The organism is Marinobacter sp. LQ44 (assembly GCF_001447155.2).
Lineage (GTDB): Bacteria > Pseudomonadota > Gammaproteobacteria > Pseudomonadales > Oleiphilaceae > Marinobacter.
Genome location: NZ_CP014754.1, coordinates 3,663,578 through 3,774,672 on the forward strand (window position 1 = coordinate 3,663,578; position 111,095 = coordinate 3,774,672).

Consider the following 111,095-nt stretch of genomic DNA (forward strand, 5'->3'; position numbering starts at 1 on the left):
AGAAGTGCGGTCCCTGATTCGGGACGGGTACATTCCGGTGGTGAAGATGGTGCTTTGCAATAATGGGAATCGCTGGAACGACAGTGCTCAGAAGGTCATTGATGCTGCGGGATTTTCTGCCTCCCAGGTTAACTGGGTGCACTTGAACCACAACGACATTGTGCGGGTGCTACAGAACCAGAAATCGGTGGACGATTCCTTGCCACTGCGCGGTGAAGCCGTGATTGAGGATTTCAACTACCGCAGGGTGTTGATCGGCAAGGTGGCGATTCAGGACATCGCCGACCTGTTCAACCGCCATGGTGATCAGCTGCTGGAACGTAACATCCGCCGCTACCTGGGTATGAATCGTAACCGGGTGAATACGGCCATTCATGACACCCTGGTGAACGACGACCGTCGTAAGAATTTCTACTTTTTCAACAACGGCATCACCATGATCTGCCGGAAGTTCCGCCACAATGCGTTACAGGGCCGGGATTACCAGCTCAAGCTGGAAGGCATTCAGATCATCAATGGTGGCCAAACCTGTAAAACCATACAGCAGACCCTGAACGAGCCGGATCTGTTGCGGGACTTTTCTGAGACCTATGTGTTGCTGCGGCTGTACGAACTTGCGGAAGACGATAAAGAGTTCGTCCAGGATATTACCTACGCTACCAACAGCCAGAATCCGGTGGACCTGAGAGATCTGCGCGCTAACGACGATCAGCAGCGTCGGTTGGAATTGGGCATGAGGGATCTGGGGTTCAACTATCGCCGAAAACGGGACGATACCTCGGTGAAGAGTGATGAGTTGACCAGCTCCGTGGTGGCCGAAGCCGTGCTGGCAGTGTGGCGCCGAAAGCCGTTCCAGGCCAAGTTCCGGCGCAAGGAACTGTTCGGAAAACTGTACGACGAAGTGTTCGATAACCTGAACTCCGCACAGGCCATATTGGCTGCACTGATCTTCCGACTGGTGGAGAACGAGCGCAAGCGCCCGGAGCAGACTAATCCTCCGGTGTTCCTGCCTTATGCGTCTCACTACAAGGCCATGCTGGTGGGGGATTATCTGCTGGAAACCGAAGGTGTTGCCTTGGCTGAGGTCAATCATCGGAACTATCAGGCATTGCTGGATCGTTTGAATCGCCAGTTTGATGAGTTTCAGTATCGCGCACAGGATCAGATTTCCGAAGCGCTGACGGCTCTTTATGGCAAAAGGGAGATATCCTTGCAACAGCTTTCCGCCACCTTCCGGCGCGGTGATCTGATGCAGTACCTGAAACCCGCTGAGGAAGCCGGAGCGGTCCATTGAAACTGAAGTTCAACCCCAATCTGGATTACCAGCAGGACGCCATCGAATCCACCCTGTCTGTGTTCGAGGGCCTGTCCACCTCTGGTGAACCCTATCGCAAGCTGGGCATCGCCAACACCCTGACACTGGACCCGGACAAGCTGCTGGACAACCTGCACCGGGTGCAGGAACAGAATTTCATCGAGAAATCCCCGTACCTGTTCGAGCCCGGGGACGACTACCCGTTCCCCAATTTTTCGGTGGAGATGGAAACCGGCACGGGTAAAACCTACGTCTATCTGCGCAGTATCTTCGAGCTGCATAAGCGCCTGGGGCTGCGCAAGTTCATTATTGTGGTGCCGTCGGTGGCTATCCGGGAAGGCGTGCTGTCGTCCCTGGCCATGATGAAGGAACATTTCCGCAGTCTCTACAACAACGCGCCTTTTGATCACTACGTCTACAGCGCCAAAGACCTTTCCAAGGTGCGCCAGTTTGCCACCGCCAACACCTTGCAGATCATGGTGATTAACATCCAGGCGTTTCAGCGGGACGCAGGGGATGTGCGCAGTTATGACAGCCTGACCCCGGACGAGATCAAGAAGCTTTCAGTGATTCACCGGGAGCAGGACAGGATGTCTGGCGTCAAACCCATTGAGTTTATCCAGGACGTGCGGCCGGTGCTGATCATCGATGAGCCCCAGTCGGTGGATAATACCCCCAAGGCTCGCCGGGCGGTGAACCACCTTAAGCCATTGTTTGCCCTGCGCTATTCCGCCACTCACCGCAACCCCTTCAACGTGGTGTACCAGTTAGGGCCTGTGAAGGCGTATGACATGAAGCTGGTGAAGCAGATCTCTGTGGCGTCTATTCAGTCCCAGAGCAATGTAAACCAGACGTACCTGAAACTGAGCAAGATTGGCTACAGTGGAAAAGCCAAAACACCGTCGGCTTCGGTGATAATTTTTGAGGACACGCCCAACGGCACCCGGGAAAAGACCGTCAAGCTCAAGCAGGGAACGGATCTGTCAGACCATTCCAACCGCCTTGGGTATCAGGGCTATGTGGTGGATGAGATATACGCGGAGCCGGGTGCGGAATTCGTTCGCTTTGCTAACAACGTCATTCTTGAGCCAGAGCAGGAGCAAGGCGGCATCCACGACGATGTGTTGAAAGCGCAGATCCGCCAGACGGTGGAGGAGCACTTCAAGAAAGAGCGCAACCTGCAAAAGCAGGGCCTGGATGTGAAGGTGCTGTCGCTGTTCTTCATCGACAAGGTGGCCAATTACCGCTACTACGACGAACACGGTCATATCCGGAAAGGCAAACTGGCTCGCTGGTTTGAAGAGGCTTACGGCGAACTGGCAGCAAGCCCGCAGTTCAGTGGCCTGCCGAAGCGGAATGTAGAACAGGTGCACAATGGTTACTTTGCCGAGGTTAAAAAGCGCGGCAAAGTGGTGGAACTGAAGGACACCAGTGGCACTACCGCCAGTGACGCCGAAGTCTACGAGCTGATTATGAAGGACAAAGAACGCCTGTTGGACGAATCCGAACCGCTGCGCTTTATCTTCAGTCATTCAGCCCTGAAAGAGGGATGGGACAACCCGAATGTGTTTCAGATTTGCACATTGCGGGAGTTTGGCAGCGAAAAGGAGCGCCGTCAGACCCTGGGCCGTGGTTTGCGCCTGTCCGTCGACGCCAACGGCGACCGGGTTTTTGATCCGCAGGTGAACCGACTGACGGTGGTAGCCAGCGAGTCCTTTGAGGAATACGCTAAAAACCTCCAGACGGAAATGGAGAAAGACATCGGCGGCGGCTTCAAGTTTGGCAGGGTTCCTGTTATCGCCTTTGCGCCGCTGACGATCAACGACACCCAAACTCTGGGTCAGGAAAAATCCCGCCATCTGTGGCAAGCGCTCAAAGCGGAGGGCTACCTGGATGCCAAGGGCGACCTCACCGCCCGTTTCCAGCCGGACGACCTGTACTTCCAGCTGCAAGTGCCACCGGAATACCAGCCGCTGGAAAACGAAATCATCGACCGCCTGCGCAGCTTTATGTTTGCAGGCCGCGTTCAGGACGCCCGCAAACGCACAGCGGTTACCTACAACAAGCGGGTAGAGCTGAACCCGGATTTCAAGGCGTTGTGGGACAACATCAGCCAGAAAACCCGGTATTCTATTCGCTTTGACACCCAGCAACTGATTGATCTGGCAAGCCATAAACTCCAGAACATGCCGGTGGTCAAGCCAGTGACCCTCACCATTGACCATACTCAGGCTAAACTGACCGATGCCGGTTTCGGCAGTGAACGGCAGATTTCCACCACCAAGGAGCGCTATGTCAGCTCCCATGAAGTCTTGCCTGACCTGATTGGCGCCTTGCAGGAACGCACACACCTGACCAGAGGAACCTTGCTGACCATCATTCGGGGCTGCCGCCGCCTGGGTGAGTTCAAAGCAAACCCGCAGGGCTTCATCACCGAAACAGCGCGGCAAATTCAGAAAGCGCTGGATGAGCTGTTGGTGGATGGTATTCGCTACGAAAAACTGGCCGGCGAGCAATACAAGATGGAGCTGTTCGATGAGCCGGAGCTGGAGGTCTATCTGGATCGCTCCTATCAGGTTCAGCATGGCAATCAGGGCAATCAGGTTCAAACACCCTACGATTACATCGAGTGCGATTCGCATATCGAACGGATGACCGCACAGGCGCTTGACGGCGCGGAGAACGTGAAGTTTTTCTGCAAGCTACCCCGCTGGTTCAGCATTCCCACGCCGGTTGGCGATTACAACCCGGACTGGGCGGTCGTACTCGAGGAAGATCGTAAGGTGTATCTGATTCGCGAGACTAAAACCACCCACGATAGCGACAAGCGCCGGCTGGAGGAGAATCTGAAGATTCTGTGTGGCGAAGCGCATTTTGAGGCACTGGGGGGTGTGGACTACAAAGTGGCGGCTTCGGTGGGGGAGGTGACCGCTGTATAATGCCGGAGCCTCATGCGGAACGCTTAATACGTTTGCACAGGCTCCTTTACTCAATCTGACTGTTGTTCATACACCCTGTGCAGCCAAGTGGAATCGGTGCGCCATTCGGTAGGCTGCTGTCCCAATGCACATTGCGTAATGGTCCTTATTTTCGGCGATTGTTTTTAGAAACTTTTTCCTTACCTCTTTGGCCATCCACCTAAAAGCGTTCCTGGCTGGGCCCAGGGGTTCGGGTACGTAGCGCATGGCCTCAGTGCAGCCGCCGGATTCCTGAATTAACTCGTAGGTCAGATTAAATAGCGGCTCATTCGGAAGCCAGCTTGCAGCTTGTTGGCCAAATATCGTAACCAGAAATTGTTGCAGGTGGTCCCTTTCATAAATATCCATACTCATCTCTCCCTGATGTTTCGGATCAGTTCCTTATACTGTTTTTCGGTTCCCGCAATGGTCATCTGATGGATGGCAACGCGATCAAAGATATAGAGGTAACCTTCTTCATTTTGTTGGTTGTAAGTTCCCAAAATCTTGGCATTGCCAACGGTTTCTTCGACTACTTGACCCTCCGGTAGACCGAACTGGCGAGCCTGCTCTTCCGCAAGCACTTGAAGCCATTTAGGCAGAGAGTCTCGCTGGGCAGGAAGGAAGATTGAATGGAGATACACTTCCTCTATGCCCGAGAGGTTGATCTTGGGATAGATCGCGGTTGAGTCTACGACTCGGTGTGACAGAGACCAGTCATCGTATTTGATGATGAGCGTGGTGCTGCTGTGGGATATTAGCTTCGGCTCGGCGTAGTCCAGGGCCAAATCTTGAGACAAGACTAGCTCTCCGGATTGGGCCTGAAAAGCAGTTAATAGTATGCAAAGCAACAGTAACCGTGTTGCCGCCATAAAACCTCCTTGTTTTAATCCAGTCGCAATTCGACGTTCGGAATTTATGCTGGCCGGTTGGCGCATGTCAATCCGAATGTCGTTAGCGAGCGCCCAATGCGAAGTGGGTCTCACGGTTCCCGGAGTGGGAAACTTGAAAGTCTAACTGCCGGCGTACCCAAGCTCCTTGTTAACAAGGTTGAACAGCTCGCCACCCTTGTGCCAGCGGTCAAAGTTCTCCAGGAACTGGTCCGTAAGCGCCCGCTTCCAGCCGATGAAATCGCCCGCCATATGCGCCGTCATAATCACATTATCCCGCTCCCAGAGCGGATGATCCTTCGGTAACGGCTCCTCCTCGAAAACATCCAATGCTGCCCCGGCAATCTCACCATCGTCCAGAGCTTTGATCAGATCATCCGTCTTCACAATCGGCCCGCGTCCGATATTGATCAGCCTGGCTGACTTTTTCATCGCCGCAAACGCCTTGCTGTCGAACAGTCCCTCGGTTTGCGGTGTCAGTGGTGCGGCAATCACCACAAAGTCCGCATGGCTCAGCTGGTCATACAATTCATCGTTGCCGTGCACCGCTACAAAGTCCGGGTCTTTCTGCCGGGGTGTGCGGGCAATGCCATGGGCATGCATGCCTGCGGCGTTAACCAGTCGGCCGATTTGGCGGCCGATGGAGCCGGCGCCCACCACCAGCACCTGCTTGCCTTCGGCCCGCTCCGTGTCTCGATGCTTCCACTCGTGCTTCAGTTGTAAGCGGATGGACCGGGGGAAATCCTTGGCGAACATCAGAATGCTGCACAGCACATACTCGGCGATGGTCCGGTCGAAGATGCCCCGGGCATTGGTCACGGTAACGTCGCCTTTGATCAGCGCCGGGAACATGAGTGCATCGACACCGGCACTGGTGGCGTGAATCCATTTCAACCGGTCTGCGGTTGGCCAGGCGGCTTCCAGAGCTTCAGTCCGGAAATCGGTCACCATCATGACATCGGTGCCGGGCAGGGTGTCCCGGAGTGTCTGTTCATCGCAGGCGAAGCGAACTTCCGCCCTGGCCTGAACGGCTTCGATGCCGGGAGGCGGTGCCTCGCCAGGCGCTGTCAGAACAGTGACAACCGGTTTGTTGGATGCTGTCATTTCACCTCCGTAAGAATCGCAACGATTGGTTTCAGTCCATCGTTGTAGTCTGGTAGGCGAGTGGGTGTGGGTCAACCTGGCTTGACGGATCCATTGCCTCGGCGGGTTTGTTCAGTCTTTCGTCCCACTGGCCTTGTACCGCTGATTTTTACTGACTAACCTGCAGGGGTAGGTCTTTATTTACCCTGTTATCGGGAGGTGCGTATGGCGGAATCCGCGAACAAGGATACCGGCGAGACCAAGCCGCGGAAAGTGAAGTACCGCAAGACCAAGGCCAGCTGGAACCCGGCTATGCAGGCCATTCCTGTTTCGGGGATTCGCCGGCTGGTGAATATGGCATCCACCATGAAGGATGTGATTCACCTGTCGATAGGGCAGCCAGACCTGCCAACACCAAAGCATATTATTGATGCCTATATTGACGCGCTGAACGCCGGCCAAACCGGCTACACCATGGATGCCGGCCTGCCGGAACTGCTGGTGGCCCTGCGGGATTACTATGGCAAGCGCTACAACCGCAAGCTCACCCGCGACAATATTCTGGTAACAAGCGGTGCCACCGAGGCCATGTACCTGGCCATTTCGGCGACCTCGGCGCCCGGTCGTCAGTTTATCGTGACGGACCCGTCGTTCCTGCTCTACGCACCCCTTATCCGGATGACCGGCGGTGAGGTGAAGTTTGTGCCCACCCGTGCTGAGAACAACCACCAGCTGGACCCGGATGATGTGATCCGGGCCATGGGGGCACGAACATTCGCTCTTATCCTGAATAACCCCAACAATCCTACCGGAGCGGTGTATCCCCGCAGTACTGTCGAGACGATTCTCGAGGAGTGCGCCTATCGCGGGATTCAGGTATACGCAGATGAGGTCTATGACCACCTGATCTTTGATGATGATGACTTTGCCAGCGTCCTGAACTGTTCTATGGACCTGGACAACATCATGTGCATCAGCAGCTTCTCCAAGACCTACAGCATGGCGGGTTTGCGGGTTGGTTGGGTCATTTCCAGCCAGGCGGCAATCAAGTCGCTACGGCGCTACCATATGTTTACCACCTCGGTGGCCAATACACCATCGCAGTTTGCCGGCGTGGCTGCCCTGACGGCAGACCAGCAGTGCGTCCGCGACATGGTGGATATTTATCGCGAGCGTCGGGACAAGATTGTGGAGCTGATCGACCAGACTCCCTATCTGACCGGCTACAAGCCCGGCGGCGCGTTCTTTGCTTTCCCGGATTTGCCGCCCCATGTGGATGGTTCTGATCTGGCGCTCCGGATGCTGAAGGAAACCGGGGTATGTGTGGTGCCGGGTGACGCCTTCGGTGAGCACTGCACCAATGCCCTGCGCTTCAGTTTCTCGACCACCTGCGAGCGAATGGAAGAGGCGTTCGACCGGATCATCCCCTGGATGGCCAAGCAGCAGTTCTGAGTTCGCATGTCTGCGCTTGATTCAGTGCTCGTTCAATGCCCTTACTGCTGGGAGACGCTGGAAATCAGCGTCGACCCCTCGGTGGCTGAACAGGAGTATGTCGAGGATTGCCAGGTGTGCTGTCAGCCCATCGTACTGACCGTAACGTTTGATGAACGGCTGACCCCAACCGTGCAGGCCCGTGCTGAGAACGACTGACTCCCTCACCAATCGTTAATCAACACGGCTTGCGTGGAAGGCATGCCTGCCGCAGGATAGGGGGCTCGGTTTCAGAGGAAGAAAAATGAAAACATTCATGCAGGTTCGGGCCTGGTTCCCGGTTCTGGTGCTGGCAGTACTGGCCAGCGGTTGTGCGAGCATTTCACCTTATGCCATCTCCGAGGGCGAGATTGAGCGGCATCTCAAGCGGGCCGTGGCCGACTACGATCGGCAGCATTTGCAGAGTGGATCGCCGCTCAGCCTGAGTCTTAGTGATGCAGATATTACCCTGGGGCCGGATGGTCGCGATGTCGCGGTGATTGATCTTCGGGGGCAGGTGGCTTTGAACGCACTGATGGCCAAGCTGCCGGTGGACCTGGCGCTCAAGGTTGAAGGTGCACCAGTGTATGACAGTCAGGAAAAAGCGGTGTACATCCGCCGGCTCCAGCTTCTGGAGAGCTCCATTGATTCACCCTTTTTCAAGGGCGACCTGGCGCCGGTCACGGACAACGTGATGCGGGTGGTGGCCCAGATGCTGGAAACCATGCCGGTGTATCGCCTCAATGAGGAAGACTTTGCCCAGCGGATGCTGGGCATTGTGCCCGTGGATATCCGTGTTGCCCCCGGGCGCCTGGAGTTTGTCACCGCCGACAGATAATACCGCCGTGGTTCCAGGATAGGCTCTGTGAGAAAGGCCGGATGATGGATATCATCCGGCCTTGTTCGTTTCATGAAATGGGGCTCAGGCGGTGGCTTTCAGGGCCTCCTCGAAGATGCCGGTCGCTTCATCAATCTGGTTCTGGGTGACGATCAGTGGCGGCAGCCATCGGACGATTTCCTGGTAAGGCCCGCAGCGAAGCATCAGTAATCCCCGGTTTTCGCATTCCTTGAGGATCTTGCCGGCCCGTTCGCCATCGGGGCAGTCGCCCCGGCGCATTTCAACTCCGACCATCAGGCCTTTGCCCCGGACATCGGCCATCTCCGGATAATCCTTTTTCAGGGCATGCAAATTGTCCCACAGGCGTTTACCCATGCGGTCTGCGTTTTCCACGAGGCCCTCTTCGCGAATGACGTCGATGGTAGCAATAGCTGCCGCCGCAGCCACGGCGTTGCCTCCGTAGGTGCCACCCTGTGAACCGGGCCAGCCTTTGGACATGGTTTCCTCGGAAGCCGCCAGGGCAGAGATCGGGAAGCCGCTGGCCAGGCCTTTGGCGATCATGATGGCATCCGGGGTTACGCCAAAGTGTTCATGGGCCCAGAACTTCCCGCTGCGGCCGAAGCCGGCCTGCACTTCATCGAACACCAGCATGATGCCGTGTTTGTCGCAGCGTTCCCGAAGGCCCTTCAGGAAGCGGGCGTTGGCGGGTACGTAGCCGCCTTCACCCTGAACCGGCTCAATCAGCATGGCGGCGGTTTCCTTGGGGGCGGAATAAGTTACGAAGATTCTGTCCAGCTCCCGCAGGCAGAAGTCGGTGGCTTCGTCCAGGCTCCAGCCATAGTGAAAAGCGTGTGGAAAGGGGGCAACCACAACGCCACCCATCATGGGGCTGACACCGGCCCGCAGGGCAACGCTGGAGGTGGTCATGGACAATGACCCCATGGTGCGGCCGTGGAAGCCGCCATGGAATACAATCACGTTGGGGCGTCCGGTGGCCTGGCGAACCAGGCGAACCGCGCCCTCGGCCACCTCGGTGCCGGAGTTGGAGAAGAAAAAGGCATTCAGAGGGTCTGGTGTCAGCTCTCCGAGTTTTTCCGCCAGTTCCGGCAGCCTGGGGTTCATTACCGTGGTGGCCTGGGCGTGAATCATGGTAGCCACCTGTTTTTGGGCTGCGGCCACCACTTTCGGGTGGCAGTGGCCGGTGCTGGTGACACCGATGCCGGAGGTGAAATCCAGATACCGACGGCCCTCGGGGTCAATAATATAGGCGCCTTCGCCTTTGGCGGCCGTAATGCCGGTAGCCTGCTTGAGCAGGGGGGACAGTTTGCCTTTATGGTCGGTCATGGGCACCTCCCGAAGTGAATGAAATACCTCTTTAGCAGACTAGTCAGGCCTGCAGGCGTTTACAAATGGCATCGCCAATCTGGCTGGTCGCCCGTTGCTGGTTACCCTGTTCGGCAAGGTCAGCGGCTACTGCGTCGAACAGCTCCTTCCCGGCCTGTGCCAGTTTGGGGTCTTTGCGGCCAAGCCAGTCGAGCATGCGCGCAGTGGTAAACAACATGGCGGTTGGGTCTGCAATGCCCTGGCCGGCAATATCCGGTGCGCTGCCATGGGTGGGTTCGAACATGGATGGCATGTGCGGGTCGGTCGGGTTGAGGTTGCAGGAAGGCGCAACGCCCATGCCGCCAGACAGGACGGCTGCCAGGTCGGTCAGGATATCGCCCTGCAGGTTGCTGGCCACCACTACATCGAACGCCCAGGGGCACTGAACAAACTTCATACAGGCGGCATCCACTAGCTCGTGGTGGGTGGCCACGTCAGGAAAGTCGTGGCTGACTTCCTCAAAGACTTCGGTGTACATGTCACCCCAGTAACGCAAGGCATTACGTTTGGTCACCACACACACCTGGCTTTCACAGCTTCGGCCATCCAGTGTGCGGAAGGCGCGGGTACGGCCTTGCTGCGCCCGCTCACCAGCCCGCTTGCGGGCCTGCTCAAAGCCGTAACGGATGATCCGTTCGGTGGCCCGGCGGGTGAACACTTCCATCTGGGTGGCCACTTCGTCTGGCTTGCCCTGACGCAGTCGCCCGCCCTGGCTGACATACTCGCCTTCACTGTTCTCGCGAATCACCAGCATGTCGATGTCTTTGGCTCGATCATCTTTCAGGTACTGCCTGGCGCCGGGCAACAGTCGCGCAGGGCGTTCACACACCCATTGGTCAAACCCTTTGCGCATGTCCAGCAGGGGGGCCAGCGAAATACTGTCTGGCAGCAGGTAACGCGTAGCGTCGTCGATGGGGCCGGGATCACCCAGAGCGCCCAGCAGGATGGCATCATAGGCCTTAAGCTGGGTCAGTGCGTCTGCCGGCCAGGATTCGCCGTATTCTTCGTGCCAGGCATGGGATGGCCAGGGGAAGCGGGTCCATTCCAGCGCCAGGTTGTGCTTCGCGCGCAGGGTTTCCAGACAGCGGACAGCTTCGGCGACAACTTCCGGACCGATGCCGTCTCCGGGGGTAACTGCGATGCGAGTGGTCTGGGCCATTCCCGAGCCTCCTAACGTGCGGTGTTTGCGGGTTTTTGAACAACAACCCCAGTGTAGTCCTCGGGCTGGCAGATGCCAGTGGTGGTGGCTTTAATTAATTGACGAGGTTTTACGCCCCGTCGGTTGATAGCTATAGTGGAAACTAATTGATTCTTTTAATCTTCCAGCGACATGTATCTGTTTTTGTTCCGGAGCCCGTGTTCCCGGACTGACCACCTAAATGTAAAGGATAACTCTGTGCTGTACCGGATTATTACGCTTGTTGGCGGCCTGGTCTTTGTGGTTGCCCTGTTTGCCCTGCTGTGGTTCTTCTGCAAGAAGTTTCTGGAGCACCATGGTGTCAAAGAGCAGAGTTCGGATCGGGCCATGGTGCTGGCTACCTGGACCTTTGCCGGCATCGCCGTTGGCCTGGTGTTTGCTGTCGTGGGCTCGTTTGTGCTCGGCCCCTGGGCGTTCTATCGCACCTTGCGGGGCCACGACGTGCCAGTGTCAGACGCCGCCGCCATCTGGTGGGGCTTTGGTATTGTAGTGCTTTCCCTGGGCATTATCGCCGCCGGCTTCTTCGGCTTCCTTGCCCTGGTAGGCGCTTACTGATGTTGTGGCAGGCTGCGTAGCAGGTCCCGAAACCACACCAGCGCAGGCTCACGCTCATATGCCCGGTGCCAGTAAAGGTGCACATCAATGGAGGGCATCTGAGCGGGTGGGCTCATCACCTCTATTTCGCCGCGTTCGGCAATAATCCGGGCGTAGGTTTCCGGCATAGTCAACAACAGGTCGGAATTCTCCACCACCCGGCAGGCAGCGTAGTAGTGCTGGCAACGTAGCCTGATGCTGCGTTGAACGCCATGCCGGGACAGCTCAAAGTCCTCGATGCCCGGACCCTCGGTACGGGACGAAACCAGTACATGTTTTGCCTTCAGGTACGCCGGCATATCCAGCCCGTCTTGAATGGCTGGGTGCCCCTTGCGCGCCAACACCACCAGGCGGTCCTGCCGAAGCAGTTCATGGCTGGTCTGATTACTGACCGGCAGCAATACATCAATCGCGAAATCCAGTTTGCCGGCGGCTAACTGGGTTTCCATATCCCGCCTTGGTATCCGCTGGGAGACAATCTCCATGTCCGGGTAGGGTGCCAGTTTGCCCATCAACTGGGGCAGAAAGGTAGACTCCAGTACATCCCGCAACCCCAGTGTGTAAGTCTTGCGCTGACTGGCCGGGTCAAAGGCATGGAACTGGTTTACCGCGCTTTGCACCTGATTCAGCCCCGGCCGCATCGACTCCAGAAACCGGCGTGCTAACGGAGTGGGCACCATCTGGTTACCCTGGCGGGTAAACAATGGGTCATCAAAGTGATCCCGCAGCCGCGCCAGGGAATGGCTCACCGCGGGCTGCGTGAGGTGCAGCGCCCTGGCGGCGCGGGTCAGGCTGCCCTCCCGATAAATGGTATCGAAAACATGCAGCAGGTTAAGGTCCAGTCGATTCAGGGCCATAAGGCGCGTCCGGTTTCGGAATAAGTAAGGGTAATGATAAACGATAAGAACAATTCAGTCGCGTAATAGCACGTTGGCTCCTAGACTGTTTTCCATCTGAACAAAAGTGCGCCCCGGTTGGGGCAGGCAAGCGCGAGGAGCTGCACCATGGATTTCAATATTTCCGAAAAAGGCCAGGATTACCTCAAACGCGTGAAGCAGTTCATGCGTGACGAGATCTTTCCCATTGAAGAGCAGTACCACAAGGAGCTTGCCTCCCTGGAAAACCGCTGGGTGGTGTTGCCGATCATCAAAGAACTGAAAGAAAAAGCCAAGGCCCAGGGCCTGTGGAACATGTTTTTCCCGGACGACAAATACGGCTGCGGCCTGCTGAACTCCGACTATGCCCTGGTTGCCGAAGAAACCGGTCGCAGCTTCATTGCCCCGGAAATCTTTAACTGCAACGCGCCAGACACCGGCAACATGGAAGTGCTGATCCACTACGGCTCGGAAGAGCAGAAAGCCGAGTGGCTGCCAAAACTGCTGAGCGGCGAAATCCGCTCCGCCTTCTGCATGACCGAACCGGCGGTTGCCTCCTCCGACGCCACCAACATGGAAGCGACCGCGATGGTTGAAGGTGACGAAGTGGTGCTCAACGGCCGTAAATGGTGGAGCACCGGTATCGGCCATCCGGACTGCAAAGTGGGTATTTTCATGGGCGTGACAGACCCAGACGCCCAGAAACACCGCCGCCACTCCATGGTGCTGGTGCCGCTGGACACCCAGGGCATCACCGTTGAGCGCATGTTGCCGGTTTTCGGGGCCTACGACGAACCCTACGGCCACGGCCAGGTGTTGTTCGACAACGTACGCCTGCCAAAGAGCGCCATCATCGCCGGCCCCGGCCGAGGCTTCGAAATCGCCCAGGGCCGCTTGGGGCCGGGCCGCGTGCACCACTGTATGCGTGCGATCGGTGCCGCTGAGCGTACTCTTGAGTTAATGATCAAACGCGCCATGACCCGCGAAGCCTTCGGCCGTCCCATCGCCAAGTTGGGTGGCAACCCGGATGTCATCGCCAATGCCCGCATGAACATTGAGCAGGCGCGACTGTTGACGTTGAAGTGTGCCTGGGCGCTGGATACCAAGGGCATTATGGGTGCGCTGCAGGAAGTTTCTATGATCAAGGCCGTGGTGCCTGCGATGCTGCAGCAGATTGTGGATGATGCGATTCAGATTCACGGTGGTGCCGGGGTTAGCGACGATGATTTCCCGCTGACGGCATTGTTCGGTTACGCTCGGGTTCTTCGGTTGGCCGACGGTCCCGACGAAGTTCATCGGGCGATGGTGGCTCGGTTGGAGCTTCGGAAGTATAAGTCCTGATTTTTGGATTGGGTGCTTTGGTTCGCCTGGCCTCTTGATTGGGCGTGGGGTGCCGTCGGGGTGGGGCTTCTGAAACACGCTGTGAATACGTCCGTGTAAGCTCCGCTCCGCCATCCATGGCTCCGCAGGGTTTCAGAAGCCCCACCCCGCCGGCCCCATTCTGAACATCGGTGAGGGCTAGCGAGTAAAGAAATTCTGAACAGCGTACTGAGGTGATCGGGAGCTGATGTCGGGTAGCACTCTCCAAAACCTTGCGGAGCCATGGATGGCGGAGCAGAGCGTACACGGATGTATTCACAGCGTGTTTTGGAGAGTGCTACCCGACAGCAGCTCTTACTCCAATGAAAAAGAAAGTGAACTCCCAAACATAACGGAGAGAAACACCGATGACACAACGGGTATTTATAACCGGCGGGGCCAGTGGCCTGGGCCGGGCGATTGCATTGCGGTATGCCAAAGAGGGCGCGAAAGTCTGCATTGGGGACATTAACCCGGAGCAGGGCGTGGCTGTTGAAGCGGAATTGAATAACGCTGGGGGCGAAGGCTACTTCGTTGAGTGCGACGTCCGCCGCCTGAGCGACTTCGAGAAAGTCCGTGATGACCTGATAGAGAAATGGGGCGGAGTGGACGTTGTGGTTAACAACGCCGGCGTTGCCTCCGCAGGGTCCATTGAAGACACCAGCATCGGTGACTGGGAATGGATTCTCGACATCAACGTGCTGGGCGTCGTGCGTGGCTGCAAAGCCTTCACCCCGCTGTTCAAGGAACAAGGCTCCGGCGCGTTTGTGAATGTCGCTTCCATGGCCGGGCTCATGCTGGCGCCGTTGATGGACAGCTACAATGTGTCTAAAGCCGGGGTGATAGCCCTGTCGGAAACCCTCAGCCAGGAGCTGCGTGATTCCGGTATTCAGGTCAGCTGCGTGTGCCCGGCGTTTTTCCAGACCAACCTGGCGAGCACCATGCGCTCGGACATTCCGGGTATCCAGCAGAACGTAAATAAGCTGATGAAGCGGTCCAGCATCACCGCCGAAGACGTGGCCGAGGATATTTTCCGCAGTGTGAAAGACAAAGACTTCTGGGTACTGCCCCACGCCAAAGAGCGCCGCATGTGGATGCTCAAGCGCCATGCACCCTGGGCGTTTGACTGGCTGATGCATCAGGAAACCAAGCGCTGGATGAGCAAGATGGGTGGCAAGGCGAACGCCTGAATACAGCACAGGAGAGATTGAATGACACAGATCGACCAGGCCGTAGACATCCGGGAAGGCGAAGAGCTGGATATCAGCGCCGTCGACCAGTTCATGAAGCAGGCCATTCCGGGCCTGGAAGGCCAGCCGAGCATCAAGCAATATCCCGGTGGTGCGTCCAACCTGACCTATCAGGTGGATTATGGCGACCAGTCCTACGTGCTGCGCCGGCCGCCGTTCGGCAAGATCGCCAAGTCGGCCCACGACATGCTGCGGGAAGCGCGGGTGATGGACGCGTTGAAGCCCGTTTACCCCTATGTGCCCAACATTGTTGCCATCTGTGACGATCACAGCGTGCTGGGGTGTGACTTCTACGTGATGGAAAGGCTCAAGGGCATCATTCTGCGCCAGGATTTCCCCAAGGATCTCGAGCTGAGCGCCGAAGACACCCGCAAGCTGTGCCTGAACGTAATCGACAAGCTGGTAGACCTGCACACCGTGGACGCCAAGGCGGCTGGCCTCGACAAGCTGGGCAAGGGTGCGGGTTACGTGCAGCGGCAGATTAGCGGCTGGAGCGACCGTTTCCGCAAGGCCCGCACCGAGGATGTCGGAGACTTTGAAATCGTGATGGCGTGGCTGAACGAAAAGATGCCGGACGATATCGCCCAGGTGGTCATCCACAACGATTTCCGTTTTGACAATGTGGTGCTGAACCCGGACAACCCTTTTGAAGTGATCGGTGTGCTGGACTGGGAAATGGCCACCATCGGTGACCCGCTGATGGACCTGGGCAACAGCCTGGCGTACTGGATTGAAGCGGACGACGAAGGCCCATTCCAGATGCTACGGCGCCAGCCCACCCATCGCCCGGGCATGCTGACCCGTAAGGAAGTTGTGGACTACTACATGGAGAAGTCCGGCTTCCGCGCGGATAACTTCGATTTCTACGAGATCTACGGCCTGTTCCGGCTGGCGGTGATCGTCCAGCAAATCTACTACCGCTTCTATCATGGCCAGACCAAAGACAAGCGTTTTGCTGCCTTCGGCCACGCTGCCAATTATCTCGAGAAGCGTTGCCAGCGCCTGATTAGTGAGAGTTCGCTGTAATGGCCACGATCTATCTGGTGCGCCATGGCCAGGCCAGTTTCGGCAAGGAAAATTACGACCAGCTCTCTCCGCGGGGCTGGGAGCAGGGCAGGATCCTGGGGCGCTGGCTGGCGGACAAGGTGGAGCCGGGTGCCATTTTTGGCGGTAACCTGCAACGCCATCGGGAAACCGTTGAAGCGATCACCACCGGTTACGGTGCAAGCCTGCCGGATATGCAGGTGATGGAAGGCCTTAACGAGTTTGATCATCTGGAAGTGGTGGAGCGCCTGCACCCGGAATGGGCGGATAAACAGGTAATGGCGCGGTATCTCGCCAGCTTTCCGAAACCTGCAAGAGCCTTCCAGCAGGCTTTTGAAAAAGCTGTCGCCCGCTGGGTGAGTGGTGAACACGACCACGAATACGCGGAATCCTGGCAGGGTTTCCGGCAACGGGTTAGCACCTCGCTGGATCAAATGATTGATCTGGCGGACGGTGCCGATGTCATTGTCTCCACCTCCGGCGGGCCCATTGCGGTGATTGCCCAGCACCTGCTGGAGTTGTCCGACCACAAGGCGCTGGAGATGAACAACGTGATTGCCAACACCAGTGTGTCCCGCATTCTGTATTCCGGCCCCCGGCGCAGCCTGGCCGTATTCAACAACTATAGCCACCTGGAAGCGGAAGACCCCGCCCTGGTGACATTCCGATAAGCTGAGGGAATTCCATGAGCAACAAAAACCTGTTCGACCTGACTGGCAAAGTCGCCCTGGTAACCGGTGCCAGCCGCGGCATCGGTGAGAGCATCGCCCGCACACTGGCCCACTACGGCGCCCACGTGATCGTCAGTAGCCGCAAGATTGACGGTTGTGAAGCCGTGGCCAGCAGCATCCGTGAAGACGGCGGCAGCGCCGAAGCCTTCGCCTGCCACATTGGTGAAATGGACCAGATCGAAGCGGTTTGGGAGCGCATCGCCAAAGCGCACGGCAAACTGGATATCCTGGTGAACAACGCAGCCGCCAACCCGTACTTTGGCCCAGTGGAAGATACCGACCTGGGGGCTTTCCAAAAAACCGTGGATGTGAACATTCGCGGCTATTTCTTCATGTGTGCCCGTGGCGCCCAGCTGATGAAGAAAAACGGCGGCGGCTCCATTGTAAACGTGGCGTCGGTTAACGGCGTAAACCCTGGCCACTTCCAGGGCATCTATTCGGTGACCAAGGCAGCAGTGATTTCCATGACCAAATCTTTCGCCATGGAGCTGGGCCAGCAGAATGTGCGGGTGAATGCCTTGTTGCCGGGCCTGACCGATACCAAATTTGCCAGCGCCCTGACCACCAATGAGGCCATCAAGAAGCAGGCCATGGCCCACATTCCAATGAAGCGTGTGGCGGATCCGGACGAAATGGCCGGCACTGTGCTGTACCTGGTATCCAATGCGTCCAGCTACACCACCGGGGCCTGCATTAATGCGGATGGTGGTTACCTGACGGTTTAATCACAGTCAGAATGAAAAAGGGCCGGAGAATTCGTCATCTCCGGCCCTTTTTTGTGTCTATACCTCCAAAGAAATACCAAATTTGATTTTTGCCAAGTTTGCTCTGTTTGACTACAGTAATGAATACACACATAAAAAAGGCGGGTTTATGGACGACCTCCAACCACTGACGCCGGAGCAGCGCAAGAGCAGCGAATTCCGGCTATTTATCTTCATCATCGTCTTCCTGTTTCCCATCCTGGCCGTTGCCGTGGTGGGCGGCTACGGCTTCCTGGTCTGGATGTCCCAGATATTCATGGGCCCGCCGGGGCCACCCGGGGGATAGGGGCGAACATGGCTGTGAACGAGTCCCGCCGGCTGTTTCTGCGCGGCGGCAGGGCAGTTGCGTCTGAGTGGCGGCCGCCCTGGACAACCCGGGCCATCACTGACCAGTGCACCCGTTGCGATCGCTGCATTGAAGCCTGCCCGGAAGGCGTGCTGTTTCGTGGTGACGGCGGTTTTCCGCAAACCCGCTTTACTGGCGAAGGCTGCACACTGTGTGGGAAATGCGCCAGGTCTTGCCCGGAACCGGTGTTTGACCTGGCTCGTGAGGCGTTTCCCTGGCGTGCCCAGGTGCAGGATAACTGCCTTGCCAAAGCCAATATCCATTGCCAGACCTGCCGCGACGCCTGCGAGCCAATGGCCATCCGATTTCCACCCAGGCTTGCTCATGTCGCCGTCCCGGAGATTGCCGAAGACGAGTGTACCGGATGCGGTGCCTGCGTCGCCGTGTGCCCTGAAGATGCCATCAGTCTGATTACTCAGGAACAGAGAGAGCCAGCCCATGCCTGATTCGCAGAAAGCCGAAATTCACATTGCCAGTTTTCTGGTACACGTGCGCCCGGAGTCTCTGGACGCTGTTCTTGAACTGCTTGAGCACACGCCGGGCCTGGACGAGGGCACTCGAGACCCGATTGGAAAACTGGTGATTCTGGCAGAGGGTAGTAGCCATCAGGATTTGCTCGGTGCCATGGAGTTGATTGAGAGTGCGCCAGGCGTTCTGGAATGCATTCTGGTTTACCACGAAGTGATGTCGCCCGAAGAGGCGAGCCAACAGTTGATTGCTACAGGACAGTCAGAAACAGAACAACAGGAAGCAATGTCATGAACCTGACACGACGTGAATTCGCAAAAGCCAATGCGCTGGCCATGGCGGCATCTGCTGCCGGCCTGTCGATACCGGCGGCGGCCAGTAACCTGATTACCAATGCCGAGCTCACTGAGCTCAAGTGGAGCAAAGCACCTTGTCGTTTTTGTGGCACCGGTTGCAGTGTGATGGTCGCCACCAGGGACAATCAGATTGTCGCGACCCATGGCGACACGCAATCGGAAGTGAACCGTGGTCTGAACTGTGTGAAAGGCTACTTTCTGTCGAAGATTCTGTACGGTCGCGACCGTCTGACCAAGCCCTTGCTGCGTAAACGCGACGGTAAGTTCCACAAAGAGGGCGATTTTCAGGAGGTCAGCTGGGACGAAGCCCTGGATGTGATGGCAGAAAAATTCACCAGTGCCATCAAGGAGCACGGCCCGGAAAGCGTCGGCATGTTTGGCTCCGGCCAGTGGACCATTTGGGAAGGTTACGCAGCCAGCAAACTGTTCAAGGCTGGCTTCCGCTCCAACAATATTGACCCCAATGCCCGCCATTGTATGGCGTCTGCGGTGGCAGGCTTCATGCGGACCTTTGGGTCCGATGAGCCGATGGGTGTCTATGACGACATCGAAAGCGCTGATGCCTTCGTGCTTTGGGGCGCCAACATGGCGGAAATGCACCCGATCCTCTGGACTCGGGTAACGGACCGTCGCCTGTCCCATCCCGGCACGGAAGTGGCCGTGCTCTCAACCTACGAACATCGCTGCTTTGATCTGGCCGACCTGCCGATGGTGATGGAGCCCCACGCCGATGTGGCAATTCTGAACTACATTGCCAATTACATCATCCAGAGCAACGCGGTGAACCGGGATTTCGTCAGTAAACATACCCGGTTTGTGCGTGGCGCAGACGACATTGGCTATGGCCTGCGACCGGAAGATCCGCGCGAGCAGAATGCCAAGAACGCCAATAATGCCAACGACTGGGAAGACATGTCGTTTGAGGATTTTGCCCGGCATGTCCGTGAGTACGATGTGAAGAAGGCCGCCGAGATCTCCGGCGTCTCTGAGGCTCGGCTCGAACGCCTGGCAAAGCTATATGCCGATCCGGACAAGCGTGTCACCACCTTCTGGACCATGGGGGTAAACCAGCATACCCGCGGCGTTTGGGTGAACAATCTGATCTATAACATCCACCTGCTGACACGCAAGATTGCCACCCCGGGCAACAGCCCGTTCTCGCTGACCGGTCAGCCTTCCGCTTGTGGTACCGCCCGTGAAGTAGGCACCTTCGCCCATCGCCTGCCAGCCGATATGGTGGTGGCCAATCCAGAGCACAGGGCCAAGGCCGAGAAGATCTGGAAACTGCCGGAGGGCACCATCCCGGCCAAGCCAGGTTATCACGCAGTGCTGCAAAGCCGGATGCTGAAAGACAGCAAACTGAAGGTGTATTGGACCCAGGTCACCAACAATATCCAGGCGGGTCCCAATACCATGCAGGAGACCCTGCCGGGCTGGCGTAACCCCGATACCTTTATCATCGTCTCTGATATATATCCCACGGTATCTGCCCAGGCGGCTGACTTGATATTGCCGACAGCAGGCTGGGTAGAGAAAGAGGGGGCGTACGGCAACGCGGAACGGCGCACCCAATTCTGGTACCAGTTAGTCAATGCACCGGGCGAGGCCCGCTCCGATTTATGGCAGACGGTGGCGCTGTCCCAGCGCATCAAAGTGGCAGACGTGTGGCCCGAGGATCTTATTGCCAAGGCGCCGGAGATGCGGGACAAAACCCTTTTTGATGTACTGTTCCGGAATGGCAATGTGGACCGTTATCCGCTTGAAGACCTGAACCCCGATTATGAGAACCAGGAGTCCAAGGACTTCGGATTCTATATCCACAAAGGCATTTTTGAAGAGTATCGCCAGTTTGGTGCCGGTAAAGGCAAAGACCTGGCTGATTTCGAGACCTACCACGCCACCCGCGGCCTGAGATGGCCAGTCGTTGACGGCAAAGAAACCCTGTGGCGCTATCGCGAAGGGTCAGACCCCTACGTGGCGGAGGGCAGTGGTTTCCAGTTTTACGGCAACCCGGACAACCGGGCACGAATCTTCGCGGTACCCCATGAGCCGCCTGCGGAATCTCCGGACGACGAATACCCGTTCTGGCTGTGCACTGGCCGGGTACTGGAGCATTGGCACACCGGTTCGATGACCCGCCGTGTGTCCGAGCTGCACAAGGCGGTACCGGATGCGCTGTTGTACATGAACGCCGATGATGCCCGTGACAAGGGCTGGCGGCGCGGCAGTGAGGTGAAGGTGATCAGCCGCCGGGGTGAAGTCCGGGTTCGGGTCGAAACCCGTGGTCGTGTTCGTATGCCCAAGGGCATGGTGTATGTGCCTTTCTTTGATGCCGGAAAGCTGATCAACAAGGTCACGCTGGACGCAACGGACCCCATTTCCAAACAGACCGACTTCAAGAAGTGCGCTGTCCGTCTGGAACTGGTTAACCTGGCTTAAGGAGACGTCACCATGAGAACGCTTGTATTTTTTCTGGCCGCCTCCCTGGCCTTCCTGGCGTATGCCGAGAGTGATCATTTGTCACCCTCTTCACCGGATGGACTGCGCAAAGGCGGAACTCTCGGACAAGATCTGCCCGCACCGCCTATCGCCGGTGATCCCAGAGAGGTGAAACGGGAAGTGCGTAATTATCCGGAGCAACCGCCGGTGATTCCCCATGCCATCCGCGACTATCAGGTAGACAAGAACTTCAACCGTTGCCTGGATTGCCATAGCCGCGAAGCAGCCGTGCAGGCGGGTGCGCCCATGGTGAGTGTGACTCACTTTATGGATCGTCACTTTCAGGTGCGGGCTGAGGTAACGCCGGGGCGCTATTTCTGTACCCAGTGTCATGTACCCCAAACCGATGCTCAGCCGCTGGTGGAGTCAGATTTCAAAGCCGTGGATGAGGTGATCCGTGCCTCCAACAGAGGAGATCGCTAATGATGAAACGGCTGAAGCTCTACTGGAACCTGTTGCGCAAGCCCAGTGTGCACTACAGCCTCGGTTTCCTGACGCTCAGCGGCTTTATTGCCGGGATCATCTTCTGGGGTGGTTTCAACACGGCGCTGGAAGTGACCAACACCGAGCAGTTCTGCATAGGGTGCCATGAGATGTATAGCAACCCGTATCAGGAGCTGAAAACAACCATCCATTACACTAACCGATCAGGTGTGCGTGCCGAATGTTCAGATTGCCACGTGCCTCACGGCTGGACTCACAAGATTGGCCGCAAGATGGAGGCCTCGAAAGAAGTCTGGGGTTGGATATTTGGCTCCATCAACACCCCGGAGAAATTCGAGGCCAAGCGACGTGAGCTGGCGGAGCGGGAGTGGCAGCGGCTGAAAGCCAACGATTCCCTGGAGTGTCGTAATTGCCATGAATTCGATTCGATGGACTTCACGCTGCAGGATCCAAGGGCGTCCCAGGCACACTCAACGGCATTGGCAGAGGGCGAGCAAACCTGCATCGATTGCCACAAGGGTATCGCGCACAAGTTGCCTGACATGGCCGGGGTATCCAGGTAGGTTCAGGCTTTTATTGGCGGGGCTTACTGGATGGAAGGCCCCGAGCCATCAGCCGGTGACTGGGACAGGGACGTTCCGACCGGTGGCCGGAAATGCAGGGAGTAAAGCACGCGATCCAGCACCGCCTGGCCATTCCAGGCCGGATTGTTATTAACCATGCCGACGATGGCCCAGGTGGTGTTCCTGTCATCACGGGTAAAGCCGGCGATGGAACGCACATGCTCAAGGTAGCCGGTTTTGATCCGGCCCTGACCGTCCATGCCGGTATTTCTCAGGCGCCGGGACATGGTGCCATCCATTGCAATGATCGGCATGGAGGCCATCAAGTCTGAAGAATAGGGACTGTTCCAGGCGTGCTGCAAAATCTGTGCGCCCTGGCGTGCGGTAATCCGGCCATGGCGTGTCAGACCCGCGCCATTATCAATCACCATGCCCGCCGTATTGACGCCAAGCCCTTCCAGCCAGTCATAGATGGCGCGGATGCCCGCCACCCGGTCATCCTGTTCATCATCCTTGCGAAATTCGGCGCCAATGGTCAGCAGCATTTGCCGGGCCATCACGTTACTGCTCCACTTGTTGATGTCCCGCACCATGGTTACCAGGTCGGGTGAGGTGGTGCGCATGACCAGGCGTGCTTCATCCGGTGTGGTCTCGAAGCGATCGCCGCCACTGACAATCACGCCCATTTCAGACAGTACCGAACGGATCAGGGAGGCGGAATAACGCTCGTGGGGCAGCAGTGACAGGTAGGTTGTGGTCCGGCAACCCTGCGGAAGTTCACCGGTAACCTGTACGGTTACCCGGTGATCGTTATGGAACACCGGTTTCCAGTCAAAGCGGCTGCGGGCGGGGCAGGGACCTTCCGGCAGGGCGGTAACCCGGTTATCAATGGTGACTTCACCAAGATCGGGCGTGGTCCAGGCCTGGGTACCCCGTTCATCCGCGCGCACCTGAAAATGCAACAGGTTAAGGTTGGTCAGGTAAGCGGAGGGCTCCACCAGAAACGGCGCGTGGGGATTGTTGCCGTTGTCTTCAAAGGCAGGGAAGCCACCATCCACCCGAAAATAACTGCCATCCAGAACCAGATCGCCTTCAATCCGGTTAATACCCATGCTGCGCAGTTCCCGAAGGGTACCCCAAAGTCGCTCAAGGGTGAGTTTGGGATCGCCACCGAAACGCACATACAGGTTGCCCTGCAGGGTATCGCCAACCATGGTACCGTCGGTCAGGAAGTCGGTATTCCAGTGATGAGTCGGGCCCAACAATTCCAGAGCGGCGTAGGTGGTGACCAACTTCATGATGGAGCCAGGGCTCATCAGTTCGTCAGCGTTCACATACTGCTCAATGCCCGGCCCGTTAAGGGGAATGGCTGCAACACTGAGGGCCTGCTCGTTATTCAGGGACTTGTTTGCGTAGTCTTTGATCTGACTGGCCCAGAGACGGGATTCCGCAAAGGCCGCGGCGGCGGTGCCGCTGTCCTGGGCAGCAGAGTGGGTGCTGGCCATGGCACAGGCGGCCGCAACGGCCAACACCAGTCGCCGGGGTGTGGTTACACACCTTGAAGAGCAGGCTTTCGCCTGCAAACCCTGAATCAGCATCACACCAGCCCATTGTTATATTCTCTTCCTACAATAGCTCATCCCACCCGCTTGTACTATGCAGAAAAGCTATACATGACGTTAAAAAATGGCAGTAGAGTCGTTGTTTATATTGAGTTTTTGTGACAGCTCGTAAGTGCCTTTCAGAATCAGTGGGTTAGCTTTGACCGTAACGCAGTGACGCGCAAGCCAATGGGACAGGCTGCGATTGTGCGACAATGCCGCCCAGAGCCCGTGAACTGAACACAACGAACAAAGGGAACAATATGCTCAAAGCGCTCAGACATCAGGTGAATGTACTGGAATCCGTGGCAACGTCCTCTTTTGCCGCCTGGCGTGGGTGCCTGGTGATCAAGGCCGTTCCACAGCCGGAGAAGCCCCTCATTCTGTACGACATGGAAGCCTGCCCCTACTGTCGCCGCGTGCGGGAGGTGCTGACGGCCTTGCACCTGGATGTCGAGGTCAGGCCCTGCCCTAAAGGCGGCCGATTCTTCCGCCCGGAAGCCGAAGCCCTGGGCGGCAAGCAACAGTTCCCGTTGCTGGTGGATCACAACACCGGCAAGGTGATCTACGAATCTGAGGATATTGTTGAGTACCTGTTCAGTCAGTATGCCGGTCGGTCCGTGCCCGGATACTATCAGTCCAAAGCCTGGCAGCCAGCTTTAAATTCAATCGGATCGGCCGCCAGTGAACTGCGCGGCTTGCGTGCCACCTCCGGTAACCGACCGGAACAGGGCTTGCACCTCTGGAGTTTTGAGGGTAGCCCCTATTCGCGTCTGGTGCGGGAAAGACTGTGCGAGCTGGAGATTCCCTACACACTGCATAACCTGGGCAAGGAGCACTGGACCGAAATTGGCCCGGCCAAACAACGTTTAAAGCCAGGCGAGTACAGGCCCATACCGGGCGGCAAGCGGGATGCGTTTTTCCAGCAACACGGCTGTGTTCAGGTGCCTTACCTGGAAGACCCCAATACTGGCCAGCAGTTATTTGAATCCGGCCGGATCGTGGCTTATCTAAACAGTCAGTATGGCGGCTGAGTGCCTGCAGTCATTGGCCCGGGGCTGGTATTCCGGGCCCGACACGGTATCATCAGCGCCCAGAGTCTGTGAGCCAGAATCAGGAGCGCGCGATGTATACCGGCCAATGCCTTTGTGGCGATATCCAGTTTGAATACGATGGCCCGCTTGGCCCGGTTGCCCTGTGCCATTGCAGCCAGTGCCGTCGGGCGCACGGCAGTGCTTTCTCCGCCAGTGCGCCGGTTCAGACTGTGCGCTTCAGGTATGTTGCCGGACAGGATCAGGTGCGTGAATTCGAATCACGGCCCGGTAAATACCGGGCTTTCTGCCCCCGCTGTGGCAGTCAGCTTTACAGCCGTGTTGACGCCATCCCCGGTATTCTGAGACTGCGGGTGGGCGTGATTAACGAGCCCCTGGGGAAAAAGGCGGCCCAGCACGTCTACGTGGGGTCAAAGTCTGACTGGTTTGATATCACCGACAACCTGCCCCAGTTCGAGAAAACCGAACGCACCAACGATCCGCACTGATCACTCGGCCGGCACCACCCGGTACACCTTGCCCTGGCGTGAATCGGTCAGCAGCCACAGGGCGCCATCCGGCCCCATACGCACATCCCGGATTCGCTCACCGAGATTGGTGAGCAGATCTTCTTCCTCAATCACCTGTTCGTTGTTAATGGTCAGACGCACCAGTTTCTGACTCCTCAGGGCACCGACAAACACATCGCCCCGCCATTGCGGGAACAGGTCGCCGGTATAAAAGGCCATGCCAGAGGGGGCAATAGACGGGTCCCAGTAGTGCTGTGGATCGGTTACACCGTCCATAGTGGTCTTGTCTGAGATGGGGATGCCGGAGTAGTCGATGCCGTAGGTGACCTTCGGCCAGCCGTAGTCATTCCCCGCCCTGATAATGTTGATCTCGTCACCACCCCGGGGGCCATGTTCATGGCTCCAGACTTCACCGGTGTCCGGGTGCAGGGTCATGCCCTGGATGTTGCGGTTGCCGTAGGTGTAGAAGGTGTTGTTGGTGCGGGCATCATCCATAAAAGGGTTGTCTGCAATCGCGTCACCGTTGGTGGAAATGCGATGAACACCACCGGCATCGTCCCGATTGTCCTGGGCCCTGTCCATTTCACCCCGGTCACCGATGGCCACGTAGAGATGGCCGCTCTGGTCAAAAACCATCCTGCCCGCAAAGTGCCTGCCATTGCTGGAGCGGGGTAAAGCTTCAAAAATCACTTCAACGTTCTCAAGCGCTTCGCCATTGTAGGTGGCACGGGCAACGCGGGTAGTCATGCCGTCGCTGTTGCGGTGTGCGTAACTCAGAAACAGGGTCTGGTTGTCGGTGAACTGCGGGTGCAGCACCACATCCAGAAGCCCGCCCTGGCCGGAGGCAACTAGCTCCGGTAGCCCCCTCACCGGCTCTCGTACAAGATTGCCGTTTTCAATACGGCGAAGCCGACCCTCACGTTCAGTCACCAGCATGGTGCCGTCGGGCAGGAACGCCAGGCTCCAGGGGTGCTCAAGGCCCTGGGCGACGGTTTCTATCCGGAACTCGGTTTTGTTGGATGAGAACGTCTGGTCAGACCATACTGGGGACGCTACCAGTGCTGATAAGCCCGCGGCGATGACGATAGTCGAGCGGTTCATGTGGTCTCCTTCACGCTAAGGTAGTGTCAGCGGTGCCACGCCGACGACTAGTGAGTAATCTAGACGATACCAGAGTGTACGACACAAAAAAGCCACCGGTTTGCGGTGGCTTTTCGTGTTCGTCAGGAAAGACTCAGAAACGGTAACTCAAGGTGCCCGTTACTGTGCGTTTGGTGCCTACGAAACAATCGCCCCGAGCCAGGCAGGTCGTGAAGTAGGTTTCGTTGGTCAGGTTGTTGACGTTCAAAGCCAGTTCCCAGTTGTCACGACCGTAGGCAATCATGGCGTCCAGCAGGGTTTCTGCAGGGGTCTTGAGTTGGTCTGTGCCATCCCAGCTTGACCCGACATAGCGCACACCTGCACCGGCCCGAAGCCCCGGAATACCAACTGAACGCAGGTCATGTTGGCTCCAGATCGATGCTGTGTGGGCGGGAATGCTTGGCAGTCGGGCACCTTTGTTGTTGCCCTCCTCAACCTCGGTATCCGTGTAGGCATAGTTGGCGATCAGGTCCCAGTGGGCATTCACGTCCACTTTTGCTTCCAATTCGATGCCACGGGCGCTGGTCTCGCCATTCTGAATCTGATTGTTCGGATTCACGGGGTCAGGAGCCTGGCGGTTCTTTTCGCGCAGATCATATACCGTAGCGGTATACAGGCTCGCGGAGTCAGTCGGCTGGTACTTTACGCCGACTTCAACCTGCTCACCTTTTAACGGTTCGAACGGATTGTTGAAAGCATCAAGACCGGTGACCGGTTTGAAGGATTCCGAGTAGCTGACGAACGGAGTGACGCCGTTGCTGAACTTGTACATCAGGCCAGCCCTGCCGGTGACCTCCTCGTCGGTGAAGGCCGTGCCGCCCTCGGTCTTGTTGCGGGCGCTGTCGTGGCGAAGGCCCAGCACTGCGATCCAGCGATCATTAATGGTCATCTGATTCTGGGCGTAGAACCCGCTCTGAATCACCGTATTTTCCGGTGTATCGCTGAAGTCGCTTTCGGTCAGCCGGTCATAGTTCCCGTAGACGGGGTTAAATACGTTCAAGTCGCCAATGTCGGCCTTGTAGGCTCGGCGGCTGCTGCTGACCGCATGCTGGTAATCCCAGCCAAGCAGTACCGTGTGGTCCACATTGCCCGTTGAGAACAAAGCCTCTGCCTGATGATCTGCGGTCAGGGTGTCCAGGTTTGGCTTGTTAGCGTAGGCGACCCGAGCGATATCCCCGTTCTCCTTGAGGGCTGGGGTAAATTGAGGGTAGATGCTCTGGTAGTCTACCTCGGTCTCCGAGTAACGGAGGCTTTGCCGCACTGTCCAAACGTTGTTGAGCTGGTGGCTTAACAACGATGTCACCGCGTTTTCCTTGGTGTTGTAGCGGTCGAAATCTGGTTCGCTGATGAACAGATCGATGGGTATCTGTGGCAGGCCAAATGGTGACGGTTTCAGGGTCCCTTCGCTAGGCAGGAACTGTGTGGTGGTGCCTGAACGGTCCTCCTGGTGCAGCGCCATAACAGTCCACTCGGTCTGATTCGTTGGGCGCCAGGTGATCGAAGGTGCGATGACCACTCGATTGTCCTCAACCTTGTTGACCTGTGTGTCGCTATCGCGGCCCAGGGCAATAAAACGATAAAGCAGGGTGCCGTCCTCATTAAGCGCCCCTGTTGAATCGACTGCTGCCTGCTTTCGGGAGTGGTTCCCTACCTGCAGTTTCAGTTCGGTAGACTTTTCTGCCTGTGGGCGTTTGGTGGCGAGATTGACCAGGCCCCCCACGTTGCCCTGGCCGTAAAGCACGGAAGAGGGCCCACGAATGACTTCAATGCGTTCCAGCAGGTAAGGCTCTGTGCGAGGGCTCTGATAGAAACCGAACGTCTTATGCATGCCATCGAGGAAGATCACCGGATCGCCGCCGCGCACGGACTGCCAGTCGCCCCGGCTATCAAGACCAAACTGCTCGGCTCCTACGCCCACGGTGTAGCGTAAGGCTTCCTGAACACTGGCAACGCCCTGGTCTTGCATCTGATCGGCGGTAACCACAGAGATAGACTGTGGAATTTCGGTAATCGGGGTGTTGGTTTTCGTTCCTGCCCGGCTAGAGGTCGCAATATACCCATCTACCGGGGCAGATGGGTCTTCAATACGCTCGCCACTGACATCGATTGGAGTAAGCGTTTCCTGGGCCAGAGCCGGTGTGCTACTCACTGCCAGCGTAAGGAGCCCTGCGGTCCATGAACCGCGCGGCGAATGCTTGTATTCCTTGTTTTTGGTGGAAGTGGGCAACTGCATTCCTGAGTATTCCTCTGATAGGTTAGGGGCAGGTGTAAAAATTGTAACGCGGATTGTAATGATAAAGGTTATCGTTTACAAATAGTATCGGTGGTTGATAACGTCTTTGTGGTTTGTCCATTGGAATGGGAGCAAGTGTGGCTATGGAGCATGAAGTACTGGAAGGGCTGAAGATTGCGGTGTCGGCCATCAGTGTCATGTCGGTGGCCCTGGCTTGTCTGATGCTGATTCCCTGACGCTGCCTATGCGGTCTCGACGGTAAATCCCGCAAGTACCGCAGTATCCGCCGTCCGGTAAGAGGTACTTCAGGCAGCAGCCTCGCCGTTGAGGCAGTGCACAGCGCTGTTGGCTGAATTCAGCCGGTATCCAGTCGATGTATCTGTTTGCCTCACACTCAAACCGGGCCAGCCAGCTGGTGGCCAGGGCGCAGAGCGCTTCCGGGTCCACCTGATTCCAGACTGCGGAAAATGGTGCACCCAGTGCCAGGCCAACACTGCTCCAGTAGGCGCCGGGACTGACCCCGAAGGACTGCCGGAAGACCGGATACCACGCCTGCATCTGATCAGCGGTTATCTCAATAAATGCCTCGGGTGCCAGCGGCGTCTGACCGTCATTCAAGTTAACCCAGTGAGACGGCGCGTCAGCGAGTTCCAGCGGGCACAGGAAAATTCGGTCCGGGTTCAGGGGGGCGCAGACTCCATCCCGGAACAGCTGTAGCATCCGGGGGGCGATGACCTGCAAGGCCAGGCTCTGGTGTAGCACCGACACGCGGGCCTTGTGCATCCTGGGGTGGCACGCGTCCGGATAATCCTCCAGCAGCTGGTTTTCCAGCAGCTCCGGCCTGGCCAGAACCTGTGCCAGAGAAAACAGCGCAGGGCGTTGCCCGGCGTCTTGAGCCAGTGCGCTGTTCAGGGTGTTCTGTGGGCTCAGACCATGGCCGGTTAACAGTTGGCGATAGCTGGCCAGCCAGTGATCACCACAAACCTCAGTGACGGCCATGGCGGCTCAGTCCCCAGAGAAAGTACAGGCCACCCACCAGGGCCGCTAATAGCCCGGATGGCAACTGGTTGGGAAACACGACGACCCGCGCCAGATAATCGGCGATGGCCAGCAGCAGTCCACCTGCCAGCGCCGCAACCACAAGCTGACGCCCCACCGTTTGCTGGCCCAGCACCCTGGCAAGGTGGGGTGCGATCAGCCCAACAAAGCTCAGAGGGCCGATCACCACAGTGGCGGCGGCAGTGAGTACCGAAGCCATCAGCAGCAGCAGAAGCCGGGCCCGCTCAACCGGCAGCCCCAGCGATGATGCGGCCGAATCCCCCAGCGGCAAAAGGGTAAGCGGTCGTATAACCAGCAAAAGCAGTGCTCCAAGCCCCAGCACCAGTGCCAGCAAACCAATGGCTTCCGGTTCAGACACCAGCCAGGTGGAGCCGTACATCCAGTTCAGCAATCTCGACGCAACGGTTCCCCCGGAAGCCATTACCAGCCTCAATCCTGCATCCATAAAGACGTAAAGCGCCAGCCCGCCCAACAGCAGTTGGTTGCCGGCAAAGCGATGACGGCGTGCCAGCAGAATCAACAGGCCCAATGCAGCAGCGGCCCCCGCAGTGGCTCCGACCAGTTGGCCGCCACGGCCGATGTCGAGGCCGGTGAGCGCCAGGACCACCATCACCAAAGCCGCTCCACCGCTAATGCCCAGCAATTCCGGGCTGCCCATAGGGTTGCCGGTCATGCGCTGTATCAGCGTGCCGGCCATGCCCAGAGCCATGCCGGCAAGAATGGCCGCCATCAACCGGGGGCCACGCCACACCCAGGCATCGCTCCAGTTCGACACTGGTGTCCAGTTCCACGAACTCAGGCCGGGCGACCAGGCCATAGACACAGCGATGGTTAGCACCAGCAGCGCCATTAGAATGCCGGCGATCAGAACTGTTGGCTTGCGGGTGGGCATGAACCCGGCCGGGCTCGAATCTGCTCCGGGCATATGGTGAGTGTTTCGAATACCCTGCAACGCCATCAGGATAATGGGGCCGCCGATCAGTGCGGTGGTGGTGCCGGTGGGCACAATGGAGCCGTTACCCAGAGTTGTTGCCCAGTGCGCCAGGGTGTCTGCCAGCAGCAAAAGCCCGCCGCCAGTGATCGTGCTCCAAAGCAGTCTCTCACCCAGCGTGCGGGCGCCTAGTAGCTTGGCCAGCACCGGGGCCGCCAGCCCCACGAATGCCACCACACCTACCCGGCTGACCACCACGGAACTCATCAGCACCACGAGAATCAGGGCGCCGCCCCGAACCAGCGCAACCTTGGCCCCGAGTGCCGAAGCCGAAGCCTGCCCCAGTTGCAGCAGTGCCAGTGGCCGCATCAACATCAGCATGGCAACCGCCAGAATCAGTACTCGCGGCAGCAACTCCAGGAAGGGCCCCCAGTTATTCTGGACCAGTGAGCCTGCACCCCAGATGAACAGGTTGCCCAGCCATTCGCCTTTGAGCAGAAGAAAGGCCATGTTCATGGCGCCGAGGAAGAAGGTGATCACCAGCCCCGCCAGAATGACCGTGACTGGAGAGAAACCCAGGCGCCAGGTCAGCGCGATCACCAGGCCAATGGCCAGAAGGCCACCCGCCACGGCGGCCAGGTCGGGACTGAAGGCCAGCAAACCCGGTACAAAAAGCGTGGCAATGGTCACCCCGAACTGCCCGCCGGCTTCCACGCCCAGCGTGGTGGGCGAGGCCAGGGGGTTGCCAAGGATTTGCTGGGTAACGGCGCCTGCCAGGCCCAGTCCGCAGCCGATCAGAACGGCCATTGAGACCCTGGGGGCCCAGCTGTAGTGAGCGAGCACAGACGGGTAATAATCTTCGGTATAGTTCCAGAATGCCGCGAACAGTTCGCCTGGTGTCATCTGGCTCAGCCAGGGAAGGGAGCTGGCCGCCAGGGCGACGAGCCAGAGCAGGGCAATGGCAACCGGAAGTCTTTTGGGGAGGGCAGGGGCGGTCGCAGGTACGCGTGCCGAGTCAGCGAACATTGTTGCGGCCTCCCTCCAACAGGGCATCAGCCAGCAAGATCGCCAGGCGTTTTACCGGGTACACCCCGCCGAATGGCCACACCGGCTCAATTTGATAAACCTGGTTTCGCTTGACGGGCGGCAGATAGGTCCAGAAGGGACTGCCTGCCAGGTGATCCGAGAGCCCGGGCAGGGTGGGTGAAATGACAACGATACGACTGTCGTGGTAGGGCGCAATGGCCTCCAGGCCAACCACAGAGAAACCCCAATAGTTACCCTCGTGTGGCCATGCATTGCGCAGCCCCAAGGCTTTGAGGGTGGTCTGATAGAGGCCATTGGGCGCGTAGATACGAACGTGTCGGTCATCCAGAAAGTTGACCAGGGCCACCGGCTGATGATTCATGCCGGCCTCGGCCAGGCGGGTGCGTTGATCCTCGAGAGTTTGCTCAATATCCGCAAGGATAGACTCGGCCTGGTGTTCGAGGTTCAGCATCTCGCCAAGCGTGGTCAGCATTTCCCTGGCTTTGGCGAAGGGGGCGGAGCCCTCTTTGTAGACGCTGATGACGTAAGTGGGGGCAATGCGTTCCAGTAATTCGGCCGCAGGCGCCATTTCGGCACTGGTAACGATCAGGTCTGGCTTCAGCTCGGCAATCGCCTCCAGGCTGGGAGCAACCCGGGTGCCAACATTGGCAATGCCATCGGGTAATTCCGGGGCCTGGACCCAGGCGCTGTAGCCGTCCCGGTCTGCCACGCCCACCGGGGTAATCCCCAAGAGCAAAAGCGCCTCAGTTGCGGCCCAGTTGAGGGCAACGATACGTTCAGGCGGCCGGGGCAGGGTGATAGAGCCATTTTCGTGGCTCCAGGTTCCGGGGTGCGCGGGTTGGCTGAACATCAATGCAAGTAAGCAGAGATACGCCAGTGGGCGGTAAGCCCTTTGTTCAGTGCACATAAGACACCCACTGGCCGGGCGCCCGTTCCATCACACCCATGGCGACGCCGTAGATGGATTCCAGTACGCCGCTGTCCATAATCTCATTGGGCGTTCCATCCGCCACAACCTGACCGGCTTTCAGGGCCACGAGGCGGTCGCAGAACCTGGCCGCGAGATCCACATCGTGTAACACCACAATGACGGTCAGTTCCCGCTCTTCGGCAAGGCGGTGGACAAGGCGCAGGGTCTCCACCTGGTGCTTCACATCCAGGGCGGAAATGGGTTCATCCAACAGCAGGCAGCGGGTTTGCTGGGCCAGCAACATGGCTATCCAGGCCCGTTGCCGCTCGCCACCCGAGAGGGTGTCAACAGCGCGGTCAGCGAATTTTGCCAGGCCGGTGTCATGGATGGCCCGATCAATCAGTGTCTGGTCACCGGCAGTGTAACGGCCGAGGGGGCCGCGCCAGGGATAGCGTCCGAGTGCGACCAGCTCTTTCACTGTGAGTCCGTCAGTTGCCGGGGGATGTTGTGGCAGGTAGCCCACGGTTCTTGCGAATGCTCGGGTACCTGTAGTCCGGAAAGACTGGCCATTGAGCAGGACTTCACCGTGGGAGGGCGATATCTGCCGGGCCAGGGTCTTCAACAAGGTGGACTTGCCCGAGCCGTTATGACCGAGCAGCGCCGTTACCTCGCCTTCCTGAAACGCCAGGCTGACATTGTGCAATATGGCGGTGTCACCCAGGCGAACCGCCAGTTGGTCGACTTCAAAAAACGCTGGCATTCAGACTCTCCCTTGGCTTTGGCGGGCAGGATAATCTAAATGCGAATTACTATCAATATATATCAGGTGTCGGCATTGTTCACCTGGCCGGTTTGAACGCGCCATTGCGCAGCGTAGGCGCCGTCTAGCGCCAGCAGTGTCTTGTGGTCGCCTTGTTCGACCACCTGGCCTCCGTCGATCACCGCGATGTTGTCCGCGTCAACAATGGTCGACAATCGGTGGGCGATCATGATCACGGTTCGGTTGTGGCCAATGCGCCGGAGCGAACGCTGAATTGCCGCTTCGGTTTCGTTGTCCACGGCGCTGGTGGCTTCATCGAGTACCAGAACCGGAGGATCTTTCAGCAGCGCACGGGCCAGAGACAGTCTTTGGCGCTGGCCGCCGGAGAGGCGTACCCCGCGTTCGCCAACCGGAGTATCCAGGCCCTGGGGTAACTGGCTGATGAACGACCAGGCCTCTGCTGTTCGGGCCGCTTCGATAATCTCTTCATCGGTGGCTTCGGGCTTACCGTAGGCCAGATTGTCGCGAATGCTGCCTTCAAACAGGTAGACATCCTGGCTGACCAGACCGATCGCATCTCTCAGGGATTTCAGGCTCACGTCCTGAATAGCCTGGCCATCCAGGCGGATCTCGCCGTGGGTGGGGTCATAGAATCGCAACAACAGTTTGATCAGGGTTGATTTGCCAGACCCGGTTGCACCCACCAGGGCCAGGGTATTGCCGGCGGGCACCTCCAGGCTGATGCCGTTAACACCGGCACCGCTGCTGGCATAATGAAAGCCTACCTGGTCAAACGCCACCCTGCCCTGAACCGGTTGTTCAAGGTCTTTTCCTGCCTGGTCCCGCACGTTGACCGGTTCCGCCAGCAGGTCGAGAATTCGTCGGGTGCTGGCCATGGCGCGCTCGAACAGGTCAATAACCTCAGCGAGACCCGTCAGGGGCCAGAGCAGGCGTTGGGTCAGGAATACCAGCACGCCGTAGGCACCGACGTTGAGGTCGCCGTTCAATGCCATCATGCCACCGACGGTAAAGGTCGCCAGAAAGCCGGCGAGAATCGCCATTCGGATCACGGGTATGAACGCTGAGCTGATACGAATCGCCTGCCGGTTGGCTTCCACATAGGCCTCGCTGGCCTGTTTCAGGCGGCGGGCTTCGCGCAGCTCCGCGGTAAAGCTTTTGATAGTGGCAATACCACCCAGGTTGTTGGCAAGGCGGCTGGACAGGTCACCGACTTTTTCACGGACATCGGCGTACAGCGGTCCGGCTTTACGCTGAAAATAGAAGGCTCCCCAGATGATCAGCGGGATGGGTGTGAACGCCAGCAGGGCAATCAGTGGGGACAGCACGAAGAAAACAGCACCCACGGCCACCACGGTGACGGCCACCTGAATCATGGCGTTGGCACCGCCATCGAGAAAACGCTCAAGCTGGTTAACGTCGTCGTTCATGGTGGCAACCAGCTGCCCGGAGCTTCGAGCTTCAAAGAAACTCATATCCAGACGCTGGGCGTGCTCATAGGCGTCTTGCCGAAGATCCGACTGCAGGCGTTGGGCCAGATTGCGCCAGAGGATCTGGTACAGGTATTCGAACAGGGATTCGCCTGCCCAGATGAAAAAGGTCAGTACCGCCAGGATGGTAATCTGTTGCTGGGCGGTCTCGAACCCAAGCCGGGCGACAAAGCTCTGTTCCTGGTTCACAACCACATCGATGGCCACGCCAATCAGGATTTCGGGGGCAATATCGAACAGTTTGTTGATGACGGAGCAGGTGGTGGCGGCGATGATCCGCCGACGATAACCCCGGGCATAACGTAACAGGCGGCCGAGTGCCGCAAAGCTGCTGGTGTGTTGGCTGCTTGTGGCCATGTTCCGCTTCCTTCTCGCCGTGGCTGATCTCACTGAAGGCGGGAAGGTTAGCGGATTTTTGACTGAGTTAAAATAGAATCATTATCACCTGCGACCGTTGCGTTGCAGCCAGCGGTCCAGTTGATCGGCGAATTCTTTGCGGTCTGCCTGGCCGAAGGGTGCGGGCCCGCCGGTGACTTGCCCGGCGTTGCGCATCTCTTCCATGAAGTTTCTCATGGCCAGGCGCTGGCGGATGTTTTCCTTGGTGAAGGCCTGGCCTCTGGGGTTGAACACGTCGGCGCCTTTTTCGATGGCTTCAGCGGCCAGGGGGATATCCTGGGTGATAACCAGGTCGCCTTTGGTCATCTGGTCCATGATTTCGTTGTCGGCTACGTCAAAGCCTTGGGGTACCTGGCGGCGGTTGATGTAGGGGCTCGGCGGCAGGGTGATGGCGTGGTTGGCGATGAAGGTGGTCTGGATTTGCCAGCGGGTGGCGGCGCGGCAGAGAATTTCCCGGATGGGGACGGGGCAGGCGTCGGCGTCGACCCAGATTGGCATGTCGGTTTTCCTCGTTGGTTTGTCGTTGGTGCATGTTAACCTTTCATCGGGTGAGCTTGTTAGTTTTGGTGCGCGTATTTGTCTCTATGCCGTCTGGGTTCTGGTGCCTGTGTCATTGGGGGCCGTTTCTGGCGTTGCCGCTGTCGGAGAATCCGACGGTTCTGGCGAGGGTGTCTCCGGGGCGGTAGTGGTATAATCCTGTGCTTCATTTAATTAACAGGAAATGATAATGTCTCAATTGCCCCCATGCCCCCAATGCAATTCTGAATACACCTATGAAGATGGCGTTCAGCTGGTTTGCCCCGAGTGCGGGCATGAGTGGACTGCGGCGGAACAGGCTGAGGCCGAGGCCGGTAAGGTGGTTCGGGATTCCAACGGTAATGAACTTCAGGATGGTGATACGGTCACTGTGATCAAGGACTTGAAGGTTAAAGGGTCCAGCCTGGTGGTTAAGGTAGGCACTAAGGTCAAGAACATTCGCCTGGTGGATGGCGATCACGATATTGATTGCAAGATTGACGGTGTTGGTGCTATGAAACTCAAGTCGGAGTTTGTGAAGAAAGCCTGATTCCCGTCGTCATCGGCAGCACAGGAGCGGTGCCATGGTGGATAAAGAAAAAGACGTTTTGCCGGAGCAATCTGCCCGGAAGCATGAACTTCATCAGGAACTGCCGATTGATTTCCCCGACCCTTTCTTTCGGGGGTTGCACCGGATTATCCGCTTTGCCATACGCGTGCTGGCGGTGTTGATGGTGGCGGTAATCCTGTGGGGTGTGGCTGATGTGGTGTACATCATCTATGCTCGCTTGCTGACGCCGCCTTTCCTGCTGCTGGATATCAACGATATCTTCTACACCTTCGGTGCCTTCATGGCGGTGCTGATTGCGGTGGAAATTTTCATTAACATTCGCCTCTATCTGGGCACTAACGTGTTTCCGGTTCAGCTGGTTGTCGCTACGGCACTGATGGCGATTTCCCGGAAGGTCATCGTGCTGGATTTCGACACGCTTACACCCATGTACCTGTTGGGTATTGCCGCAACCACGCTGGCTCTGGGCATCACATACTGGTTGCTCAGCCGAAAGAATTCTGGTGAACCCTGGCACGACTAAGTCATATGCCAAGTACTTGATGTGTTCGGTATCGGGTAGAAACAGGCTTCTGCCCAGATTCCGCCTAAGCCTGTCTCTTTTAACCGCGGATAGTTAGGCTTCTAAAGCCTGCACCTGCTGTTCCAGCTCCTTAGCCAGACGGGGGTCGAGCTTCAGGGCTGCAGCGAGTTGGTCAAGCCAGGCCCGCTCCATTGGATTCTGGTCGTTGATCATCACGGCGCTGACTACATAGATCTCACGGCTTGCTTGCGGCGAATCGGAATTTCTTGCGAGGGCTTGCGCATCCAGGGGGGCGTCAAACTGTTGCTGTATCCAGGCGTGTAATTCGTCGTCTGGTCCTAATTTCTCTATTTCCTGAGTGAGCAAGGCCCGTTCATTGGCGTCTATGTGGCCATCGGCCCTGGCGGCCATGATCATGGCTTGGAGTATTTCCAGTCCCCGCCTCTCCTGATCTGCGCCATGAAGCTGCTCCAACGGCCGACCCTGTAGGGCGGGCGCTTGCTGCGGCACTCCCTGAGCATTGGTCTGATAATTTTGGTAAGCCTTGTAAGCCAGCACACCAACGCCAGCCAGTGCACCGTATTTTAGCGCCGTGCCACCCATTTTCCGGCCTCGTTTGGAGCCCAGCATCAGGCCGAGGGCGCCACCGCCCAACAGGCTTTTCACGTCAACACCGCTGCCGCCACCTTTGCCGCCAGAGAGCTGATTACCTAAACCGCCCATGAGGCCTTTGACGTCCATTGCGCTAACGCTTTGGGATTGGCCACCTTGAGCCTGGCCCATGATCTGATTCAGTACCGACATGACATTCATTGCTCATCTCCTGATGACGCTGTTGCTCGAAGCAACTCTGTTGATTCTAGCCCCAGTAAGCCATACCCAACATGAACCGGGGGTGAACGTATTGTCAGGCGCATGTCGGTAAAGTTCCTTTGATCATTTCCGGGCCGTCGACTAAACCTTAAACAGAGTGCCAACCACCCCAAGGCTGCCGCTGCCCGCCAAAAGCAGGCTTTCTGTGCAGCCAGGCTTTTACCGCGAGGCCGGGGGACAGGAGGATGGGATGAGACAAATCCACGAATTCCATGTGGATAGCACCCGCTATCTGGATGACCACGGCAAACCGCTGGGTGAGTTGCCGCCCCAGGCCGGGAACACTGACAGGGTTCTGGCCGCCTACCGCAACATGGTGCTGACGCGCACCTTCGATTCCAAAGCCATTGCCCTGCAACGCACCGGCAAGTGCGGCACCTACCCGTCTGTGCTCGGGCACGAGGTGGCGGGTACAGCTATTGGCCAGGGTATGGCGAAGTCCGATGTGTTTGTGCCCTACTATCGGGATCAGGCCGCCCATCTTCTTCGCGGCGTCAGTCTCACGGAATTACTGCTGTACTGGGGCGGTGATGAGCGTGGCAGCGCCTGGCAGAATTGCCCGGAAGACTTGCCGATCTCGGTGCCCATTGCCACCCAGTGTTGCCACGCCGTGGGCGTGGCGGCGGCGATGAAGATTCGCGATGAGAATCGGGCCGTGGTCTGTTGCATCGGTGATGGTGGTACCTCTAAGGGTGATTTTCTGGAGAGTATCAATCTGGCCGGCGCCTGGCATTTACCCGTTGTATTTGTGGTGATCAACAACCAATGGGCGATTTCCACGCCGCGCAGCCTGCAAAGCGGCGCGGAAACCATAGCGCAGAAAGCCATCAGCGCCGGATTGCCGGGCCATATTGTGGACGGCAACGACTATTTCGCTACGGTTGAGGCGCTGGACACCGCCCTGGACCGCGCCCACGGCGGCAAAGGCGCGACGGTGATTGAAGCCGTCACCTATCGCCTGGGCGACCACACCACCGCCGACGATGCCACCCGCTACCGAACCGCCGAAGATCTCAAGCGCGCCTGGGAGAAAGATGGCATCAAACGCCTGCAGAACTGGTTGCATGACAACGGCCATTGGAGCCCGGATAAAGAAAAATCCCTGCAGGCGGAATGCAAGCAAACCGTTGAACGGGCCGTTGAGAAGTACCTGGCCATGGAGGCCGAGCCACCCACCGCCATGCTGGATTACCTGTTTGAAACCCTCCCCGCTGCGCTGCAGCCCCAGCGCGAACAGATCGCCAGCAAATACCGGGGAGGTGACCTATGAGCCAGGCAAAGCGATCCATTGAAACCCGAGACGTGACCCTGGTGGAAGCCGTCAATATGGCCTTGCACCGGGCAATGGCAGACGATGCTAACGTGGTGGTGCTGGGCGAAGATATTGCCACCAATGGCGGCGTGTTCCGGGCCACTGTAGGCCTGAAAGAAGCCTTTGGCTTCAAGCGGGTGATGGATACACCCCTGGCGGAAAACCTGATTGCCGGTACGGCTATCGGTATGGCCACCCAGGGTTTGAGGCCGGTGGCGGAGTTTCAGTTTATGGGCTTTATCTACGCTGGCATGGAGCAGATTGTCAGCCACGCCGCGCGCATGCGTAATCGCACCCGCGGCCGCCTGCATTGCCCATTGGTGTTTCGGGCACCGTTCGGTGGCGGTATCCATGCGCCCGAGCATCATTCGGAAAGCACCGAAGCCCTGTTTGCCCACATACCCGGTCTGAGGGTGGTCATTCCCAGTTCCCCACAACGGGCGTATGGCCTTCTGCTGGCGGCCATCCGAAACCCGGACCCGGTAGTCTTCCTGGAGCCCAAGCGTATTTACCGGGCGGTAACCCAAAGCGTGGAGGACAACGGCGAGGCGCTACCGTTGGATACTTGTTTCACCCTACGTGAGGGCGATGACGTCACCCTCATCACCTGGGGCGCCTGTGTACAGGAAACCTTGCAGGCTGCCGACAAGCTGGCCGAGCAGGGCGTCAGCTGCGAGGTGATCGACGTTGCCACCGTCAGCCCTCTGGACCGGGAAACCCTGCTGTGCTCGGTGGCTAAAACCGGCCGTGCGGTGATCGTTCACGAAGCCTGCCGAAACGGCGGTGTCGGTGCCGAAGTAGCGGCCTCAATCGCCGAGGGCGCCTTTCTGGACCTCCAGGCCCCGGTGGTGCGAGTCACCGGTTACGACACCATCATGCCTTACTACCGAAACGAGCAGTATTACCTGCCGCAGGTAGAAGACATTGTTAAAGCCGTCGAACAGGTGATCGCGCTATGAAAAACTTCAAACTCCCAGACTTAGGCGAAGGCCTGCCCGAAGCCGAAATCGTCGAATGGCACATCAAAGTTGGCGATACCGTGGACGTTGACCAGGTACTGGTCAGCGTCGAAACCGCCAAGGCCATCGTTGAAGTGCCGTCCCCCCAGGCCGGCACCATCGCCAAACTCTATGGCGAACCCGGCGACATCATCCACACCGGCGAACCTCTGCTGGCTTTTGAAGGAGAGGGGGACGACACCGGTACCGTGGTGGGTGAGTTGAAGTCCTCCGGAAAAGGCGATGGTAACGGTGCGCAGCAAGACCAGTTTATCGTCGGCGCGGCACCTTCCAGTAAACGGGCCCGGGCCAATCGCGCCACTCCCGGTGTGCGGGCATTGGCAGAACGCCTGGGCGTTGGACTGGAGACCATCAAGGGCAGTGGCCCGGGTGGCCTTATTACCACAGATGATGTCCACAAACAGGCCAGCCACCAGAAACAGCTGGGCGACGCCGAACCCTTGCGAGGCACCCGTCGCACCATGGCCAAGAACATGGCGTTGTCTCACGCCCAGGTGGTGCCGGTATCTATCTTTGAGGACGTGGATATCGGTGACTGGAAAAAGGGCACCGACATCACCATGCGCCTGGTGCAGGCCATCGGCAAAGCCTGTGAAGCCGTGCCAGAGCTCAACTGCTGGTTTGATGGCGACAATCTGAGCCGGCAACTCCTGAACGAGGTGCATGTGGGCATCGCCGTGGACACCCCGGACGGCCTGTTTGTACCGGTGTTGCGGGACATCACTCATCGCAGCCAGAAAGACCTGCGCCAGGGCCTGGAGAACCTGCGCGAGGCAGTGGCCACCCGTAAGATACCGCCGAAAGAGATGCAGGGCGCCACCATTACCCTGTCGAATTTCGGAACCATGACCGGCCAGTACGCCAACCCCATTGTCAGCCCGCCACAAGTGGCCATCGTGGGGGCCGGGCGAATCCGGGACAAGGTTGTGCCATACAATGGCACTGCGACCATTCGTCGCATCCTGCCGTTGTCATTGACCTTCGACCACCGGGCGGCAACCGGCGGGGAAGCCTCGCGGTTTCTGGGGGCGATGGTCCAGGCCCTGAATAACGCATCGTGACCAGCCACCACGATTTGATGAAAACGGGCTAAAACACACTTGCCATCACGGCAAGTGATGGCAACACTTACTTCGAAAAGACTTCAAGACCACATAACAACAGAGTTAGTACCCATGAACCGTACACATTTATTCAGCGTCGGCCTCCTGTTCGCTGCCACGACACTGGCTGCTCCTGTCCTGGCTCACGATTACAGCCAGGGCGACATTCACATAGAACACCCCTGGAGCCGACCAACACCCCCCGGCACGCCCATGGGCGTGGGTTACATGGTTATCAGTAATCACGGTAATCAGGATGTCACCCTCACCAGTGCCCAATCACCCCGGGCGAGTAATGTGTCGATCCACGAAACCCACATGCACGACGGCGTGATGCGCATGAGCCCGGTCAAAGGCGGGCTGGTGATTCCCGCCGGGGAGACCGTTGAGTTGAAACCTCACAGCTACCATCTAATGCTGGAACAGCTCACCCAGCCCCTGGCGGAGGGTGAGCTCATCCCTGTAGAACTGGCTTTCGACGGTGCTGAGGGCATGGCCGTAGAGCTGGAGGTGCATCCCCTGGACGGCAAAGAAAAGGCAATGGACCATTCCGGGATGCATCATCACTGACTTTACGCCACGCTCTCGGTAAATGATGTCTGCCTCTGTCTGCGGTGACCTGGTGGTTACTGTTCTGCGTTGAATCAGGTTTCCAGATTCGGCTCAAACAACTGAATAAACCGGGTAAAGCCAATCCGCCCCCCTTGGACATACTCGAAATCCGACAGAATGGCCAAGGCCGGGTTGCGGATGCCGGCAAGCATTCGCTTGAAGTCGAGGCTGTCAATCCGCACATGGATGCTGGCATCTTCCGAGGCGCCCTTCCGGAGTTCTGATGCGCCACCTCTCACCGTGAGCGTGAAGCTTTGCTCCAGGTCGGGAAACTCAAACACGACGGATTGATAGATGTCCCACGCGGCGTCACCTTCCAGGTTGACACTCATACCGTCGAAAAAGGCCCTGATGGGAATACCTTCGAGCATTGTATCGTTGGGAGTTACCGCCATCAGGGGCAGGGTGATGTTGCCCGCCAGTTCGGCAGCGGAGGTCAGGTAGTAATGGCGGGCTCCGGGATTGGTTTCTGCGGCCGCCAGGGCCTGCAAGGCGACTATGCGGTGTTCGGTGGCGGCCTGGTGTTCCGGGCTCAGCCGCAGCACATAGTCAGTCAGCTCCAGCACCCATTGATGGTCTTCGTTACCGGCAGCCTTCTCCACAGCAGTCATCAATGCATCTTCACCGCCGGCCAGTTGGGCCATGCGCTTGGCTTTTTCTCCGGGTGGCGTAGGGTGCAGATTGCTGGGGTTGCCATCGAACCAGCCAAGTGTTCCGCCAAAGACCATACGGGCCGACCACTCCGGTTTGCCATAAAACTCCTGCAGGAACGGGGACTGCGCCAGGCGGGGCGGCAGGCGGATTTCATGGGCAATGTCATCAGGCGTTTTGCCGGCATTCATCATTCGGATGGTCTGATCATAGACGTAGCGAATAGCATCCCGGTAGTCGGTCAGGTGCTTGCGGATCTCCGCTTTGCCTGTCACCGGGCGTGAGTGGCCGGGTACCAAATATTCCGGCTCCAGATCCCGCATCATTTCCAGGCTGTCAGCCCAGGTTTTCGGGTCCCGGTAGCTGGTGCCGCGAATGGTGTAGAGGTTGGGAAAGGCGCGGTAGAAGTTGTCGCCCGGCAGCAGCACTTTCTGTTTTGGTAGCCACACCACCACCTGGTCGTCGGTCTCGCCAGGGGCGTGCTTGAGTATCATCTCCACACCGCCTACGGTAATGCTCAGCTCGTCCTGAAAGGTCTTAGTCGGTCGCAGAATCTGCAGGGTGCTGTGTTCCTGTAAATCCACAAAGGGGCCGATACCCACATTGGTTCGGTCGGCATCGGGCAGCCGGCTGCCGTACATACGAAAAGAACGCTGGGTGATGATGGGCTGGAGTACACTCACGGTCCGGTCGACTGCTTTCTCCAGAGAGTGGTGAGCATAAATTTCGACCGGGTCGCCGTTGTTGATAAAAGCTGGCGCTCCATGGATATGGTCTGGATGCGAGTGGGTATAGATAATGGCCCGCACTGGCTTGTCAGTGATTGCCCTGAAGCGCTTGGCGATTCGTTCCGCCGCTTCCAGGGATTCCATGGTGTCGACAATCGTGACGGCATCATCGCCTTCGATCATGGTGGAATTGGCGATGCCGAAGCCAACGGCAACGTAAACGCCGTCGGTGACTTCAATCACGTCTTCCCGGAATTCTTCGCCATGGCGGTCAAGCGCTTCGGGTGTCAGGGTTCCGGATGCCGGCGGCCTGTCGGTGCCGGAAGGGCTGCAGGCGGAAATCAGGAGGACGCTCAGTAACAGGAAGGTGATGCGGGGCATGGTGAGATCCTTAGTGTTGTTGTTTCTGGTAGCGAGCATGAGTGTTGCACTGATCGTCACTGATGAACGAGGTGGCATTACTGTTGGCCCGTGAAGTGATGGAAGAGTATCAGGTCTTTATCTATCTGGTGGCTATCTGCCTGGGCCTTTTGGTGGGAGTGTGGATGCCCGACCTTGGTGGGCGTCTGGAATGGCTTCTTTGGCCGCTACTGGGCTCTTTGCTCTACGCGACTTTTACCCAAGTGCCGCTGGTGCGCCTGCGGGATGCGTTTACAACGCCTCGATATATGTTCGCGGCGGTGATTGGCAACTTTCTTTTGCTACCATGCATCGCTTGGGGATTAATGGCCCTTGGCCCGGCTATTCCAGCTGTCCAGTTGGGCCTGATGCTGGTCTTGTTGGTGCCCTGTACCGACTGGTTTATCACCTTTACCCATTTGGGGGGCGGTGACACCAGAAGTGCCATTGCGTTCACACCCATTAGCCTTTTGCTCCAGCTGCTGCTGTTGCCATTTTACGTGTGGTTGTTCCTGGGCACAGAGATCACCGCCAGTGTGGTCCAGCAGGAGTTGATACTGGCATTCGTCGGGTTGATGGTCGCGCCCCTGATTGCCGCTTATCTGACGGAAACCTGGGTGGCGCGGAGCAAAAACCGGCAATCTGTTGTGATAGCTCTTGGTTGGCTGCCAGTACCCTTGTTGGCCCTGGTGGTCTTCTGTATTGCAGCCGCGCAAGTGAATCTGGTCTTGGAGTGGGTTGGACTTCTTCCCTGGCTATTCCTGCTCTTTACAGCATTCTTGCTGGCTGCCGGGATGCTGTCGGTGGTCGTCGCCAAGGTTGCGCGGTTACCGGCCAAGCAGGGCAGGGTGTTGGCGTTCAGTTTTGGTAGCCGGAATTCGTTTGTTGTCCTCCCACTGGCACTGTCATTACCTGCCTCGTATGAGCTGGCCGTGGTTGTGGTGGTGTTTCAATCCCTGGTGGAGCTTTTCGGGATGGCTTTTTTCCTGTGGTGGGTTCCCAAGAAGCTCCACCGTTAACCTCCCTGGCCTGAATTACGCTGGTTTGTCTGAATGCCCGAGGGAGTGCTCTGGCGCTATCTGATCCCGTACCAGCTGTTTCAATTGCTTGATGTCCGGGAAGCCTCCCTGTTCCTTGCGGGACCAGATACGGGTGTCGTTTACCCAGACTTCGAAGATGCCGCCGGTGCCGGGTTTCAGGGTAAGTTCGTCGACCATGCCGTCAAAGGTGGTGAGCAGTTCCTGGGCCATCCAGGTGGATCTCAGCATCCAGTTACAGCCGGTGCAGTAATGAAGGGTGATTCTGGTTGTCATGGCTTTGAAATTCCTGCCTTTTTTGCCCTGGCCGCGTGCAGCTTCTTGTAGCTCTCGATCATCTTCAGGTGCCGGTCCAGACCGCGCAGGTCCATGCCGGTTTCTTCCAGGCCATAGAAGCGGACCGTGCCGTTAATGGAGCCGACCACGGCGTCCATTACCCCGTCACCAAACATACGGCGGAAGTTGTAGAGGTAGTCGTCCAGCGCCAGTTCTTCATTCAGCGTCGCTTCCAGGGCTGCGTTCATGGCCTGGTAGAACAGGCCCCGTTCTACGGTGTTGTCGTTAAACTGCAGGAACATGTCCACCAGCTCCTGGGCCTCTTCCAGCTCGCCCAGTGCCAGGTAGATGAGCAGTTTCAGCTCCAGAATGGTGAGCTGGCCCCACACGGTGTTCTCATCAAACTCGATGCCGGTGAGGGTGACGATGGTCATGTACACGTCCAGCTCGGCCTCTTCCAGGCGCTGCACCAGATCGGCCAGCTCGTCTTCATTCAAACGGTGCAGGTTGAGGATGTCTTCCCGGAATTCCAGCGCCATGTTGGTGTTGTCCCACACCAGGTCTTCTACCGGATACACCTCGGAATAGCCCGGCACCAGAATGCGGCACACCGGAGCGCCCAGGTCTTCGAACACGGCCATGTAGCAATCCTTGCCCATGTCCGAGAGGATGCCAAACAGGGTGGCGGCTTCTTCTTCGTTGGTGCCGGAGAAATCCCATTCGACAAAATCGTAGTCGGATTTGGCACTGAAGAAGCGCCAGGACACCACGCCGCTGGAATCGATAAAGTGCTCAACGTAGTTGTTGGGCTCAGTTACCGCCATGGAGTTGAACGTAGGCGCGGGCAGGTCGTTCAGGCCTTCAAAGCTCCGGCCCTGCAGCAGTTCGGTCAGGCTGCGTTCCAGTGCCACGTGGAAGCTGGGGTGCGCACCGAAGGAGGCAAACACGCCACCGGTCTTCGGGTTCATCAGGGTCACGCACATCACCGGGAACTGACCACCCAGTGAGGCGTCTTTTACCAGTACCGGGAAGCCCTGTTCTTCCAGGGCTTTGATACCCTCAACGATCTCCGGGTACTTGGCCAGCACGCTCTCCGGCACATCCGGCAGGGCGATTTCGTTTTCGATGATCTCTTTCTTCACCGCCCGCTCGAAGATTTCCGACAGGCACTGTACCTGGGCTTCCTGCAGGGTGTTGCCGGCGCTCATGCCGTTGCTCAGGTACAGGTTCTCGATCAGATTGGAGGGGAAGTAAACGGTTTCCCCGTCCGACTGCCGCACATAGGGAATGCTGCAGATACCGCGCTCCGGCGTGCCGGAGTTGGTGTCGAACAGGTGGGTACCGAGCAGCTCGCCGTCCGGGTTGAAAATCTCCAGGCAGTAGTCGTCGAGAATGCCCTCGGGCAACTCGCCTTCCGGGCCGGGCTGGAACCATTTCTCGTTCGGGTAATGCACGAACTCGCTGTTGGCGATGTCCTGGCCGAAATACTGATCGTTGTAGAAGAAGTTGCAGTTCAGCCGCTCGATGAACTCACCGAGGGCCGAGCACAGGGCGGCCTCCTTGGTGGCGCCCTTGCCGTTGGTGAAGCACATGTGGGCGGCGGTATCACGCACGTGCAGGGACCACACGTGAGGCACAATGTTGCGCCAGGAGGCAATTTCGATTTTCATGCCCAGGTCTGCCAGGATGCCGCTCATGTTGGCGATAGTGGTTTCCAGGGGCAGGTCTTTGCCTTCGATGTAAGTATTCGCTTCGCCCTCCGGCTTCACGGTAAGCAGTGCCTGGGCGTCTTCGTCCAGGTTTTCCACCACTTCGATCTGGAAATCCGGGCCGGTTTGAACCACTTTTTTCACGGTGCAACGGTCGATGGAGCGGATGATGCCCTGGCGGTCCTTGTCGGAGATGTCTTCCGGCAGCTCGACCTGGATCTTGAAAATCTGCTTGTAGCGGTTTTCCGGGTCTACAATGTTGTTTTGCGACAGGCGGATGTTGTCGGTGGGGATATCCCGGGCGTTGCAGTAAACCTTCACAAAGTAGGCCGCGCACATGGCGGACGAGGCCAGGAAATAATCAAAGGGGCCGGGTGCCGAGCCATCGCCTTTGTAGCGCACGGGCTGGTCAGAGACGACCGTGAAATCGTCAAATTTGGCCTCAAGCCTCAGGTTGTCGAGATAATTGACTTTGATTTCCATGGGCAGCTTACCGGATTCAGAAATATGAGCAGTTTACGCGGAATAGACGAGGTAATCCCCGATGCGCGGGATGGTCTCACAAAAACCGAAAGGACGATACTTTACGTCCTCAGTGAAACCCAGCAGGAGCTGGGTGGCCGCAATGTGCCTACGGTGATGCTCTATGGCCGGGTGCTGGAGTACGTGAACATCAGCGAGCAGGAATTACACCTGTACCTGGACCGGCTTGGGGTAAAGGGTGATGGCCGCTAAGGGCGCTGGCTGCTGAAGTCTCTCGGGTCCAGCCGATAATAGCCGCACAGGGCTTTGTAGACGTCTGGTTGGGCTTCAAGCAGATGTTCCGGTTGTTGAAAAAAAGTTTCCGTCAGTACCGCAAAGAATTCCGCCGGTTCAGTGGCTCCGTAAGGGTCAAGCCAGGGCTTGTGGTGATGTGCCAGCCGATGTTGCAGGTGGTCCCAGGCCTTGGTCATGGTTTCCTGCCAGTTCCGGGCCTGCTCGCCATACAGTGGTGGTGCGCCATCGGCGGTGCCGTCCAGGTAGTCCAGCTGGTGGGCGAATTCGTGAAGGATCACATTATGGGGGCTGTGTGGCTCGGCGATGGCGTTTTCGCACTCGCTCCAGGCCAGTACCACCTGGCCACGGGAGGAAGCTTCGCCGGCGCGAACCTGGTCACTGTGGCTTACCACCAGGCCGTCGCTCTCAGTGCCCTGGGCCCGGTAGACGTCCGGATACACCAGAATACTTTGCACCTCGTCGTAGTCTGAAAACGGCCTTTCCAGAATCAGCAGGCAGGCATGGCCGGCAATGGTTACGCGCACTCTGTCGTCTACCTCAAAGCCATCGCAGCCGTAATAGGCCTTCTCTGAGACAAACAGCTGCACCAGGCGCTCCAGCCGCTTCCTTTGCTGCGGTGCCAACCGTTTGTAGGCGGGCACCTGCTTTTTCAGGTAGCTGCGCCAGGGTTTGGGGAAGGGCTGCTGTAGTTCCCGCTTTCGCCGCCAGTTTCGGTAGAAAAACAGATAGAACAGTGACCCGGAGATCAGAAGTGTGGCAAAGATGGCGAATAAAACCGCTGTGGACATTCGGGTTCCCATTACCATGGCTGGTGGTTGTGTTTGCGGTGATCATACCTGATTCTGTTAGCAACAGTGGTCCGACCGGGAGTCACAATGAAGTACATTTTTGAGGTTACGGTTAAAGAGGGTTTTACCGCCGAGGATTATGCAGATGCCTGGGTAAGAGCCAGCGAGCTGATTCAGCAGGCGCCTGGGGCTCGCGGCACGGAATTGCACCGGAAGATCGGTGAGCCGAACAAGCTGATTGCCATCGCCAGCTGGGACAGCAAGGCAGACCGGGATGCCATGGACGCAACCAAGGACCCCCGGATTATGGACATCATCAAAAGTGCGGCGCCGTTTGTGGAAATCCGACCCCTGGGTGAATTTGAAGACCCGGAATGGGTGGTGATGCCGCCCGGATACAACGGGTAATCAATGGTCATCGAGCTTGTTCAGCGTCAGGTCTTTGTCCAAACGATAGGTATCGAAATCTTTGGCCAGGAACAGGTGGCCTCTTTAGTGACCGGGTTGGTGTTCCGGCGGATGTGCCCAGGAAAGTAAATTCCATCGTGCCTCGTTTCGCGGTAATGTGCCCCCTAATGATACGAAACCTTTTACCGAGAGGATACGTGCCGCACCATGTCTGACCTGAAAGACCCCCGGGTACTGTTCGCCGCAGAGCGCACTCTGTTGGCCTGGAACCGCACCAGCCTTGGGCTGACAGCCTTCGGCTTCCTGGTAGAACGGGCGGGTTTGCTGCTGGCGGCATTAGCCCCGGAGACCGGCAATAGCATGAACCTGGTAGCCATGTATTGGTTGGGGATGCTGTTCATTCTGCTGGGTGCCGCCACAGCGTTTTATGCTACCCGCCAGTTTGCAGCGGTGTTGAAAACCCTGAGTCCTGAAGAATTTCCCAACGGCTATAACGCCCGCTGGGGAATGACCATCAACCTGATCGTGGCGTTCCTCAGCCTGGCACTGGCAGCCGCCCTGTTTGTCAGCCAGTACTAACACAATCCAAGAACGACAGAACCAAAGGAGTCACACCTTGTCTGAACTAGCCAACTACGAAAGCTTCAATATCGAAGTAAAAGACCATATTGCCCACGTGCAGTTCAGTCGCCCGGAAGCCCTGAACACCATGAACAAGGCATTCTGGCTGGAGCTGCCCCGTTGCGTGCAGGACATCGAAGCCAATACCGATGCCCGGGTGATTGTGATTTCCTCCACCGGCAAACACTTTTCCGCCGGCATGGATCTGGGCGTATTCTCTGATCCAAAATCCGTGCCCATGAGCGGTGATCCGGGCCGGATGGCGGAGAACCTTCGCCGGGTGGTGCTGCAACTGCAGGATACCCTCACATCCTTGGAGAGAGTGCGTTTGCCGGTATTGGCAGCGGTTCATGGCGGCTGCATTGGCGGTGCCCTGGATCTGGTGTGTGCGGCCGACAGCCGTTACTGCACCGCGGATGCCTATTTCACTATCAAGGAAACCGAGCTGGGCATGACCGCCGATGTGGGCACCCTGCAGCGTCTGCCCAAGCTGATGCCCGAGGGCGTGGTGCGGGAATTGGCCTACACCGGGCGCAAGTTCGGGGCAGAGGAAGCTCACCGCCTTGGTTTCGTGAACACGGTATACGAATCCCAGGAAGCGATGCTGGAAGGCGTCATGGCCATTGCGGCGCAGATTGCGGCCAATTCGCCCCTGGCGGTGACCGGATGCAAGGAAATGATTAACTTCAGCCGTGATCACAGTGTGGAAGACAGCCTCAAGTACATGGCTACCTGGCAGTCTGGCATGTTCCGCCCCACCGACATGATGAAATCCTTCCAGGCCAAGGCCCAGAAACAGGCACCCGTTTACGATGACCTGTTCCCGGTCAAGGATCTGTTCTCTAACTGATCCATGCCTGACCGCCGGAGCTCCTCAATCTCAACATCTGCCGCCCTGTTGTTCCAGGGCGGCATTGGTCTGGTTGGCCTTCTGGCCATCTGGCTGTTTGGTATTCCGATACTGTCGGGCGGCCTGAGCCTTACCGAGGCGGTTTTGTTTGGCGTGATAGGTGCTGGTGTTACCTATCTCTCGCTGCTGTTGCTGACCCAAAATTCCTGGTTGTTCCCCGATGACCTCAGCAGCCAGATGCAAGCGCTCTATGATTTTGTGTCCGGTTACCGCTGGCCGGTGTTACTGGCATTGGCTGTGCTCGCCGGCGTCGGTGAAGAACTTCTGTTCCGGGGCGCGATACAGGGCTGGTTACTGCAATACACCGGGCCCTGGACGGCGGTACTGGCGGCGTCTGTGCTGTTCGGCCTTGTACATTATGTGTCATTCACCTACTTTCTGGTCGCTACGGGCCTGGGCCTGGTGCTGGGTGCCGCCTACCAGCTCAGCGGCAGTCTTGAGCTGGTGATGGTGTGGCATGCGGTTTATGACATGTTGGCGATATACTGCCTGCTGAGGTATCCGCACTGGTTTGGTGTCAGGGCCTGACCTGCCTGTGAGGACTTTTCTCAAGTAATCGGTTGTTGGTAAGTGCCTGAGTCAGGCGTTCCAGAGCTTCTCCGCTATGGCGCCAGAAATGCCAGTAGAGTGGCACCTCCAGTGATTGTCCCGGGGCGAGACTGACCAGCTCTCCAGATTTCAGCTCCCGGGTTGCCTGTATCTCCGGGATCATGCCGTATCCCAGGCCCGCGCAGGCGAGCTTCACGAAACCCTCCGATGACGGGCAAAGGTGATGGGGGAAGGCGCCATCGTATCCACATTGCGCAAGAAAACGGTGCTGGAGCAGGTCGTCCGGCCCGAAAACAATTGCCGGGGCTTGTTTCAGGCTTTGAGAATTGATGCCGTCCGGAAAATAACGGCGTGCATAGTCAGGCGTTGCCAGGGGGAGATAATGCATTGTGCCCAGCGCAACGCATCGAGCGCCGGCAAGGGGTTGTGGGCTGCTGCAAAGGCAGGCTGCGACATCGCCCTCCCGCATCCGCCGCAGGCCAATATCCTGATCTTCAATCACCAGATCCAGTAACAGTTCGTCATCCCTGCATACGTCGCCGATGACCTCGGCCCACCAGGTCGCCAGGCTGTCCGCGTTCAACGCAATGCGTAATCGGCTGGCTCGTTCGGTCAAAGCTGGCAAAGTTCTGGCCAGGTCTCTTTCCAGTAGTTGTACCTGTTGAACGTGATTGAGCAGCCGCCGGCCGGCGGGGGTTGGCGCGAGGGTGGGACTGCGAACCAACACCGGTTGGCCCAGTCTGATCTCCAGTGTACGAATGCGCTGGGAAACTGCGGACTGAGTGAGCCCCAGGGTATCCCCGGCACGCTCAAATCCGCCGCATTCAACCACGGTTGCCAGTGCTTCCAGCAGCTTGTAATCAATCATAAGTATAATTAATGCAGTATTAGCAGGATGAATTTCAAGTATATCGGTTTGCGGTTAGTCTGGCCCCTCAATCTTCGGAGGAACGGGCGTGCTTGAAAGTTATCTGACCGGCTTGCTGGTGTGTGGCGGTATTATCGTCGCAATTGGTGCACAGAATGCCTACGTGCTGAACCAAGCGATTCGTCGTGAGCATCATTGGTGGTCTGCGGGTGTGTGCATGACGTCCGATATCCTGCTGTTCACCCTCGGCATGTTTGGCGTAACGGCGGCCTTGATGGCCATGCCAGAGGCACTTGAGGTTTTGCGCTGGCTTGGTGTGGTATTCCTGGGCTGGTTGGCGATTCAGGCGTTCGTGCGGGCCGGACGGGGCAGGGCCGCGCTTGAAGCCGGGGCAGAGGCCCGAAGAGGTCTGAAAGGAGTGCTGTTGACTACTCTGGCGGTCACCCTGCTCAACCCTCAGGTTTACCTGGATACCTTATTGTTGATCCCGGCAGTAGGCGCCCAGCAATCCAGTGCGCCCGGCTTTGTTGCGGGGGCAAGCAGCGCCTCGGTGATCTGGTTTGGTGGGCTGGCCTGGCTGGGTTCTTCGCTGGCACCGTTACTGTCGCGGCCGGGCGCCTGGCGGGTGATTGATGGTGTTATTGGTTTGATGATGCTCGCTATCGCCCTTCAGCTGGCGTTTTCAGGTCTGTGAAATTCAAGTGATCGTGCGAAGTCCGTTTTTCTGCCTATACTCACGTCAGTAACAGAGGAATAGCCTGATGCCGAACCTGTTGGAGCAGGAGGAATCCCGGGACGGCTCTGTGATGATCTTCCGGGAGCACGATGGCTATTTGCAGTTTATGTCCAGCGAAGGCGCCACGCCGGATATGTACGCCCACATCCAGCGGACACCGGAACAGCGTGAAGAGGACAGGCAAAGCCTGATAGCGGTCATTGATGCGTCTCTTGAGGAGCTGAAAGTAAGCCCGGAACCCAGTATCTATTACAGCCATAGAGACGGTGATACGTTCATTGGTAGCGATGGGGTGCGGCCGCTTCCAGGGTTACCTGTTCAGCCGTCCGGTGCCGGCGAGCAACGTGGCTTCCGTGGTCCGTCAGTGCAATGACAAGGCTATGCCCTCCGTCTGAGCCAACCTCAGGCGTGTTGCTTCTCCACCTGGCTCAGAAACTCCCCGATGTCTTCAAAGGCTTGTTCCGCTTCCGGCAACAGAGGGGAGAAGATGTGCCATACATGGACCATGTTCTGCCAGGTGTGAAGTTGTACCGGTGAGCCTTCGGCCCGGGCTTTGGCGGCATATCGGGTGGCGTTGTCCAGCAGCATCTCCGTGCTGCTGGCGTGAATCAGCGTGGGCGGCAAGTCGTTAAGGTTTCCGCGCAGGGGCGACGCCACGGGATTGGTGGGGGAAATGCGAAACGCCGCCAGGGTACCCCACCAGAGTAACGGTAGCGGAATCTTCGACAAGCCCCCGAAAACCGGCCCAAGTAAGGGATCGGTACGGATATTTTCCCGGTTGCTGGGGGCGGTCAGGGTGAGGTCGGTGGACGGTGACAGGGCAATAGCGGCATCGGCCTGGCGCACCCCGTTATCCCGAATCCAGGCCAGCAGAGACAGGGTATGGCTACCGCCGGCAGAATCGCCCGCTACCACCATGAACTCCGCCTTCTCTTCGCCATCCGGACCGTGGTTCAGCAGCCAGGTATAGGCCTGGCGACAGTCGCGAATGCCGTCCATAAAACGGTGTTCCGGCATCAATCGGTAATCCAACGCAAACACCGCCGCATTGGCCAGTTGTGAGAACCGGTCGGTAATGGCGCGATGACTGCGGGGGCTTCCTGCGGCCCAGGCGCCACCGTGAATGTAGAGCACCCGGCGGCGGGTATCGGCACCCGGTGCAATCACCCATTCGCCCCGGGGTTGATCGTTGTGGCGAATCTCGGATTTAACCTCTACACCTTCACCGAGACTGTCCAGATGATTTCTGAGTGCAATCAGGCGGGCTTTGCCCTTCAGGCCCCGGGACGCTCGCCCCATGTCTTTGATGCGTTCCATCACCTCGTCGTGGGCGGGGTTCGGAGCCACTTCCCGCACCGCCCAGTCACCGCCATCGTAGTGGGAAAGGTCGTGCACCCGGAACAGCAAGAAGGTTGAGAGAACGATGAGCGCAACAACAGCGAGCAGAATCCAGAGCATGGGTTTTCCTTTTGGGGCCCTGTAAAAAGGGAACTATGCTGAAACGATATTCGTACCATGGCCAAGCATACAGAGGAAAGTCATCTTGCAAATAGCCTATCGGGCCCGGGATATCACCGAGGCACACATTGTTGCCGGCATGTTGGAGGCCAATGGCATCGACACCTATGCGGGCGGGCACTACCTGCAGGGTGCGATGGGGGAGATTGGTGCTGCCGGATTCAGTAATGTTCATGTGGACGATGATGATGTTTACCGGGCCAGAGTTCTGATTGACGAGTACGAATCCGACCGGGCGGTAGCGGCCTCGCAACGCGACGAGCAGGACAAGCCGGATCATTATGCTCGCTGGTTTATTGTTGTAATCGTTGCTTTGGCCTGGCTTCTATGGCGATTCTGAGCTGATCGGATGGTTTGGCTTTTGTTGTTGCGCCCCCACTGGTACTGGGTGCCTCATTTTTGTTATGTTGTAACGCTTTTGAGGCCGCACTCATGTCTGATCCCGTCCGCCCTGTTCCTACCAATCTGATCCTTGGTTTTCTTGGTGTAGGCAAAACCACCGCCATCCTTGATTTGCTCCGGCAAAAGCCGGAAGGCGAGGTTTGGGCGGTTTTGGTGAACGAGTTTGGTGAGGTTGGGATCGACGGCGCCATCCTGGAGACCGAGGGAGCCGTGGTACGGGAAATTCCCGGCGGCTGCATGTGTTGTGTTGCCGGCCTGCCCATGCAGATTGGCCTTAACCAGCTGATTGCCCGTGCCAAGCCCGACCGGCTGTTGATCGAACCCACCGGTCTTGGCCATCCCTCCCAGATTCTGGATACCCTGACGGGCGAGTATTATCAGGACGTCTTGAAACTGGGCCCGGTGATTACCCTGGTTGACCCCCGTAAACTGGAAGACCCCAGGGTGCTGGACAACGTTCAGTTCCGGGACCAGGTGGCGGCGGCGGATATATTGGTCGCGAACAAGACGGACTTGTGCACAGACAACCAGGTGCACGCATTTGATCAATGGGCGGCCCGACTTGCGCCGGAGGGCCGTCCGGTGTATCACACCAACCATGGCCACCTTTCGGTTGGCTGGCTTGATGGCACGGCCGCGTTACCCGAGGTGTCTGAGCCCCATGCGCACCATCACCACCATGGCAAGATCGTGGATACCCCGCCACCGTCAGTTGATGAGAACCCATGGCAATGGGTCACTAACCGGGGGCACGGGCACAATAGTATAGGCTGGCGGATTCATCCTGAGTTGATGCTGGACGAAAATGCGATACTGGCGATGGCCATGGATGACCGGTTGCTGCGCTTCAAGGCCGTTGTTCATACCCGGGATGGCTGGCGCGTTGTAAACGTTGTGGACGGCGCTGTTACCATCCTGCCGGGCGAGCCCAGGGAGCTTTCCCGGGTGGAATTGATTTCAGCCGAGGCACTGGATGCCTCGGAAATGGACCAGCTGCTGCGGGCCGCAGCCGGGCTGACCGACCAGGATTAAGGTATGAGAATTCGGATTACTCACCAGAGAATCACCCTGTTTCTGCAATCCATTCTGTTGCTTGAGGCGGTGCTTGCGATCTGGGGGCAGCGCTGGTTTACCGCTTTCCTGACCAGCATGATCATTGTGATCACGCTGTTCCCGATACTGTTTGAGCGGCGGTTCCGGATTCACATTCCCCCGGAACTGCAGTTGGCGGCCATTGGGTTCGTGTTCGCGTCACTTTTCCTTGGGGAGATTCACGACTACTACAACCGGTTCTGGTGGTGGGACATGGCGCTGCATACCATGTCTGGCTTCCTGCTGGGGATTCTCGGTTTCTTGCTGGTTCACATCATGAACGAGACCGAAAAGATTCACGTTCACATGAAGCCCGGGTTTGTAGCGTTCTTTGCCTTTATGTTCGCGCTGGGCGTTGGTGCCCTGTGGGAGATCTTCGAGTTTGCCATGGACAGCCTGTTTGGCATGAACATGCAGAAGCCAATGCTGGGCGATCCCTCGGGGCTGACCGATACCATGTGGGACCTGATCGTTGACGCGCTGGGCGCGCTGATTATTTCGATCCTTGGCTGGCGATACCTGAAGAACCCTGAGCGGAACTCGTTCCTGGAGCGCTGGATTGATTCGTTTATCGAGCGTAATCCACGCTTTTTCAGGAAGTGAGGGAAAGCCCGGCAAGCGCCGGGCTTTTCGGTTTTAATGGCCGTAGATGCGCATGGTGGTGTCTTGAACCACCAGGTTGTCCATCATCACCGAGCCGATAGAGGTGCCGCCCACCAGCACCTGGTCAATCGACATGTCCGCCGCGAAGGTGTTCAGATCGATGGCCAGGGCGTCGCCGGCACCACCCAGGCGGGTACCCTTGTACACGTCCATATCAATGGTGGCGCCAAGAGTCAGGACGCCCGGGTTCGCGGCGGAGCCGTCGAGCCGGGTGCCCATGTAGTCAGCGCCGGTCATCTTCAGGCCGCGGATGCCCAGGGCCAGGAAGTCGAAATCAACGTTGAGCTCGGAGATGCCTACCTGGGTATTCAGGTTGAGGGTGTCGGTGGCGGTATCAACGCGGATGCCAACCTTGGTGAAGGCGCCCACCATGTTGAAGTTGCTGGCCAGCAAGGTTGTATCGGTGTGACCTTCAAGGGTCCAGTCACCGGTGCTGATACCGAAATCGATCGGCGCCGCGGTGATCGGGAAGATATTGATCAGTGCGTCACCGTCATCCGCGATGTCGATGTCGATCTTGATGTTGTCGATCAAATCACTGGTCTGACCGAACAGGGCGTCGCGGAAATCGGTGATCTCCTCGAACAGATCTGTACGGTTGGCGCCACCAATCTTGATGTCTTTGATGGACAGTGAGCCTTCATCGGTGTACCGGAATTCGCCGATGTCCACCCGGGTTTCCAGCTCAATGGTGACACCGGCCTGACCAGTGATGTTGCCCATATGGGCGTCGTCAAGAGGCTTGAGGTCGGCTTGTGCGGCAAACGGCAAACCCGCCATGGCCAGCACTAACGCAGTTTTTTTCAGGCTTTTCATTGTATTGTTCCTTTTTGGTTTTGTTATTCGACGTTTCCAACGACGTAGCCACAGCCGGCTATCGCCAGCTGTGGCTGTGTTATCCGGCTACGCCGGATTTCCTTACTGTTCCGGGGTCAACTCCAGTTCAATGGTGTTGCCGGAACCGGTGAGGAACTGGTTGAGCAGACCGGTCAGCAGTCCGCAGTTCTCCAGCGGTGGCAGATCGTAGACACCGTTGACGGTGCCGCCGGTCGCTGGCGAGAAGTTGGAGCCTTCAACCGAAGCGAGGTCTATGCTGACGGGCTCGCGAGTCATACACTCGGCCCCCCCGCCAACCCGAAGCGGCAGGCCGAAGACCTTGATCGCCACCTTGGGCACTTTCACGTACAGCTGTGAGTTGGCGGTGAGCTTGCCGTTAATCAGCGTGCCGGTGGTGACGTCTGCCTGTTCAAATTCAACATTGGCTGAGGCATTCAGCCTGCTGAAAAGCAGCTTGATGGAAAAGTTGCCATACGTTGGGTCCAGTTCCAGGTCGGCTTCGAAGGTGCCCGCCGCCAGATCCAGCAGGGTGGCAATGGAACCGTTCAGGGGCAGGGTGCCGCCCGAGGACTTGATGAAGGTAGAGCCTTCCAGGCCGAGCAGCAGCTCAAGTTTTGAACCGGTTTGCTCAAAGGCCTCAGCGGAGACAGGAACGCTGACCTCCGGTGTTTCCGGGTCGTCTGAACGGATCACCAGGTTGGCGTTGCTGACGCCCACCGCGTTGGCGGTATAGCTCAACTCAACGGTACAGCTTTCGTTGGCGGCAATGGTTGTGCAGTTGTTGGTTTGAACAAAGTCTGCAGCGCTGGCACCTTCAAGCGCAATGCTGTCAATCAGCAGGACTTCGTTACCGCTGTTGCTAATGGTCACTTCAGCCGATGCGCTCTGGCCCAGCTGGATTCGGCCCAGGTCAACGGCGTCTGGATTAACACCGATTTCAGGTGTCGGGGCCAGTACACCACGGCCGGTCAATGCCACATCAACCGCAGGGTTGTCGGCATCGGTCGACTCGATGGTGAGAGTTGCATTGCGAGTGCCTTCGGTACTCGGCGCGAAGGTCACGTTCACGTCACAGGAAGCACTCGGAGCCAGGCTTGCGCAGTTGTTGGTCTGCAGGAATGCGTCGGCGTCAGTTCCGCTGATGGTAACGTTGTTGATACCCAGCGCGGCATTACCCGTGTTGGAAACGGTGACGGTTTGCTCTGCCGTCAAACCGGCCTGTACGTTTCCGAAGGCCAGGTCTTCCCGGTTGACGCCAATACGCGGTGCTTCGGACACCTCACCGCTAACCAGAATGGTTTGCAGCAGGTTGTCCTGATCCGGAAGTTGCACGCAGTCGGTGAGAATCTCGCCAATGGGAGCCGGCGCAATATCGCCATTCGGGGTGCGGGCTGTCAGGTCAAGGGTAAGTCCGCCAACGCGAATCTCAGCCTCGCCGATATCGTCTTCGGTAAAGAGCACTTCAGGTGCCAGGCCTGAGGCTGGAACATTGAATTCGCCGCTTACGTTAGGAATGAATGTGGGCGGAATCGTCAGTTCGACAATCTGTTCCAGACTGCGATTGGCGGTCACCACGGTGTTGAAGCTGGTTGCGATGCCTTCGACCGTTTCCGAGCCAACCAGCTTGAGCCCGGTGCGGGCGTCGTCGTTCACCACGGTAATGGCGGTGACTTCAAACTGTGGGGTGGGCTCACCAACGTTGGCCACCGTGGGAATGTCTGCGCTGATTTGGGCGCGGATAGGTTGGGTTCCGATCAGGGGGAACGGGCATTCGAACGCCAGTTCAATGGATACCGGCTCTGCCGATGCGTTGCTTGCACCACCGGCCAACAAGGCCGCTGCCGCAACGGCCGGGCCGAGCTTGCGGACACTCGTATTGAGGTTCCTGAGTTTCATGAGTTCGTCCTCTGTCTATCTGTAGTTGTTGTAGTTGGGTTGCAGACAACACCGATGACGGACAGCTCAATCGGACTTGCAAAGATCCCTTTGCCACACGTGCGGGGCACGCATGAGTGCAGGGTCATTTAACGGTCTTGGGATGGCGCGGGTCATTGCTTGCCCCGGCAGGGTTTTTGTCCAAAACGGAGAAGCGGGGAGGGATTGCCTAAAGCGTGAACAGCATCAACCTCATAGCTGAACCCTGTTCACTTTTTTTTGCGGGCCTTGCGACGAACGTCGCCGGGCGTATGGCCGGTCCATGACCGGTACGCTTTGGTAAAGCCGGCTTGGTCACTGAAGCCCAGTTTTTCCGCAATGGATTCCAGTGGCACATTGGTGTCTTTCAGGTACAGCGTGGCAAAGCTTTCCCGGATGTCGTTTCTCAATTCACGGAACGAGGTGCCTGCACTGGCGAGGTGTTGCCGGAGCGTCCTGGGGCTGATGTCCAGGCGCCGGGCAATGTTCTCCGTGGTGCAGGGGCGGCCTGGCTGGCTCATGATCAGTTCCCGTACCTTTATGACCGTTTCGTCGGCCTCCAGGGTTTGCTGATTGCGGTCGTGGCGGGTGCGGGCCACCAGGAATTCCAGGCTGGCGTCGTCTTTCCGGATCGGTAGTCCGTTAAGCGGCATGGTGACCTGGCTTACGTTGGCATCGAATGCAAACTCGCAGCCTGGCGCCAGCCGTTTCCAGTCCTCTTCGGGTAGGACACTGGGGAAGTCGAACTGGAAGTTGAAATGGCTGCACACCTGGCTGGATACCCGGTGAATGCTACCCATGTAAATTTTGGTCAGGCAGGGGCGAAGGCTCCCAAGCCCCCAGGTATCTATCAGCCGGATTCGAAAGGTAGAGCCGGTGGAAGCCAGTTCCATATCCATCAATGGCAGCCCCACCCGGAGATACTGCACGATCATGCTGATCAACCGCCTCGGATTCTCCTGGCCAAGTACCGCGAACCCCAGCAGCCCATGGCTTGGGAGATCCAGTTGCTGGCCGAACTCGAAGGCGGCTCGTTCATCGGTCATTAACCAGTCCGCTTTGCCGAGCACCGCCAGAACCTGGTTCATCGACAGGCTGGCCTCCGGACTTTCGAGCATGTCTTCAGTAACGCCGGTATCCTCAAGAATGGTGTGGCGCTTTACGCCCCGGCTTTCCATGAACCGGATGAACCGGTAAGCATAGCGGGCCGACACAATTGGCACTTCCAGGGCAAGATTGTTCAACGTATCCATGTTTTGTCTCTGGGCCAGATTACCCCGGCGTTTCGTCATAAACCATACAGTTGTTATTATTCATGCCTATTACAGGCTGCTTCAGACGCCAGTATAGGCACCGTAAGGGAGTGGCTTTCCGGCAGTTGGTCACAAACTGGTTTCATGGCCGGATATGACAATGAAACTTTCGACAGGTTGGGAATTGCCAAAATGGTAGAGGGTGATGGCGGCCGGCTCCTGTGCCCGGTGTGTGAATCGGGCACTTTGCAGCCGTTTCGCACGGTTATGGAAAAACGCTACCTGCGCTGTGGGCAATGCCTGGCAACGGTTATGGCCCCTGAGTGTCACCTGACGGCCGATGAGGAGCGCGCCATATACGCGCTGCATAACAATGACACCGGGGACGCCGGCTATCGCCGGTTTCTGTCGAAGCTGTCAGAGCCCCTGTTGGCGAAGCTAGCTGATGGTGCCCGGGGGCTGGATTTCGGCTGCGGGCCGGGGCCGGCGCTTGCGGACATGATGCGGGAGGCGGGTTTTGACATGGCGCTGTACGATCCGTTCTTCCACCCTGCCACGTCGGCCCTCGAGCAGCAGTACGATTTCATTACCTGTACCGAGGTGGTAGAGCACCTGTACCGCCCTGCTGAGGTGTTCAGGCAACTGGATTCGTTGCTCAAGCCGGGGGGCTGGCTGGGGATGATGACGTGTTTCCAGACCGATGATGATCGGTTTGATCATTGGCACTATCGGCGCGACCCAACCCACGTGGTATTTTACCGGGAACAGACGTTCGCCTGGCTGGCTGACCGCTACGGTTGGCAGTATGAAGTGCCTCGTAAAGACGTGGTACTGATTCGCAAGCCGGGCTAGGAGTCTGCGCGGCAGAAGTGTTTTGAGCAAGTGCCTCCGCCGCGCCGAATCACGGTTGTGCCCGAGAGTATAGGCGCAGTATCCAACCGGATAGAGTCACGATTTTCTATTCAGGCAATCAAGACGGTTATAGGCAAGCTCACAACCGTAGCCCGACCACTCAGCACGGCCCAGCACGCCGCCTCAGATCGCCTATGTCAGCCTCATCAGCGAACTCATCCGCCTGAGGTTAAGCGACAGGCAGACCAGATCCCATTCGCCTTGCACGGCATTAAGCCCCCTCAGGCTGAACTGCCGGAAGCCCAGAATATGCTTGATCCAGCCATTAACCGCCTCAACCAGATGCTTGCGCCGGGCGTAAACCGAACGCCCCGTCGCGGTGGCCAGCTTCTCGGCCATCCGTGACGTGGCTGGATAACCGCTCGCGTCTATCTCTGCGCTCTTTTTCCCTTCCCGACGCAGCGAAACATAACCGTCGATCCTTTTGTCCTCCAGGGACTGTAAGTCGTCTTCTTTACGGTAACCGGCATCGGCCAGGCATTGTTTCGGATAGGTTTTCAGGATGTCTTTCACGTCATCCAGTAGCGGTATCAGGCGCCCCTGATCACTGGCATTGCTGCCCAGATGATTAGCGACAATCAGTTGGAATTCACCGTCCACGGCCAACTGGCCGTTGTAGCATTGCTGGAACCCATCCGCCGTTTTCATAATCCGGCTTTGCGGGTCGGTAAAGTTGCTTTGATCTTTGTCGTCCGGCACCCCGTAATCTCGCTTGAAGTTCCGGCCACCGCGGGGTGGGCGGCGGTCATCGTCCGGGTGCCGGCCTTTGGCGGCATCCCGCGCTTTCTGATCCGCTTCCAACTTCTCCTTGGCAGCGCGGATCTTGTCCAGTCGCGCCTGTCGGTACTGCAACTCCTCAGGTAGCTCATCACCCCGCTGGTCCGGGCCGAACTGCCGATCTTCCGACTCATCCGTTCGACGGGCCTGACGACATAGCCCATCGATCTCTTTCGATAAACGATCTTCTTCCTCGCCCATGCGGCCATAGCTCATGGCCTTGTGCTTACTGGCATTAGCCCGAATCTTTGTGCCATCAATCGCCAGTGTTCCCAGCGTGATCAGCTCCGCCTCCCGGGCAATCCGTACGACTTGAATGAAGATGGCCTTGAAGGCGACCAGATGGTGTTTGCGGAAATCACAGATCGTGCGGTGCTTGGGAAAATTACCCGCAGCCAGAACCCGAAAGGCGACGTCTTCCTCCAACTTCCGGGCAATCTTGCGTGAGGAGAATACGCCGGTGGCGTAGGCGTAAATAAGAACCTTCAGCATCATCCGCGGATCGAACGGCGAGTTACGCCGACCGTTGCCTTCGTAGCGGGCGTAAAACGCACTCAAATCCAGCTCCTCGACAACATCACTGACAAAATAGGCCAGGTGGCCATCAGGCAGCCACTCGTTCAGGCTTGGGGGAAGGAGCAATTCCTGGTCGGGCGAGTACGGGCGGAAAGTGGTTCCCATCAGACGTCCTGTTGCCGAAAAATTTTCGGTTTATTATGCCAGAAACGGGCTTCTGCCGCGCAGACTCCTAGCGCTCTATCGTGTCAGCGGGGCAATTCGGTATCGGTGGGCAGGAGCTTTGGCTGCCTCCTGTTGTGCCTTTTGGCAGCTCAGGTGCCTGGCCAAAACGTTCCGGGTTCAGGTTTGCCGCGCAGGCCAGAGCCTTGCTGGCCTGCTCCGGGCAAGACCGGGCGCTGAGGGCATAAGCCAGGTTATTCCAACCCTCCGAGAATCCGGGGAATCGGTTAACGGCGCGCAGGAAGTGTGATGCGGCGCCCTCGGCATTGCCCTGGTCGTACGCCAGGTTACCCTGGGCCATGATCGGTGCGGGTTGGTCTGGCCACTGCTGTTCGGCGGCCTGGTAGGCTTGCTGAGCGGCCCGGGTGTGGCCGGTGCTTTCCAGATCGTGGGCTGCCCGCAGGTAGGGCAGGGTTTCCGCTGTTGCGGGCAGTGTGTCTGGCGGCAGAACGACCACCGCCCAACGGTCGGCCCGGTTCCAGGTGGCGTGAAACACCTTGTAGGGCATCCGGTAATGGCGCCGGGTGTCTGTGTTCAGAATCAGGACTTCCTCTTCACTGTCGTAGCCCACCACTACCGCAAAGTGCCACTGTGGCCACCAATTGAACCTCAGGTTCTGCATGATCAGAACGGGGTTGCCTGCATTCACCTCGCCAAGCACTGCCTCAAGGTTGGGCTTCAGTGGATACACCACCATGTCGTGGGAGCGGGCGCCGGCGACCATTTCAACCTGTAGTGACCCCTGACGGCCGGGCAGGTAAACCAGTTCTTTCAGGATTTCAGGGTCCGTTGTCAGGCCCTGGGTGTTCAGCATGGTTGCCAGTGAGGCCGGCCCACACTGGTACTTTTCCTGAGGATAGAAAGGAACCTCGTCCAGCAACGCCTGGTCCAGCGTTGTGCTGTCCTGTTGCGCAGGGGCTGCAGTCTCTGGCCAGGGCGGTGTACTGGCACAGCCTGCCAGCAGGATCAGCCCCAGAAGTGCTGCAAACCTGCCGGCAAAGCCGGACTTGTTGATGGGGGCGGAAGGTGTCACCGAATGCAATTGATGAAGGAGAACAGGTTCGTGGCACACAGCATGTCGGTGATGATGAATACCAGAAGGAACAGCACGATAACGCCGACAACGCCTTCCCCGGCGGGGGCCTCAGCCAGTTGTTGCTCGAAGTCTGCCAGTTCAGCCGGTGTCAGGTTCTGGATACGTTCGGCTACCTGAGCTTCGCTGACGCCCATCTGGGCCAGTTTGTCTTTCACGTTCTGGTCATCGAGCATGTCCAGCAGTTGCTGGCGGTCAAGGTCGGTCTGTTGCTGCTGAATCAGCTCGCCCGTGCCCACCATGCCGGCATGGGCCGAGACGGAGAAGGTGGTTGCGAACGACATCAAGATGACCATGATCAGGGAAAGCTGTTTCATGTGACGTCTCAGGCTGTTCATATCAGACTCCTTGGTTCTTGGGTTATCGAAAAACCTTAGATGGGAATGTGTACTGATTCAACATACAAAACGTTCACGCTTTCATGCTAAAGCTCAGAATGTGGAGAGTCCCGTGGCTTCCATAACCCTGTATTGCCAGTACTTAAGCCTCGAGTGATCGGCCCAGGCTGAATAGGGCAGGCTCAGGGCCTGTTCGTTGTCTGGGCCGTGTGTCCAGTAGTCGTCAAAGAAGGCGTTGGCCTTCTGCGCGACAGGGTCATCCTGTTGTACGGCCAGCCACACGTTGGATTCCAGGTTCAGGTCATCCAGATTACGACGGGTAAAGTTGGCGGAGCCCAGCAGCAGTTCGATTTGCTCATTCTGCCCACGGTAGATGACAAGTTTGCTGTGGCACTGCTCGCCCCGGGTGTTGCACCAGCGCACCGGAATGCCGGCCTCGTGCAGTTCACGGGCAACAGGTCGGTTTGGAATGCCGTTCTTCTCGTGGCCAAAGGCATCTTTGTTGGCATCCAGCAGCAGGCGGATCTCGACGCCCCTGCGCTGTGCCTCCCGCAGCCCGTTGATGATTGGGCGGTGCGACAGATAGAACATGGCCATGTTTAACTGCTCCCCCGGCTGGCTTCGATTGATCATATCCAGAGCGGCGTCCCGGATGGCGGACTCGGTAAGAAGCTTGATGGTGCCCTGTGAATGGTCGGGCAGCTGGCTATCTTGAGTCATCCGTTCCAGCCAGCGCTCGAGTGTGCTGCTGTCGGCACCGGACATCCGGATAACCGCCTGTTCGCTTCGGATAACATCCAGAACCGCGGGGCCACTGAAGGCCAGCCCGATATTGCTGTGCCGGCTGCTGCCATTGTGGGGGTTTGCGGAGGTGACAACCGCCCGCAACCGGTCGCCTTCGTCGGCCACCAGAAGCTTCCGGTGGTTGGCTTTGAAATTCGGTAGCGCCAGGTAGCTTCGGATGGTGGCGGGTTGGTTGCCAAGGGCATTGGGCAGCCAGCCACCATCCGGGTTGTTGCCCAGCCACCGGCAACACAATCGCCACAGGGATGACCACGCGGGATTGCTGTCGCGCAGCGGTGCCAGATCCGTGACAACAACCTCAATGCCAGCGGCAGACAGCGTATCAAAGTGAGGTGAGTGGGTGCCCCCGTAAAAGGTGTTCAAGGGGTCTGAAATCAGAACAATATCCATGTCTGGTTGAGCATTCTTACGCTCAAGCAAAGCCTGGGTGAGCTGTTCGGCCAGGGGGCGAAGGTGGATGTCCTCGGGGCCGGTGCTGTTGAACAGGAACATGTCCAGCAAGATGAAGGTTTCAGCCTGTTCGATCAGGTGGAAGATTTCGTCGAATATCTCATGATCCAGCGTTGACCGCCCATCACTGAAATGGCGGGTGGTGTCTGTCAGCAGTTCAGCGTCTTCCAGCGGTGCGGCATCGCCTTGGTAGCGAATGCCGGGCGGAAGGGGTTTGAAGGAGTGCCAGAGGCCAAGGCCGATCAGGCTGAGCAGGACAATGCCGACAATGAACTTGAGGATCATGGTGGGTTCGTTCCATCGAATGGGCATGAGTGCTGGTTCAGTGCTGTTGTGTCTTCACCCAGTCGGCGAAAAGCCGGAGCAATTGGCTGGCCGTGGGTGCTGGCTGAACGGAACTCAGCAAGGCGTTTGCGTCCAGGCCTTCGGTCTCAAGATCAGGGTACTGGACTTCCAGGTAGGCTTTCATGATCTGTTCGTTGAACTCCGGGTGGAACTGAACGCCCCAGGCATTCTTGCCAACCCGGAAGGCCTGATGGGGTTCAAAGCTGGAGCGGCCCAGAAGCACAGCGCCCGGTGGCAGTTCTATTACCGACTGTTTGTGAGTCAGCTGGGCCGGGAACTGTTTCGGCAGCTGGCTGAACAGTGGGTCGTCCTGGGCGCTGTCAAACAGGGTTACCGCCTGGGTGCCGGTCTCCCGGCCGTCTGGGTGATAATCCACTTTGCCGCCAAGCGCGTGGGCCAATAATTGATGCCCATAACACACACCCAGAAGCGGAACGCCCGCTTCAGCCGCTTGCCGAACCCACGCTGCCGTCGTTTCACTCCAGGCCGCACGCTCGCTCACCATCGCCGGTGAACCAGTAATGACGATGCCTTGCCAGTCGCCAGGTTGCCCAGGCGGCGGTGCTTGAGTGACGTCTGCAATCGTGAGTTCTAAATGGCTGGAAAGCGCCCGCGAAAACCAGGCATCAAAGTCCCCGAACTGATCCCTGATCTGCGGGTAGGTAGACCCGGTTTTCAGAATCACCACACGGGCTTTGCGGGGTGTTTCTGTTCCAGCCATCGCCAGCTCCAACTCTTATGACTCTTCCGGGAGTTCCGCGTTGTGGAACACGTTCTGAACGTCGTCCAGATCGTTCAGCATGTCGAGGAATTTCTCGAACATCGGAATATCGTCGCCTTCCACCACGGTGGTGGTTTTGGGCAGGAACTGGATTTCGTCAACATCAAACTCGATGCCTTCAAACGCCGATTCCAGGGCCTGTTTGGCCTTTGCGTATTCGGTGTTGGGGGCAAAGACAGTGATCTTGCCATCTTCGTTTTCGATGTCGGTTACATCGACATCGGCTTCCATCAGTGCTTCCAGAACGGCCTCTTCATCCTGGCCGGAAAACGCGAAAATGGCGCAATGGTCAAACATGTGTGCCACAACACCAGGGGTGCCGATTTTGCATTTGGTTTTCGTGAAGGCCAGGCGCACATCGCCGAAAGTGCGGTTGGGGTTGTCGGTCAGGCAGTCGACAATCACCATGCAGTTGCCGGGGCCGTAACCCTCATAACGAGCCGGGGAGTAATCTTCGCCCGCGCCACCCTTGGCTTTGTCGATGGCTTTTTCAATCACGTGTGCGGGAACCTGGTCTTTCTTTGCCCGCTCAATGAGCCCGCGAAGCGACAGGTTGGCCTGGGGATCTGTGCCGCCAGACTTGGCGCTCATGTAGATTTCCCGGCCGTACTTGCTGTAGACCTTGGTTTTTGCCGCGGCCGTCTTGGCCATGGATTCTTTGCGGTTCTGGTAGGCTCTGCCCATCTGTGGTGCCTCTTGGGTTTTCTGTAAAAGGTCGGATTTTACTCAACTAGCGGCCTGGGTGACAGCCTATTTTGCCGGCTGGTGGTTCGAAGGTATCAGTTGAATGATGCTTTGGTAGCGGCGACGTGGTGGGCACCGGCTGTTAGCGTGTCAGGGTGTATCAGTCTCGGTGGAGTGTCGCTATGAACGTTGTCCGGCCAACGGTTTTACTGGTCATTGCCATGGCTTTGGCTCCCGTTACGGGGATCAGTGCCCAGGAAAATGATGAACAAACCCGCATAGCCCGGGATATGGTCAAGACGTTGCAGGCCTATGCGGTATACAAAATGGGGCAATACGACGAAGCGTTTGATCGATACTGCGAGCTTGCTGAGCGGGGCAACAGCCAGGGTATGCTGAATGTGGCCAACATGTATGCCGCCGGCCTAGGAACCGAGAAGAACCTGGAAAAGGCGTTCCAGTGGTATCTGGAAGCCGCGGAAGCTGGCGATGCCATCGGCATGGAGGAAGTGGCCAGTGCCTATCGCCAGGGCCTGGGTGTGCCCAGAGACGACAATCTGGCCGATGAATGGCTGGCACGAGCACAGGCTGCGCGCCAGCCGTGATTCACGGAACCATAAACCGAGCGAATTAGACGTATTCCACCGGCTGTCGGTAGTTATCCTGTGAAACCAGATCAATCCCGCAGTCCATCTCGCTGACCCAGTTCAGGAAGCGGTCGACCATCACCGGTCCCTCGAAACGCTTGCCGTGCTGGGGCACGATCATAGCCACATCCATGCCGCGAACCATATTGGCCCAAAGGCCGCACACCTTCTTGGAGGCGATGTAGCGCCGGTGGAAACCGATCATGTTGGGGATGTGCTTGTCGAAATCCTTGACCGGCTCGTGGTCATCTTCACCGCCCATAGAGGCGCCAAGATCGCCTGAGAACAGGATCTTGGAGACCGGATCATAAAACTGCAGGTTGCCCACGGAGTGCATGAAGTGTGCAGGCAGGCACTGAAGGTAGCTGTCACCGAACCGGACATTGGCGCCGCCATCAGGAATGCTGACGATGCGGTCGTAAACGCTTCCGCTGAGCTGATTGGTGACATAGCTGGACACCAGATGCGGCAGGAATCTGGCCCACAGCTTGGAAGTCACAATCTTGGCGCGAGTGTGAACAATCCAGCGATCGATGGCGCCGATGATGTCTGGGTCCTGGTGAGACGCAAAAACATAATCCATATCGCGGATGTTCATATACTTCGAAGCAGCTACCGAGAGCGGCGTGTAAGTGAGGTCTCCGCCGGGATCAATCAGGGCTTCATGTTTGCCATCGACAACCAGGAACTGGTTCGACTGGACGCCTTCGCCAGTCACCAGTGAATCAAACATCAGGCACTTGTGGTGTCCGTTGTCGAAAAGCACAATCGGTTCAGCCGCCATTTCGCTCTCCCGCAGAGGATTGGTTGTGCCATCAGGAAGCCCGGTCAGGCCCCCCTGATGGCCGGATATTGCAAGTTGCGCGGGAGGTTACAGAATTGACAAATGTGAAGTGTTGCCTCAGGTCAATTATCTGATATTCATCAAGTAACGGTTTGTCACGCCGGCTGCCCGGGCCGGGGCTCTCATGGCATCAGGCCAGCTTGGGGACCCGTTTGATGCCCCGGCGCAGGCCCTGCTCCAGAGCGACGCTGACCACTTTCCCGGAAAACGGCACTATGTCTTCAAAGGTGATGGTGTAGTTGAGCTGGGTTTGGCCATCCGGAGTCTCCGAAAAGCGAATCCTGCCCAGATGGTTCTTGATCGGGCTCATGCTGGTGATGGCATACTCAATCAGCGTATCGGGCTCGAAGTTCAGTACGGTTTCCTCCAGTGAGAGGGGGCCGATGCCGATCTTGCGCACAGAGCCCAGGCCGTTCGGGTCTGCCTGGTCACTGTCTTTGATCCGTTTGACCGGTGCGCCAAGCATTTTTCCGAAACGCTGGTGATCTGCAAACAGGGCGAATACCTTTTTGCGAGGGACATTAAAAGTCTCATTGATTTCAATGGTGTACATAGCCATGGTTGCTCTCTTGTTGTAGGCATTGGGACAAGAGTAACCGTTCACAGAGTTCAACAAAAGTCGCAGATGTGGGCAGGTGCAAGGTTGGCCTTACAATCCACACTGGTTATACTCATGCACGCTCAGGACGAGTAAGCAGTTCATCATTAATTTTCAGGGACCGAAGTCATGCCCCAGGCAAGCGGATTGCAGTTCACCGCCCGTGTAGGCGAATTCCCCTCAGATCACTTTGTTGTCGCCAGCTTCGCGCTGACCGAAAGCCTCTCCCAGCTGTTTCAGGGTCGAGTGCATCTGGCCAGTACTGACCCGGACGTGCAGGCGGCGGATATCCTGGAACAACCGGTGGACCTGGTGGTGTGGCAAGACGGCCAACCCCTGCGGCGCTTCACCGGCGTGGTGAACGAATTCGTCCGCGGCAACACCGGCCACCGCCGCACCGCCTATCAAGTGGTCATCCAGCCCCCGGCCTGGCGCCTGGGCCTGATGCACAATAGCCGCATCTTCCAGACCCAGACCACCGATGCCATCGTGCGCACCCTGCTGGAAGAGCGGGGCATCATTGATACGGTCTTTGACTTCAAGCGCCCCCCGGAAGAGCGGGAATACTGCGTCCAGCACCGGGAAAGCGACCTGCAGTTCATCAACCGCCTGGCCGCCGAAGAAGGCTGGCACTACCGCTACCAGCACGGCAGCGTGGATGGAGAAGAACAACCGGCGTTAATCATCGCCGACCACCACGGCGACGCCCCGAAACTGGACCCGGTGCCCTGCAACACCCAGGCCGGCGGCAGCAGCAAACAGGCCTGTGTATTCAGCTTCGCCTACGAAGAACGCATCAAAGCCGCCTCCGTAGCCATGAAGGACTACACCTTCAAGAACCCCGCCTACGCCCTGATGCACGAGCACAATGCTGGCGGTGTGAACCACCGAGAAGACTACCAACACTACGACTACCCCGGCCGCTACAAAGCCGACGCCAGTGGCCAGCCTTTCACCCAGGCCAGACTGGACGCCCTGAGAAACGACGCCTCCCTGGCCAAGGGCGAAAGCAACCGCCCGGACTTTACCCCCGGCGCCAAAGTGGAACTGCAGGACCACGACAGCCAGAGCCTGAACCGGGAATGGCTGCTCACCGCCATCACCCACACCGGCAAACAGCCCCAGGCCATGGAAGAAGAGGGTGGCAGCGAACCCACCAGCTACCACAACGACTTCACCGCCATCCCGGCCGACAAAACCTGGCGGCCCCTGTGTGAACACAAGCCGATGATGGACGGCCCCCAGATGGCCATCGTCACCGGCCCCGAGGGTGAAGAGATTCACTGCGACCAGTATGGACGAGTGAAAGTAAGATTCCCCTGGGACCGCTACTCAAAAAATGATGAACACAGCAGCGCCTGGTTACGCGTCGCCCAAGGTTGGGCCGGTGGCCAATACGGCTTTATGGCCTTGCCCAGAATCGGCAACGAAGTGATTGTCTCTTTCCTGGACGGCGACCCGGACCAGCCCATTATTACCGGCAGGACTTACCACGCCACCAACACACCGCCCTACGCGCTGCCGGAACACAAAACAAGAACCACTCTGAAAACCAAAACCCACAAGGGCGAAGGCAGCAACGAACTCAGATTTGAAGACGAAGCGGACCAGGAACAGATCTACCTCCACGCCCAGAAAGACCTGGACCTGCTGACGGAAAACAACCGCACGGAAGTTATCAAGAACGACAGCCACCTGACGGTGGAAAACAACCGCTTCAGCCACACCCAAGGCAACAGCCACCACACCACAGATGGCGAACATCGCGAGAGCATCGGCGCCGACTACAGCCTCACCGTAAACGGCAGCCACCATAGCAAGCAGGGCAAGAACCAGCTGGTGGAAGCCGGCACCGAAATCCACCACAAGGCCGGTATGAAAATTGTGATCGAAGCTGGTGCCGAGGTAACGCTGAAAGCGGGTGGCAGCTTTGTGAAGGTGGACCCGAGTGGGGTGACGATTTCCGGGCCGCTGGTGCGGATGAACTCCGGGGGTGGGCCTGGGAGTGGTAGTGGGGTTGGGGTGAAGGGGCCGTTGTTGCCAAATGCATTAACACCTGATGGCTCGATTAGCTCAACAGGGCCCCAAATATCTGATGCCGGAGGTCGGCCAGACATTGAGGCTCTGTCGTTAAGGGTGGATGAGGTTAGGCCGATTGAGGCAGATCTGAAGCAAGCCGCGAGCTTTAGAAATGCCGCAAGAAAGGAAGAAGTGTTCTCGGAGGTCTGTTCTGTAAGGTCTGATAAGGAGGGACTTTCATGATGCTTCAAGCCTCAGCGGTTAGCGAAAGCCTTCAGCCCTTACCACCGGCCGAGCATATGTTTTTGGTTTTTGACGGCGCATGTTCTAAGCACGGGCTGCGAAGCTGGTACGAATTGGGGTTAGATGTATGTCCTCTCATGGTATTGAAGGATGGTGTATATGATGGTGTGTCTGCTTTGGGTCCGATGATTGCGGATCTGAGAGCTAGCAGTGTTCTTAAGACGTTATGGGAAGACAATCATCCCATAATGAGAAGAGCAGCGGTGTATCACACATCTTATGATGAGATGGGTTTATTGGATTTTCTGAGGGCACGAGTGCAAGTGATTATGCCCGGAGAGTTGTTGGCTTGGTTGAGGCTCGGTGATGCCAGGGTAGTTTCAAGATTGGCTGAGGCTGACGGTCATTTCCCTCCGCAATTCTGGTCGGGTGTTGACTCTATTTTTTTTCAATCTGAAACAGCATTGATCACAAGATACCAACCAACACGGGCCTCGAAGGGCAATGCTTCGGATGAGCGGGCGCTCTTCTCACAAAAAGTGGTGCCTCACTTCCATTTCGGCTCGGATCTATTATCTGCACTGGATTCGTCAAACGATCTAAAACACAGGGAAGTGTTATGACTTATTGTGCAACCTGTCCACTAATGACAGCTTTTGTGCCCCTACGATACGCCATTGGTCCTTTGAACTATGAAGGCGATTTGCTAGCTGGATTGGAGATACCTGACCTGCCAGAGCTTTTTCCTAACTTTGAGCGGTATACGCGCCTGCAGGATCGAGTGCTTGGATTGGTTCCTCGCTTGTTGAGAGACGGCTGGTTATATGTGTGGAGCAGCTATGATGATCGCTTGATCGAGTACTCGGTGACGAATTCCCATATTCAGGAAACGAGCCGGGGCGGAGAGGTTATCGATTCCAGAACGTCGGTTTTTTTAGCGCTTCCCTCGGGAGAGCCGGTCGATATTGCCTGGAGCGAAAACCAGTGGTCTGATGCTCATTTTGACATGATTGTGAATGAGTCGGATCAGCGTGAGAAATTCATGAGAAGAATGATCCCGGGAAGCTCACCGCACTGTCAGGGGCTTGATGAACAGACGTTTTATAGCCTGCCGGAAGTCGCTAATATCGAAGACTTCGATTGGTCAGGGTTAACGCCAACGATTCCGCATTGGCCTCAAATCGAACGTGCCACGAGGAGGTTTGATCAGCGGATAATGGGGGTTGTTGATGACCCTTGGGGCGTGACAGAGGATCTGGCCGCTTTGGTTCGGCTCGCCCACGACAATCAGGAGCGGTTGCGAGCTCGGTTCGGTGGGGAGTGGAGCCTTGCCAAGACAATCAGGGATCTATACGAAACGGACAGTCAGCTTGAGGCAAAGCTTCCTGAGCTCGTTGAGCTGCCCAAATTGCAGAGGGCCTGGCGTGAGTCAGATTCGTCTCAATCCCATTTTGAAGAAGTTGTTGGAGGGTTGCTCGATTCCTGGATTCGGTGGATGGAGACGCTCGAATGTGCAAACGGTCCTGAAACACTGGCAAGTTCTTGTGAGAGCCTTGATCTCGCCAAAGAAGACCACCACACCATTTTACAAGAGAAATTTGGCCTTGCTCTGTTAGGCCCATCTTACTTCAGCAAAGGCGCTGGTGCGATTGGTCGTCTGGCCGACATACAGGGCGAGGGTGCCCAGTGGTTCTGGAATGCGCTGCTTGGGGTAAGAGAGCGCCTGTCCCTCGGAGAAATCGAGAAGCTCGTTGAAGTCGGAGATATGGCGAACGACTCCATAGAAGATCTTTCGAAAGCCGCGACAGCGCTTGTTGCCGCGATTAATTCCAAGATTTCCGGTCTTGTCGCCAGAGCGCCGACGCCTCCGATACAATTATTATTCAATGCTGTTTCGCCTGTCGCTGCGGTGGAGTTGAGAGGGTTTCCAAACCGAATATCACTTTTAGGAAGCGGATTCCTGGTTTCGGGGCTAGCTCGAACTGGTCAGTCATTGGCGGTGGAGAGCGTGAGCGCTGTTCAGTCTAATCAATGGTTGAGTGAGGCGGCAAAAAATGGCGGAAACGCAGTGTCGCCTCTCAGCCCTCCGGATGCCGATGCGCGTAAAGTGCCCATAATTAGAGCAGTATCTGCAAATGCGGGACAGTATTTCAAAGGGAATCCTTATGGCCTGAGGGACGCTTTAGAAAAGGCACCGTTGCGTTCGATTCTGGTTGTTTTGACTGGAATTAATATGGCGTCTTCGTTCGTAGCTTTAACCGACAGTCAGAATCGTAATGTCGAAGGCTTTGCCAAAGTTGTTGGCGGTATGACGGGGTTTGGTGCTGCCTATGCATCACTACAGCACCGAATTGCTGAAATCAATTGGCAGCAGGGACGTTCTTTATTGGCTAATCCAGAAGCCGATAGTCACAGGCTGGGCGCGCGGGCTGCATTTGCGACTGCTGCAACTGCTGCGCTGGATATTATAATTTTTGGTTCGCAGGCAATAGAGTCTTATCGTACGGGTGATTTCGATACTGCTGCCCTTGAGGCGGGCTTGATGGGCGTCTCCGTTGGCCAGCTGGCGCTGAGTGTCAGAGCTTTCAGAGCTTACCGAGAGGCGAGGGCTGCGGCGTTGGCGTTTGAAACGGCTACGGCCGTGCGGGGTGTGTCCCGGCTTGGAGGGTGGTACACGGCACTTTCAGTGGGTTTGACTGCATCATTAATCGGAGGCTTAGTCGCCCGACATTATGTTCAGAATACCCCGCTTGAACGATGGCTGGCCAACACCCGGTTTGGAGTAAAGCCTGCTGGATGGGCTGGTAACTACCGCGATGAAATGGAGCGGTTGTATGCGGCTATTTTCCCCATCAAACTCAAGCTGGAGAGGGTTCCAAGGTTAAATCCACGCACGGGGATCCATATGCAGGATTGCTGGTTAATACTTGAGCTTCCAGGGCAAAGGGCATTGCGCCCTGAAACGATTTACTTTTCAGGAGATGAGTTGAGGAACGGCGTTGGTTACCGGTCTTTGGCGTGGGTAGAGCAGCAATTGCGATCGGTATTTGATGCGGAGGAAAGAGAGCACATACTTCAGCCAAAGCGAACACCTGTGACTTGGTCTGGCGCTGATTTCACTCTTCATGAAGGGACAAGGGTTCATAACGCCGCAGCCACAGCAACATACAGAAAGGTTTATCACGATGATGACCAGATCTTTGGGCTTCAGGGGGAACTGACATATCGCCCCCAACCCGGTCTGGAAATGCCTCCGGTAAAGGTTGATATCTGGTGATTGAAAACGCGAAAAAGCTTTTAGATATGGTGATGAAGAAGATCGGAGGTAACGACAATGCTCTGTTGTTGAACGGAGATTCAAGTAGCGGGTTTTTACCATCTCACCCAGGCCTAATAGAGTCACAGAATAATGTTTGCCTGACATTGCGAACCGCTAGCTCCGAAGCAAAGGGAACGCTCACCGGCTTTGGATTCCTTATTGGTGGGTATGGAATTATTCTTTTCCTGTTTATTGGTTTTTTTGGTGAGATCTTAAGTGGGGACTGGTGGTTTTTGTTTATATCCCTCTTAACAATTGCCGTTCCGATGGCGTGGGAAACGAGTCGCCCCCCATCACTACCGATCGTCTTTAATCGACGGACTCAAGAAGTTTATTATGATATGCAGGGCGACTTGTACTATGCAACTTGGGATGGCATTGAGGCCGTTGCCTATGAATACAGTATAGTGAATCAATATTCGGGATCAATCGTCCATGGTAATCTGGAGATTATTCTCCGGAAATTTGGTGCTCCCGATAACCGAATTGTACTGAACCTATCAGGGATTCCCGCGGGAAAACGAATGCGTACTTTGGTGGGTATTTGGGAGTATTTGAGATGTTTCATGACGATCGGCCCTTGGTTTGATGAGAATGGTAGAAGAACCGAAAACAGAAATTCCTTCATCGAAAAGGGCTTGGCGTCCAGTGCTGTCTCATCTCTTGACCAGTTGCTCGAAGGTAGAAAACTTCTCAGTAAAGAAAGGCAAGAGGGAGAGGGTATTTCTGGGACTGCAATTATTTATTGGTTTGGTTCATATTTCTTCTTTCCTGTTGCCTTTGGTGAGTTTTGCATACAAAAAATCGACAGGACCAGAAGCCTGAAGCACTGGCCAGACGTGGTACAGGAACGCCTGGATCCTAACGGCCCAACATCCCGACTGATCGATATCGAAGAAGACTACATGGCGCAAAAGCAGAAGGAGCTGGACGAGCTTCACGAGCGGATGCGGAAAACTCTGCCAAGGTAGTTCTTCTATCAACAAAGTCGATCGTTTGAAGCTGAAAAGTGAAGCAGTTAATTGGTATTTGGGGTGCCCTATGTGTCAGCGTAGTTGTCGCCTGATTATTTCAGAGGACAACCATGCCCCATTATTCACCGGAACGTAAAGAAGCCATTCTCCAGAAGATGGCTCCACCTCACAGCCTGACTGTTGCCGAGTTGGCCAGCCAGGAAGGCATCAGTACCGCAACCTTGTACAATTGGCGTAAAGCCGCCAGAGCACGAGGTGCCGTTTTGCCATCGAATTCAGCTCATCCCGACAAGTGGAGTAGCGAAGAGAAATTCCGCATTGTTCTGGAGACCGCCCCGATGACGGAGGCGGAACTCAGTGAATATTGCCGTAGGAACGGCCTTTACCCGGAACAAGTCGAATCTTGGAAAGCCGCCTGCATGGGCGCCAATGCCCTGTCTGATGAACAGGCCAAGCAGAATCGGCAAGCGGCTAAGGCTGAGAAAAAGCGAGTCAAAAAACTCGAAGCCGAGTTGCGACGCAAGGAAAAAGCTCTGGCAGAAACGGCTGCACTGCTGACGCTGTCAAAAAAAGCCGAGGCGATCTGGGGCCCCAAAGACGAGGACGAATGACCAGCCTCCCGGATCGCCAGCAGGCAGTTACCCTGATCCAAGAAGCTCAGGGTAACGGAGCCCGGCTGGACAAGGCTTACGCCTTGCTGAACCTGAGTATACGCACCTATCAGCGCTGGACGGCAGACAAGGCTGTCAGCGCTGATCAACGCCCGGTGGTGCCCAGGCCGGCGCCCACCAACAAACTCTCGGAGGAGGAGCGTCAGGCCGTGATCTCACTGTGCAACCAGAAGGAATATCGAAGCTGTCCGCCGGCCTTCATCGTTGCGGATCAGCTGGATCAGGGCCGCTACCTTGCCTCGGAATCCACCTTCTACCGAGTATTGCGGGAGAGGGATCAAGTACATCCCAGAGGTCGGCAAAAAGCGCCCCAGAGCAAGCGCAGGGCAACCACACACAAGGCCACAGAACCGAACCAGCTGTGGTCGTGGGACATCTCCTGGCTACCGGGGCCAGCAAAAGGCACCTGGTTCTATCTGTACCTGATGCTGGACGTATACAGCCGCAAGATCGTGGGGCACGAGGTCTATCACGGTGAAACCGGTGAGCTTGCCAGTGACTTCATCGAAAAAGCCTACTGGCGTGAGCACCTGGCGACGAAGGAGAAGCCTCTGGTGCTGCACTCCGACAACGGCAGCCCCATGAAGGCCTCAACCTTCCTGGAGAAACTGTACGATCTGGGCATTACACCCTCGAACAGTCGGCCCCGGGTTAGTAACGACAATGCCTACTCGGAGTCGTTGTTCAAAACCCTGAAGTTCCGTCCGGGGTTCCCGACAAACGGCTTCAGAACCATTGAGGAGGCCCGCAAATGGGTACTGGCGTTCGTACGTTGGTACAACACCGAGCACCGGCACAGCGCCTTGAACTACGTAACACCCCAGCAACGCCATACGGGCAAAGCTGATCAGATCCTCGCCCAGCGAAAGCAGGTTATTGAAGCGGCGAAAGCCGAGAACCCGCGTCGCTGGTCTGGTGATATCCGAAACTTCAGCTTGCCGGAGTCAGTCACCCTGAATCCGGAAAAGGCGGTAAATTGTTAAAGAGCTGATGACTTAAACGCGACATCTACGTTGACAGACTCCGCTGTTCAGCGACTCAATGGCATTGGTGGTGTAGATCACTTTCCGGATCGCCGGCGGGTACTCGAAGATGGTGATCAGGTTATCCCAGTGGCTTTGCCAGGAACGAGAGATCTGTGGGTATTGGCTGTCCCAGCGCTCTCCAAAGGCCTCCAGTGCCTGCCGGGCTTCATGTTCCGTGGCGGACTGATAGATCTGCTTCAGATCGGTCGTAACGGCCTTGTAGTCCTTCCAGGACACATAACGCAGTGAGTTGCGAACCATGTGCACGATGCACAGCTGTACCTTGGTCTGCGGGTACTCAGCGGCAATGGCATCCGGGAAGCCCTTGAGACCGTCCACGCAAGCGATCAGGATGTCCTCCAGGCCACGGTTCTTCAGTTCGGTGAGTACCGACAGCCAGAACTTCGCACCCTCGGTCTCGGCCAGCCAGAGACCCAGCAACTCGTTCTGGCCGTCCATGTTGATGCCCAGGGCCAGGTATAGGGACTTGTTGATGACCCGCTTGTTGTCGCGGATCTTCAGCACGATGCAGTCCAGATAGACGATGGGATAGATCGGATCCAGCGGACGGTTCTGCCACTCCTGAACCTGCTCGATCACCCGCTCCGTCACTTTGGATACCAGAGTGGCCGAGATGTCCGCGTCGTACATTTCCTTGAAGGCATCCACGATATCCCGGGTGCTCAGGCCCTTGGCGTATAGCGCCAGGATCTGGTCATCCATCTGGGTTAGGCGGGACTGGCCTTTGCGGACGAACTGAGGCTCGAAGGAACCGTCCCGGTCACGAGGGGCCTCTATCGGTACTTCGCCGTGCTGACCCTTCAGGCGTTTGGCAGAATAGCCATTACGGCTGTTGCCGGTGCCACGGCCTTCGGGCGCGTGCTTCTCGTATCCGAGATGTGCGTCCAGTTCGGCGTTGAGGGCGGTCTCGACCGTAAGCTTGACCAGCTGTTGAGTGAGGGCTCCGAGATCTCTTTCGGACTTGATGTCCTTGGCCAGCTCGGCGGCCATGGCTTTGAGTTTTTCTTGATCCACTTGTGTACCCACGATGGTATCCTTTTGAAAAGATTACTCAGTCGTGGGCAGTTACACAATTTGGTTTACAGCCTCTTGCCAATAGTCTCGAATGATGATCCCGGAGTCTAGTTTTTTACGCAACGGAATCCACTACTCAGGGGCATGCTCGACTCTGGAACCACTCTGCGAGACACTGTTGAGCTATTGATGATGGGGCCTTGGTAGTCACCTCCTCGCATTACCCTTTCAGGTTCTTGGAGGCCTGGCGCGATAGTGACAGGCTCTCCTGACTCTGGACCCTGTGGGTTCATCCGCTCGGAGTTCTGATAATAGTCTGGTGCATAGTAGTCGTTGACCCATTCTGCAGCATTGCCGGTCATGTCATGCAATCCAGCTGGGTTAGGGGGATAACGACCGGGAGCATCCGGCATTGTTCGTTTATCACCGTAGAGCGCTGCTTTTGGGCCGCTTGCAATGCTGACGTTACGTCCCGGTTCTATTTCTCCATTATCTGTAGCGTGCCGAACAGGTTTTCCGCCAGAGCGCGCCGCGTACTCCCACTGAGCTTCTGTCGGTAAGTCAACGGGTTGGTTAAACTGTTCTCCGAGCCAAAGGCAGAAAGCTTTTGCATCGTGCCATGATACTGGGGCGGGAAGCTCTGCGCTGAAACGTTCTGGGGATTCGTTGCGTTTGTCGTCGTAGAAGCGAGCTTTCATAGAGTGGCCGGATGCTTCTAAAAATATCTCGTAATCTCCTTGAGTCACCTCATACTTCTGGATAAAGAAGTCATCCAACACCACTTCATGAGCGGGAATGGTATCCGCACCCATTGCCCAGCCACCAGGGTTGCCCATCATGAATGCGCCACCTTCAACAAAGACCATGGCCTCCATTTGCCTGTGAACCATATCGTCTTTTTTTGAGTCGGAATATCCGCTACAACCAGCCAAGTTTGTAGAGGTGATTAATGCGACAGGGAGAAAGTGTATGAAATATCGAGATATCGGCATGCGGTCGGCTTCCTTTCCGCCATTTTACTTTAACGTGGGGATATACTAACGGAATCAGTACCTAAGCTCTATGAAGAAAACCTCATATTCGGATAGGGAGACTTTTTATAATGATGTGACGCGATTATTACCCATTTCCTCCATTTCTGCTGGGGGCGCGGTATAATCTCGCCGGTTTCACGCTAAGGTTTTATCAAAAGCCCGCTCGAAACACGGAAGCAAACAATTTCAAGGAACGAAAAAATGAAAACCCTGAAAATCCTAAAGTACACTTTCACCCTCATCGGCGTAGCCATGCTGTTCGGCGCTTTTGCCAGCTACAACAGCACCTCTGCCTTTATCGATCGGGCTACCGAAACCAGCGGGATAGTGACTGAGCTTGTATATTCCCGCTCCAGTGATTCCAGTAGCTACTATCCGGTCGTGGCATTTCAGGATGCCAGTGGCCGAGAGATTGAGTTTCAGTCCCGTTCCGGTTCAAACCCTCCCTCCTTCAGGCGCGGTGAGCGGGTTTCTGTGTTGTATGAGCCCTCAGCGCCGGAGAACGCGCAGATCAACAGTTTCTTTTCCCTGTGGGGGATGTCATTGATCGTTGGCGGGCTCGGCCTGGTGTTTGCGTTGGTCGGTGGCGGGATGGTGCTGTTTGGTGTTCTGAAGGGGCGATCAAAAGCCTACCTGGAACAGCATGGCACCGAAGTACTCGCAAAGTTTGCGTCGGTTGAGCAGAACACCAGCCTCACGGTCAACGGCCGGAATCCTTTTCGCATTGTCTGCCAGTGGCAACACCCGCAAACCGGGGAGCTGCATGTGTTTCGAAGCGACAACCTGTGGTTTGATCCCAGCGACCACATTAATCAGGAGACCGTGCCGGTTCTGGTTGATGAATCCAACCTCAAACGTTACTGGGTGAACACGTCATTTCTGCCCAAGTTAGCCGGTTAGTTTTTTCGGTCCCGACGGAGAGGAAAATGCGTAGAAAAGGCACCACCGACTGGACGCTTCTGCGGTCAGCAGTCAAAGATAATCTCGGTGATTTTTTCACTTTACTGGGCATGGGGCTTTGTTTCGGTATTGTAGGAGGAGGCGTTTTCTACTCTGGCTTTGGCGAATGGGGCGCCATGATCTTCGGGGCCTTTTTCGCGCTGATCGGTTTGGCCTTGTTCGTTTTCTCATTTGTCGCCACGTACTCAAGCATCGGCTATTACTACGAACAGGCACTGTTGCGTAAGCACGGCGTGGAGGTGGATGGCGTTCTGACCAGAAAAGAGGCGGACTGCCAGTTTCATCAGGAGTATGACAAACACAACCGGCCATTGGACGAGGGACACTACCAGTGCAATCTGTTGGTTGAGTTTGATTTTCAGTTTAACGGCAAAAATTGCAGTGGCGCTTTCTATCTGAATAAGGCTGAGCTGTTCGATAAACTCAGGGAAGGGGATCCGCTGCCGCTGAAAGTTCTGAGGCTTGACCCTTCCGTTCATACGGTACGTGAGCGGCGCCTCGCGAATATGCTTAAGGGCCGGGAGCCACAGACGCCGTCTCTGATTCCGGAAGGGGCAGAGATCAGCCAGTTGGCGTAGGTGTACTGTCGCTATCCCGGTGAACCCTGCTCCATCGCACAAAACTGCAGTAACGCCCGCCAGCCAAAGGACCTGGCGGGCTCTCTACCTCAAGGGTTCACATTCACCAGCAAATTCGGTGACCCGTTCAGGTTGGTCAGCTGGTTCTGGCTTGCCTGGTTGCGGAGCGTCTGGGCAACCTGTTCCGGTGTCAGTCCTGGGTTCAGGCTGAGCAGCAACGCGGCGGCTCCTGCCACGTGGGGAGAGGCCATAGAGGTGCCGCTGATGGTGTTAAAGGCGGTATCGCCGGTGTGCCATGCGGCGGTGATGTCTGTGCCTGGCGCCATGATGTCCACGCAGGAACCGTGATTGGAGAAGCTGCTGCGACGGTCCTGGTTGTCGGTAGAACCTACGGTCACGGCTTCTGCTACACGGTTGGGAGAACCGCTGCAGGCATCGGCGTTGCTGTTACCCGCCGCAACCACCACTGGAATGCCGAAGGCCACGACTTCGCGAACGGCGTTGTCCAGTGTCGTTGAATTACCACCGCCCAGAGACATGTTGGCAACGGCCGGCTTTTCGGCGTTCTCTACCATCCAGTCCAGTGCTTCGATGATGGCACTGGTGGCGCCAGAGCCGCTGCAGCCAAGCACGCGCAGGCCGATCACCTGGCTTTCCTTAGCGACACCGAACAGCGAGCCGGTTGCCGTAGAGGCAACATGGGTACCGTGGCCGTTACAGTCTTCGGCAGAGTAGGTTGCGATGGTGTCCTCATCACCGAAGGGAATCAGCCCGCCCAGCAATAAATCGATGATGCCACCAATTAACGGCAGGCCGCCCAGGGCGCTGTCATCGTGGAAGTTCACGCCGCTGGCACGGCCCTGAAAGTCTGCATGGGTGGTTCGGATGCCGGTATCCAGAACATAAACGTTGACACCCTGCCCGGCAACGGTGGGGTAGGTAAACTGGGTGTCCAGGGGCAGGGTGGTCTGGTCAATCCGGTCCAGTCCCCAGGTGGCATCCTGTTGGGTTTGCGTGGAGGACGTTGTCATCCAGGTGTCCGGCTCCACTGCGAGTACTCCGGGCAGGGCGGGCAGCAGGTCGGCCTGGCTTTGGGTGAGCTGCACTGTTGCACCGGTCATCACGTTCTCATACAGAAACAGAATGTTCCCGCCGCCAACGGCAGTTAATAGCGCCTGGATACCGGCAGACAGATCACCACCAACACCCAGAAGTGAGGGCAGGGTTGGGTCGACAGTCACTATGTATCGTTGGGCAATGGTGTTTTCTGTGCTGGCGGTTGTGCTGGTGGATTCCGTTGTTGAAGATGTCCCGAGCAGCCCTGAGAGAAGACTGGCCTGGGTGTGCAACGGTGTGGTAGAGAGAACGATCGCGGCGGCAAGCGCGCAGGGACCGGTGTTCAGGGAAAAACGCATGGTAGCTCCTTCTGTGACTTTTGTTTTTATCGTAGAGCATAATGCATGCGTTAATATTTCAAGTTCAATGCATAATGCATTAAATACTGGTCACGATGGGCCAACCGAACACGCATACTTCTTTTCGAACCGACGATCTGCCCAGGTTTCATAAACCCGTTTTGCGAGCGGATATAAAACAGGCCACAACAGAGGCTTGAGCAACCAGCCAAACGGCGTGTGAGACCAGGCACGAACATTGGCCGGCAAGCCGATCACCCATTCGCCGTTCCAGGTCATTAGGTGCAGCCGCTTGAGCAGTTCCTCACGTGTTGGCAACTGTACGTTGTGCGGATTCTGCTCGTGGATATCGGCAAAGATCAGGTCGCCACGTTGTAACTTTCTGAGCGTGCGGATTTCCTTGGCGCATAGTGGGCAGCGTCCGTCGTAGAAAAGGGTGTCATAACGCGGTGGCATCTGGTTCTCCGGTTCAACTCAGGCTTCGTGCCTTTGTATACGCTGTCGGCAATGCCCCCGGTTCAGTTTTGTGCTCGGGCGAAAGGTAATTGTTTGATAATGCAAGCAAGATGTTGGAACGCTACACTAGCAAGCTACGTGCAACCCGCTTCTGCGGGCCTAACCGGCGTTGTCGATGACACGGCGCCATCCTGATCTGAAGGTATTGAAACAGCATGGATGATTCCCCAACAGGTAACCGCTCTCCGGAAAACCATTCCGGGAAGAGCTTGCTGGCTGAGCTCTCTACGCCGATCTATGGCCTGTTTATCCTGGGCATCCTGTACACACTCTATCTTGCTCACCAAATTATCCTGCCTATTGTTCTGGCGGTGCTGACCAGTTTGCTGCTCTCACCGTTGGTGAAGAAAGCCTACCTGAATTGGCGGTTGCCAAAGGTGGTGAGCTCGCTGGTACTGGTGTTGGTTGTGCTTGCAGGTATCGTGGGTATTGGCGCTGCCGTTGCAACCCCGGCCCTTGAGTGGGCCCAGAAAGCACCTGAGGGCATGTCCAGGCTGTTGGTGGGTGACAGCGAAATCATGCGCCAGCTCGATAAGGTCAGCCAGTCAGCGGAGCAGGTGGAAAAGTCCGTGGATGAGCTGTCGAAGAATGACCAGTCGAAGCCCACAACGGTCGTCCTGCAAACGGAATCCTGGCGGAGCCAGCTGATGTCCAAAGCCCGCAACGGTGTGGCGGGCCTGGCGTTGGCACTGGCGCTAACCTATTTCCTGCTGGTGAGCGGTGACAGGTTGATCTTTAACTTTGTCAAACAGCTGCCACGGCCGCAGCGCAAGACTGTTCTGAGAATCACCCACGACTCCCAGCAACAGATTGCCCAGTATCTCGCCGTGCTGGGGTTGAGTAACCTATCCGTTGGCGTGCTTACCGGGCTTATCTGTTGGGCCATCGGTTTGCCAGACCCAGCCATGTGGGGCCTGATCGCTGGCCTCGCCCGGTTTATACCCTATCTCGGCAATATGCTCACGATTGCACTGCTGGCGGTGGTTTCCGCCATTACTCTGGATACGCTTTGGATGATGGCCATCGCGCCGCTGAGTTTTATCCTGCTGACCACCATTGTTGGCTTTTTCCTGGAACCCTGGATTCACGGCTTTCGCATGGCCATCAACCCGGTCATCATCTTCGTATCCATCTTCTTCTGGGGCTGGCTCTGGGGCCCGGTGGGCGTTCTGCTGGCGGTGCCGCTCATGACCGTCATCCAGGTAGTCCTTAAACAAATACCCCGACTACGCCCGGTGTACAAAGTGATTGCACGATAAGTGGCGTCAAACTCAACCGCCAGGTCACGAACTACGCTTCCTTTCCAACAAGGTTGAGTCGGCGGGAGGTGGGGCGTGTTTTTCTGGCAGGAAAAAAGATGTCTGAGCGAAGCGAGTTATTTTTTCCAGAAGAAAAACACGCCCCACCTCCCAGCCCGCCCCCAAACCCAAAGGATGGGCAAAAAGGCACGAACCAACGCCCCCTGACACAAAGCCGGATCTCTCCTATGCTCTGAAGATCACTGAAACCACCAGAACAGGGAGGGGCCAATGCCCGAGATCCCGGCTTCCATGAAAGCCATGGTCCTCACCGGCCATGGCGGCATCGACAAACTTGAATACCAGAACATACCAGTGCCCAAACCGGCTGCCGGCCAGGTACTGGTGCAGGTAACCGCCACCGCCAAGAACAACACCGATCGCAAAGCCCGGGAAGGACTTTACCCCACCAAAAAAGGCGAGATGACGTCGTTCCAGATGGGGGGCAAACCCACGTTGACGTTTCCGCGTATTCAGGGCGCCGACATCGCCGGTAAGGTGGTGGCGGTGGGCGAGGGCGTCAGTGAAGCCCGTATCGGAGAGCGGGGCCTCCTGGACTTTAACATCTACGCCAACGACCGCACCGATATCAATCTCACTCCGGACTACTATGGCCATGGCGCCGATGGCGGTTACGCCGAATACGTGGCCCTGCCGTCCGATCAGTTTCACCACATCCCCAACCCTGAGCTGGCCGATGCCGAACTGGCGGCCATGGGCATGTGTTCCTATCAGACCGCCTACCACATGCTCACCTCCGCCAACGTGCAGGCCGGTGAGCGGGTGCTGGTGACCGGTGCCAGCGGCGGCGTGGGCACCGCACTGATCCAGCTTTGCCGCATCATCGGCGCTGTCCCTTACGCATTGAGCCAGAAAGACAAAGCCCAACCCCTGCTCGATCTGGGCGCCGAAGCGGTGTTGGATCGTAACGACATGAGCACCTTTGTAGACCGGGTCAAGAAAGAAACTGGCGGCAAGCCCCTCGATGCGGTGATGGATCTGGTGGGCGGCGAAATGACGGACATATTCATCGATGCCATGATCTTCGACATGAACGCCCGCAGCACCTACCCGCGCCTGAGCATCGCAGGAGCCAGTGGCGGCAACATCAGTGAAATCCTCTGGACCCGAATCTACCTGTATCAGGTGCAGATATTCGGGGTATCCCACGGCACCCGTGAAGAAGCAAACCAGCTGATGACCTGGATACGCGACGGCCATCTAAAGCCCGTGCTACACGGCGCCTTCAAACTGTCGGAGCTGCACCGGGCGGAGGAGTACTTCGTCAATCGGGGTGGTAATTATCTGGGCAAGATCGTCATCGTGCCGGATGCCCAATGGCCGGTGCACGGCCAACCTTTTGCGCTGGAGGCAGGCGGATGAAACCGGAACTCACCATTCAGTTGATGGATACCCACGCCGGCGGCGATGTCAGCCGTATTGTGACCGGTGGCATCACCGCGTTGCCCGGCGATACCGTGCGAGCCCAGATGGAATATCTGCGGGATGACGCCGACGGCCTGCGCCGGCTGCTGTTGGAGGAACCCTATGGCATTCCCGAAATGTCTGTCGACTTGCTGGTGCCCGCCACTCATCCGGAAGCCGCCGCCGGGTATATCATCATGGAAGTCATGGGCTACCCAATCTACTCCGGCTCTAACACCATCTGCACGGCAACGGCGGTTCTGGAAGCCGGAATCGTCCGCAAACAGGAAGGCAAACAACACTTCAAACTGGAATCCCCCGCCGGCCTGGTGAGCATTGAGGCCACCGTGCATGACGGTGTGGTGGAAGCCATCACCTGCGAAGGCCTGCCCAGCTATATTCACACCCATAACGCCAGTATCAGCGTGCCCGGCATCGGCCAGGTCAACTACAGCGTGGCCTACAGTGGTGGCTTTTACGCGCTGGTAGATGCGAGATCACTGGGCTTCGACCTGACCCTGGACGAAGAACGCCACTTGGCCGAAACCGCCCACGCCATTGTCGAAGCCATCCAGGCTGAACGGGGCTTCTCCCATTACACTCTGGGCGACGTGGGCCCGCTGCCGTTTCTGCACTTCATGGGCCCGGTAGAACAAGTGGCCGAAGGCTACTACCGCTCCCGCTCTGCCACCTACGTGCACCCCGGCGTCATCTGCCGAAGTACCACCGGCACCGGTACCTCGGCAAGACTGGCACTCATGAACCACGAAGGCCGAATCAAACCCGGCGACAAGTTGGAAACCATATCCTTGCGGGAAACCGGGTTTATCGGTGAATTCACAGCCGTCGAGCAGGAAGGGGAATATCAGGTGGTCAAAAACAACATAACCGGCAAGGCCTATGTCATCGCCCGTTCCGACATCGTGGTGAACTGTGACGACCCGATGGTGGAGTGTGATGGCCTGAGCCATATTTTGTCGGGTCGCTAGCGTTTCAAACCCAGTTTCCGTGCTTCCAGCTTGCGCTTGAAATACAGGTCCAGCGCCGCGGCGCCAGCCAACAGTGCAAACCCCAGCAATTCCGTGGCCGCATGGTAGCTGACGAAGAGCGCAAAAAGGACTAATGCCGCACCCGTTGCTGCCAACAGGCCCGGGCTGGTTTTGCGATGTCGAGCGCAGCCCGCTGCAATCATGAAAAAGGCGATCAATGTAAACATAGCGATAGCCGATGACCAGGCCAAGGCAGAAAGAGACAGTTGAATGCCCAGGAGCGCGAGTAAACCAGATGCCGCCAGAACGCCATAACAGGTTATCAATGCCATCATCAGTGCCAGCAGCCCTGAAAATCCGTGGCGATGCAGTTGGCCCAGCCATCGGCGAGGGCTTAGCCTTCTTGCCCACTCTCGAATGGGGCTGGGTGCTTTGTTGCCCCGCGTGGCGGACAGCTCCACGGAGCAGGCTCCGAAACTCCGGGCAATATCCCGGGTCTGCTGGCTGGGGCTCAGTGCAAAGTAGTCGTGGCGGTTGAGTATTCTGATATCTATAAAACCGGCGTCACCAAGCATCGCCAGAAGATCTTCTTCCACGGTGGCCCCCACCACGCATTCAACCCACAACCTGGGGTCGTCTTCGCAATCCACGGTAACCGGGCGGTGAATGACCACATCCGCTAGTTGCAGTTTGCCGCCGGGTTTGAGAATCCGGAACATTTCCCGAATTGCTTTGCGTTTAGAAGGTACCAGGTTCAGGGCGCCGTTGCTGGTGATGCTGTCTATGGTTTGATCGAGCAACGGAATGTCCTCGGCGGAGCCCTGTATCGGGTGGATATTCGGGTACTTGCCTGCGATACATCGGCGGAGTTTCTGGAGCATGGCGGCGGTCAGGTCCAGTGCGATGACCTGGCCGGAGGGGCCGACGATATCGCCCGCGATGAGGCTATCGTTGCCGGCGCCAGAGCCCAGATCCAGAGTGGTGTGACCGGGCTGGATTGCCCGGCCGCGGAATGGCCAGCCGACGCCGGCGAAGGAGTCGGCGGTGCTCTTGGGGAGCCGGGATACCTGTTCTTCAGGGTAGCCAAGGGCCACACAGGCGTCTTGACCTGTCGGGAAATGGAAGGACATCTGAGGCGACTCGGCGACATGGGTATACATCTGCTGGACCGCATCCCGGATCTGATCGCTTGAATAACCCAAAATCGCTACCATCGCGCTGTCCTCCCCGTTATTTGGGCCAATCCATCAGGCTATTGCCCGGTTAGATCCCGAATTCGTTGCTTCAATCGAGTTGGTGCCGCTTCCACGCCCGTTGCTGCGATCCTTTGGCGAAGCCGACGTTCAAACTCCGCCCGGCTGAAGCAATCAAAACAACGTTTGAGGTGGTCATCGATGACCTGCTGATTCTGCTCATCCAGCTCTCTGTCCAGGTACTCGAACAGGTGATCAATGACTTCCTCACAGGATATCTGCGATGCCTTCATGGACTCACCCTCCCGGATTTGCTTTTTGCGTGGCCGGTTAATCCGGCGTCCTGACCCTGTCGCCAGAGTGATTTCTGCAGCAGCCCCCGGGCGCGGTTCAATCGGGACCGAACGGTACCGGATGGCACATCGAGAATGTGAGCAACTTCGTCGTAGCTGTGGCCCTGAATCTCCACCAGAACGAGCACGATGCGGTACGGATCTGCCAGTGCATCAATGGCTTGCGCCAGGTCTTGCTCAAGTAACTGATTGATGAAATCCGCCTCGGGCTGACCGATCCAAAGCAGGAAAGGCTGATGCAGGTGGGCAAACAGGGAAAAAGCAGCCGCGTCAGAAGTTTCTGGCTCATCAAGCGATACTTCTTTTTCCTGGCGACACTGTTTTCGTCGCCAGTGGTCGATAAAGGTGTTGTGCAATATGCGGAAGAGCCAGCCCTCCAGGTGATTGGGATCGTCCAGTTGTTCCAGCCGGCGCCAGGCGTTAGAGACCGCTTCAGCGACCACATCCTCGGCTTCGTCAGGATTGCGGGTGAGGCGCAAGGCGGTTCCGTAGAGTCGGTCCATCAACGCCTCGACCTGGCGCCTGAAAATGCAGCGAATCTGTTCCGGGTGCTGGTGTTGCCCTGGATTTTTCGAAGCCTTCGTGTCCATAGCGATTCCCCGTGAGCTCTTTCGCAGGGACGAAGCGGTCGGGGTAGATGTTCCTGAATTCTCCGGGAACATTTGGTCACCCGGATACGTCCTTGCGGCAGCCGGGCAGGTGTCTGGCGTAACAGCAAACTCGGGAAGGACCCATACTATGGAGGATAGATGCGATGGATACTTATGCAAAGCAATGCCAACCGGGCCGTAAGATCATATTGGCCGTGGCTTCCGCCACGCTGGTGTGTTTCAGTCTGGTGTCAGTTGTCCAGGCCAAGACACCCTACAAGGGCGAAGGCCATATGATGATTGAGCCGTCGGAGATGTCATGGAAGCCTGTCGCTTCCATGGCGGAGGGGGCTGAAATCACCGTTCTGGAAGGTAACCTGAGCAGCGGTGAACCGTTCACTATTCGGCTGCGACTGCCGGCGGATTACAAAGTATTGCCGCACGTTCACCCGGCCTACGAGCGAGTTACGGTGCTGTCTGGCACCTTTTATTTCGGCCATGGCGAGGAATTTCGGCGTGATGAGGCCAGGGCGTTGCCCACTGGAAGTCTTGCCATTATGGCCCCCGGTGAACCTATGTTCGGTTATGCCGGCGAGCAAGGCACGGTCATCCAGTTGCATGGTAACGGGCCCTGGGGCATTGATTACCTCAACCCCGCCGACGATCCACGTAAATGAGCCGTTAACGGCGGCCTGGTGTCACATCATACCGGGCCGCCTGGACATTTAGCGTGGCCTGAGCCGCCGCTTCTCCGCCCGACGCATCCAGAACCACGCGATAAACGCGATCACCGAGACCACGGCAATAATGATGGTCGCCAGCGCATTGATCTCCGGCGACACACCCATCCGCACCGAGGAGAACACAACCATCGGCAAGGTCGTCGCGCCTGGCCCGGAGACAAAGCTGGCAATCACCAGGTCATCCAGGGACAGGGTAAACGCCAGCAGCCAGCCCGACACCAGGGCCGGCGCAATCACCGGCAAGGTGATCACAAAGAAGGTTTTCAGCGGCGTACAGCCCAGATCCATGGCGGCTTCCTCGATGGAGCGATCTACTTCCCGCAGCCGCGCACTCACCACCACTGCCACATAGGCGCTGCAGAAAGTGGTGTGGGCAATCCAGATGGTGGCCATGCCACGGTCCGTTGGCCAGCCAATCAACTGCGCCATCTGCACAAACAGCAGCAACAGCGACAGGCCCGTGATCACTTCCGGCATCACCAGCGGTGCGGTGATCATGCTGGACAGCAGGGTGCGGCCGCGCATTTTCTTGAACCGGGTGATCACAAACGCGCACAGGGTGCCCAGACACACCGCCATGCTGGCGGAGTAGAAGGCGATGCGCAGGCTCATCCAAACGGCAGACAGAATCTGCTCGTTGGCAAACAGGGCGCCGTACCATTTGGTGGAAAAACCGGCCCATACCGATACCAACCGGGAGGCGTTGAAAGAATACACAATCAACACCACCATCGGCAGGTACAGGAACAGCATGCCCAGCACCAGCATGGATTTTGAGAAGCCGGGGGCTTTCAGCTTAACCATTCTTTTCCATCTCCCGTGCCTGGAAGCGGTGGAACAGCACAATGGGTACCAGCAGCAGCGCCAGCATCACAATCGCCAGGGCCGAGGCCACCGGCCAATCCCGGTTGTTGAAGAACTCTTCCCACAGCACCTTGCCGATCATCAGGGTATCCGGCCCGCCCAGCAGTTCCGGAATCACGAATTCACCCACCGCCGGTATGAACACCAGCATGGAGCCCGCGAGGATTCCGGCCTTGGATAGGGGCAGTGTGATCGCCCAGAAAGTGGTCAGGCTGCGGCAGCCAAGATCCGACGCCGCTTCCAGAAGGCGTATATCCAGCTTCACCAAGTTGGTGTAGATGGGCAGGATCATGAACGGCAGGTAGGCGTAGACTATGCCCAGAATCACCGCGAAGTTGGTGTTCAGCATCTTCAGGGGCGAGTCGATCAGCCCCAGCCACATCAGGAACGTGTTCAGCAGGCCCTGGTTGCCGAGAATGCCCATCCAGGCGTATACCCGAATCAGGAACGAGGTCCAGGACGGCAGCATCACCATCAGCAGGAACACCAGTTGCCAGTGCTTGGGTGCCCGGGCGATAGCGTAAGCCATCGGATAACCGATCAGCAGGCAGAACAGGGTCGCCAGGAACGCCGTCTTCACCGAGCCCCAGTAGGCGGCCACATACAAGCTGTCGGAGGCCAGGAACAGGTAATTGCCAAAGTTCACCACCACCGACAGGGTATTGTCGACAAAGCGGAACACCGGTTCGTAGGGCGGAATGGCCATCACCGCCGAGGTCAGGCTGATTTTCAGCACCAGCGCAAACGGCAGCAGGAAGAACAGCAACAGCCAGGCGAACGGCACTCCGAACACCACCCGGCGATGGAATACCACTGCACGCACCCGCTCAGCCAGAGGGGTTGCCAGAAGCTTCTTGGTCATGGCGTCAGTTCCAGAGCAGAATCGGGCTGGAGGCTTCCCAGGAAACATACACCTGATCACCCCAGGTGGGCCTTTCGCCCCGGCGTTCCACGTTGGCCATGGTGGCCTGTACCCGCTTGCCGCTGGCCAGCTTCACGTAGTAGGACGTGATGTCGCCCAGGTAGGCGATGTTGTCGACCGTGCCGCAGCTCCAGTTGGTGTCACCTTCCGGTTTCTCTGTGGTCAGGTAGATTTTCTCCGGGCGCAAGGCAATCAGGGTTTCCGTGGTTTCTGCCGGCGTGGTCACTCCCCGGTCGATAAACACCGGCGCGTCCAGCAGGTCGCTGGTGAGCGAGATGCTGTCGGAGTTGTCTTCCAGGATGTTCGCCTCGAAGATATTCACGGAGCCGATGAACTCCGCCGTCATGCGGCTGTTCGGGCTTTCGTAGATATCAATGGGCGAGCCGACCTGGGCAATCCGGCCGTAAGACATAATGGCAATGCGGCTGGCCATGGTCATGGCTTCTTCCTGGTCGTGGGTGACCATCAGGCAGGTTACGCCTACCTTTTCCAGGATATCCACCAGCTCCAGCTGCATTTCCGAGCGCAGTTTTTTGTCGAGCGCGCCCATGGGCTCGTCCAGCAACAACAGTTTAGGGCGTTTGGCGAGGGATCGGGCCAGGGCCACGCGCTGTTGCTGTCCGCCAGACAACTGTTGTGGCCGCCGCTTGCCGTAGGCTTCCATTTTTACCAGCTTGAGCATGGCCGCCACCCGGTCGGCGATTTCGTTTTTCGGCAGCTTGTCCTGTTTCAGACCCATGGCAATGTTCTGCTCCACCGTCATGTGGGGGAACAGGGCATAGGACTGGAACATCATGTTGGTGGGCCGCAGGTACGGGGGCAGGGCAGTGATGTCCTGGCCGTCCAGCACGATGCGACCGGAATCCGGAGTTTCAAAGCCTGCCAGCATGCGCAGCAGGGTGGATTTGCCGGAACCGGAGCCACCCAGCAGGGCGAAGATCTCGCCCTTGTGGATGTCCAGGCTGACATCGTCCACCGCCAGGGTGCTGTCAAAGCTCTTGGAAATGCCCTTGATGCTGAGAAGCACCTCCGCTTGCGCGGAGGTGCTGTTGGTTACAGCCACCGTCAGCGACCAGACTTCACGCTGGTCCAGGTACGGGTCATCAGGCGCTGGGCGTCCTGGGGCCGACCTTCCATGATGTAGAGATTCTTCATCACCTCATCAGTGGGGTAGATGCTGGTGTCTTCCAGGATCTCCGGGTTCACAAACTCGTCCGCCGCCTTGTTCGGGTTGGCGTACCACACGTAGTTGGTGACGTCTGCGATGATCTCCGGGCGCATCAGGAAGTCCATCAGTTTGTGGGCGTTGTCCACGTTCGGTGCGCCGGCCGGAATGGTCATCATGTCAAACCACAGCACCGCACCTTCCTTCGGGATGGTGTAGCGGATGACGTTGCCGTTCTTTGCTTCGTCAGCGCGGGCAGCGGCCTGCAGGATGTCGCCGGAGTAGCCGGCCGCCACGCACAGGTCACCGTTGGCCAGATCGCCAATGTAGCGGGACGAATGGAAGTAGGTGATGTGGGGGCGTACAGCCCGGATCACATCGCCACCTTTTTTGATGTCGTCTGCGTTGTTGCTGTTCGGGTCCAGGCCGATGTAAGCCATGGCGGCACGCACCATCTCTTCACCGGAGTCCAGCATGGCAATGCCACAACCGCCCGCGGCCAGTTTTTTGGTCACTTCCGGATCAAACACCATGGCCCAGGAGTCTACAGGCGCCTCGTCACCCAGGATTTTCTGGATGCGGCCTTCGTTGTAGCCATAGCCGTTGGTGCCCCACAGGTAAGGCAGGGAGAACTGGCTGCCCGGGTCGACCTTTTCCAGGTTGTCCATCAGGTCCGGGTTCAGGTTGGCCATGTTTGGCAGTTTGCTGTGGTCCAGCGCCACGAAGGCCCTGGCAGTAATCTGCTTGGCTACGTAGTGGTTGGAGGGCACAACCAGGTCATATCCGGAACGGCCAGACAACAAGGCTGCTTCGAGCACTTCGTTGCTGTCGTAAACGTCGTAGATAACCTTGATGCCGGTCTCTTCTGTGAACTTCGCCAGAGTGTCCTCGGCGATGTAGTCAGACCAGTTATAAACACGCACTTCTCCGGCGGCAAAAACCGAAGAGGCACCCAGAGACAACGCAACAGCGGCGGCAAGCGCCTGTGGCTTACACAACTTGAACATTGGATGGTGTCCCTCACTGAAAAGGGATGGATACAAAGCGTGCAGGACGCACGCAGTTCTTGGTGGGATTCGAGCGATTTTTAACACGAGAACCCGGCGCGCGCTACAAAAATTTCAATGTTGGGATTGGGGGTTGTACGTAGCTGATTTCACTCTGAGCAAACGCCTTGTCCGGTGGGCCTTTACCCGGTCTTTACATGGGTTGACGGACACAAAGCGCGGCCTGACGAATAATAGAGGCAAACAACAGGTCGCGGAGTAAAAACATGGAAAAGTCCAGGAGGTTGTGGACGGTGGGGTTGCTGACTCTTGCAGCCATAACGTTGTCTGGCTGCAAGGTGAGCGCCACATCCGGGGATCGCTACTACGACCGGGATGAACAGCACTTTAGCCGTGGCTATTTCCTGGATGCCCGAGACACCGGGCGCTACTTCCCCGAGGGCCGATGGAGCCTGAATTACGAGACGGAAGCGTGCATTGGCGACACCCTGTATTTTGAAACGGCGGACCGAAGGGTGCGTGTCTATGGCTCGCCCGCCTACAGCGAAAATACCTTTCGCGCCGCCGCCACAGAGGTGAGCACCCGCATAGACGGCGTGCTCAACCGGTTCAGAGTGAGCTGGCGTGATTTCGTCGATGAGCGCAGCTCAGCCGTGCCATACCCGGAGCAGGTGATCGCCTGTTTGAGTCCAAGAGTCAGCACCAATAATCTTGCATCTGGCACCCTCGCCGCCGTGGCCGTCGCTCCCTACCACCGAAGCTGGCCCTACGAGGCCGAGCAGATCTTCACCCATGAACTGGCCCACTACGTTCAGGAAAACCTGAGCCGGTACAACGCCGCTGCATCTCTGCTGCCCTACTGGTTTGCGGAAGGCCAGGCCGCCCTGGTGGCCGGTGACCCCGTAGCACCTGCCTACCGGCATTACGACTATGACCCCCTGCGAGACGCCACCAGAAACGACGCCAGCAATGTCAGCTACCGCTTCGAGCACTACGCACTGGCCTACCGCTACCTGGAGCGGGCCAACGGCGCTCTGGAGATGACGCTGCTGCTGGATCTGGTCCAGTTTATGGACTGGACGGGTGATTACCGCGGGGTTATCAGCTCGGGTGAATCACGGGCCTTTGTGGAAGCCTTTGATGCCATGGAGCTGGTGGACCATCGGGGGCGGTACCTGAGCTTTGCCCGGTTTCGGGCGGACTACCATGCCCTGGTTGGGGCAGGTGGATGATATGGTTGGCATGAGCGGTATTATGCTATAAATTAGTCGTGTGATGGATAAACGCTGACCAGTTGGCCAGCCACCAAAACAAAAAAATCCAAACACGATGGAGCAACCCTCATGATGACAACTAAGCGTGCCATTCTGCTGGCGGCGCTGGTGGCCGTTACAACCGGCTGCCTGAGTTCTGGCGGCGACAATTCGGCATCGGATAATCTCACTGGCCCCGCTTCTGATGCCCCCGGGCTTGATCGCTACCGCGCGACGGTTACCAGAACCTCTTTCGGTATTCCTCATATTGAGGCGCCAGACTTCGCCAGCATGGGTTATGCCTACGGCTATGTGCAGGCGGAGGACAACCTTTGCCTGTTGGCTGAAGACACCCTGACGGTTCGGGGCCTGCGCGCGCGTTACCTTGGGGGGGAAGGGCAGTACACCATTCCTGCCAACGGAGCCGTGGCCAGTAACGTGGACGCTGATTTTTTCTGGCGCACCGCCATCACAGACGCCGCTCTGGAATCACAGCGCAGTAACAGTGACCCGGAGGTGATCGAGGCATCCCAGGGCTACGTGGACGGATTCAATCGCTACGTTGAAGAAATCCGTCGTGGGGAGCATCCCGGGCGGCACCAGGCATGCCGTGATTCAGACTGGCTGTTGCCGTTAACCCTGGACGACATGTTCCGGCGCTACTTCCGGCTTGCGGTCCTGGCCAGTTCGTCGGTGTTCGTGGAAGGTGTTGCCAATGCCCAACCTCCGGCGCTGGACTTCATTGGTGGCGACGAGCCGGATGAGGGGTTGATCGACACCCTGCTGAACACCCTCGAGGGGCCTCTGCCTTTCCCACTCTCACGGGAGTTGAATATTGGCAGCAACATGTATGCGTTTGGTTCCGAGACCACCCGCGATGGACAGTCCCTGTTGTTCGGTAACCCCCATTTCCCGTGGGAGAAGACCGAACGACTGTACCTCGCTCATCTCAAAGTGGGTGATCAGGCGGAAATCATGGGGGCTGCCCTGTACGGCTTGCCGGCGGTGCTCATCGGTTTCAATGAGCACTTCGCCTGGAGCCACACGGTGTCTACCGCTTTCCGTTTCTCGTTCTACGAGCTGACTCTGAACCCGGCAGACCCCACGCAATACCTGTTTGACGGCGAATTTGTAGACATGACCTCTGAGGACATTACCGTGGAGGTGCTTGAAGCGGATGGGTCGGTTTCCGAGCAAACCCGCACGCTCTACCACTCGCACTATGGCCCCATGCTGGAGTTTGCCGTATCCGGTGTGCCGGTGTTGTCCTGGTCGCCGTTGAAGGCCTATACCCTGCGTGATGCCAACGCCGAGAACGACCGCTTGCTAAACCAGTTCTTCCGGTGGAACCAGGCGTCCAGCTTTGAGGAGTTTGTAGAGCTTCATGGCAGTGTGCTGGGTGTGCCCTGGGTGAACACCATTGCTACCGGCCCGGGCAAGCCCGCCTATTACGGTGACTTGACCGTGGTTCCCAACGTAACGGATGAACTGGTCATGCAATGTCCCACCGCGCTCACACCGGTTCTTGGCCAACTGATGCCGGGACTGCCGATACTGGACGGTAGCAGGTCCGCGTGTGACTGGGGGACAGATTCCGATGCCCCGGCGCCGGGCGTGTTTGGCCCTGGCAACCTGCCCACCTTGTCCCGGAACGATTGGGTGCACAACTGCAACGACAGCTATTGGCTGACCAACCCCGATGAACCGCTGACCGGCTTTGCCAGCATTGTTGGTGATGAGGAAACGGCGAGAACATTGCGCACCCGGTTGTGCATCAAGCATGTAGAGGAGCGCCTGGAGGGTGCCGATGGTCGCACTGGTAGCCTGGGGTTTGATATGAGCAACCTTCAGGATGTGGTTCTGGAAAGCAGCCTGATGTCGGAACGACTGGCCAGAGAGTCAGTTGTCACAGCCTACTGCAACCCCGTGTCTGAACTGCTCAGTGGCGTGACTCAAACCGGGATTGCCGAGGCCTGCGACGCGCTCGAAGCCTGGGATGGCACCTATAACCTTGATTCACGGGGCGGCCATATCTGGCGGGAGTTCTGGGCACGTTTGAATCCGCTGCCGGTTCCATCGCCTCTGCAGTGGCTGGTGCCATTCGATGCTAGCGATCCGGTAAATACCCCCAGAATGTTGAACGTGGCGGACCCGCTCACCATTCAGGCCTTCGTTGGCGCGGTTCAGGCGATCCAGTCTGCCGGCATTCCATTCGATGCCAGAATGGGCGATCTGCAGCGTTCCGGGATTCACGAGGGTGCTGCCATTCCGGTGTTTGGGGGTGAAAGCTTCGAGGGGGCGTTTACTATCGCGTCCAGCCGAGACTCTACTCTGGAGGAGGCCATGGGCTACTCTGTGACCTATGGCAACAGCTACATCCAGACCGTCACTTGGGGCGACGACGGCAACCCGATTGCCGAGGGATTCGTAACCTATTCCCAGTCCACAGACCCTGCATCGCCTTACTACCGTGATATGACCGAAGCCTATTCCAACAAGCAGTGGATTCGGTTCCCTTACACCGAGCAGGAGATCCGACAGGACCCGGCACGGGTGGTGGTCCGGCTGAACGAGCCAGCAACGCCGTGATGGTAAATGTCTCAAGGTGAAATGAAAAAGCCCCCGTTAGCGAAAGCTGTCGGGGGCTTTTCTTCAGGCCTTATCGGAACGTAAGCGAAGAACTGAATCCGTTATTTCGCAGTAATCACGGTCATTACCAGCTTGCCATCCCGGCGAATCGGGCCGTCTTCCTTGGCACCCAGGGTGTATTCGAAAATACCGGTCTGGCTGCCGCCTTCCTCGTTGTGAATCATCAGCATCAGCTTGTCGCCGCTGGCCACTTCCTCAGTCAGGATGGCCGCGACATCCATATTCTTGCCTTTTTTCAGAGGCGCGTGGCCTACAACCGGGCCTGGCTTCATGGCTTCATCAGTTCGGTGAACTACCAGCCAGCCGTTCTCCTCGGTCACCACTTTCTTGGCGGTCACGGTGCCTTCGGATACAGATTGGTCATCGCCCCAGACACCCACCTTGTCGCCGTGATTCATCGCCAATGCTGAACCGGAGGCGAATGCGCCGGAAACCAGAGTGGCCGCCAGGAATGCAGTTGTCTTTAAGTGTTTTTTCATTGTGTGCTCCTTAAGTTCGGTTGTACCCATCCATCACTATGTTTTTTGATGGGAGTACAGCAGCTACGGAGCGGCGCCTGAAAAGTTTCAGGCGCCATCACAATTTAGTTGCGACCTTGGCCTTGGTCGGCAGAGGTGGGGTAGAGGAAGCCGTGAATGGCCGGCCCAGTCGGTTGCCCTGTGGGCGAACCACCCTTTGGCTCCAGGCTGATGCCAAAGGTGGCGCCACGTAGAGTCTCCGGGTCGTAATCACGCAGTGCAGCCTGGTCCAGAGTGAAGTTGTCTCCGATCACGCCCACCGATCGTGGGTTAGGGCCATACTCCTCTGCCACCATCCAGAGCTGGTAAGACTTGTCTGCTTGAGGTTCGGCGGTTACCGGTTGGATATTCAGCTGACGGCTGGTCAGATCCACCGTTAACAGGAACGCAGGCTGTTCATCGTTGTGCTGAAACACCGCCACAAAGGATTGCGCTTGTGGCTCCGGCTCCGGTTGGGTGGCCAGCACGGCAACCAGTACCAGCGCCGCCGCTGAAGCAACGGCGGTGCTCCAGCGCCAGCGGGTTAGCTGTTTGCGAAGGCTGACGACGTTGTCTGGTGCTGCGTTCCGCGCTTCTGGCGCAGCGTATTGCTGGTCAGTTTGCTGGTCGATCGTTCGCTGAATTCTGGCAAACAGCTCCGGGCCGGGCGCTACAGGTTCAACCCCGTCAAGCAGGCCAGCCAGCCGGGCCTCCCATTGCTGAATCAACGCTTCAAGCTCGGGTTCGCGGGCACGGCGAGCCTGCAAGGCGTCCCGCTCTTCTCCTGGCAGAGTTCCCAGAACGAACTCTGCAACCATCATATCCAGGTCGTCGCGTTCGCTCATGGTTCAAGACACCTTTTGATCTGTTTCAGGGCTCGGTGCAACCAGGTTTTCACAGTGTTGATTGGCTGGTCAAAATGCCTTGCCAGCTGATCCCGGGACCAACCGTTGAGATACGCCAGACGAACCATGTCTTGGCGATCTTTCTCAAGCTGGTCAATGCAATGGTTCAAGTGCTTTACCGTTTGTTGATCTGAGATTTGTTCATGGGCCGCCGGCGAATGGTCCGCAATACTGTCCAGTTCGTCGCTTGCGGTCTCCCGCCTTGCCGGATGCCGCCGCAGTTCGTCGATTGCGCCGTGCCGGGCAATGGCTGCAAGCCAGGTGATCGGTGAGGAACGTTCCGCATCGAACTGGTCCGCCTTCTGCCAGACTTTGATATAGGTATCGTGAATCACATCATCTGCCCAGCTTCTGTCTTTCAGGATACGAAGTGCGGTGGCCAGAAGTTTCGGGGCGGTGGCTTCATATAACTCGGCAAACGCGTTTCTGTCCTGCTGGGCAACCCGGTGCAGGAGCCGGGTGATACCGGAGCTGCCTTCCTGGTCAGTGCTCAGGTAGTCAGTGGCGCGGGGAGACGCGTCTGGCTGATGTGAATCAGAGTACATGCGCGCCTCAGTCGGTCTGTTGCGGGGAGCGGGCGTTGGTCCCGATGAACAGGTACACGGAATGTCGGCGGTGGTCTTCTACCCGGTGCAAGGCGACAGCCGGTGCTTTGGCCTCGGCGCTCGTAAACTGAATTCGCTCGCCCGCGGGCTTGCCATCACGCTCCCGAGTGCCCTTTTCGGCATGCCAATTCGGCCCAAGGCACTCAGACAACTCGCTTGCGGCGCGGGCATGCAGGGTTTCCGCAACCTCTTTATCCGGAGCAGACACGGTGCAGGTGTAGGCAGAGTCTCCGTTGCCCCAGGCCCAGATCTCGCAATGCCCTTTGATCAGTTGTTCTTTCGCCCGGTAGATGGTCACAGAATTGAAGTTGCTGCTGCTTCCCCGGTAATCGGCAAAGCCGGTGGGATAATCCGCCACTATGTTCTGAAGGGTAGCGCAGGGATCTTCCGTACCGCTGGTAAGAGGCTGGAAACTGCTGCATCCGGCAAGTGCCGCGCTCGCCATAGTAATAACGAGAGCCGAGGTTGTTTTTCTGACCATCAATCGGTTCCTTCGCTGAATAGGGGCCCAAGAGCATTTGAGCTTAACTGTAGAAGCGATGCAAAGGCCAGACAAGCAAGATCAAAGTTGTTGGCGCGAGATGCCCTGCCGCACCCGGATAATATCTGCCATCACCGCCAAAGCAATTTCGGCGGGCGTTTTGCTGCCAATATTCAAACCTACGGGCATATGGATCCTGCGGATCTGCTGCTCGGTCAGCCCGCCAATGCGAGCCAGCCGTTCCCGCCGTTTTTCCGAAGTTTTCATGGACCCCATCACGCCGATGTAAAACGCCTCGGTTTTGACCGCCTCCATCATGGCGGTGTCGTCAATGCGCGGGTCATGGGTGAGAGCGACCACTGCGGTAGCGCGATGGCAGCCCTCACGGGCAATGTATACCGAGGGCAGCTCCTGTTGGAGCGTCACGTCTGCCAAGTTGAAGTGCCGAACTTCCTCGGGCCTTGGGTCGCATACAATAACTTCAAAGCCCAGGCTGTGTGCAAAGCTCGCGCAGGCGGTGGCAACCGGTGAAAGCCCTGCAATAACCAGTCGCGAAACCGGGCCAACACGTAGTCTCAGGCGCGCATGGGTCGCCTCCTCGGTAACCCGGGCGCCTAGCTCACTCTCCGGTTCCAGGTGAATGTCTCCGGTTTCCAGCGAGACCACCCGGGCAACCGGCCCTTCGCCCGATAACGCTGACTGAAGCGCCAGGAAATGTTTTCGGGTAGCGGCGGATGCTGGCCAGTGCTCTATCAGAACATCCAGTATTCCGCCACAGGGGAGGGTGACGCGGGCATTATCCGGGCCGTCCGGAGCGCCATAGCGAATTCGATTTATGCGTCCTTTGAACGTGTTGTCCCGCAGGCGGGCCAGAAAATCTTCTTCCACGCACCCACCGGAAAGCGAGCCGCAGTGGGCACCATCCTGCCGGGCGATCAGCCAGGAACCTGGCGCTCGGGGTGAGGAGCCAAAGGTACTCACCACGGTACAGAACCAGAAGTCATGCCCCTCATCACACCAGTGCAGGGCTTGTTCAACAACCTTGATATCCAGTGGCTGCATGGTGTTCTGTTGATTTCCTGTGCTTGTTGAATGTAACCGGCTGGTTAATCTATCAGTGTCTGGCCGTGTGGCGATAGTCACTTGGGGACTTGCCCATCACCTTCTTGAACAACCGGGAAAAGTAATAGGCGTCGTCGTAACCCAGCTGCCGGCTGATGTCGGCGAAGCTCTGGCTGGTGGTATCCAGCAACTGGCAGGCCCGCTCCACCTTCAGGTGCAGGAAGTGCTGAATGGGTGAGGTGCCGGTCTGCGCCCGGTAGCGGGTGGCAAAATGCGCCGGCGACAGGCCGGACAGTTCCGCCAGTTGCTGCAACGTTAGCCGTTCCTCAAGATGTTCCCGCATGTAGTTATGGATGGTCTCCAGCTCCGCCTGTTGTGCCAGGCCGGTCTCATCGGCATTCAGGGGCACGGCGGCCAGCAGTTGTCGCAAGCGATTGCTGGCATGAATCAGTCCCCGGGCGCGAAACCCGGTCTGGCGAACCGATAGCAGTCCGTTGAAATCCACCAACAGCCTCGGTTGCCGGCCCAGGTGGCGAACATGGTTGCTGCCATCAAACCCCATGTAGTTTCTGAACTCTTCTGCCAGCGGCCCGGTGTAATGCACCCAGTGAATGGTCCATGGGTTGTCCGGCGCGGCGGTGTAGCGATGGCTGGCACCGGCGGGTAACAGCAGAAGATCCCCCGCGTTAACCGTCAGGGGCTCGCCCGCGACATTCAGGAAGGCCTGGCCTTCGGTGCAATAGATCAAAAGATTGTCACGATGGTGTTCCCGGTGCATGTGATGGCCAGCGGCCCTGCGGTAGTGCCCGAAGGCCAGTGGATACAGCTCGCGGGTCAGCGGATGGTGTGCCAGTAGCCGAACAATGGGTTCCGGCACCACATAGCGCACGCTATCTGGCGGTACGGGCCACTGCGAGGTTTGCGTGGTTTTGGGAGGCCTGGAATCGTTAGGCATCGAAAAATAATCCATCATGGGCGAAATTTAGTCAATCACCCTTTGCCAAACCCCATGCTACGCTCTTTTCATATCGTGCCGCTTCCAGATGGGAAACGGCGTGCCCGCATAACAACAAACAGGGATTATCAGCATGAAGAAGATACCTCAGTACATCGCCGGTGAGTTTGCCCAGAGCCAGACCGAAAACTGGATCGACGTCACCAACCCTGCCACTAACGAAGTGATCGCCCAGGTGCCCTGTGCCACCGAAGCCGAAATGCGCCAAGCCATCGATAACGCCGGGGAAGTGTTCAAAAGCTGGAAAGAGACTCCGGTCTCCGAACGTGCCAGGGTGATGCTGCGTTACCAGGCGCTGCTAAAAGAACATCACGACGAGATTGCCGAAATCCTGTCCCAGGAAACCGGAAAGACCTTTGATGACGCCAAGGGCGATGTCTGGCGCGGTATTGAAGTGGTGGAGCACGCCGCTAATGTAGCCTCCATGATGATGGGGGAGACCGTTGAAAACGTCGCTCGCGAAGTCGACACCCACTCCTGGATTCAGCCCCTGGGCGTGTGCGCGGGCATTACCCCGTTTAACTTCCCGGCGATGATCCCTCTGTGGATGTTCCCCATGGCCATCGCCTGCGGTAACACCTTTATTCTGAAGCCCTCCGAGCAAGACCCGATGACCCCCATGCGCCTGGCCGAACTGTTCGAACAGGCTGGCGCTCCCAAGGGTGTGTTGCAGGTGGTGCATGGTGCTAAAGAACAAGTGGATACCCTGCTCACCGACCCGGCCATCAAAGCCATCTCCTTCGTCGGCTCGGTGCCGGTAGGGCGCTACATTTATGAAACCGGCACCAGCCACATGAAGCGGGTACAGAGCTTTGCCGGCGCCAAGAATCACATGGTGATCATGCCGGATGCCGACAAACAGCAGGTAATCAACGCCCTGGTGGGCGCCTCCGTAGGTGCGGCCGGTCAGCGTTGCATGGCCATTTCCGTCGCGGTATTCGTGGGCGCGGCGCAGGAGTGGATTCCGGAACTGAAAGAGGCCATGGCTAAAGTTCGCCCCGGCGCCTGGAACGATTCTGGTGCCAGTTATGGCCCGGTGATCAGCCCCAAGGCCAAGGAGCGCATTGAACAACTGATTGCCACCGGCGAAAAACAGGGTGCGCAACTCCTGCTGGACGGTCGGAACTGCACCGTGGATGGCCTGCCCGACGGCAACTGGGTTGGGCCAACCCTGTTCGGCAACGTGACTCCGGAGATGGATATCTATAAGGAGGAAATCTTCGGGCCGGTTCTGACCTGCATGAACGCCAACGACCTGGGCGAAGCCATCGCACTGATCAACAACAGCCCCTACGGTAACGGTACCTCTATCTTCACCAACCACGGTGGCGCCGCGCGCCGGTTCCAGCATGAGATTGATGTGGGCCAAGTGGGTATCAACGTGCCCATCCCGGTGCCCCTGCCGTTCTTCTCGTTCACCGGTTGGAAAGGTTCTTTCTACGGCGATCAGCACGCCTATGGCAAGCAGGCGGTTCGCTTCTACACGGAAACCAAAACGGTCACCTCGCGCTGGTTTAACAGCGAAGCCACCTCATCCGAGGCGAACTTCTCAATTCAGCTTCGCTAACGGAGGAGCCGGGTAATGGACTTCAACCTGACCGAAGACCAGCTGGCCTTCCGGGATGCCGCCCGTGCCTTCGCCGAGAAATCCATGGCGCCGCACGCGGCCCAATGGGATGCCGAACACATCTTCCCGGTGGAAGTGATGAAGCAGGCCGGCGAGATGGGCTTTATGGGCATGTACACGCCTGAAGCCCTGGGCGGTATGGGGCTGTCTCGCCTGGATACCTCGGTGATCGTGGAAGAGCTGGCCATGGCTTGCCCCTCCACCGCCGCGTTTATCACCATCCACAACATGGCCACCTGGATGGTGGCCAGTTTTGCCTCGGATGATCTGAAGCAGGCGTTTGTGCCCAAACTGGCCAGCGGCGAATGGCTGGCCAGCTACTGCCTGACCGAACCTGGGGCCGGCTCCGATGCCGCCAGCCTGCGTACCCGCGCGGTGCGAGACGGCGACAGCTACGTGATCAACGGCAGCAAGATGTTTATCTCCGGCGCCGGTGCCACCGATACTCTGGTGTTGATGGCCCGAACCGGAGATGCCGACAGCGGCGCCAAGGGTATCTCGACTTTCGTGATTCCGGCCGATGCCGAAGGCATTTCCTACGGCAAGAACGAAGAGAAAATGGGCTGGCACAGCCAGCCAACCCGTATGGTCACCCTGGAAGATGTGCGCATTCCCGCCAGTAACCGGGTGGGTGAGGAAGGCGACGGCTTTGCCATTGCCATGAAGGGGCTGGACGGTGGCCGCCTGAACATTGCCACCTGTTCCCTGGGTGGTGCTCAGGCGGCCTTGTTGCGGGCCCGCAATTACATGCATGAGCGCCAGCAGTTCGGCAAGCCGTTAGCGGCGTTCCAGGCCTTGCAGTTCAAGCTGGCGGATATGGCTACCAACCTGGTAGCGGCCCGGCAAATGGTACGTTTGGGGGCCTTCAAGCTGGACAGCGCAGACCCGGAAGCCACCCTGCATTGCGCCATGGCCAAACGCTTCGCCACCGACGCCTGTTTTGACGTGGCCAACGAGGCCCTGCAGCTGCACGGCGGCTATGGTTATATCCGTGAGTATCCGCTCGAGCGCTACCTGCGGGATTTGCGGGTGCACCAGATCCTGGAAGGCACCAACGAAATCATGCGCCTGATTATCGCCCGCCGGCTGCTGGAGGATGGCGTGGTAGAAGCCATCCAGTAACCGGCCAGAGACAAAACAAGGAACCGATCATGAGTGACCTGATTCAACTTGAGAAACGCGACCACATTGCCATCCTGACCATCGCCAACCCGCCGGCCAACACCTGGACGGCGGATTCCCTGGCGGCACTGGCGAAACTGGTGGAAGAACTCAACCAGGACCGCAACATCTTTGCCCTGGTCGTCACCGGCCAGGGCGAAAAGTTCTTCTCCGCCGGGGCGGACCTGAAAACCTTCGCCGACGGGGATCTTGCCCGGGCCAACGACATGGCCCAGCGTTTTGGCGAAGCCTTCGCCGCGCTTACTGCTTTCCGGGGCGTGTCTATCGCCGCCATCAACGGCTACGCCATGGGCGGTGGCCTGGAGTGTGCGTTGTCCTGCGATATCCGCATCGCAGAGGAGCACGCCCAGATGGCCCTGCCGGAAGCCAGCGTTGGCCTGTTGCCGTGCGCTGGCGGCACCCAGAACCTGCCCTGGCTGGTGGGTGAAGGCTGGGCCAAGCGCATGATCCTGTGCGGCGAGCGCGTAGATGCCCAGAAAGCCCTGCAGATTGGTTTGGTGGAAGAAGTCGTGCCCTCCGGTGAGGCGCTGGCAGCCGCCCTGAAACTGGCCGAAGGCGCCTGCAAGCAAAGCCCGTCGTCCATTGCCCGCTGCAAGCAACTGGTGATGAGTGCCCGGGACGGTCGCAGCCATAGCGACGGCTGGCGGATGGAGCGGGAACTGTTCGTAGAACTGTTCCACACCGAAGACCAGAAAGAAGGCGTGAATGCCTTCCTCGAGAAGCGCAAACCAGCCTGGAAGAACCAATAACCGTCGAGACTGCTATGAGTGAGCAACCCATTATTTTTGAAGAGTGGACAACCAGGGGTGATGAGCTGATTGCCGTTGCGCGGCTGAACACACCGCGCAACCTCAACTCGTTGTCTATGGAGATGATCCGCCTGCTCAAACCCCAACTGACCCGCTGGGCAGAAGACGAAAGGGTGTGCGCGGTCTGGCTGGAGGCCGAGGGCGACAAGGCCTTCTGCGCTGGTGGCGACATCGTGTCTCTGTACCGCAGCATGACCGAGCCGGGAAAACTCGGCGAGGGCGACCAGTTCTTTACCGAAGAATACGAGCTGGACTACCAGATTCACACCTTCCCGAAACCGATCATTTGCTGGGGCCACGGCATTGTGATGGGCGGCGGCATCGGCCTGATGGTGGGCGCTTCCCACCGGGTGGTTACCGAGCATTCCAAGCTGGCCATGCCGGAAGTGAGCATCGGCCTGTACCCGGACATCGGCGCCGGCTGGTTCCTCAATCGCATGCCCGGCCGAACTGGCCTGTTCCTGGGCCTGACCGGCGCTCGGATGAACGCGGCTGATGCCTTGTTCACCGGCATGGCGGACCGGTTCGTGAAGCAGGAACTGAAAGCGCAGGTGGTCGACACCCTGGTTGCGGCCGACTGGCAAGGTGCCGATAGCCATGCGGTGGTCAGTCAGGTACTGCGCAGATACGAGCAGCAAAGCCAGGACGCGGTACCGGAATCTCCGGTGCAGCAGCATTACGACGAGATCCAGCAAGCCACCGATGCCGATTCCCTGGAACAGGTGGTTAGTCGCCTGCAGGAATTCGGCAGCCGCAACGACTGGCTGGGCAAATCTGTGAAAGGCCTGGCCTCAGCCAGCCCGACGTCGCTGGCGCTGCATTGGCAGCATTACCACCGTAGCCGTTTGCACAGTCTGGCCCAGGTATTGGACAACGAACTGGTCATGGCGAAGCAGTGCCTCAGAAAAGGCGAGTTCGCCGAGGGCATCCGCGCCCTGCTGATTGATAAAGACATGCAACCCCGCTGGCGCTACGCCGCGCTGGGGGAAATCGACAACAGCTGGGTAGACGAGTTTTTCAGCCAGGAAGCTGGGGGCTAACCACTGCCCCTTGGCTTCACGACAACAACAAGGAGAAGCAACATGGCGAAGATTACCTTTATCGGCCTGGGCAACATGGGCGCGCCCATGGCCTCTAACCTGCTCAAGGCCGGGCATGATGTGACCGTATTCGACCTGTCACAGCCCGCCGTTGAGGCGCTGGTGGCCGAAGGTGCCAGCACCGCGGATTCCGGAAAGGCCGCGGCCGAGGGTGCAGAATGCATCATTACCATGCTGCCGGCCGGCAAACATGTGGAAGCGGTGTACCTGGGCGAGGACGGCCTGCTCTCAGCCTTGCCCGAAGGCACCCTGGTGATCGATTCCTCCACCATTGCCCCGGAGACTGCCCGCGCCGTTGCGGAAGCCGCTGCAGCGCGGCGCCTGGCGTTCATCGATGCTCCGGTGTCTGGCGGCGTAGGCGGCGCCAAAGCCGGCACGCTCACCTTCATCTGCGGAGGGGAAGAAGACACCTTCAACCGCGCCAAACCCATCCTGGAAGGCATGGGCAAGAATATCTTCCACGCCGGCCCTCACGGTGCCGGGCAGGTGGCTAAAATCTGCAACAATATGATGCTGGCCATCCTCATGGCGGGCACCAGCGAGGCCCTGGCATTGGGCGCCAAGAACGGCCTGGACCCTGCGGTGCTGTCGGAAATCATGAAGCAGAGCTCTGGTGGCAATTGGGCGCTGAACGTGTACAACCCCTGGCCGGGTGTGATGGAGGGCGTGCCGGCATCGCGAGAGTACCAGGGTGGCTTCCTGGTGAACCTGATGACCAAAGATTTGGGCCTCGCGTTTGATAACGCGGTGAAGAACCAGGCGTCTATCCCCATGGGCTCACTGGCCCGCAACCTGTTCCAGCTGCATGCGGGGCAGGGTAATGGTGAGCTGGATTTTTCCAGTATCCTCCGGCTCTACAAGGCGGACTGAGCGGTTCAGCTGTCCAAGGCGGCGCTGTAAAGATCCGGTTACCGTCCTGGCTGGGGATGCACCCGCAACAGCCAGGACGCAGCCGCAACTCCGACCAGACCAAGCAGGGCGCCCGGCAGTGCACCGAGTGCCAGGCTGACAACCAACCCGGCCATCAGCGAGAAGCCTCCGGCCAGGATGATTCGGGGCCTGGAGGATGTCACAACGCCTTGCTTGCGTCGCATTTCAAAAGCCACCACCAGCCCAACCACTGCCCCCAGGCCCCAGCGCCTGTCGGCTTCCACGCTCAGGGGCAACAGTGCCTGCACGGCCAGCAGCATGATCAGAAACCATAAATGTATGGTGAGCGACTGGTTAAATGGCCCCAACACCCGGCCGCCGGTGTAGAGTGAAAGCAGGGCAATCAGGGTAATAGCGGCAAGATACGTTACCGTAGGCCGCGCCAGAGCCAGCGCTCTCCCTGCCCACCAATGCATCTGCCGGTGCCCCTGAGCCATCCGGTGCGCCACACCATCGGCACTGACGGTGGCAGATACAAACACGAACAGCGGCACCACCTGCACAAACCAGGTGATAAACCCAGAAGGCTCCCAGATCTTTAACAGGTGTTCTGTTTGAATGTCCAGGCCACCATCAAACCGGGGCAGGGTGGCTATCCAGTGCCCGAATACCACCACCAGCAAGGCGCCGGCACGCAGGGCGTCCAGGTACAGATCCCGCTCGGAACGTGACTTGGTGTGTTTATCGGATGACGGCGCGGATTGTGTTGCCATGAAACTCCTAAGGAAGGGCTGCCAGGGCTTGCGCGATGTAACGGTAACCTTTCTCCCCGGGGTGATAGCCATCACTGGCCAGCAATTCCGGGTCTGAAATGACAGGGTAGTGAACGTAAGAGAACCGCTCTGGCATCTCGCTGGCAAGTGTCTTGTACAGGTGATCCAGCAGCCGCGCCCGCCACCCGATAACGTGCCGCAACGGCGCGGGCAGGGCGGTAAACAGGTGCATGGGCGGAACACTCAAAAGCATCAGCGGTGCAGGGTAACGGGCACCGAGCAACTGTCGCAGCTCCAGCAGTTGTTGGCGAAACTTGTACCTGGGCGTAAAGCCGGTGGTGTCGTTCACCCCCATGCTCAGGACAACCAGGTCTGCTTCTGGCAGGTCCGCCTTCGCGAGCTGCTTGTTCAAGGCTCCCAGGCGAATACCGTTCACCCCAAAGGTATGCCAGGCAATGGCCTGGCCGGTACGTTCATGGATCTGCTTCGCCAACTGGCTGGCCAGCCCCTGCTCGTGGTTATCAACACCCACGCCGGCGGCGGTGGATTCTCCGATCACCAGAACGCGCCTGGCGGGCTCGCCCTCGCCATACTGCCCACACGTAGAGCCAGAGGCTTCCGGTAATCGGGGCGTGGTACGCCGGGTGCGTTTCCCCTGGTACAGCAATACCGGAAACAGCAGGGCTGTTGTCAGCCAGAATGGAAGATGCATTGTAAGGATCTCAGGCTTGATCAATCTGTGTTTGGCAATGGATAACCTGGCCAGACTAGCACGAAACCGAACCTGCTGATTACCCTCCCCAAAGTGGCGGCCACTGCCCGTGATCCTTGATGTACTGCTCAATGGATTTGCTGCGGTAACCGCTGCTGTAGCGCCTCTTAACGCTGGGGGGTACGTAAGTCAGGTTGGCCTCGGGTACGGGGATGGTGCGAACCAGCTTACCCAGCCTCGCCGATGTTTTCCTCTGGCCGGTTCCAGGTGCCGTCAAAGCAAATGGCGATGCGCTTCATGGTAATGACCACCTGTCATGCCCACACCTTGCTGACATACACCAGAGCCAAAACTCCGGCAGGCAAGTACCGCCTGGCTGTTGTGAATGAGTAACTCAGATAATTAAAGCCGATAGGTGAGGCGTGCGCCAGCGAACCCTGGCGGGCGTTATGCCCTAAAGGAGATGCCCATCTGGCAACATGCGTTTGTGTAGAATACGGATAATCTCAACGACACTGTCGGTCGCTACCCGATAGAATATGATGTGACTTCCTTGGGGATACTGTAGGTAGTCCGCGCGGATCCCATCGCAGGTTTGCCCCAGATTCGGGTTTTCGCCCAGTAGTTGGAAGCACTGGTCAAACTGGAGAATGTAGTGGTTTCGTTTATCTCGGCCCCATTTACGCTCCGTGTACAGTGCAATAGATTTGAGATCAGCTTTGGCCTTCCTGGAAAGCTTGAAATTCAGCATTAGCGCTCTTCGTTGTCCAGTTCGCGAATGAAAGAGTCATAAGAGTAGTCTTCAAAGCCACTATCTTCGCCTTCCTTAAGAAGTTTGCGGAGCGTAGTCAGGCGGGTTTCGGACTCTTCAAGCAGGCGCAATCCTGCACGAACAACTTCGCTGGTTGAGCTGTATCGGCCAGTTTTGAGTTGTTCCGCAATGAACGCATCAAAATGTTGGCCTAGAGTGATGCTGGTGTTCTTTTGCATGATGCTATCTCGCTAGTACCAATAATTGGTATATTTTGGTTCAGGTGGCATAACAAATCAATCCACGCGACAAGCGCTCGATTGCGGGCGTTAGGCATGCAAGGTGACGCTTCTTGGATAGTAAACTTCTGAGCTTAGTTCAACGGTTGCAGGTCCCTGACCGACCAAAGACAAACAGCGGCTACGCTGGTCCGCGAGTTGCGGTGATTCACGGCTTCATGGCCCGACGACTGATGCAGCGCAACCTGCTGCGTTACCTCAGAAGCAACGGGTTGTCAGACGTGACAATGTACGGCCACCTGCACTCGGTTGATGCGATATCAGATGACTTGCAAGCATCACGTCGCGAGGGGCGGAAGCTAGTGATTCTCGGGTATAGTCAGGGCGGGTTCCACGCGGTCAAGGTTGCACGCGAGCTTGAGTGGCGCGGTGTGGAGGTTGCCCTGCTCGTCAGCATCGCCGCAGGAGGGCTGGGGCGAGTATTCCCAGGACGGTGGGGGTTCGATCCTCGTAACGTACCGACAAATGTTGATGTGTGCCTTAATTTCTTCTCGCAGGGAGACTTGCTCGGGTGCGACCAAAGTCACCAAATGAACGAGGCTTTCGGGAGCAGTGCAACGCAACGGGTCGAAAACCACATGTTCCATGCGCACGAGGGCGTAAGTCATATTGATCTGGTCAGGTGTTATCCAGAAGAAAGGATCAAACCTGCGGTGCGAACCCAGGTTCTTGAAAGGATTATGGCGGAAATTAGCGGGCTCAAAACGCCCGGCGTCCAACACATATAAGCCTTTTTCGGAATACGCCATCCAATGCCAGGCCCAGGGCATAACCAGCGACCGCATGGCGACCGATTTAACGCCGCTTGGCCGCTACAAGCCAGTAGCGTCATGCTGATATGGATTTGCGCTGGATAAGAACTGCAACGGTAACGGGCAGCAAATAGGTCAGCAAGAAGATGGGCAACTCCTCCAGAAA

General features: G+C 57.6%; 110 protein-coding genes and 1 pseudogene (1 of these 111 cut by a window edge). 57 read left to right on the plus strand and 54 right to left on the minus strand.

What is annotated here, in order from left to right:
* On the plus strand, positions 1–1,294 hold the 3' portion of the coding sequence (locus ASQ50_RS16795; protein ID WP_058090655.1) for an AIPR family protein. Its footprint begins 395 nt before the window's first position; 1,294 of the gene's 1,689 nt are visible here — the last part of the coding sequence; its start codon lies beyond the left edge, outside the window; the stop codon is at positions 1,292–1,294.
* Positions 1,291–4,254, plus strand: a complete 2,964-nt coding sequence (locus ASQ50_RS16800) for a DEAD/DEAH box helicase family protein (protein ID WP_058090654.1) — start codon at positions 1,291–1,293, stop codon at positions 4,252–4,254. The genes ASQ50_RS16795 and ASQ50_RS16800 overlap by 4 nt, the downstream gene beginning before the upstream one ends.
* Before the next feature lie 66 nt (positions 4,255–4,320).
* On the opposite strand, the gene ASQ50_RS16805 is transcribed toward ASQ50_RS16800, so the two are convergent.
* The 3 genes from ASQ50_RS16805 to ASQ50_RS16815 form a co-directional block, all read right to left on the minus strand.
* Positions 4,321–4,641, minus strand: a complete 321-nt coding sequence (locus ASQ50_RS16805; protein ID WP_058090653.1) for a hypothetical protein — start codon at positions 4,639–4,641, stop codon at positions 4,321–4,323.
* A gap of 2 nt (positions 4,642–4,643) precedes the next feature.
* Positions 4,644–5,144 (minus strand): hypothetical protein, encoded by a 501-nt coding sequence (locus tag ASQ50_RS16810; protein ID WP_058090652.1) that lies wholly within the window; start codon positions 5,142–5,144, stop codon positions 4,644–4,646.
* Positions 5,145–5,285: 141 nt separating this feature from the next.
* Complete coding sequence (locus ASQ50_RS16815; RefSeq protein WP_058090651.1) at positions 5,286–6,266, minus strand: D-2-hydroxyacid dehydrogenase; 981 nt, start codon at positions 6,264–6,266, stop codon at positions 5,286–5,288.
* Positions 6,267–6,470: 204 nt separating this feature from the next.
* Here ASQ50_RS16815 and ASQ50_RS16820 point away from each other — a divergent pair, with 204 nt between their 5' ends.
* The 3 genes from ASQ50_RS16820 (at position 6,471) to ASQ50_RS16830 (ending at position 8,553) form a co-directional block, all read left to right on the plus strand.
* The gene (locus ASQ50_RS16820) at positions 6,471–7,697 is read left to right on the plus strand and encodes a pyridoxal phosphate-dependent aminotransferase (RefSeq protein ID WP_058090650.1); all 1,227 of its coding nucleotides are present in this window, start codon (positions 6,471–6,473) and stop codon (positions 7,695–7,697) included.
* A 6-nt stretch (positions 7,698–7,703) separates the two neighbouring features.
* Positions 7,704–7,895 (plus strand): CPXCG motif-containing cysteine-rich protein, encoded by a 192-nt coding sequence (locus ASQ50_RS16825; protein WP_058090649.1) that lies wholly within the window; start codon positions 7,704–7,706, stop codon positions 7,893–7,895.
* Positions 7,896–7,980: 85 nt separating this feature from the next.
* The gene (locus tag ASQ50_RS16830; protein ID WP_058090648.1) at positions 7,981–8,553 is read left to right on the plus strand and encodes a DUF1439 domain-containing protein; all 573 of its coding nucleotides are present in this window, start codon (positions 7,981–7,983) and stop codon (positions 8,551–8,553) included.
* An 84-nt stretch (positions 8,554–8,637) separates the two neighbouring features.
* On the opposite strand, the gene ASQ50_RS16835 is transcribed toward ASQ50_RS16830, so the two are convergent.
* Both ASQ50_RS16835 and ASQ50_RS16840 read right to left on the minus strand, forming a co-directional pair.
* Positions 8,638–9,897, minus strand: coding sequence for an aspartate aminotransferase family protein (locus tag ASQ50_RS16835; protein ID WP_058090647.1), 1,260 nt, complete (start codon positions 9,895–9,897; stop codon positions 8,638–8,640).
* Positions 9,898–9,940: 43 nt separating this feature from the next.
* Entirely contained in the window at positions 9,941–11,095 is a 1,155-nt protein-coding gene (locus ASQ50_RS16840) for an isocitrate/isopropylmalate dehydrogenase family protein (protein ID WP_058090646.1), read from the minus strand.
* Positions 11,096–11,332: 237 nt separating this feature from the next.
* Between ASQ50_RS16840 and ASQ50_RS16845 the strand changes: the two genes are divergently transcribed.
* Entirely contained in the window at positions 11,333–11,689 is a 357-nt protein-coding gene (locus ASQ50_RS16845) for a hypothetical protein (RefSeq protein ID WP_058090645.1), read from the plus strand.
* Here the strand turns inward: ASQ50_RS16845 and ASQ50_RS16850 are convergent.
* Entirely contained in the window at positions 11,683–12,585 is a 903-nt protein-coding gene (locus ASQ50_RS16850; RefSeq protein WP_058090644.1) for a LysR family transcriptional regulator, read from the minus strand. The genes ASQ50_RS16845 and ASQ50_RS16850 overlap by 7 nt on opposite strands.
* Positions 12,586–12,732: 147 nt before the next feature.
* Here ASQ50_RS16850 and ASQ50_RS16855 point away from each other — a divergent pair, with 147 nt between their 5' ends.
* From ASQ50_RS16855 to ASQ50_RS16905, 11 genes are all read left to right on the plus strand, one after another.
* Positions 12,733–13,944, plus strand: a complete 1,212-nt coding sequence (locus ASQ50_RS16855) for an acyl-CoA dehydrogenase family protein (RefSeq protein WP_058090643.1) — start codon at positions 12,733–12,735, stop codon at positions 13,942–13,944.
* 386 nt (positions 13,945–14,330) lie between these two features.
* Positions 14,331–15,152: an SDR family oxidoreductase gene (locus ASQ50_RS16860; protein WP_058090642.1), complete on the plus strand. Its 822-nt coding sequence runs from the start codon at positions 14,331–14,333 to the stop codon at positions 15,150–15,152.
* Positions 15,153–15,173: 21 nt separating this feature from the next.
* Positions 15,174–16,238, plus strand: a complete 1,065-nt coding sequence (locus ASQ50_RS16865; RefSeq protein WP_058090641.1) for a phosphotransferase family protein — start codon at positions 15,174–15,176, stop codon at positions 16,236–16,238.
* A complete protein-coding gene (locus ASQ50_RS16870; protein WP_058090640.1) occupies positions 16,238–16,927 on the plus strand; it encodes a histidine phosphatase family protein in 690 nt (229 codons plus the stop codon). Before ASQ50_RS16865 ends, ASQ50_RS16870 begins: the two co-directional genes overlap by 1 nt.
* A 14-nt stretch (positions 16,928–16,941) precedes the next feature.
* Positions 16,942–17,712: an SDR family oxidoreductase gene (locus ASQ50_RS16875; protein WP_058090639.1), complete on the plus strand. Its 771-nt coding sequence runs from the start codon at positions 16,942–16,944 to the stop codon at positions 17,710–17,712.
* A gap of 148 nt (positions 17,713–17,860) precedes the next feature.
* Complete coding sequence (locus tag ASQ50_RS16880) at positions 17,861–18,037, plus strand: periplasmic nitrate reductase, NapE protein (RefSeq protein WP_058090669.1); 177 nt, start codon at positions 17,861–17,863, stop codon at positions 18,035–18,037.
* A gap of 8 nt (positions 18,038–18,045) precedes the next feature.
* Positions 18,046–18,543, plus strand: a complete 498-nt coding sequence (gene napF, locus ASQ50_RS16885; protein ID WP_082888510.1) for a ferredoxin-type protein NapF — start codon at positions 18,046–18,048, stop codon at positions 18,541–18,543.
* Positions 18,536–18,859 carry a chaperone NapD gene (locus tag ASQ50_RS16890; protein ID WP_058090638.1) on the plus strand — a complete coding sequence of 108 codons (324 nt, stop codon included), beginning with the start codon at positions 18,536–18,538 and terminating at the stop codon, positions 18,857–18,859. The genes napF and ASQ50_RS16890 overlap by 8 nt, the downstream gene beginning before the upstream one ends.
* A complete protein-coding gene (napA, locus tag ASQ50_RS16895; protein WP_058090637.1) occupies positions 18,856–21,360 on the plus strand; it encodes a nitrate reductase catalytic subunit NapA in 2,505 nt (834 codons plus the stop codon). Before ASQ50_RS16890 ends, napA begins: the two co-directional genes overlap by 4 nt.
* 12 nt (positions 21,361–21,372) lie before the next feature.
* Positions 21,373–21,843 (plus strand): nitrate reductase cytochrome c-type subunit, encoded by a 471-nt coding sequence (locus tag ASQ50_RS16900; protein ID WP_058090636.1) that lies wholly within the window; start codon positions 21,373–21,375, stop codon positions 21,841–21,843.
* Positions 21,843–22,427, plus strand: a complete 585-nt coding sequence (locus tag ASQ50_RS16905) for a NapC/NirT family cytochrome c (protein WP_058090635.1) — start codon at positions 21,843–21,845, stop codon at positions 22,425–22,427. Before ASQ50_RS16900 ends, ASQ50_RS16905 begins: the two co-directional genes overlap by 1 nt.
* Before the next feature lie 23 nt (positions 22,428–22,450).
* Here the strand turns inward: ASQ50_RS16905 and dacB are convergent, their stop codons facing one another.
* Complete coding sequence (dacB, locus tag ASQ50_RS16910; RefSeq protein WP_058090634.1) at positions 22,451–24,025, minus strand: D-alanyl-D-alanine carboxypeptidase/D-alanyl-D-alanine-endopeptidase; 1,575 nt, start codon at positions 24,023–24,025, stop codon at positions 22,451–22,453.
* A 266-nt stretch (positions 24,026–24,291) separates the two neighbouring features.
* Between dacB and ASQ50_RS16915 the strand changes: the two genes are divergently transcribed.
* Both ASQ50_RS16915 and ASQ50_RS16920 read left to right on the plus strand, forming a co-directional pair.
* Complete coding sequence (locus ASQ50_RS16915) at positions 24,292–25,062, plus strand: glutathione S-transferase N-terminal domain-containing protein (protein WP_058090633.1); 771 nt, start codon at positions 24,292–24,294, stop codon at positions 25,060–25,062.
* 92 nt (positions 25,063–25,154) lie between these two features.
* Positions 25,155–25,568, plus strand: a complete 414-nt coding sequence (locus ASQ50_RS16920) for a GFA family protein (RefSeq protein WP_058090632.1) — start codon at positions 25,155–25,157, stop codon at positions 25,566–25,568.
* Here the strand turns inward: ASQ50_RS16920 and ASQ50_RS16925 are convergent, their stop codons facing one another.
* The 8 genes from ASQ50_RS16925 to ASQ50_RS16960 form a co-directional block, all read right to left on the minus strand.
* Positions 25,569–26,690, minus strand: a complete 1,122-nt coding sequence (locus ASQ50_RS16925; RefSeq protein ID WP_058090631.1) for a PQQ-dependent sugar dehydrogenase — start codon at positions 26,688–26,690, stop codon at positions 25,569–25,571. It abuts the gene before it with no gap.
* A gap of 133 nt (positions 26,691–26,823) precedes the next feature.
* Complete coding sequence (locus tag ASQ50_RS16930; RefSeq protein WP_058090630.1) at positions 26,824–28,962, minus strand: TonB-dependent siderophore receptor; 2,139 nt, start codon at positions 28,960–28,962, stop codon at positions 26,824–26,826.
* 195 nt (positions 28,963–29,157) lie between these two features.
* Positions 29,158–29,961: a (2Fe-2S)-binding protein gene (locus ASQ50_RS16935; protein ID WP_058090629.1), complete on the minus strand. Its 804-nt coding sequence runs from the start codon at positions 29,959–29,961 to the stop codon at positions 29,158–29,160.
* Positions 29,948–31,978, minus strand: coding sequence for a Fe(3+)-hydroxamate ABC transporter permease FhuB (fhuB, locus tag ASQ50_RS16940; protein WP_058090628.1), 2,031 nt, complete (start codon positions 31,976–31,978; stop codon positions 29,948–29,950). The genes ASQ50_RS16935 and fhuB overlap by 14 nt, the downstream gene beginning before the upstream one ends.
* Positions 31,968–32,906, minus strand: a complete 939-nt coding sequence (locus tag ASQ50_RS16945; protein WP_082888511.1) for an iron-siderophore ABC transporter substrate-binding protein — start codon at positions 32,904–32,906, stop codon at positions 31,968–31,970. Before ASQ50_RS16945 ends, fhuB begins: the two co-directional genes overlap by 11 nt.
* Positions 32,896–33,669 (minus strand): ABC transporter ATP-binding protein, encoded by a 774-nt coding sequence (locus ASQ50_RS16950; protein ID WP_058090626.1) that lies wholly within the window; start codon positions 33,667–33,669, stop codon positions 32,896–32,898. The genes ASQ50_RS16945 and ASQ50_RS16950 overlap by 11 nt, the downstream gene beginning before the upstream one ends.
* A gap of 62 nt (positions 33,670–33,731) precedes the next feature.
* Positions 33,732–35,534, minus strand: coding sequence for an ABC transporter ATP-binding protein (locus ASQ50_RS16955; RefSeq protein WP_058090625.1), 1,803 nt, complete (start codon positions 35,532–35,534; stop codon positions 33,732–33,734).
* An 84-nt stretch (positions 35,535–35,618) separates the two neighbouring features.
* Positions 35,619–36,071 (minus strand): YaiI/YqxD family protein, encoded by a 453-nt coding sequence (locus tag ASQ50_RS16960; protein WP_058090624.1) that lies wholly within the window; start codon positions 36,069–36,071, stop codon positions 35,619–35,621.
* A gap of 229 nt (positions 36,072–36,300) precedes the next feature.
* Here ASQ50_RS16960 and ASQ50_RS16965 point away from each other — a divergent pair, with 229 nt between their 5' ends.
* Positions 36,301–36,639 carry a zinc ribbon domain-containing protein YjdM gene (locus ASQ50_RS16965; RefSeq protein ID WP_058090623.1) on the plus strand — a complete coding sequence of 113 codons (339 nt, stop codon included), beginning with the start codon at positions 36,301–36,303 and terminating at the stop codon, positions 36,637–36,639.
* 34 nt (positions 36,640–36,673) lie between these two features.
* Complete coding sequence (locus ASQ50_RS16970) at positions 36,674–37,183, plus strand: phosphate-starvation-inducible PsiE family protein (RefSeq protein ID WP_058090622.1); 510 nt, start codon at positions 36,674–36,676, stop codon at positions 37,181–37,183.
* Between the two features lie 93 nt (positions 37,184–37,276).
* Here the strand turns inward: ASQ50_RS16970 and ASQ50_RS16975 are convergent, their stop codons facing one another.
* On the minus strand, positions 37,277–37,996 hold the full coding sequence (locus ASQ50_RS16975; RefSeq protein WP_058090621.1) for a tellurite resistance TerB family protein: 720 nt from the start codon (positions 37,994–37,996) through the stop codon (positions 37,277–37,279).
* Positions 37,997–38,246: 250 nt separating this feature from the next.
* Between ASQ50_RS16975 and pdhA the strand changes: the two genes are divergently transcribed.
* The 4 genes from pdhA (at position 38,247) to ASQ50_RS16995 (ending at position 42,060) form a co-directional block, all read left to right on the plus strand.
* Positions 38,247–39,326, plus strand: a complete 1,080-nt coding sequence (pdhA, locus tag ASQ50_RS16980) for a pyruvate dehydrogenase (acetyl-transferring) E1 component subunit alpha (protein WP_058090620.1) — start codon at positions 38,247–38,249, stop codon at positions 39,324–39,326.
* A complete protein-coding gene (locus ASQ50_RS16985) occupies positions 39,323–40,327 on the plus strand; it encodes an alpha-ketoacid dehydrogenase subunit beta (RefSeq protein WP_058090619.1) in 1,005 nt (334 codons plus the stop codon). The genes pdhA and ASQ50_RS16985 overlap by 4 nt, the downstream gene beginning before the upstream one ends.
* Positions 40,324–41,448, plus strand: coding sequence for a dihydrolipoamide acetyltransferase family protein (locus ASQ50_RS16990; protein WP_058090618.1), 1,125 nt, complete (start codon positions 40,324–40,326; stop codon positions 41,446–41,448). The genes ASQ50_RS16985 and ASQ50_RS16990 overlap by 4 nt, the downstream gene beginning before the upstream one ends.
* 114 nt (positions 41,449–41,562) lie before the next feature.
* Positions 41,563–42,060 carry a copper chaperone PCu(A)C gene (locus ASQ50_RS16995; protein WP_058090617.1) on the plus strand — a complete coding sequence of 166 codons (498 nt, stop codon included), beginning with the start codon at positions 41,563–41,565 and terminating at the stop codon, positions 42,058–42,060.
* Positions 42,061–42,134: 74 nt separating this feature from the next.
* On the opposite strand, the gene ASQ50_RS17000 is transcribed toward ASQ50_RS16995, so the two are convergent.
* Entirely contained in the window at positions 42,135–43,862 is a 1,728-nt protein-coding gene (locus ASQ50_RS17000; RefSeq protein ID WP_058090616.1) for an alkyl sulfatase dimerization domain-containing protein, read from the minus strand.
* Positions 43,863–43,924: 62 nt separating this feature from the next.
* On the opposite strand from ASQ50_RS17000, the gene ASQ50_RS17005 reads away from it, so the two are divergent.
* The gene (locus tag ASQ50_RS17005; protein ID WP_058090615.1) at positions 43,925–44,899 is read left to right on the plus strand and encodes an arsenic resistance protein; all 975 of its coding nucleotides are present in this window, start codon (positions 43,925–43,927) and stop codon (positions 44,897–44,899) included.
* A gap of 15 nt (positions 44,900–44,914) precedes the next feature.
* Here ASQ50_RS17005 and ASQ50_RS17010 read toward each other — a convergent pair whose 3' ends face one another.
* Positions 44,915–45,193, minus strand: a complete 279-nt coding sequence (locus ASQ50_RS17010; protein ID WP_058090614.1) for a SelT/SelW/SelH family protein — start codon at positions 45,191–45,193, stop codon at positions 44,915–44,917.
* Positions 45,190–47,385 carry an OsmC domain/YcaO domain-containing protein gene (locus ASQ50_RS17015; RefSeq protein ID WP_058090613.1) on the minus strand — a complete coding sequence of 732 codons (2,196 nt, stop codon included), beginning with the start codon at positions 47,383–47,385 and terminating at the stop codon, positions 45,190–45,192. Before ASQ50_RS17015 ends, ASQ50_RS17010 begins: the two co-directional genes overlap by 4 nt.
* Before the next feature lie 24 nt (positions 47,386–47,409).
* On the opposite strand from ASQ50_RS17015, the gene ASQ50_RS17020 reads away from it, so the two are divergent.
* Positions 47,410–47,637, plus strand: coding sequence for a hypothetical protein (locus ASQ50_RS17020; protein ID WP_058090612.1), 228 nt, complete (start codon positions 47,410–47,412; stop codon positions 47,635–47,637).
* Here ASQ50_RS17020 and ASQ50_RS17025 read toward each other — a convergent pair.
* The gene (locus ASQ50_RS17025; protein ID WP_058090611.1) at positions 47,634–48,467 is read right to left on the minus strand and encodes a zinc-dependent peptidase; all 834 of its coding nucleotides are present in this window, start codon (positions 48,465–48,467) and stop codon (positions 47,634–47,636) included. The genes ASQ50_RS17020 and ASQ50_RS17025 overlap by 4 nt on opposite strands.
* A gap of 87 nt (positions 48,468–48,554) precedes the next feature.
* Here ASQ50_RS17025 and ASQ50_RS17030 point away from each other — a divergent pair, with 87 nt between their 5' ends.
* The 4 genes from ASQ50_RS17030 to ASQ50_RS17045 all read left to right on the plus strand — a co-directional run bounded on the left by ASQ50_RS17030 (position 48,555) and on the right by ASQ50_RS17045 (position 50,934).
* Positions 48,555–48,875: an antibiotic biosynthesis monooxygenase family protein gene (locus ASQ50_RS17030; protein WP_058090610.1), complete on the plus strand. Its 321-nt coding sequence runs from the start codon at positions 48,555–48,557 to the stop codon at positions 48,873–48,875.
* A gap of 207 nt (positions 48,876–49,082) precedes the next feature.
* A complete protein-coding gene (locus ASQ50_RS17035; RefSeq protein WP_058090609.1) occupies positions 49,083–49,454 on the plus strand; it encodes a YidH family protein in 372 nt (123 codons plus the stop codon).
* Between the two features lie 37 nt (positions 49,455–49,491).
* Positions 49,492–50,346 carry a crotonase/enoyl-CoA hydratase family protein gene (locus ASQ50_RS17040; RefSeq protein ID WP_058090608.1) on the plus strand — a complete coding sequence of 285 codons (855 nt, stop codon included), beginning with the start codon at positions 49,492–49,494 and terminating at the stop codon, positions 50,344–50,346.
* A gap of 3 nt (positions 50,347–50,349) precedes the next feature.
* Positions 50,350–50,934: a CPBP family intramembrane glutamic endopeptidase gene (locus tag ASQ50_RS17045; protein WP_082888513.1), complete on the plus strand. Its 585-nt coding sequence runs from the start codon at positions 50,350–50,352 to the stop codon at positions 50,932–50,934.
* Here ASQ50_RS17045 and ASQ50_RS17050 read toward each other — a convergent pair.
* Positions 50,924–51,823 carry a LysR family transcriptional regulator ArgP gene (locus tag ASQ50_RS17050; RefSeq protein ID WP_058090607.1) on the minus strand — a complete coding sequence of 300 codons (900 nt, stop codon included), beginning with the start codon at positions 51,821–51,823 and terminating at the stop codon, positions 50,924–50,926. The genes ASQ50_RS17045 and ASQ50_RS17050 overlap by 11 nt on opposite strands.
* A gap of 88 nt (positions 51,824–51,911) precedes the next feature.
* On the opposite strand from ASQ50_RS17050, the gene ASQ50_RS17055 reads away from it, so the two are divergent.
* Positions 51,912–52,517 carry a LysE/ArgO family amino acid transporter gene (locus ASQ50_RS17055; RefSeq protein ID WP_058090606.1) on the plus strand — a complete coding sequence of 202 codons (606 nt, stop codon included), beginning with the start codon at positions 51,912–51,914 and terminating at the stop codon, positions 52,515–52,517.
* Positions 52,518–52,584: 67 nt separating this feature from the next.
* Complete coding sequence (locus ASQ50_RS17060; protein WP_058090605.1) at positions 52,585–52,932, plus strand: hypothetical protein; 348 nt, start codon at positions 52,585–52,587, stop codon at positions 52,930–52,932.
* A 29-nt stretch (positions 52,933–52,961) separates the two neighbouring features.
* Here the strand turns inward: ASQ50_RS17060 and ASQ50_RS17065 are convergent, their stop codons facing one another.
* Positions 52,962–54,017, minus strand: coding sequence for an alpha/beta hydrolase (locus tag ASQ50_RS17065; RefSeq protein WP_058090604.1), 1,056 nt, complete (start codon positions 54,015–54,017; stop codon positions 52,962–52,964).
* An 85-nt stretch (positions 54,018–54,102) separates the two neighbouring features.
* Between ASQ50_RS17065 and ASQ50_RS17070 the strand changes: the two genes are divergently transcribed.
* From ASQ50_RS17070 to ASQ50_RS17080, 3 genes are all read left to right on the plus strand, one after another.
* Positions 54,103–54,417: a DUF2007 domain-containing protein gene (locus tag ASQ50_RS17070; RefSeq protein ID WP_058090603.1), complete on the plus strand. Its 315-nt coding sequence runs from the start codon at positions 54,103–54,105 to the stop codon at positions 54,415–54,417.
* Between the two features lie 92 nt (positions 54,418–54,509).
* Entirely contained in the window at positions 54,510–55,511 is a 1,002-nt protein-coding gene (locus tag ASQ50_RS17075) for a CobW family GTP-binding protein (RefSeq protein ID WP_058090602.1), read from the plus strand.
* A gap of 3 nt (positions 55,512–55,514) precedes the next feature.
* Positions 55,515–56,174 (plus strand): hypothetical protein, encoded by a 660-nt coding sequence (locus ASQ50_RS17080; RefSeq protein WP_058090601.1) that lies wholly within the window; start codon positions 55,515–55,517, stop codon positions 56,172–56,174.
* Positions 56,175–56,207: 33 nt separating this feature from the next.
* Here ASQ50_RS17080 and ASQ50_RS17085 read toward each other — a convergent pair whose 3' ends face one another.
* From ASQ50_RS17085 to ASQ50_RS17095, 3 genes are all read right to left on the minus strand, one after another.
* Positions 56,208–57,050: a DUF6160 family protein gene (locus ASQ50_RS17085; RefSeq protein ID WP_058090600.1), complete on the minus strand. Its 843-nt coding sequence runs from the start codon at positions 57,048–57,050 to the stop codon at positions 56,208–56,210.
* A gap of 102 nt (positions 57,051–57,152) precedes the next feature.
* Positions 57,153–58,967, minus strand: coding sequence for a choice-of-anchor D domain-containing protein (locus ASQ50_RS17090; protein WP_058090599.1), 1,815 nt, complete (start codon positions 58,965–58,967; stop codon positions 57,153–57,155).
* A 248-nt stretch (positions 58,968–59,215) separates the two neighbouring features.
* Entirely contained in the window at positions 59,216–60,238 is a 1,023-nt protein-coding gene (locus ASQ50_RS17095; protein ID WP_058090598.1) for a helix-turn-helix transcriptional regulator, read from the minus strand.
* Positions 60,239–60,430: 192 nt separating this feature from the next.
* On the opposite strand from ASQ50_RS17095, the gene ASQ50_RS17100 reads away from it, so the two are divergent.
* On the plus strand, positions 60,431–61,090 hold the full coding sequence (locus tag ASQ50_RS17100) for a class I SAM-dependent methyltransferase (RefSeq protein WP_058090666.1): 660 nt from the start codon (positions 60,431–60,433) through the stop codon (positions 61,088–61,090).
* Between the two features lie 192 nt (positions 61,091–61,282).
* Here ASQ50_RS17100 and ASQ50_RS17105 read toward each other — a convergent pair whose 3' ends face one another.
* The 6 genes from ASQ50_RS17105 to ASQ50_RS17130 form a co-directional block, all read right to left on the minus strand.
* Positions 61,283–62,608, minus strand: coding sequence for an IS1182 family transposase (locus tag ASQ50_RS17105; protein WP_068351393.1), 1,326 nt, complete (start codon positions 62,606–62,608; stop codon positions 61,283–61,285).
* A 67-nt stretch (positions 62,609–62,675) separates the two neighbouring features.
* The gene (locus tag ASQ50_RS17110) at positions 62,676–63,698 is read right to left on the minus strand and encodes a PA2778 family cysteine peptidase (RefSeq protein WP_227513200.1); all 1,023 of its coding nucleotides are present in this window, start codon (positions 63,696–63,698) and stop codon (positions 62,676–62,678) included.
* Entirely contained in the window at positions 63,695–64,096 is a 402-nt protein-coding gene (locus ASQ50_RS17115) for a PA2779 family protein (RefSeq protein WP_058091695.1), read from the minus strand. Before ASQ50_RS17115 ends, ASQ50_RS17110 begins: the two co-directional genes overlap by 4 nt.
* A 93-nt stretch (positions 64,097–64,189) precedes the next feature.
* Positions 64,190–65,662, minus strand: coding sequence for a phospholipase D family protein (locus tag ASQ50_RS17120; RefSeq protein WP_227513201.1), 1,473 nt, complete (start codon positions 65,660–65,662; stop codon positions 64,190–64,192).
* A 10-nt stretch (positions 65,663–65,672) separates the two neighbouring features.
* Entirely contained in the window at positions 65,673–66,416 is a 744-nt protein-coding gene (locus ASQ50_RS17125) for a glutamine amidotransferase (protein ID WP_058091698.1), read from the minus strand.
* Positions 66,417–66,431: 15 nt separating this feature from the next.
* On the minus strand, positions 66,432–67,160 hold the full coding sequence (locus tag ASQ50_RS17130; protein WP_058091693.1) for a YebC/PmpR family DNA-binding transcriptional regulator: 729 nt from the start codon (positions 67,158–67,160) through the stop codon (positions 66,432–66,434).
* Positions 67,161–67,342: 182 nt separating this feature from the next.
* Between ASQ50_RS17130 and ASQ50_RS17135 the strand changes: the two genes are divergently transcribed.
* Complete coding sequence (locus tag ASQ50_RS17135; RefSeq protein ID WP_058091692.1) at positions 67,343–67,765, plus strand: tetratricopeptide repeat protein; 423 nt, start codon at positions 67,343–67,345, stop codon at positions 67,763–67,765.
* Positions 67,766–67,790: 25 nt separating this feature from the next.
* Here the strand turns inward: ASQ50_RS17135 and ASQ50_RS17140 are convergent, their stop codons facing one another.
* On the minus strand, positions 67,791–68,591 hold the full coding sequence (locus ASQ50_RS17140) for an MBL fold metallo-hydrolase (RefSeq protein WP_058091691.1): 801 nt from the start codon (positions 68,589–68,591) through the stop codon (positions 67,791–67,793).
* A gap of 190 nt (positions 68,592–68,781) precedes the next feature.
* Entirely contained in the window at positions 68,782–69,210 is a 429-nt protein-coding gene (locus ASQ50_RS17145) for an SRPBCC family protein (RefSeq protein WP_058091690.1), read from the minus strand.
* 168 nt (positions 69,211–69,378) lie between these two features.
* On the opposite strand from ASQ50_RS17145, the gene ASQ50_RS17150 reads away from it, so the two are divergent.
* From ASQ50_RS17150 to ASQ50_RS17175, 5 genes are all read left to right on the plus strand, one after another.
* A complete protein-coding gene (locus ASQ50_RS17150; RefSeq protein WP_058091689.1) occupies positions 69,379–71,511 on the plus strand; it encodes a type VI secretion system Vgr family protein in 2,133 nt (710 codons plus the stop codon).
* On the plus strand, positions 71,508–72,134 hold the full coding sequence (locus tag ASQ50_RS17155; protein WP_058091688.1) for a DUF4123 domain-containing protein: 627 nt from the start codon (positions 71,508–71,510) through the stop codon (positions 72,132–72,134). The genes ASQ50_RS17150 and ASQ50_RS17155 overlap by 4 nt, the downstream gene beginning before the upstream one ends.
* Positions 72,131–74,788, plus strand: coding sequence for a toxin VasX (locus ASQ50_RS17160; RefSeq protein ID WP_058091687.1), 2,658 nt, complete (start codon positions 72,131–72,133; stop codon positions 74,786–74,788). Before ASQ50_RS17155 ends, ASQ50_RS17160 begins: the two co-directional genes overlap by 4 nt.
* Positions 74,785–75,801, plus strand: coding sequence for a hypothetical protein (locus tag ASQ50_RS17165; protein WP_058091686.1), 1,017 nt, complete (start codon positions 74,785–74,787; stop codon positions 75,799–75,801). Before ASQ50_RS17160 ends, ASQ50_RS17165 begins: the two co-directional genes overlap by 4 nt.
* 113 nt (positions 75,802–75,914) lie before the next feature.
* Positions 75,915–77,458, plus strand: a protein-coding gene (locus ASQ50_RS17175; protein ID WP_156510031.1) for an IS3 family transposase whose coding sequence is annotated in 2 segments (ribosomal slippage) — positions 75,915–76,386 and positions 76,386–77,458 — 1,545 coding nt in all. Because the reading frame shifts where the segments join, the coding sequence is not laid out codon by codon here.
* A 42-nt stretch (positions 77,459–77,500) separates the two neighbouring features.
* Here the strand turns inward: ASQ50_RS17175 and ASQ50_RS17180 are convergent.
* Both ASQ50_RS17180 and ASQ50_RS17185 read right to left on the minus strand, forming a co-directional pair.
* Positions 77,501–78,535 (minus strand): annotated as a pseudogene (locus tag ASQ50_RS17180) (IS256 family transposase); the annotation flags it as partial.
* 107 nt (positions 78,536–78,642) lie between these two features.
* A complete protein-coding gene (locus tag ASQ50_RS17185; RefSeq protein ID WP_058091683.1) occupies positions 78,643–79,527 on the minus strand; it encodes a formylglycine-generating enzyme family protein in 885 nt (294 codons plus the stop codon).
* Between the two features lie 243 nt (positions 79,528–79,770).
* Here ASQ50_RS17185 and ASQ50_RS17190 point away from each other — a divergent pair, with 243 nt between their 5' ends.
* Together ASQ50_RS17190 and ASQ50_RS17195 are read left to right on the plus strand one after the other, a co-directional pair.
* On the plus strand, positions 79,771–80,469 hold the full coding sequence (locus ASQ50_RS17190; RefSeq protein WP_058091682.1) for a DUF3592 domain-containing protein: 699 nt from the start codon (positions 79,771–79,773) through the stop codon (positions 80,467–80,469).
* A gap of 26 nt (positions 80,470–80,495) precedes the next feature.
* A complete protein-coding gene (locus tag ASQ50_RS17195; protein WP_058091681.1) occupies positions 80,496–81,107 on the plus strand; it encodes a hypothetical protein in 612 nt (203 codons plus the stop codon).
* 89 nt (positions 81,108–81,196) lie between these two features.
* Here the strand turns inward: ASQ50_RS17195 and ASQ50_RS17200 are convergent, their stop codons facing one another.
* Together ASQ50_RS17200 and ASQ50_RS17205 are read right to left on the minus strand one after the other, a co-directional pair.
* Positions 81,197–82,522 carry a S8 family peptidase gene (locus ASQ50_RS17200; RefSeq protein WP_058091680.1) on the minus strand — a complete coding sequence of 442 codons (1,326 nt, stop codon included), beginning with the start codon at positions 82,520–82,522 and terminating at the stop codon, positions 81,197–81,199.
* A 90-nt stretch (positions 82,523–82,612) separates the two neighbouring features.
* Positions 82,613–82,978 (minus strand): thiol-disulfide oxidoreductase DCC family protein, encoded by a 366-nt coding sequence (locus ASQ50_RS17205; protein WP_058091679.1) that lies wholly within the window; start codon positions 82,976–82,978, stop codon positions 82,613–82,615.
* A gap of 215 nt (positions 82,979–83,193) precedes the next feature.
* Here ASQ50_RS17205 and ASQ50_RS17210 point away from each other — a divergent pair, with 215 nt between their 5' ends.
* The 3 genes from ASQ50_RS17210 to ASQ50_RS17220 all read left to right on the plus strand — a co-directional run bounded on the left by ASQ50_RS17210 (position 83,194) and on the right by ASQ50_RS17220 (position 86,750).
* A complete protein-coding gene (locus ASQ50_RS17210; protein ID WP_058091678.1) occupies positions 83,194–84,297 on the plus strand; it encodes an AI-2E family transporter in 1,104 nt (367 codons plus the stop codon).
* A 270-nt stretch (positions 84,298–84,567) separates the two neighbouring features.
* Positions 84,568–85,719 carry an alcohol dehydrogenase catalytic domain-containing protein gene (locus ASQ50_RS17215; protein WP_058091677.1) on the plus strand — a complete coding sequence of 384 codons (1,152 nt, stop codon included), beginning with the start codon at positions 84,568–84,570 and terminating at the stop codon, positions 85,717–85,719.
* On the plus strand, positions 85,716–86,750 hold the full coding sequence (locus ASQ50_RS17220; RefSeq protein WP_058091676.1) for a proline racemase family protein: 1,035 nt from the start codon (positions 85,716–85,718) through the stop codon (positions 86,748–86,750). Before ASQ50_RS17215 ends, ASQ50_RS17220 begins: the two co-directional genes overlap by 4 nt.
* Here the strand turns inward: ASQ50_RS17220 and ASQ50_RS17225 are convergent.
* Genes ASQ50_RS17225 through ASQ50_RS17235 form a run of 3 tightly spaced genes read right to left on the minus strand, consistent with a single transcriptional unit; the run spans position 86,747 to position 88,886 of the window.
* On the minus strand, positions 86,747–87,964 hold the full coding sequence (locus ASQ50_RS17225; RefSeq protein ID WP_058091675.1) for a MerC family mercury resistance protein: 1,218 nt from the start codon (positions 87,962–87,964) through the stop codon (positions 86,747–86,749). The genes ASQ50_RS17220 and ASQ50_RS17225 overlap by 4 nt on opposite strands.
* Before the next feature lie 38 nt (positions 87,965–88,002).
* Entirely contained in the window at positions 88,003–88,236 is a 234-nt protein-coding gene (locus tag ASQ50_RS17230) for an anti-sigma factor family protein (RefSeq protein ID WP_058091674.1), read from the minus strand.
* Positions 88,233–88,886 carry an RNA polymerase sigma factor gene (locus ASQ50_RS17235; RefSeq protein WP_076657246.1) on the minus strand — a complete coding sequence of 218 codons (654 nt, stop codon included), beginning with the start codon at positions 88,884–88,886 and terminating at the stop codon, positions 88,233–88,235. Before ASQ50_RS17235 ends, ASQ50_RS17230 begins: the two co-directional genes overlap by 4 nt.
* 164 nt (positions 88,887–89,050) lie before the next feature.
* On the opposite strand from ASQ50_RS17235, the gene ASQ50_RS17240 reads away from it, so the two are divergent.
* On the plus strand, positions 89,051–89,563 hold the full coding sequence (locus tag ASQ50_RS17240) for a cupin domain-containing protein (protein WP_058091673.1): 513 nt from the start codon (positions 89,051–89,053) through the stop codon (positions 89,561–89,563).
* Between the two features lie 48 nt (positions 89,564–89,611).
* Here the strand turns inward: ASQ50_RS17240 and ASQ50_RS17245 are convergent, their stop codons facing one another.
* The 4 genes from ASQ50_RS17245 to ASQ50_RS17260 are packed head-to-tail and all read right to left on the minus strand — an operon-like array spanning position 89,612 to position 93,587.
* Complete coding sequence (locus ASQ50_RS17245; protein ID WP_058091672.1) at positions 89,612–90,433, minus strand: ABC transporter permease subunit; 822 nt, start codon at positions 90,431–90,433, stop codon at positions 89,612–89,614.
* Positions 90,426–91,355 carry an ABC transporter permease subunit gene (locus ASQ50_RS17250; RefSeq protein ID WP_058091671.1) on the minus strand — a complete coding sequence of 310 codons (930 nt, stop codon included), beginning with the start codon at positions 91,353–91,355 and terminating at the stop codon, positions 90,426–90,428. Before ASQ50_RS17250 ends, ASQ50_RS17245 begins: the two co-directional genes overlap by 8 nt.
* A 4-nt stretch (positions 91,356–91,359) precedes the next feature.
* Positions 91,360–92,442, minus strand: a complete 1,083-nt coding sequence (gene potA, locus ASQ50_RS17255) for a polyamine ABC transporter ATP-binding protein (RefSeq protein WP_412535735.1) — start codon at positions 92,440–92,442, stop codon at positions 91,360–91,362.
* Positions 92,443–92,480: 38 nt separating this feature from the next.
* Entirely contained in the window at positions 92,481–93,587 is a 1,107-nt protein-coding gene (locus ASQ50_RS17260; RefSeq protein ID WP_058091669.1) for a polyamine ABC transporter substrate-binding protein, read from the minus strand.
* A gap of 266 nt (positions 93,588–93,853) precedes the next feature.
* Here ASQ50_RS17260 and ASQ50_RS17265 point away from each other — a divergent pair, with 266 nt between their 5' ends.
* A complete protein-coding gene (locus ASQ50_RS17265) occupies positions 93,854–94,819 on the plus strand; it encodes a hypothetical protein (RefSeq protein ID WP_156510032.1) in 966 nt (321 codons plus the stop codon).
* 111 nt (positions 94,820–94,930) lie between these two features.
* Positions 94,931–97,429 carry a penicillin acylase family protein gene (locus tag ASQ50_RS17270; RefSeq protein WP_058091667.1) on the plus strand — a complete coding sequence of 833 codons (2,499 nt, stop codon included), beginning with the start codon at positions 94,931–94,933 and terminating at the stop codon, positions 97,427–97,429.
* A gap of 101 nt (positions 97,430–97,530) precedes the next feature.
* Here ASQ50_RS17270 and ASQ50_RS17275 read toward each other — a convergent pair whose 3' ends face one another.
* The 6 genes from ASQ50_RS17275 to ASQ50_RS17300 all read right to left on the minus strand — a co-directional run bounded on the left by ASQ50_RS17275 (position 97,531) and on the right by ASQ50_RS17300 (position 102,012).
* A complete protein-coding gene (locus ASQ50_RS17275; protein ID WP_058091666.1) occupies positions 97,531–97,968 on the minus strand; it encodes a hypothetical protein in 438 nt (145 codons plus the stop codon).
* A 104-nt stretch (positions 97,969–98,072) separates the two neighbouring features.
* The gene (locus ASQ50_RS17280) at positions 98,073–98,831 is read right to left on the minus strand and encodes an anti-sigma factor domain-containing protein (protein WP_058091665.1); all 759 of its coding nucleotides are present in this window, start codon (positions 98,829–98,831) and stop codon (positions 98,073–98,075) included.
* Positions 98,828–99,436 (minus strand): sigma-70 family RNA polymerase sigma factor, encoded by a 609-nt coding sequence (locus ASQ50_RS17285; RefSeq protein ID WP_082888514.1) that lies wholly within the window; start codon positions 99,434–99,436, stop codon positions 98,828–98,830. Before ASQ50_RS17285 ends, ASQ50_RS17280 begins: the two co-directional genes overlap by 4 nt.
* A 7-nt stretch (positions 99,437–99,443) precedes the next feature.
* Positions 99,444–99,977 (minus strand): hypothetical protein, encoded by a 534-nt coding sequence (locus tag ASQ50_RS17290; protein ID WP_058091664.1) that lies wholly within the window; start codon positions 99,975–99,977, stop codon positions 99,444–99,446.
* Positions 99,978–100,058: 81 nt separating this feature from the next.
* Positions 100,059–101,039: an XdhC family protein gene (locus ASQ50_RS17295; protein WP_058091663.1), complete on the minus strand. Its 981-nt coding sequence runs from the start codon at positions 101,037–101,039 to the stop codon at positions 100,059–100,061.
* 52 nt (positions 101,040–101,091) lie between these two features.
* Positions 101,092–102,012 (minus strand): AraC family transcriptional regulator, encoded by a 921-nt coding sequence (locus tag ASQ50_RS17300; protein ID WP_058091662.1) that lies wholly within the window; start codon positions 102,010–102,012, stop codon positions 101,092–101,094.
* Between the two features lie 115 nt (positions 102,013–102,127).
* Here ASQ50_RS17300 and ASQ50_RS17305 point away from each other — a divergent pair, with 115 nt between their 5' ends.
* Genes ASQ50_RS17305 through mmsB form a run of 5 tightly spaced genes read left to right on the plus strand, consistent with a single transcriptional unit; the run spans position 102,128 to position 107,642 of the window.
* Positions 102,128–103,621, plus strand: coding sequence for a CoA-acylating methylmalonate-semialdehyde dehydrogenase (locus ASQ50_RS17305; RefSeq protein WP_058091661.1), 1,494 nt, complete (start codon positions 102,128–102,130; stop codon positions 103,619–103,621).
* 15 nt (positions 103,622–103,636) lie between these two features.
* Entirely contained in the window at positions 103,637–104,803 is a 1,167-nt protein-coding gene (locus ASQ50_RS17310) for an acyl-CoA dehydrogenase family protein (RefSeq protein ID WP_058091660.1), read from the plus strand.
* A 29-nt stretch (positions 104,804–104,832) separates the two neighbouring features.
* Entirely contained in the window at positions 104,833–105,612 is a 780-nt protein-coding gene (locus tag ASQ50_RS17315; RefSeq protein ID WP_058091659.1) for an enoyl-CoA hydratase, read from the plus strand.
* A gap of 14 nt (positions 105,613–105,626) precedes the next feature.
* Positions 105,627–106,712, plus strand: a complete 1,086-nt coding sequence (locus tag ASQ50_RS17320) for an enoyl-CoA hydratase/isomerase family protein (RefSeq protein WP_058091658.1) — start codon at positions 105,627–105,629, stop codon at positions 106,710–106,712.
* A 42-nt stretch (positions 106,713–106,754) separates the two neighbouring features.
* Positions 106,755–107,642, plus strand: coding sequence for a 3-hydroxyisobutyrate dehydrogenase (gene mmsB / locus ASQ50_RS17325; protein WP_058091657.1), 888 nt, complete (start codon positions 106,755–106,757; stop codon positions 107,640–107,642).
* Positions 107,643–107,680: 38 nt separating this feature from the next.
* Here the strand turns inward: mmsB and ASQ50_RS17330 are convergent, their stop codons facing one another.
* The 4 genes from ASQ50_RS17330 to ASQ50_RS17345 form a co-directional block, all read right to left on the minus strand.
* Positions 107,681–108,415 carry an acyltransferase family protein gene (locus tag ASQ50_RS17330; RefSeq protein WP_058091656.1) on the minus strand — a complete coding sequence of 245 codons (735 nt, stop codon included), beginning with the start codon at positions 108,413–108,415 and terminating at the stop codon, positions 107,681–107,683.
* A gap of 7 nt (positions 108,416–108,422) precedes the next feature.
* Positions 108,423–109,127: an SGNH/GDSL hydrolase family protein gene (locus tag ASQ50_RS17335; protein ID WP_058091655.1), complete on the minus strand. Its 705-nt coding sequence runs from the start codon at positions 109,125–109,127 to the stop codon at positions 108,423–108,425.
* Positions 109,128–109,581: 454 nt separating this feature from the next.
* Positions 109,582–109,878 (minus strand): type II toxin-antitoxin system RelE/ParE family toxin, encoded by a 297-nt coding sequence (locus ASQ50_RS17340; RefSeq protein ID WP_058091654.1) that lies wholly within the window; start codon positions 109,876–109,878, stop codon positions 109,582–109,584.
* The gene (locus ASQ50_RS17345) at positions 109,878–110,117 is read right to left on the minus strand and encodes a type II toxin-antitoxin system ParD family antitoxin (RefSeq protein WP_058091653.1); all 240 of its coding nucleotides are present in this window, start codon (positions 110,115–110,117) and stop codon (positions 109,878–109,880) included. Before ASQ50_RS17345 ends, ASQ50_RS17340 begins: the two co-directional genes overlap by 1 nt.
* Before the next feature lie 113 nt (positions 110,118–110,230).
* On the opposite strand from ASQ50_RS17345, the gene ASQ50_RS17350 reads away from it, so the two are divergent.
* Positions 110,231–110,905, plus strand: coding sequence for a hypothetical protein (locus tag ASQ50_RS17350; protein WP_058091652.1), 675 nt, complete (start codon positions 110,231–110,233; stop codon positions 110,903–110,905).
* The last annotated feature ends 190 nt before the right edge of the window (positions 110,906–111,095 follow it).

Bases quoted from the DNA above. Each gene is read 5' to 3' on its own strand.
- ASQ50_RS17290 (WP_058091664.1), bottom strand. From the start codon at position 99,977: ATGGTCAGAAAAACAACCTCGGCTCTCGTTATTACTATGGCGAGCGCG.
- ASQ50_RS17150 (WP_058091689.1), top strand. From the start codon at position 69,379: ATGCCCCAGGCAAGCGGATTGCAGTTCACCGCCCGTGTAGGCGAATTC.
- ASQ50_RS17245 (WP_058091672.1), bottom strand. From the start codon at position 90,433: ATGGTTAAGCTGAAAGCCCCCGGCTTCTCAAAATCCATGCTGGTGCTG.
- ASQ50_RS17310 (WP_058091660.1), top strand. From the start codon at position 103,637: ATGGACTTCAACCTGACCGAAGACCAGCTGGCCTTCCGGGATGCCGCC.
- ASQ50_RS17160 (WP_058091687.1), top strand. From the start codon at position 72,131: ATGACTTATTGTGCAACCTGTCCACTAATGACAGCTTTTGTGCCCCTA.
- ASQ50_RS17330 (WP_058091656.1), bottom strand. From the start codon at position 108,415: ATGGCAACACAATCCGCGCCGTCATCCGATAAACACACCAAGTCACGT.
- ASQ50_RS16900 (WP_058090636.1), top strand. From the start codon at position 21,373: ATGAGAACGCTTGTATTTTTTCTGGCCGCCTCCCTGGCCTTCCTGGCG.
- ASQ50_RS16965 (WP_058090623.1), top strand. From the start codon at position 36,301: ATGTCTCAATTGCCCCCATGCCCCCAATGCAATTCTGAATACACCTAT.
- ASQ50_RS17265 (WP_156510032.1), top strand. From the start codon at position 93,854: ATGGAAAAGTCCAGGAGGTTGTGGACGGTGGGGTTGCTGACTCTTGCA.
- ASQ50_RS17115 (WP_058091695.1), bottom strand. From the start codon at position 64,096: ATGAACAGCCTGAGACGTCACATGAAACAGCTTTCCCTGATCATGGTC.
- napA (WP_058090637.1), top strand. From the start codon at position 18,856: ATGAACCTGACACGACGTGAATTCGCAAAAGCCAATGCGCTGGCCATG.
- ASQ50_RS17260 (WP_058091669.1), bottom strand. From the start codon at position 93,587: ATGTTCAAGTTGTGTAAGCCACAGGCGCTTGCCGCCGCTGTTGCGTTG.
- ASQ50_RS17280 (WP_058091665.1), bottom strand. From the start codon at position 98,831: ATGAGCGAACGCGACGACCTGGATATGATGGTTGCAGAGTTCGTTCTG.
- mmsB (WP_058091657.1), top strand. From the start codon at position 106,755: ATGGCGAAGATTACCTTTATCGGCCTGGGCAACATGGGCGCGCCCATG.
- ASQ50_RS17320 (WP_058091658.1), top strand. From the start codon at position 105,627: ATGAGTGAGCAACCCATTATTTTTGAAGAGTGGACAACCAGGGGTGAT.
- ASQ50_RS17125 (WP_058091698.1), bottom strand. From the start codon at position 66,416: ATGGCTGGAACAGAAACACCCCGCAAAGCCCGTGTGGTGATTCTGAAA.
- ASQ50_RS17025 (WP_058090611.1), bottom strand. From the start codon at position 48,467: ATGTCCACAGCGGTTTTATTCGCCATCTTTGCCACACTTCTGATCTCC.
- ASQ50_RS17250 (WP_058091671.1), bottom strand. From the start codon at position 91,355: ATGACCAAGAAGCTTCTGGCAACCCCTCTGGCTGAGCGGGTGCGTGCA.
- ASQ50_RS17220 (WP_058091676.1), top strand. From the start codon at position 85,716: ATGAAACCGGAACTCACCATTCAGTTGATGGATACCCACGCCGGCGGC.
- ASQ50_RS16975 (WP_058090621.1), bottom strand. From the start codon at position 37,996: ATGAATGTCATGTCGGTACTGAATCAGATCATGGGCCAGGCTCAAGGT.
- ASQ50_RS16855 (WP_058090643.1), top strand. From the start codon at position 12,733: ATGGATTTCAATATTTCCGAAAAAGGCCAGGATTACCTCAAACGCGTG.
- ASQ50_RS16830 (WP_058090648.1), top strand. From the start codon at position 7,981: ATGAAAACATTCATGCAGGTTCGGGCCTGGTTCCCGGTTCTGGTGCTG.
- ASQ50_RS17015 (WP_058090613.1), bottom strand. From the start codon at position 47,385: ATGGAAATCAAAGTCAATTATCTCGACAACCTGAGGCTTGAGGCCAAA.
- pdhA (WP_058090620.1), top strand. From the start codon at position 38,247: ATGAGACAAATCCACGAATTCCATGTGGATAGCACCCGCTATCTGGAT.
- ASQ50_RS17225 (WP_058091675.1), bottom strand. From the start codon at position 87,964: ATGGTAGCGATTTTGGGTTATTCAAGCGATCAGATCCGGGATGCGGTC.
- ASQ50_RS17305 (WP_058091661.1), top strand. From the start codon at position 102,128: ATGAAGAAGATACCTCAGTACATCGCCGGTGAGTTTGCCCAGAGCCAG.
- ASQ50_RS17285 (WP_082888514.1), bottom strand. From the start codon at position 99,436: ATGTACTCTGATTCACATCAGCCAGACGCGTCTCCCCGCGCCACTGAC.
- ASQ50_RS16820 (WP_058090650.1), top strand. From the start codon at position 6,471: ATGGCGGAATCCGCGAACAAGGATACCGGCGAGACCAAGCCGCGGAAA.
- ASQ50_RS17210 (WP_058091678.1), top strand. From the start codon at position 83,194: ATGGATGATTCCCCAACAGGTAACCGCTCTCCGGAAAACCATTCCGGG.
- fhuB (WP_058090628.1), bottom strand. From the start codon at position 31,978: ATGTTCGCTGACTCGGCACGCGTACCTGCGACCGCCCCTGCCCTCCCC.
- ASQ50_RS16950 (WP_058090626.1), bottom strand. From the start codon at position 33,669: ATGCCAGCGTTTTTTGAAGTCGACCAACTGGCGGTTCGCCTGGGTGAC.
- ASQ50_RS17035 (WP_058090609.1), top strand. From the start codon at position 49,083: ATGTCTGACCTGAAAGACCCCCGGGTACTGTTCGCCGCAGAGCGCACT.
- ASQ50_RS16990 (WP_058090618.1), top strand. From the start codon at position 40,324: ATGAAAAACTTCAAACTCCCAGACTTAGGCGAAGGCCTGCCCGAAGCC.
- ASQ50_RS17195 (WP_058091681.1), top strand. From the start codon at position 80,496: ATGCGTAGAAAAGGCACCACCGACTGGACGCTTCTGCGGTCAGCAGTC.
- ASQ50_RS16985 (WP_058090619.1), top strand. From the start codon at position 39,323: ATGAGCCAGGCAAAGCGATCCATTGAAACCCGAGACGTGACCCTGGTG.
- dacB (WP_058090634.1), bottom strand. From the start codon at position 24,025: ATGCTGATTCAGGGTTTGCAGGCGAAAGCCTGCTCTTCAAGGTGTGTA.
- ASQ50_RS17270 (WP_058091667.1), top strand. From the start codon at position 94,931: ATGATGACAACTAAGCGTGCCATTCTGCTGGCGGCGCTGGTGGCCGTT.
- ASQ50_RS16860 (WP_058090642.1), top strand. From the start codon at position 14,331: ATGACACAACGGGTATTTATAACCGGCGGGGCCAGTGGCCTGGGCCGG.
- ASQ50_RS17215 (WP_058091677.1), top strand. From the start codon at position 84,568: ATGCCCGAGATCCCGGCTTCCATGAAAGCCATGGTCCTCACCGGCCAT.
- ASQ50_RS16875 (WP_058090639.1), top strand. From the start codon at position 16,942: ATGAGCAACAAAAACCTGTTCGACCTGACTGGCAAAGTCGCCCTGGTA.
- ASQ50_RS17130 (WP_058091693.1), bottom strand. From the start codon at position 67,160: ATGGGCAGAGCCTACCAGAACCGCAAAGAATCCATGGCCAAGACGGCC.
- ASQ50_RS17010 (WP_058090614.1), bottom strand. From the start codon at position 45,193: ATGACAACCAGAATCACCCTTCATTACTGCACCGGCTGTAACTGGATG.
- ASQ50_RS17005 (WP_058090615.1), top strand. From the start codon at position 43,925: ATGAACGAGGTGGCATTACTGTTGGCCCGTGAAGTGATGGAAGAGTAT.
- ASQ50_RS17140 (WP_058091691.1), bottom strand. From the start codon at position 68,591: ATGGCGGCTGAACCGATTGTGCTTTTCGACAACGGACACCACAAGTGC.
- ASQ50_RS17030 (WP_058090610.1), top strand. From the start codon at position 48,555: ATGAAGTACATTTTTGAGGTTACGGTTAAAGAGGGTTTTACCGCCGAG.
- napF (WP_082888510.1), top strand. From the start codon at position 18,046: ATGGCTGTGAACGAGTCCCGCCGGCTGTTTCTGCGCGGCGGCAGGGCA.
- ASQ50_RS17230 (WP_058091674.1), bottom strand. From the start codon at position 88,236: ATGAAGGCATCGCAGATATCCTGTGAGGAAGTCATTGATCACCTGTTC.
- ASQ50_RS17190 (WP_058091682.1), top strand. From the start codon at position 79,771: ATGAAAACCCTGAAAATCCTAAAGTACACTTTCACCCTCATCGGCGTA.
- ASQ50_RS17045 (WP_082888513.1), top strand. From the start codon at position 50,350: ATGCCTGACCGCCGGAGCTCCTCAATCTCAACATCTGCCGCCCTGTTG.
- ASQ50_RS16890 (WP_058090638.1), top strand. From the start codon at position 18,536: ATGCCTGATTCGCAGAAAGCCGAAATTCACATTGCCAGTTTTCTGGTA.
- ASQ50_RS17205 (WP_058091679.1), bottom strand. From the start codon at position 82,978: ATGCCACCGCGTTATGACACCCTTTTCTACGACGGACGCTGCCCACTA.
- ASQ50_RS16825 (WP_058090649.1), top strand. From the start codon at position 7,704: ATGTCTGCGCTTGATTCAGTGCTCGTTCAATGCCCTTACTGCTGGGAG.
- ASQ50_RS17200 (WP_058091680.1), bottom strand. From the start codon at position 82,522: ATGCGTTTTTCCCTGAACACCGGTCCCTGCGCGCTTGCCGCCGCGATC.
- ASQ50_RS16945 (WP_082888511.1), bottom strand. From the start codon at position 32,906: ATGTGCACTGAACAAAGGGCTTACCGCCCACTGGCGTATCTCTGCTTA.
- ASQ50_RS17120 (WP_227513201.1), bottom strand. From the start codon at position 65,662: ATGCCCATTCGATGGAACGAACCCACCATGATCCTCAAGTTCATTGTC.
- ASQ50_RS16805 (WP_058090653.1), bottom strand. From the start codon at position 4,641: ATGGATATTTATGAAAGGGACCACCTGCAACAATTTCTGGTTACGATA.
- ASQ50_RS16850 (WP_058090644.1), bottom strand. From the start codon at position 12,585: ATGGCCCTGAATCGACTGGACCTTAACCTGCTGCATGTTTTCGATACC.
- ASQ50_RS17155 (WP_058091688.1), top strand. From the start codon at position 71,508: ATGATGCTTCAAGCCTCAGCGGTTAGCGAAAGCCTTCAGCCCTTACCA.
- ASQ50_RS17240 (WP_058091673.1), top strand. From the start codon at position 89,051: ATGGATACTTATGCAAAGCAATGCCAACCGGGCCGTAAGATCATATTG.
- ASQ50_RS17275 (WP_058091666.1), bottom strand. From the start codon at position 97,968: ATGAAAAAACACTTAAAGACAACTGCATTCCTGGCGGCCACTCTGGTT.
- ASQ50_RS16935 (WP_058090629.1), bottom strand. From the start codon at position 29,961: ATGGCCGTCACTGAGGTTTGTGGTGATCACTGGCTGGCCAGCTATCGC.
- ASQ50_RS16905 (WP_058090635.1), top strand. From the start codon at position 21,843: ATGATGAAACGGCTGAAGCTCTACTGGAACCTGTTGCGCAAGCCCAGT.
- ASQ50_RS17185 (WP_058091683.1), bottom strand. From the start codon at position 79,527: ATGCCGATATCTCGATATTTCATACACTTTCTCCCTGTCGCATTAATC.
- ASQ50_RS16880 (WP_058090669.1), top strand. From the start codon at position 17,861: ATGGACGACCTCCAACCACTGACGCCGGAGCAGCGCAAGAGCAGCGAA.
- ASQ50_RS17335 (WP_058091655.1), bottom strand. From the start codon at position 109,127: ATGCATCTTCCATTCTGGCTGACAACAGCCCTGCTGTTTCCGGTATTG.
- ASQ50_RS17345 (WP_058091653.1), bottom strand. From the start codon at position 110,117: ATGCAAAAGAACACCAGCATCACTCTAGGCCAACATTTTGATGCGTTC.
- ASQ50_RS17090 (WP_058090599.1), bottom strand. From the start codon at position 58,967: ATGAAACTCAGGAACCTCAATACGAGTGTCCGCAAGCTCGGCCCGGCC.
- ASQ50_RS17095 (WP_058090598.1), bottom strand. From the start codon at position 60,238: ATGGATACGTTGAACAATCTTGCCCTGGAAGTGCCAATTGTGTCGGCC.
- ASQ50_RS17105 (WP_068351393.1), bottom strand. From the start codon at position 62,608: ATGGGAACCACTTTCCGCCCGTACTCGCCCGACCAGGAATTGCTCCTT.
- ASQ50_RS17235 (WP_076657246.1), bottom strand. From the start codon at position 88,886: ATGGACACGAAGGCTTCGAAAAATCCAGGGCAACACCAGCACCCGGAA.
- ASQ50_RS16925 (WP_058090631.1), bottom strand. From the start codon at position 26,690: ATGAACCGCTCGACTATCGTCATCGCCGCGGGCTTATCAGCACTGGTA.
- ASQ50_RS17065 (WP_058090604.1), bottom strand. From the start codon at position 54,017: ATGCTCTGGATTCTGCTCGCTGTTGTTGCGCTCATCGTTCTCTCAACC.
- ASQ50_RS17050 (WP_058090607.1), bottom strand. From the start codon at position 51,823: ATGATTGATTACAAGCTGCTGGAAGCACTGGCAACCGTGGTTGAATGC.
- ASQ50_RS17020 (WP_058090612.1), top strand. From the start codon at position 47,410: ATGAGCAGTTTACGCGGAATAGACGAGGTAATCCCCGATGCGCGGGAT.
- ASQ50_RS17080 (WP_058090601.1), top strand. From the start codon at position 55,515: ATGAGAATTCGGATTACTCACCAGAGAATCACCCTGTTTCTGCAATCC.
- ASQ50_RS16930 (WP_058090630.1), bottom strand. From the start codon at position 28,962: ATGCAGTTGCCCACTTCCACCAAAAACAAGGAATACAAGCATTCGCCG.
- ASQ50_RS16920 (WP_058090632.1), top strand. From the start codon at position 25,155: ATGTATACCGGCCAATGCCTTTGTGGCGATATCCAGTTTGAATACGAT.
- ASQ50_RS16815 (WP_058090651.1), bottom strand. From the start codon at position 6,266: ATGACAGCATCCAACAAACCGGTTGTCACTGTTCTGACAGCGCCTGGC.
- ASQ50_RS17315 (WP_058091659.1), top strand. From the start codon at position 104,833: ATGAGTGACCTGATTCAACTTGAGAAACGCGACCACATTGCCATCCTG.
- ASQ50_RS17060 (WP_058090605.1), top strand. From the start codon at position 52,585: ATGCCGAACCTGTTGGAGCAGGAGGAATCCCGGGACGGCTCTGTGATG.
- ASQ50_RS17340 (WP_058091654.1), bottom strand. From the start codon at position 109,878: ATGCTGAATTTCAAGCTTTCCAGGAAGGCCAAAGCTGATCTCAAATCT.
- ASQ50_RS16915 (WP_058090633.1), top strand. From the start codon at position 24,292: ATGCTCAAAGCGCTCAGACATCAGGTGAATGTACTGGAATCCGTGGCA.
- ASQ50_RS16870 (WP_058090640.1), top strand. From the start codon at position 16,238: ATGGCCACGATCTATCTGGTGCGCCATGGCCAGGCCAGTTTCGGCAAG.
- ASQ50_RS17100 (WP_058090666.1), top strand. From the start codon at position 60,431: ATGGTAGAGGGTGATGGCGGCCGGCTCCTGTGCCCGGTGTGTGAATCG.
- ASQ50_RS17295 (WP_058091663.1), bottom strand. From the start codon at position 101,039: ATGCAGCCACTGGATATCAAGGTTGTTGAACAAGCCCTGCACTGGTGT.
- ASQ50_RS16955 (WP_058090625.1), bottom strand. From the start codon at position 35,534: ATGGCCACAAGCAGCCAACACACCAGCAGCTTTGCGGCACTCGGCCGC.
- ASQ50_RS16995 (WP_058090617.1), top strand. From the start codon at position 41,563: ATGAACCGTACACATTTATTCAGCGTCGGCCTCCTGTTCGCTGCCACG.
- ASQ50_RS16865 (WP_058090641.1), top strand. From the start codon at position 15,174: ATGACACAGATCGACCAGGCCGTAGACATCCGGGAAGGCGAAGAGCTG.
- ASQ50_RS16835 (WP_058090647.1), bottom strand. From the start codon at position 9,897: ATGACCGACCATAAAGGCAAACTGTCCCCCCTGCTCAAGCAGGCTACC.
- ASQ50_RS16840 (WP_058090646.1), bottom strand. From the start codon at position 11,095: ATGGCCCAGACCACTCGCATCGCAGTTACCCCCGGAGACGGCATCGGT.
- ASQ50_RS17085 (WP_058090600.1), bottom strand. From the start codon at position 57,050: ATGAAAAGCCTGAAAAAAACTGCGTTAGTGCTGGCCATGGCGGGTTTG.
- ASQ50_RS16970 (WP_058090622.1), top strand. From the start codon at position 36,674: ATGGTGGATAAAGAAAAAGACGTTTTGCCGGAGCAATCTGCCCGGAAG.
- ASQ50_RS17135 (WP_058091692.1), top strand. From the start codon at position 67,343: ATGAACGTTGTCCGGCCAACGGTTTTACTGGTCATTGCCATGGCTTTG.
- ASQ50_RS17000 (WP_058090616.1), bottom strand. From the start codon at position 43,862: ATGCCCCGCATCACCTTCCTGTTACTGAGCGTCCTCCTGATTTCCGCC.
- ASQ50_RS17300 (WP_058091662.1), bottom strand. From the start codon at position 102,012: ATGATGGATTATTTTTCGATGCCTAACGATTCCAGGCCTCCCAAAACC.
- ASQ50_RS17075 (WP_058090602.1), top strand. From the start codon at position 54,510: ATGTCTGATCCCGTCCGCCCTGTTCCTACCAATCTGATCCTTGGTTTT.
- ASQ50_RS16810 (WP_058090652.1), bottom strand. From the start codon at position 5,144: ATGGCGGCAACACGGTTACTGTTGCTTTGCATACTATTAACTGCTTTT.
- ASQ50_RS16960 (WP_058090624.1), bottom strand. From the start codon at position 36,071: ATGCCAATCTGGGTCGACGCCGACGCCTGCCCCGTCCCCATCCGGGAA.
- ASQ50_RS17145 (WP_058091690.1), bottom strand. From the start codon at position 69,210: ATGGCTATGTACACCATTGAAATCAATGAGACTTTTAATGTCCCTCGC.